Source organism: Anabaena sp. UHCC 0187 (assembly GCF_009712035.1).
Classification (GTDB): domain Bacteria; phylum Cyanobacteriota; class Cyanobacteriia; order Cyanobacteriales; family Nostocaceae; genus Dolichospermum.
In genome coordinates this window covers 1-115,343 of sequence record NZ_VILB01000006.1, presented here as the reverse complement: position 1 = coordinate 115,343, position 115,343 = coordinate 1, and the positions used below count along the sequence as shown (strand labels likewise).

The window sequence follows — 115,343 nt, the reverse complement described above, 5'->3', positions numbered from 1 at the left end:
CCTTAGCCACCCCAGAAACCACTACCCAATGTTCATGACGATGATAATGGATTTGGGCTTTAATGCCGTGTCTAGGCTTAATTTCTACCCGACTGATGCGATAATTTTCCCCTTCTTCAATAACTTCTACATAGCCCCAATAGCGATTACTAGGTCGCACTATCTCTTTCGAGACGCGAACGCTATCGCCTGGGTGTGAGGAATTTATACTCGGATTTGATAAGATATCAATTTCATTTTGATTCATACAATTTTAGATTTTGGATTTTGGATTTTAGATTCTTCTGCCCTATTACCTATTACCTATTCCCCTAAATAGACAAAGATTTATTAGTTAATAACAGCTTTTGAAATTCTAAAGCGGGTAATGCTGGACTACAGATAAAGCCTTGGATAGCATCGCATTTATTTTCCCGTAAAAATGCTAGTTCTGATTCAGTTTCTACCCCTTCAGCAATAATTTTTAGATTTAGATCATGTCCTAAACGAATTAAGTTTTTTGTAATTGCTGCTTTGCGGTAATCATCATTAATATTTTGGATAAAATCACGGTCAATTTTGAGCGTATCCATTGGTAATTGTTTGAGAGTCATCAATGAATTATTACTAACTCCAAAATCATCAATAGCAATTTTTACCCCTAGAGAGCGCAGTTTATTCATGGCAACTATTGCCACATCCACATCTTCCATAATCATTCTTTCTGTTAGTTCAATCTCCAGAAAATTTGATTGAATGTTATTGTTAGATATCAAGTGAATAATTTTGGGAATTAAATCTGATTGATTAAATTCAATTGCTGATAAATTAACCGCTATGGTTAAGTTATGAATGCCAATATTTTCCCAAATTTGCATCTGATTGCAAACTGTAGTTAAAACCCATCTACCAATATCAATAATTAATCCATTAGTTTCAGCTAAAGGAATAAATTCTTGTGGTGATACTTTTCCTAATTCTGGACTTTGCCAACGTAATAAGCTTTCTGCTGCTGTAATTCTGCCAGTATTAATATCAGTAATTGGTTGATAATGAACCTCAAAACCTTCAAAATTTTCTTCTTTAATTACTTGTTGTAAATTCCTTAATACTATGTGCATTCTCGGTGTTAATTTATTAGCACCAGACAACAAGTGTTTCTTTAGATTTGAATATTTTTCCAATTTATTGAGGATAGCACTCAATAATTCAGACCTGGTAAATGGTTTAGTGAGATAATCATCTGCTCCCATATTCATCCCTTGACGAAAATCAGATTTAGCCGATTTAGCAGTCAAAAAAATGAAAGGAATAGTTGCTGTTGATGGCTCTTGACGCAATGCTGTTAATACACCATAGCCATCTAATTCTGGCATCATCATATCACACAAAATTAAATCTGGATATTCTGACATGGCCATATTTAAGCCTATTCTACCATTAGCGGCGACCACAGTTTCAAAATTTTCAGCTTCTAATAAATCTAATAGATTCTCCCGCACTGATTCTTCATCTTCAATAACTAGAATTTTCGGCATATTTCACCTTGCTTTTGCGATGATTATTTAACTTAAAGGCGATTTTCAGATACATGAACCACAGTTTTTGTTTCGCGCAGAGGCGCAAAGTAGGAAAGGCGCAAAGGAAGAAAGTAATTAGAGTGTGGTTTAAATAGATGAAAACTGCTGTAAAGGCAGCGTAACAGTGAACTTAGTACCAACATCAACTTGACTAATTAGGGAAATTTCTCCTTGGTAAATATCTACACATTTTTTGACAATGGCTAATCCTAATCCAGTTCCTAAAATATTACCAACATTGCCGGCACGATGAAAAGACTCAAATAATCTAGAAATATCTGCTTCTGGAATCCCAATCCCATGATCTTGAATTTCAAATATTACCTTTCTCTCTTCACAAGTAAGAGTAAACTTAACAAGATCAGAATCAAGTGAATATTTAATAGCATTGGAGAGGAGGTTAATCAGAATATGACTGAGTAATTTGTCATCCATATAGCAGGGAATAGATTCATATTGACAATTAAAATCAATCAATTTGTGATTATTCCCATTTAATTTCAAGTCTTCTAGCAATTGACGGCAGTAAGCGACTAAATCCATAGAAATAGGGTTATACTCTAATTTGCCTACTTCAGCCTTGCCAATTACTAAAATATCATTTAACATTTCAACCATGCGCCCGACAGCAGTTTGAATCCGACGGAGATGAGTAAGTTGTTTTTCCTCACTCCAACGGTGACGGTAGTTTTCCAACAACTCAGCAGAAGAGAGGATGGTACTCAAGGGGGTGCGAAATTCATGGGAAGTCATGGAGATAAAACGGGATTTTAATTCATTTAGTTCTTTTTCCTTCTCAAGTGATATTATTAATTCTTGTTCTAATTGTTTACGATTTGTAATATCAGCCCAATAACCCACAATTTCTATGGGATTGGCAACTTGATCTAATACTACTTTACCTTGATCATATACCCAACGGTAAATACTATCTTGGTGTAAAAAGCGATATTCTAAAATGTACTCTCCTTGCTTTTGGATTGCTGCTGATATCTCAGTAATTACATATTGTGCATCTTCTGGATGAATATGGGTATACCAAAAATTAGAGTGGGTGACAAATTCTCTAGCTTCATAACCCATAATAGATTTAACATTTTCACTCATAAAGGTAGCACCGTAATCATCACCAGCTTTGCGGGTATAGATCACAGCGGGGCTGGAATAGAGTAAGTATTGCAACCGTTGTTGACTGACCAGTAATGCTGTTTCCGCTTGTTTACGTTCAGTGATATCAGTTTGAATACCAATATAGTGAGTAATATTACCAAAATAATCATAAACAGGAGAAATATTTAATTCATGCCAAAATAAGCTACCATCTTGATGTAAATTACGTAAAATTACTGTGCAGTCTTGTCCTGTTGCCATAGCAGCAGTGAGTTGTGCTAATTCAGATTTATTGATTTGAATATTAGTTAATAAAGGAAAACTTTGACCAATTATACCTGCGGATAAGTAGCCTGTCATCTTTTCAAAAGCAGGATTCACATAAATAATAGGTTTATTAGCAGTAGTTACATCAGCAATAACAATACCATTACTATTAGCAGCAATGGCTCGATTACTCAAGCGTAAATCTTCTTCTATAATTTTTTGTTGAGTAATATCTGTATATATATTCACAAGATATACGATTTCATTTGTAGGATCTTTAATAGCATCTGTGCGTAAATCAACTTGCACAGTATGATCATTAAGAGTTTTCATAGTTACTTCACCCCGCCAAGATTCACCTTTTTGGACAGTTGTAAATACTGTTTCAAATACTTTCTTAACTTTAAAATTAGCTGATAAACCACCTTGTTCATTTAATTGAGTAAATGTGTAATTAAATATTTCTGTAAAAGCAGGATTAACATAAATTACTTGTCCATGAATATCAGCAATACTGATAGCATCACTGGTACTTTCTATAGCTTTTTGTAATCGCAGTAAAGATTTTTCTGTTAATTTACGTTCTGTAATATTGCGGGTCACTTTCGAGAAACCGCGTAAATTGCCAGTTTCATCATACAAAGCTGTTAAAATACAATTTGCCCAAAACTGAGAATTATCCTTACGAACAAAAATACTTTCACATTCATAGCGTCCCTCCGCTGCTGCTATATTCAATTGTTGAATTGGTAGAGAATTAATAATATCTTCTGAAGGGAAAAAACAAGAGAAATCTTCACCAATAATTTCTGCTGCTGTATAACCAGTAATATATTCTGCCCCAGAATTCCAACTCATCACCCGTCCTTGAGGATCGAGCATATAAATGGCATAGTCGGCAACACTTTCAATTAATGAACGGAAATATTCTTCACTTTCCCTCAGAGAAATTTCGGTTTGTTTACGCTGAATACCCAAGGCTATTTCATCAGCTATAATAGACAAAAAATTAAAAGTAGATTCGTCAATTGTTTGACAGCAAAACATGGAGATTACCCCAATTACTTCACCTTCAAGAATTAAGGGATAACCAACAAAAGCCACCATTCCTTCTCTTTTTACCCATTCTTGATCACTAATTTGAGGATGATCTTCGATGAAATTAATCAGACAAGGTTGACCTTTTTGAGCAATCAAACCAATTTTTAAATGGCCTAAAGGTATCCGACTATGGGGTCCATTAATATGGGTGTACATTCCGGAACTGACTTGCAATTCTAGGACATTATTTTCTTTATTCAATATCCAGATGCGAGCAAAAGCAACATCAAGATGTTGAACTAAAGTATCTGTACAACCTTTCAGCATGGTTTCTAAGGTTTCTGCCTGGGTTAAAATAGCATCTATATCAGCTTGAAAATCTGCTAACCGCAACCTTTCTGCTAAGGCTTCCTCAACTTGTTTATGGTCACTAATATCAGTAATAGTACCTACATAACCAATGATTTTGCCGTTATCTCCTATTTCTGGTACTGTCTGACCCAGAACCCAAGTTACTTCTCTATCACAACCTTGAAATCGGTATTTAGAACGAAATGGCAGCTTTTGTTTGAGTGCATGACACCATTCAGCCTCAATTCGTTCTCTGTCTTCTGGGTGAATAGTATTGATCCAACTCATACTTACAGCCGTTTCTCGGTTGATACCAGCGATTTTGCACCACCGATCATTAACATAATGGCAATTACCTAAAGCATCTGTATGAAATATACCTACAGGTGAAATGGCGGCGATGGTTTCATAGCGACGTTGATTATCTCGCAGAGAAGTTTCTGCTAATACCCGGTCATGAATATCTGTATTTGTCCCCAGCCAATTGACAATTTTATTGTAACTGTGCCAAGGCTCGGCTCGTCCTAAATACCACCGATAGGTTTGGGAAGCTTTCTCATAGAGACGAAGTTCAATTTCGTAATTTGTGCCTGTGACTAAAGCATAATTCCAAGCAATTAGAGTTTTTGATACATCTTCGGGATGTACCATTTCCAACCATCGCCAGCCCAAAATTTCCGCTACTGTACAGGAAAAGTAACTTAAAGTGGGTGGATTAACATACTCAATACTGCCGTCAGCAGCGGCAATCCAGACTTGTTGGGGGATAGATTCGGCGAGTTGGCGAAAGCGTTGTTCACTACCTTGGGAAACATCCGCATTAATGAACCAAGGTATGAATTTAGGTATAGATAATTTCCGCTGATATTTCTTGATCAGGGCTTGGAAATAACTTAAAATCATTGTCATACATAAAATTAACAATTCAAAATCGACTAACAGTGCAAATCAGTATTAGTAAATATTTTGGCTGATATAATAAAAGCACTAAATCTATATTATAAGAAAATAGGCTAAAAACCCCAGAATTGACATCTAAAAATCCCTTTGGCTGACCCTCCCCGAACGCCCAAAATTTTTTAGGTTTCCACTTAGTCTACCGACGCAGATTTAATCTTCTTTCCCCATAACGGATAAGTCGTTCTATAGTCAAAAGACGATTTTCCCATACTGTAACTTGATAGGAATTGGCTTGATTTTCTATTTGCATCCATTTAGAAAATTGAGACTGGAAACGGTTGAGGGCTTTTCTAGCTGTAATTAAATTAATGGCAGAAGGTACAGCAGCCAGTTGATTTAAGGCATCTTGTAATTCCTTAGTTAGCTGATTAAACTCAGAATTGCTCATTGCAGACATGGATAATTGACCATTTTTTTGTAACACTTGCCATTCTCTTTGTAAAGCTGCATAACGAAATGCCGCAGTCCGAAAAGGTTGACGCTGGGGTATGGGTTCATTTTTAATCCCTTGGGTATTACTAAATATTTGTTCTAGTTCATTATTAAAATTTTCCGCTGCAAACAACGCATAACCACTAACCGGCAAGTCTCGAATTAATTGCAGTTGATCAAATGCACCTATAGTTGGTAAAGACAGTAAGCGAATTCCGGGAACTAACAAGGTAGCACCTAATTTTGTGGAAGTAATCCACGGTTTGGCTAATCGTTGAAACCGAGGTGTATCTAAAGCATAGGTCATAGGCACAATTAAATCTATATCTCCTCTTCTTGCCCACACTTCCCAATGTTGTTGAATCTTTTGGATTCGTTCATATTCTGGTAAGGGAAAAACAGCTACTGACAAAATTAAATTTTTCCGCTTTTGTCGTAATGTTTGTGATAGTTCAGCGACAAATTTATCAACCTGTTGGGTGCGGAATGCTGTCCATTTTTGCCATAAATCCCGCTGACTGGGGGAGATATCTAAGGGATCTATGCCAGTCTGCTGTTGAAATTGTTCTCTTGCGGCTTTACCATAGCCATAGGTGCGACCAACAAAGGGGTCTTGAAAGGGATAACGAATATAATCTAAATGGATACCATCTACTTGATAGTTAGTGACAATTTCTGTATATAGTTTGATTAAATATTCTCGCACTTGGGGATTAGCTGGATCTAAAAAAGGTTTAGTTTGTCCAATGGGAATAATGTTACCTTTATTGTCATAATTAGCCCAATCGGGATTTGCTGCTAGTACGGGTCCCAAATAATCAGGACTAACATTAATAATTTGATTATGACGGCTATTGCCGGCGGCAAATACCCACACCCAAGCGTGTAACTCCATCCCCCGTGCATGGGCTAATTTGACAGCGGTTGCGAGGGGGTCCCAGTCACGAATGAGGGGGTTTTGTTGCGGTGCTACCTGACTGGGATAAATGGGATAACTAGCGTTGATAGTTTCTAAAAAAATGGTATTAATTCCAGCTTGTGCCAGTCTATCAAAAATCTTGGCTAATTCTGCTTCATTGCCAGCTTTAACAATAGTTCCCCTATCTAACCAAACTGAACGGATTTCTGGTTGTGCTAATTGTTGATTTATGGGAAACTGTTGCCACAAATCGGCTTTGGTTTGTAACCATATCTGCCGGGCCATGGCATATTTTTTTTGTTCAATTAATAAGGGGAAATTTTTGACTGTTTCTCTAGCCTTTGTTAAAGTTTCTTTTAAATTTGATGCTGGTGCTTCTATATTGGAAGATGCTGTTTTGATCTCTTCTGCTTTTTGAAATGGCGAATTAGTTATACTATTGTTGCTATTTTTGGGAAAATTATGCGCTGATGCTGCTAAATTGGCACTTTCTAATCGGCCAATCAGATTTTCTAACTCTTGTTTTAGGGAAATTGCTTCCTTTGGATCAATTGGCTGATTAGAATTAGGGACAACATCTAAACGGACATTTTGTTCTAGTTGATTGATTGGGTCAATCAAGTTTTGATTTGTGATTTGGGAAACGCTTAATAATCCTTGCTTAATAGGTTTAGATGTAACTGAGGAAATAATATTTGGTTTTTTTAAAGTTTGTTTTCTAGGTTTTTGAGAATGGTTTATTTTGCTAGAACTAGGTTTTTTTAAAGGTTGTTTTCCAGGTTTTTGAGGACGGGTTAGTTTGCCAGAAACAGGTTTTTTAAAAGTTTGTTTTCCAGGTTTTTGAGGACGGGTTAGTTTGCTAGGACTAGGCTTTTTTAAAGGTTCTGATTGAGCAATAACAATTGGTTTTTCAGAAGTTTGCGGTTTTGTGGTTTCCGTGACTATTTCTGGCTGACAATTTGGGGCAGAATTGGGAATCTTACCTTTGCTATTTGGTAATTTCAAATAACGATTGAGAGATGCTTTTAACCAAGCAATATCTAACCCCACAGATGCGACTGTGTCTGTTCCCCAGCGCCAACCTAATAAGGTAGATTTTTCAGTTGTTAATATTGCTGGTGGACGATCTTGGGTTTTCCAAACTACAGGAGTTTGACTGGTAGAATTATTAGGAATAATTACAGCACCGCGAATTACACCAAATAGTTCTGTTTGATTTATCCAATCGGGAATCGTCGTATTTGTAGGTTGCAAAGTTTCAATACTATTTAGGCTAAATCCCCAATAACCTCCCAGCAGTTTGCGTAATAATTGACGGACTCCTGGACTGGATAAATTACCCACTGGGCCACTAGCTATTAAATATCCACCTTGACTTACCCATTGATCTAAAGCGATCGCTTGTTCTGTTGTCAATACCTCGACATTTGGTAAAAATAAAACCCGTGCTTTACCCCAATCAGTTTTATCTTTAACTTGACTCAGGGGAATAACACAATAGTTCACATTTAGTTTCTGTAAGCGGGTGCTAATTCCCTTCCATTGTTCAGGATTATCTTGGCTATTAACTACACTAAATACAGGAGAATTATTCATAGCTTTCGCTGGTAATACCCCCAAAATATTAAACAAGAAAAGGTTAATATTTAAAATAACGAATCCGACTGTCTTTTTATTCATTAGTCAGTTGTTAGTTGTTAGTTATCAGGGAATAGGAAATAATTTTGTAAATCATTAATCCTATCGAAGACAAGTATTTATTAATTCCTCAACTCCCGCTACTGGGAAAATACTGACATTTAATTGTTGAGATACTTCCTCAACTGTCATATCATCCAAAAATACCGACTCCCCATGTTTCAGCATGACACTAGGTAATAAAATTCCCTCTCCTATATCTTGCCCTTTTAAGTGCAAAAGTAAATCATGTCCAGTTAATAAACCAGTAACACTGATACTTTGTCCCCAATAATCGCTACATAAAGCCACCATATTCACTTCTAAACCTGCTACAGTATTTAACTGGTTTACCAGGGGTTGAAATGCTGTTTCCACTGCATTACCGACAACCCAAGTTAATCTGCGTTGGGTTGTAATTTTCGGTGGTAATAACTCGGTTGCAGTTTGGGTAAATTGTTTGATAAATAAGCGAATTGAACCCACACCATTATCAATTTGGGGATATTCTTCATATTCAGCTTCTGTGGGTAATTCTTCCCCTGCTATTAAAAACCATTCATCAGCTAACCACACTACACTAGAAGCATATTTTTGGCGAAATTTCTGAGAAAGTAATTTAACTTGACAAATTACCTCTTGTGCTTTTTCTCTAGTTACAGGTATGAGTTCATCTTCCTGGGGACGAAATCGCGTCAAACCCACTGGGACAACTGCTACTGATGCTACCGTTGGTAATTCTCCAGTATGAAAAGATGTTAAATCCTCTAATGTCCTTTCTAGATGTTCACCATCATTTATACCTGGACACACAACAACTTGAGCATGAATTTGCAATCTTCGCTCTTGAAACCATTTAATTTGTGATAATATTTCCCCACCCCGATTATTTTTTAAAAGTCTAATTCTGACATCTGCTTCCGTAGAATGCACGGAAACATACAGAGGTGATAACCGCATTTGTTCAATTCTTTGCCATTCTTTAGCGGTTAAATTCGTCAAAGTCAGATAAGAACCATACAAAAAGCTTAATCGGTAATCATCATCTTTTAAATATAAGCTAGTCCGTTTTCCCGGTGGTTGTTGATCAATAAAACAAAAGGGACAACGGTTATTACACTGAATTAAACCATCAAATAAAGCCGTAGCAAATTCTAGTCCTAAATCATCATCATAATCTTTTTCAATTTCAACATGATGGGTTTTTCCTGTCGCATCTAAAACTTCTAGTTCCAGAATTTCATCAGCACACAAAAATTGATAATCAATTAAATCACGGGGTTGTGTGCCATTAATAGCCACAATCGCATCACCGACTGCAAAGCCAATTTCGTCCGCAATTGAGTCAGGAAGCACCTTGGTAATTTTAGCAGGTTGAATGGTAATCATAAATTAGGTAACAGAGAACAGGGAGCAGGAATTGGCAGGTTCTAGATTTATTCTGACTCCTGACTCCTGAATTCTTACATAACAGAGTTATCCTTGCCAACCTGCGGCAATGGCTAATAATATGGAAATACCAAAAGCTAATCTATACCAAACAAAAACCAATGTATTTTTTGTTTGCAAGTATTTGATTAAAAAAGCAATTGATAAATAGGAAAAAATAAAGGTGGAAATAATGCCGACAATTAACAGAATTACAATATTATCTGGTAATTCTCCAGATTGAAACATTTTGAAAATTTTTAAACTTTTGTACAAAGTCGCAATCGTCAAAGTGGGAAATCCCAACAAAAAAGAAAATTTCGCGGCTGCTTCTCTTTGTAATCCTAAAAATAAGCCAGTGGTTAAAGTTGAACCGGAACGAGAAACGCCCGGAATTAAAGCTAAAGTTTGTCCTAATCCTACCAAAATACCATCTCGAATTTCCAAGGCATCAAAACCTCGTTTACGAGTCCCAATTTTTTCGGCTAAACCTAGCAACATTGCCATAATAATGGACATTATCGCAATAATTAAGGAACTTTCCGGAATTACGTCTTTTAACAAAAACCCAATAGTTAAAGCCGGGATTGTCCCCACGGCAATACCTACAACAATTTTCCAATCTTCACTTTCCCAGTCTTTAGTTTTAAAAGCTGTAATTGCACCTTTAATTAAACTGGAAATCACAGCCCAAAAATACCACAAAATGGCAATTACACTACCAAATTGAATCGCATCAACAAAATCTTTAGAACCAAGTTCTTTCCAACCAAATACCTTGGTTACAATTATTAAATGTGCTGTACTACTAATTGGTAAAAACTCTGTAATCCCTTGCACAATCCCTAAAATAAATGCCTGGATCACTCCTGGAACCAAATCAACTTGACTAGGTACTCCTACTTGTAAAACTTTTATCCAGTGGTGTGATAATACAATTGTATTATTTAATTCTAAGATGACGGACATTAACTACACTCCTAGTATGGATGAGTAACTTTAGAAAATTATCCAACTTTACTCTGTCTTGGTCAGTCTTTTTAGGCAAAATCCCATAACAAAAAAAATTTGAGTATAATTATGATGCCCCTAGGGGGGATTTTCAATTATGATATTCTGAGATAAGTAAAGTTTAGTAACAAATATTAAAAACTTTGATTAATCATACATTCTCTTCCTATGCAGCTACTAACCCCACGTTAGAGATTGATAACAGCAGCGGAAACGCTCCTTTACAAAATTTAATGTCTTCTCGGCAAAGTTGGCTAATATTTTTATCATCGGTATTTTTAGTATCAGTACCAGTGTTCGTGGAAGCACCATTAGTGAGATCATTTCCCACTCTGAGCGTATTAATGACAGGCTTTTGGGTGTGGCTCAGTATTAGATTAATGTCCCGTCCCCAAACCTATCTTTGGGGAGATATGCTCTTTGGATTTAGCTGGACTTGGTTAACAGGAGCAATTTATTGGGGTTGGTTAAGATATGAACCAATCTGGCATATACCGATAGAAGCATTAGGATTACCCTTTGCTGTGTGGTGTTTAGCGAAAAATTGGGGTAAAGTCGGCAATTGGTTTTATCTAGGTTCTTTACTAGGAACAGTTTTAACCGATATTTATTTTTATTTAGTAGATTTGATGCCCTATTGGCGACAAATTATGAGAACCGATCCCGATGGTGCTTCACAAATCTTACAGAATGCCTTAATACAAGTCCAAACACCCTGGGGAGAAGCCTGGGCAGTCATTCTTGCCCTGATCCTGATGACAGTGGGAACGGGATCATTACTGAATAAACAATCCCATTGGTATGCTTTTGGGGGCGCAGTTTTGAGTACAATTCTAGTAGACAGTCTCTTCTTATTAGCAGCGGCTCTTGCGTGAAATTCCCGTCAATTACGGGAAACATCTAAAAAATGGGCGCAAAAGTGCTATTAGGTGGGGTTTTGGGCAAAAGTCAAATCAAACCACATAGTAGTAAATATTATGGATATTGATACGCTGTATATTAGTTTTTGATGACTGTTGTGCAAGTTCTCAGCTATCAAGGATGAAGCTAAACCATGAAGAAACGAGGATCAAGTTAGAAAAGAAACTGCTCTAACAGCCCCAAACTTCCAGTTTATGCCCTAAAATTCATAGCTTTTGGCTGCAAAATTTTATTGTTTTTTGAAAGAAAGAGGTAAAAAATCGTGAAAGCATTGGTGCGTTTATTCAGTGTGTTTACATTGTTGCTAGGTTGCTGGGGAATGTTGGGAACTACCCAAACAGCCCAAGCTACTGGTTTTAATAGCTTTGTCGGAAATCAAGTTCCCGTTTTAGCGATCGCTCGTCAAAACAAAGCAGATCAAAAGCTGGGAACAGAGTTTGGTAAAAAAATTGATTTGAATAATACCAATATCGCTGCTTTCCAACAGTATCCAGGACTGTATCCTACATTGGCCAAGAAAATTATCGCTAATGCTCCCTACGAAAAAGTAGAAGATGTATTAAATCTGCCAGGATTGAGCGATACTCAAAAAGAACGTTTGCAAGCTAACTTGGTACACTTCACAGTTACAGAATTAGAGCCTAACTTCAACGAAGGTGATGACCGCATTAATAACGGTATTTACAGATAACTAAGGATTGGGGACTGGGGATTGGGGACTGGGGACTGGGGATTGGGGATTGGGGATTGGGGATTGGGGACTGGTGAATTAACAAATATTACCAATTACCAATTACCAATTACCAACGTTTAGATTTTAAATTTTAGATTGAAAATAAAGGTTGTGAAAATGATATTGTTATGGTTTTGCCAAACAAATATCTAAGTCACAAAAATCATCCAAATCACAAAAATCATAGTTATCCCTTGCCTGATATAAATATTCCTAACCAATTTGATGTTTTAGTAGTCGGTGCCGGTGCAGCAGGACTATATACAGCCCTATGTCTACCCGCATCCTTAAAAGTCGGCTTAATTACTAAAGAAACAGTCTCCCTATCTGCCAGTGATTGGGCGCAGGGTGGCATAGCCGCAGCCGTCGCCCCAGAAGATTCACCTAAACTGCATATTGAAGATACATTAAAAGCGGGCGCTGGTTTATGCGACATCGCTGCTGTAAAATTCCTAGCCGAACAAGCCCCTAGCTGTATTCAATCCCTCGTTAACTTAGGGGTAGCTTTTGATCGTCATGATAGCAACTTGGCTTTAACTCTAGAAGCAGCCCATTCTCGTCCTCGCGTGCTTCATGCAGCCGACACCACCGGCAGGGAAGTTACCACCACCCTCACAGATCAAGTCCTGCGTCGTCAGAATATCAAAGTAATTCAGCAAGCTTTAGCTCTGAGTTTATGGATAGAACCCCACACCGGTCAATGTTTGGGAACTAGCCTATTTTATCAAGGTAAAATTACCTGGATTAGAGCTATGGCAGTGATTTTAGCTACAGGTGGCGGTGGTCAAGTATTTGCCCAAACTACTAACCCAGCGGTAAGCACAGGGGATGGTGTGGCCATTGCTTGGCGGGCAGGTGCAATTTTGCGGGATTTAGAATTTGTCCAGTTTCATCCCACAGCCTTGAGTAAACCAGGACGTTTTCTGATTAGTGAGGCTGTGCGTGGAGAAGGGGCGCATTTGGTAGATGACACCGGGCGACGTTTTGCCTTTGATTACCACCCAGCAGGGGAACTAGCACCCCGTGATGTGGTCAGTCGAGCTATTTTCAGTCATTTACAAAAAACGGCTGCTGATATGGCTACAGCGAATGTCTGGTTAGATATGCGACCCATTCCCGCTGACAAAATTCGCCATCGTTTCCCGAATATCATTAATGTTTGTCAACATTGGGGCATTGATGTTTTTACTCAACCCATTCCTGTGTCTCCCGCTGCCCATTATTGGATGGGTGGTATCCTCACAGATGTGATGAATGCCACGAATATTCCCGGTTTATATGCCATTGGGGAAACTGCCAGTACGGGAGTACATGGTGCTAATCGTTTAGCCAGTAATTCCTTGTTGGAATGTATTGTGTTTGGGGCGCAAATGGCTAATGTTGACTATGAAAAATTGCAACTGAGAAAACAGGAATCTGCTAATTTTATTGAACCTGAAAGTTTGGAAGTTAACCCATCTTTAATTGAGTGGGAAAATCAACAAAGACAATTAGCAGAAATTCGTAAAAATTTACCCCGGATAGTTTGGCAAAGTGCGGGTATTTGTCGAGAAAAATCAAGTTTAGAAAATGCTATTTCTCAAGTTGCTTCTTGGCAACAAGAGTTTGCTGCTTTACCTTTAAGTAAATTATTATTGAGTTTACAGCCGACACAATCAGTTAATTTTCATCAACCACAAATTGAAAAGGAATTGCGGCTTTGGGCAGAAACCCGTAATTTATTAGATATTGCGGAATTAATTCTCAAAAGTGCCGCTTTTAGAACTGAAAGCAGAGGTGGACATTACCGTTTAGATTATCCCCAAACAGATCCTAATTGGCAATTTCATACTGTTGTCCAAAATCAAGAATGGGTAATGGGTAAATAAGAGGGTGTTTTAAAAGTTTTCAAGGTATAAATTAACCCCTCTCCAAACCTCTCCCCGACGCGGGGAGAGGCTTTGAAACCCCCCCTTCCCTGGTAGGGAAGGGGGCTGGGGGGTTAGGTTCTTGGAAATTATTGGTTTCATCTAATACTTTATGGCTAACGCCACGCTATGCCTTCGGCACACTTCGTGAACGCTATCAAACAACCTCTAAGGCAATTTTAAATTTAATTCCTTTAACGTTGGATCATTGGATGTAATTGTAATTGTATTAGGTTCAGCAGATTGACCATTAACTTGTAATTGATATGTTGCTAATGGTAATTGTTCTAAATAGAAAATACCCGCACTATTTGTAATAGATACAACTGATGATTTATTATTAGGATCAATAGCTTCAACTTTAGCACCAGCAATAGGTTTTCCTTGAGAGTCTGTCACAGTTCCCGCTAGAGTGTAAGAAGCAACAAAAGGTATAGAAAGTTTTGTATAACTACCAGCAACTACTTCTATTGCAGAACTTACTTGAGTAGGTTTATAGTCAAGAGGATATCCAGAGGGATCTAAATCTAGACGATAAAAACCAGGAGAAAGTCTGATAAATACACCTTGTTTTGTAATATTTGAAAAGTTAGGATTAAATTTTTTATTATTCAGCATTAATAGTAGTTCTGTATCTTGAGTATAAATCTCTTCATTATTATCTCTCATAGCATTATTATTTTTATCTAAGAAGGATTGAATAAAAACTCCCCCTTCACTGCGTAAACGTTCAAATTGAGTATCTCCTGGACTAAATTTAGGACTGAAATTAGCGACTGAACCAAGTTCAATGCGAAAAGAAGCAGTATCGGAAGTTAAAGAAACACCATCATAACGTAAACGTAAAGACAAACCAGGAATCACAACAGTAGAAACAGAAGCTAATAAACCACTACCTTGAGAACCAATACCATAACCTAGATCAAAGTCCCAAATAGAACGTCTATCACTTTGACGATAGGGTGATTGATATTTCCATTTTAAGGTCAATAAATCATTAGCACGATTACTAGAATTGCTAGTTTCATAAGCTAAATTTAAAGACTCGTTTCCAGGTAAATTTAAAATATCACCATCATAATTTAACTGTAATCCTATTCCAGTAGAACTTGATCTAGCTGATACATTAAATTTACGCCAACGAGCATTAGATAATAAATCTAATTCTCCTTTATTATCAATTTTTAAACTTGAAAAAGTGGATATATTACCAATATTTTGATTTACATTAAATCCCAAATTAATAATATTACTGGAATTATTACCACTGCTAGTAACGGTTAAAAATCGAGCTACATTCCAACTTGCATTAAAACTTTGAAACTGTTCATTACTAGATAAATTAAAATTTAATTTACGCCAAGGCTGAAATTGGATATTAGCATTATATTGGAATTTGTCTGATGTTTGTAAAGCCGATAAAGCTAATTTAAAGGGAAAATTATTAGGTTGATAAAAGATATCTGCTAATGCTAATAAATCTCGATCATAAACAATTCCTGCACCCAAAGTTAAAGAATCAGAAACACCATAACGATAACCAACTCCTCCGCGAATATCAGTTAAGTCACCAAATAATTCATTATTTCTTGTTTGTCTACTCAAACCACTGGATACAATCAAACTTGATGTTCCTTTAGTTAATTGTCCAGGAAGATTGAGAAATATTGGTTCTTGTTCAAAAGGGGTACTTGCTAATTGTCCATTTGCATATAGTAAAACTCGATAATTTCCTCCATTATTACCAATAGGAATATTATCAAAGCGATAAACTCCTGTAGAATCAACTAATACTTGTCCCCAAATTACATTATCATATCCAGAAACTAATTGTACTAAAGTTCCTGGTGCTGCTGCTCCTTCAATAATGCGATTAATGGTATTACTTTGTAAACGTTGGGAGGGATTAAATACTCCACCCTCAAAATTATCTAGTTTAAATCCAAATCTTTTAATAGTAGTAAAACCCCAATAATCTCCCCTACCTTGACCTTGCCAAAAAGTAGGTTGAGAACCGATAATATAATCATGAAAATCACCTGGTTTAAAATATTGACTTTCTTGAATTTGCCAAGTGGTATTATCTAGTAAATCTGGTTGATTAATTCTTAAAAACCAACTTCCTCCCCATACTGTACCAATGGTTGTTAAAGTACCTTGAGTAGTTAATTGATTACTATTTGCACTACCATTAATATTAATTTGTTGTCCTATTGTAGAAAAAGTAAAATTAGGAGATTTAACAACAGGTAAACCTTCTAATATTACGGGAATTTCTTGAAGACGGTTTTTTTTACCCTGAAAATTTAACCAAGGTGGTTCAAGTACAATTGAATAAGCTGCAATATCAAATTTAGATTTAACCTCTAATAATTTCTCAATTTTAGCAATAGATATAACTTCCCCTAATTCTGGATCTGTAGTTAATTCATTGGGGTTAATGCGTTTAATTAAACCAATTCCTCTTAATTCTATTTGTCCATCGGGTAAGGTAGTTACAGTCAAATTTAATGCTGTAGTTAAATCTTTAAAACTAACTAACCAATCAGCAAAATTAACAGCTTTTTCTCCATCTTCATAACCTCTGACAAAAGAAGATTGTAAAATATTACGTCTACCAATATTAATTCCTATTGGTAAAATTACAAATTGTGGTGCTTTTGGTTCTGGTATGACAGCAGGAGAATCTTTAACTTGAGCTAGATTAAGACCATAATTAGATAAACTAAAAACTGGTTTTTGATCAATTTCTGGTTTAGGGAAAGATGAGAGACTTTTAACTTCATAGACAGGATGATTAACCCTATGATCAGATGAAGTTAAAGCTGGTTGTTGATAGGAATTTAAAACTATAGAAGCTATGATCACAAAACTTACAGAAACACATTTATTGTAGGTAGTTTTTAATGTATAAACTGACCCCTCTCCAAACCTCTCCCCTGCACCCCTCCCTGACCCTCCCCTACAAGGGAGGGAAGAGGAGCAGCTTTTATGACTGGAGAGGCTTTAAAACCCCCATTCCAGCTAACAAAAGTTTTTCCGCTTCCCTCTCCTTGTAGGAGAGGGTTAGGGAGAGGTAGGTTATAACCTTATTTCTTTATGGGTTGAGCAGGTTTATCTTCTGTTTTGATATCTTCTGGAGAAACATTAAAATTAACACTAAAAGGTAAATTTCCGCCTTTGTTGGGAAAGTCCCATGTTAATTTTCCTGAAAAGTTATAATTACCAGGTGTCAGGTTTTTTTCTTGAGGAGGATAGGCGATTCTAATATATCTATCACCTTCGGCAATAATAGTAGTTTCTTCTAATTTACCAGAGTTAATAGGTTTGCCATTTTGAGTTAAATTCCATTCAGTTTTGGCGCGGGTTGTAGCTTCGCCTGTGTTATTAACTAACAATCTAATTTCCTTAAATTTACCATCATAAAATGCTTTTTCTACCTTCAAAATCGGTACAAGATCACCATTTCTGACAAAGATAGTTGATACTATAGTGACAACAATACCAACCTGATTCTCTTTAGTAGTAGGATCATTATTTTCTTTAAGTTCATCAATGGAAAACATCGCCCTATATTCCCCTTGGGGCAAGCTGGGAAGTAGCCTAGCATTAAAACGAATTGAGCGTGTTTGTCCTGGGGCAATTACTAATTCACGGGGAGAAAAGGTTAAATAAGGTGTTAAGTCATTGGGGCTAGATTTCAAAACTTGCAATCCTTCCCGAATATAGGTGAAAGGTGATAAAGAAACTCTAGCTCGAAATGGTTTATCAGAATCATTAGCAACATCAATAACTCCTCTAGCTTGTCCTGATTCCGCTTTGCGTTCAATTACTAAGGGCGTAATACGCAACTGTTGGCTATAGGCTGGTAGGGAAGCAAAACCAAGTCCAAAAAAACAGAATAAGGGGAGGATATTTCGTAATCTTTTCAACATAGAAGCTATCAATTTTCTGTAATTCAACTATTAACAATGTCTAGAATTTGATATCTTCTAAGAGCAAACCATAGTTCGCCCTGAGAAGATATAATTACTAAATCTCAAATAGCTATATCAAACTATTGAGGTGTTAAAGCTACACCAACACGCACTTTATAGAATCCAGAACTTAGATTAACTCCGTTTTTGGTAAGATTCAAATTAACTGGATAATTTTTATTAGTTATAGCAGCAGCTTGAAGAGGACCCGCAACACCAACGGGGAAGCCTATACCATTGTTACCATCAGGTGAAACCTGTGCTATTGCTACAGTTAAATCCATTGGATTACCAAGGGGATCAGTGCCTCCTGCACCCACATCTAGGATTTGTGCAGCTATAAGGCTAATACCAGTAGCGTATGTACCAGTTGTTAAACTAGAACCATTATCAGTAATACCTGTGATGGTAAATGTTGTGCCATTTGTGCAGGTAACATTAATATTTCCAGGTGTGCCAAAAGCAGAATTTGCTGCCAGGATTTGAGTACCTACGGGAACTAATGTTCCATTGGTTACAGAGTTGATGATACAAGCAGGTCCAATAGATCCACTAAAATCAACGTTAGCAGTTTGGGCTTGGGCTTTGGGGCTAAAAGCAATAGCGCTGAGAGCAGCAACACCAGCAACTAAGGCAAGACGGCGAAGATTTTTCATTTTTATTTCTTTAGATAGATGTTTTTTGTCTTTCTATTAGTTAGACGTTTACGGATGCCAAATTGTGAATTATTTAACTGAATAAATTCCTATAGGATTTTCGATAGTAAGCATCCAACGCACAAGCAATAATTCCGCTTTTATGTGTATTACCAGTGAATTTATGTAGCTTGACAAGGGAAATTCAACCCAACAACTCTTTGATAATGTTTGTGGGCTGGAATAATTTGTATTAAGTTGAAAGACAGCAAAAAACAATCCAGATCCCCGACTTCTGAACATTATTGATCTATTGATAGAAATGATAAAAAAAGAAGTCGGGGATCTTCTCCCACCACTATCACCCCACTTTTGCCAAAAGACTTGGTAATACAATAAATAAAACAATATAGCATTTATTATCGTGGGGTAAACATCTTGTCTGCTATGAAAATTGCACCATTTCAAGGTTCTGGATAGTCTATTTTTTCCTATTCTCCTATTCTCCAAAACATCCAGTCCAGCTAGACACTCATCATTTACATCAAACTCTTTGATAGCCTCTTCAACCTCTTCTACTTCTAACTCATCAGATAAAACCACAGTCTTAGTAATAGATACTTCTAGCTGATGAGTGTTGTTAGATGTATTACTGTTTCTCGACTGAGAATAAACCTCATCTTTACTAATATCTTCACCAATAAAATCTTGATGATATCTCTTTTTTAAAATTACTCGTGCTTGAGAAATCCGCTTGCGGACATTATCATAAGAAATATTTAGTTTCTCCTCAATTTCTTGATATGAAAGTTCCTCTTTAAAATTCAGAATAAAAGTTTCTCGCAGTCTAATTGGTAACTCATCAATAGCAAAACAAAAAAAATTTTCGAGTTCTTGTTGCGTAGCAACAAGAACTGGTGTTTCTTCCTGACTAGCTATTTCTTGTTCTTCAAAACCTATTGTGTCCAAACTCTCAACTTGTTTTCCACCCCGATGATGTTCTCTGTGTATATCTACGCAAAGATTATAAGTTAATTGACTTAACCACGCTTTATAGTTTTTAATCTCAACCGGAGAATTAGGTATTTTATCCCAGGCTTTAAACATTGCCCGACTAAGAGCATCTTCAGCATCAGCAATATTATCCGTCCATTTTATACAGCAACGATACAAATAGTCCTCATACTGTTGCCATAATGGCCAAAAGGCTTCCTGATCATCAGGATATAAGGGTAAGGAAGAATTAGAAGAATACATATTAAATTAATTTTTAGCTGTGTTAGCTAGATAACATCATAGTAATTAACTATTATGTTAATAATAAACCGTATATTTACTTAAATGTATAATCTTTATCTAAATTTTATACAATTGGGATTATCTTTATCTAAACCTTACATAATTGGGGTATAAGTTGACAAAAAGCAGGTTTTGTGAATGATTTACATAAATACGCAGTAGGGGTTTAGCATTGCTAAACCCCTACACTTGATCTTTGATTAATGATTTTCTGGATTCTTATCTCTAGCGGAAATATTTAAAATTTTTCGGACCTGTATAACCGGTTATCTTTCCTAATTCCTCTAGAGTCTGCACTCCGCTATAGGTTTTACCATTAATAATCCAACTTGGAAAACCTTCAATTTTTGCAGCTTTACATAATTCTGGTTTACCTTTAGGACTATCAGCAGCACACTCTACCGTAGAATTTTCACTCATGATGTTATAAGCTTCTTTACCAAAAAGTAGCTTTTGTTCGTGGCAGTGCGGACACCAATAAGCTACATATTCCTTAGCACCAGATTTAACAAGATGTTCAGCTAAAGCTATTTCGGCTTCCCCAGATTTAGTGGTAATTTCCCAGCCAAATTGAGGATTTGGTTGTTCTTTAGGGGTAAAGGTAATTGCTGTCGGTTTGCCATCAGTTGATTCAGTAATGCCACCGGATGGGTCTATCTTAGCGTAAACCCCTAAAGTCCCAATTAACGTTACCATTGCCACAATCAAAGCCGTAAATAAAACTTGTCCGATGTCTTCCCAATCCCTACCCATAACGGTTAACACTAACATAGTTAATGCAAACAAGGCAGAGGCTATACAGTACAGACAAACCGCTTTGAGTTGAAATGCCAGTACATACATTAAGTATCCACTGAAAACTGACATTGCGATCGCTCCCACAAACAGCAACCACCAAGTCAAATTTTCTAGTTGTTTCTGACTTTTTTGATTTTCCCCGGAATTCAATGCTAAGGGAGCTAAAGCCAATACAAACATCCCGATGTATGCCAACAAACCAAATAGAGGTAATGGTTGACCAAAAACCGTAGCCCAAGGACTGGAAAGGACATCCACACATCCCTTAACATTTTCTGGAGTAGTACAAACCGGAGTTCTGCCAGTGAGCTTTTCAAAAGTGAGATAACCTGTATTCAGGATACCAAATCCAGCGATGGTTGCGATCGCCGGACGTGACCATTTATGAATCCAAGGAGTAGAACGACGACGAATCATAATATTGGTAATTGGGAACTAGGGACTGGGAACTGGGAACTGGGGACTGGGAACTGGGAACTGGGAACTGGGGAAGAGAGTCTAAAGATCCTCATAATCATCTAAATCATAAAAATCAAAAGAATCATAGTTTAGACAATTTCTAATCAAGAAAATCAAAAGAATCACAGTTTAGACAATAGAGGTCTGCGGGCAGCTTCTACAAATTGGCTGACGCGAATGGGGTCTATCGGTTGCTGAATTTGACCATGACGTTTGAGAGAACTAGAAACAATCACCCCGTCTGCTGCTTGTAGTAGAGTGCCAACATTTTCCCAACTTGCACCACTACCAATAAACACAGGAGTACCAGCAGCAGCATTACTAGCCAGTTCTAAATCTTCTTGGTCAGGAGGACTACCAGTAGCCCAACCAGATAAAATTACCGCATCAGCCAAACCTCGTTCAATAGTGTCTTTAACAGCAACCGTCAGATTAGGAGAACTCAACGGACGGGCGTGTTTAACTAAAACATCAGCAAAAATTTTTACATCAGATCCTAATTCCCGACGATACCGCAATAATTGATGAGCTTCCCCCTCAATTAATCCTTGGTCAGTTGCCATCACACCTGTGAGAACATTAATTCGGATAAATTGGGCATTAACGCAACTAGCAATAGCGATCGCACTTCTGCCATCATTGCGTAACACATTTAACCCTATAGGCACAGTTACTAGATTTTGGATGCGTTGGACAACCACAGTCATGGCACTCACAACGGCGGGGTCAACTTGATTTTTGGTAAATGGGGCATCGAAAAAATTCTCAACGATAATCCCATCTACCCCTCCACTAGCAAGGGCTGTGGCTTCTTGTTCGGCGCGGTCAATCACTGCTTTGAGGCTACCTCCCCAACGGGCTGAAGTAGGAAGGGGTAGCAGATGTACTACGCCAATAATTGGTGTTCGGGTTTTAAATAACTGATGTAAGTCCACGTCTTTAATTTACTTGTCACAGTCTGGAGTGCTTGCCTATCCCCGCTCTCCAGACGAGGGGGCTTCAAATGGCATGAATAACTAGACAGTGAGAACCAAACAACAAATGTAGATTCTCTAGGCATTACAGCCTTCCGCCTTTTATACTAATAATATAAGTTGCTTTAGGGAACAGCGAAGAGATAGGGATTTTACAAATTACCTTTTTCCCTGCCTAAACTAGATAAGGGAGCAACTGGGTTGAATAAATAAAGAAAAATCAAGAGTTTGGGTTGGGTGTAGACTAAAGATGTAAGGTGTAGAGGAAAGAAATATATTCCGGAATATATCTCACACTTTAAACTCCATAACCCTTTACCACAAGCGATCTTGGAGCTTAAGTCTTAAGCAGATTTTTTATGGTCAGGTTGCTGCCTCCTCCTCAAGATGGAAATTAGCTGTAAACCTTCCATAAGATATGTTAAGATAGAATCTGATGACAAGAGGAGTTTGCCACTCAAAAGATGCAAGGCAGCTTCCCGCCATTTAATTCTGAATGTCGGAGTAGCATTACTGCTTGATAGGCGTAGTCGCCAGTGCGATTTCCCCAGTTGGGTAGCGGCTTCTCACAACAGACCTCTTGGTCGGCTTCCCAATGGGTAAATTAACAACGCCCACGCTGCGGTAATGCAAAATACCATTAAGCGAATTGTTAAAAATATTATGAGTGTCAGACTTACCCAAAGACACTTAAGATTACCCTGGGAAACAAATTAGTAGGAGTATCATAGCATGACCCCTATCAACACGATAGATGAAGGTCGTAATTTGGCTTTTACTAGTTAAAGTTGCTAGTTATATAGGTTAAATCTGGTAATTAGTAGCGGGTAGTTGGGCGGAAATTATGTCAGGAGTCACCGAGTCAGGAGTCAGGAGTTAGGAGTAAAACCCGCTTCATTTTCCTGCTATCTTTTGGTGTTTGCATATTCCCGACCCAATGCTTGAATGTTAATTAACAAGGAAAAACGGAACATTTATTGAAAATATGGGTGAAAAGCCAACGATTGCCATTTCTCACCTGGGCTGCGAGAAAAATCGAATTGATACAGAACATATGCTAGGGCTGCTAGTAAATGCAGGCTATGGTGTAGATAGTAACGAAGAATTAGCAGATTACGTAATTGTCAATACCTGTAGTTTTATTGAAGCGGCTCGACAGGAATCAGTAAAAACCCTAGTAGAACTAGCGGAAGCCAATAAAAAAATCGTCATTACTGGCTGTATGGCGCAACACTTTCAAGAACAATTATTGGAAGAATTGCCAGAAGCAGTAGCGGTAGTGGGAACAGGCGATTATCACAAAATCGTTGATGTGATCGAGCGAGCAGAGCGGGGAGAGCGAGTTAAAGAAATTACTGCTGAACCCACTTATATAGCCGACGAAACCACACCCCGTTATCGGACAACCACTGAAGGCGTAGCTTACCTACGAGTGGCAGAAGGCTGTGATTATCGGTGTGCATTTTGCATTATTCCCCATTTGCGAGGAAATCAGCGATCGCGTACCATTGAATCAATAGTTGCCGAAGCCCAACAACTGGCAAGTCAAGGTGTCAAAGAAATAATTCTCATTTCCCAAATCACCACCAATTACGGCTTAGATATTTATGGGAAACCAAAACTAGCTGAATTGCTGCGGGCCTTAGGAAAAGTAGATATACCTTGGATTAGGATGCACTACGCCTATCCCACCGGATTAACACCGGATGTGATTGCGGCCATCCAAGAAACTCCCAACGTTTTGCCATATTTGGATTTGCCTCTACAACATTCCCATCCAGAAATTCTCCGGGCTATGAATCGTCCTTGGCAAGGACAGATTAATGATGGGATTATGGAACGGCTGAAAATCGCCCTACCATCAGCAGTGCTAAGAACCACATTTATAGTTGGTTTTCCTGGAGAAACACAGGAGCATTTTCAACATTTATTAGAGTTTGTAAAACGACATAAATTTGATCATGTTGGTGTTTTTACCTTCTCACCAGAAGAAGGGACTCCTGCCTACAATCTACCTAATCAAATTGCTCCAGAAGTAATGACGGCACGCCGTGATCAACTGATGGAATTACAACAGCCAATTTCTTTCGAGAACAATCAAAAGGAAGTCGGCAAAATAGTTGATGTCCTGATTGAGCAAGAAAATCCCGAAGGTGGAGAATTAATCGGTCGTTCTGGTAGATTTTCTCCCGAAGTTGATGGTCAAGTCTATGTTAAAGGAGAGGCTAGGCTAGGAACCATCGTCAAAGTAGCAATTCAAAGTGCCGATGCCTATGACCTCTATGGTCAAGTTATCAATAGTGATAGATTATCTTCCCATCTGCTATCTGCTGTTGTATAAGACTTAATTTACAAATAAGTATCGGCTGACAAGTTCAAAATTTACAATCAAATCTAGGAGCGTTAATGAATTTATCATTTCAAGAATTAGGCATTTCCCAAGAACGGGCTGAACTATTAGAAAGCATGGGCTTTTCTGCACCTACAAATATCCAAACCCAAGCAATTCCTCAACTATTAAATGGTCGGGATGTAGTTGGTCAATCTCAGACAGGAACAGGTAAAACCGCAGCTTTTTCTTTACCAATTCTAGAACGGCTAGATCCTAGCCTCAAAGCTGTACAAGCAATTGTCTTAACCCCAACTCGTGAATTAGCAATTCAAGTTCATGCTGCTGTTTCCCAATTTATTGGTAACAGTTACTTGAAAGCGGCGGCTATTTACGGTGGTCAATCAATTGACCGTCAAATTATGCAACTCAGACGGGGAGCGCAAATCGTCGTCGGCACACCAGGACGGGTCATAGATTTACTAGATCGTGGTAACTTGAAGCTGGATCAAGTGAAATGGTTTGTCTTAGATGAAGCTGATGAAATGTTAAGCATGGGCTTCATTGACGATGTGGAAAGAATTCTTTCCCAAGCCCCCAATGAACGGCAAACAGCATTATTTTCAGCAACAATGCCACCATCAATTCGGATGTTGGTAAATAAATTTTTGAACTCACCGGTGACTGTCACCGTTGAACAACCCAAAGCCGCACCGAATAAAATCAATCAAGTGGCTTACATGATTCCCCGTCATTGGACAAAAGCTAAAGCTTTACAACCAATTCTGGAAATGGAAGATCCAGAAACAGCTTTAATCTTTGTTCGCACCCGGCGCACAGCCGCAGAATTAACCAGTCAATTGCAATCTGCTGGTCATAGTGTGGATGAATATCATGGTGACTTGTCCCAACAAGCACGGGAACGCCTATTAATCCGTTTCCGTAACCGTCAAGTTCGTTGGGTAGTAGCTACTGACATTGCCGCCCGTGGTTTGGATGTTGACCAACTTTCCCACGTAATCAACTTTGATTTACCCGATAGCGTAGAAACCTATGTTCACCGGATTGGTCGGACTGGTCGGGCTGGGAAAGAAGGAACTGCAATTTCTTTAGTTCAATCCTTTGAACGCCGCAAACAACAAGCATTTGAACGCCATAACCGTCAAACTTGGCAAATTCTCTCTATTCCTACCAAGGCACAGATTGAAGCCCAACATATTCAGAAGTTAAGAGGACAAGTTGCTGAAGCTTTAACTGGGGAACGGTTAGCTTCCTTCTTACCGATTATCAGCGAAATGATTGAGGAATATGATGCTCATGCGATCGCTGCGGCTGCTTTACAAATCGCTTACGATCAAACCCGTCCTGCTTGGTTAATCTCTGGTGTAGATCTGCCTGTAGACGAAAGCCCAACTCCCAAGCCCAGAATTAACAAACGCGGTGATGGTGGAGAACGGGAACGCAGTTCTGGTGGTGGTCGCGGTGGCCGTTCCTCTTGGTCAAAAGAAGGTAGAGGCAATGACGAAAGACGTAGTAGCGGTGGCGGTAGCCCTAAACCCAAGTTAAAAACAGCCCATCGTGAACCTTCTTGTTAACCCTACTCATCAAAAGTTAGGTTTACTTACAGGTAAAGAATAGGTAATAGGTAATGGGTAAAAATTCTTGCCTCTTACCTCTTACCTATTTTTCTGTATTAGCAAGTATCAAATTCATTAAGCTGTCTAAAATGCGATCGCGTGATAAAGGCATTATTTCTTTGCCATACAGCATTTCTTGTACCATCATATAACCCACCAGCGAACCAAAAAATATTTGCGCCGTTGCTTCTGGGTCAGTAATCCCCAATTCTGGGTGAAGCACAAAATATTGACTTAGCATCAGCCGACCACGCTGGATTACAGTTTGAGTATAAAGTTTTACTAATTCTGGGAAACGCTGCGACTCGCTAATAATGACCCGGAATAGTGCCAAATAATCAGGATTTTCAGCCACTTTTATTAAATAAGTTTCCGCCACTTCTCGTAGTAAAATTGCTGGTTCACCATGCAATTCTTCTGCACAAAATATACTACTAAAATTAGCAATTGTTACTCGTTCTATTAATGCTTTAAACAGTCCTTCTTTATCTTGAAAGTGACTATATATAGTTTGCTTAGAAACTCCCGCTTCTGCACTCACCCGATCCATACTAGTTCCAGCATAACCATCTCTCAAGAATACCCGCATAGCCCCTTGTAAGATTTGCTCTTGTTTTTGAGTGACAGCAGGTAGGGAAAATAATCTTTCAGATTGAGAAGCTTGAGAAGCAGAAGTTTTCGACATAGATTTTAGAGGTAAATTTTTTGCATATTTCTAGCAATATCATACTAGACTGTCTAGTATTGATCTTAAAATAGAGATTGATAATTTAGGATGCTACTATGTCTCAAATTGCGCCAACATCGTCAGATAGTTTTACTAATGTTCCTGGGAAACCATCTAAGCAGCAAAAGCGTAAAAAACCAATTCCTTTGTTCTTGGGGTTGTTAGTTGTAGGAGGTGGTATTGGCTATTTCCTGTGGCAAAATCAACTACAAGGAGCAGTAGATATACTGAAACTCAGTGGCAGGATTGAGGGTTATGAAACCGAAATTGGGATTAAGCGTTCAGGACGAATTGAGTCAATTGCTGTCCGTGAAGGGGCTTATGTCAAAAAAGGACAAGAATTAATTAAGTTAGATGACAGTAATGATCAACTGTTACAAGAACAATTACGAGGAACTGAGGCACGGATAACATCTGCACAATCTGATGAACAGCAGACAATTGCAGATGTGGATAGAGTACAAAGTGAAATTGAACAAGTTAATAGTCAAATTAGTGAAGCAAAACTGAATTTACAGCAGTCTGAAGGGGATACCCAAGGACGAATTCAACAGGCAAAATCTAACGTAGCGGCTGCTAAGGCTCAATTATTGCAAACACAAGCCCAAGTTAAGCAAACAGAGGCAGAAGTAAAATTAGCGAGAATAAACCGCGACCGCTATGGCCAGCTTATCAAAGAAGGTGCTATTAATCAACAGCAATTTGACCAAGCACAGACTACATTAGATACAGCCATAGCCACATTAGAAGCGCGAAAAGCAGCGATAAATGCGGCACGAGAACAATTAAATGCTATCCAAGGGGCATTTACCCAAGTCAAAACCACAGGCTTCAATCCTGGTATTCGCAACGCCCAATTAGAAGCATTAAACAGAAAAAAAGACCAGAGTTTTGCTCAAATGCAATCTGCCCAGGCTAAAGTCAGATCGGCTCATGGTAAAGTCAGAGATGCCTTAGCATCAAAACAGCAAATTCTCACCCAAATAGAAGACTCAAAAAAAGATTTAAATGTTATTAGTCCTTTAGACGGGGTAATAACCGTCCGCACTGTTGAACCTGGTGCAGTAGTTAATAATCAAACTAAGATTTTAACCATAGTTGATCCCAAAAATATATATCTCCGGGGGTTTATTCCTGAAGGTGATATTGGCAAAGTCCGATTAGGACAAACTACTAAAATCTTTCTAGATTCTGCACCGAAAAAACCGCTAAATGGTAAAGTTATTTCGATTGATCCTCAAGCTTCTTTTACACCAGAAAATATTTATTTCCAAAAAGATCGGGTGAGACAAGTAGTAGGAGTTCGCATTCAAGTGGAAAATCCTCAAGGTTGTTTTAATCCTGAAAATCCCTATAAGGAATCAGATTTACCCTGCGCTAAAATTGGAATGCCGGCAGATGCGGAAATTAGGTTACAGGAAATAGGTAAAAGTTAAGTTTTGGGAAGAGAAACGTTCGCGCAGCGTGCCGTCAGGCATACCGCAGAGGACGCAGAGGTCAGTGAGGAATAAGAGTTTAAGATAATTTCTGCATAAGTCATAGGGAGAGTTAATAATGACTAATTACCAATTACCAATCACCAATTACCAATCACTAATTACCAATTCGCAAACAGAGGCTATTAAGGTTAGTAATTTACATAAACATTATGGTAAGTTAGCCGCAGTTCGAGGAATTAATTTCACTGTTAATAAGGGGGAAATGTTTGGGTTAATTGGTCCTGATGGTGCGGGTAAAACTACTAGCTTTCACATTTTAGGTGGGGTGATGGAAGCGACTGCGGGGGAAGTTTTGATATTTGGTCAACCTGCACGAGATGCGCGGTTAATGACGGGCTATTTAACACAACAATTTTCTCTATATTTGGATTTGAGTATTGATGAAAATTTGCGTTATGCCGGAGGTTTAAGACAAGTTGATGATGATTTGTTATGGGAACGCAGAAATAAATATCTCACATTAATGAGTTTAGAACGATTTGGTTCACGCTTGGCAGGTGAATTATCAGGGGGGATGAAACAAAAGCTGGCTTTATGTTGTGCTTTGGTTTCCCAACCGGAAGTTTTACTATTAGATGAACCGACTACGGGAGTTGATCCAGTTTCCCGGCGAGAATTTTGGGATGTGTTAGCGGAATTATCAGCGGAAGGAATGACAATTGTGGTAGCCACACCCTATCTAGATGAGGCTGAACGATGTCATCGGGTGGCGTTAATGTATAGTGGTCAAATTCATGAAATTGGCACTCCAGCGGCTTTACGAGCCAATTTAGGTTTACATCGGTTAGAGGTAAAAACTGCAAATCTGGAACTCAGCGAGAAAATTCTTTTGCAGAATTTACATACAAATATAGTTGATGTGCAAACTTTTGGCGATCGCTTGGATGTTTTAGTTGAAGATATAACTATGGGTGAAAACCAAGTAAATGAATTACTCAAACAACAACATCCCCATATTGAACATGGTGAACCTACATTAGAAAATGTTTTTGTTACCCGTCTGCGACAACAAGGTTCTGCACCACCATTTTTACAATTTCCCCGTTCTCGTGGGGGAAATAGGGAAGAAGGTGACAGGGAAAAGGTTACAGGTGACAGAGGGAATAGAAAAGAAGGGAAGAGAGAAAAAAGAGAAATAATAGAAAATTCTTCTACACTGTCACCTTCTTCCTCTCAAATTGCTATTTATGCGAATAATCTCAACCGTGTATTTGGTAAATTTCAAGCAGTTAAAAGTGTAAATGTGGAAGTGCGTTATGGTGAAATATTCGGGCTTTTAGGGGCAAATGGCGCAGGAAAAACCACTACAATTAAAATGTTATGTGGCTTATTAGCAGCTAGTGGAGGAGAAATTTCTTTAGGTGGAGAAACCGGAAATTTACGAAGTGCCAAATTAAGAAAACGTATTGGTTATATGAGTCAAAAATTCACACTTTATGACGATTTAACAATTCTGCAAAACCTAGAATTTTATAGTGGTGTTTACAGCGTTCCCCGCAAACTTAGACGCGAAAAGATTGATTGGGTAATATCTACCTGTGGGTTAGAAGGACAAGAAAATATGCTGACGGGACAATTACCAGGAGGTTGGAAACAACGAGTTGCTTTTGGTGCTTCAGTTATGCACGAACCAGATATTTTGTTTTTAGACGAACCAACATCGGGAGTAGATCCTTTAGCGCGTCGTCAATTTTGGAAACTAATCAATGATTTTGCGCGGAATGGCACAGCAATTTTAGTCACAACCCATTATTTAGAAGAAGCGGAACAATGTAACCGGATGAGTTTTATGGTAGCTGGAGAAATCGCTGCTGAAGGTTCACCCAGTTATATTAAATCTTCCCAACCAGGACAACTGATAGAAATAATTGTTAATCAAAATCAAGCGGCTTCTAAACTATTAAAACAACAATTTGATTCTTGGAGAGTTTCCATTTTTGCGAATAGTTTACATATAGTTCTCGACAACCCAGAAACAGAAATTTCCCAAGTAATGCAGCTTTTAAAATCGGCAAACTTCATGGTTGAATCTCTCCGTCCTATTCCTTTTTCCTTAGAAGATGCTTTTATTGGTATAGTGCAAAGAATAGATAATTGACAATTGATAAATAACTGATATAAATATCTCTTCTTTCTTCACCTCTGCGCCCTCTGCGTCTCTGCGGTATGGCTAACGCCACGCTTCGCTATCGTTTAAAAAAATACTATAATCACAACTAATAATGAAAAGAATTATTTCCCAGTGCATTAAAGAACTAGCTCAATTTAGACGTGATAAATTAACATTAGCATTAGCATTTTTATTGCCATTTATGACATTGTTAATTTTTGGTTTTGCTACCAGATTAGAAAGTCAAAATATTCCCTTAGTTGTCCAGGATTTTGACCATACAAACTTGAGTAATAGCTATATTGAAAAATTATATGCCACCAATCAATTTATCCCTAAAGAATGGTCAGGAGGAAACCCAGCAAGAGATGCTATTGATAGAGGTATTGCCAAAGTAGCGGTAATTGTTCCTCCTCAATTTAGTCGAGATATTAAAGCTAATAAACCTACCACATTGCAAGTTTTAATTGATGCCACAGATGTTAATAATGCCCGTGTAATTAGAGGTAGTATTCAAAGAGTTACCAATTTCTTTATGCAGGAAGAAGGACTTTTACCAGCTAATAAAAGAGTTACAGCTAGAATCCGTTTATGGTTTAACCCTGGACGATTAGAATCTCTATATATTGTTCCGGGAGTGTATGGTGTAATATTGTGGATTTTTCCATCTTTACTAACAGCAATTGCTATGGTAAGAGAAAAAGAAAAAGGGACAATTTTACAAGTTTATGCTTCTAGCATTAGTGCCACAGAATTGTTATTAGGTAAAGGTATGGCTTATCTATTAATTGCGATTACAGAAGCATTAGTTGTGATAGGATTAGGGACAATTATTTTTCAAGTCGGCTTGGTTAATAACCCTATTACTTTATTATTGGGAACTTTAATATTTTTGATAGATAGTGTAATGTTTGGTTTGCTGGTTGGGGTACGTAGTAATAATCAAAATTCTGCTGTGCAAATTATTTCTCTAGTTGGGTTTATTACCTCTTTATTATTATCTGGTTTTATTTATCCTCTCAACAATATTCCTTTTCCCCTTTCACTTGTAACTAACGTAGTTCCTGCCCGTTATTACATTAATATTACTCGTGATGCTTTTCTGCGGGGTGCGGGGTGGCCAGGAGTTTGGTTTGATTTCCTCATGCTGACAATTTTAGGTTTGATATTTTTTAATGTCTCGCGTCGAATTTTAAGTAAAATGCAAATTAGTGATTAGTAATTTTTATGAAATTTATTCTTCAATTATTTGATAATCCATTTTGGGCATTAGTGCGAAAAGAAATTAATCAAATTTTACGAAATAAACAATTAATTGTTTTGTTGATAGTTCCACCAACAGTCCAATTATTACTTTATGGATTTGCACTTAATCCTGATGTCCACAATTTGAAATTGGGTGTGATTGATTATGCTAATGTTGCTGATAGTAGAGAACTAATTTCGGCAATGACTTCAAATCGAATTTTTACCCTAGAATCTGTACCAACTAGCGAAAAAGATTTAAGTCAACAAGTAGAAGAAGGAAAGTTAGATGTAGGGGTAATAATTCCCCCTGATTTCCCCCGTAAATTGGCACAAAAAACCGCAGAAATTCAAGTTTTTATTGATGCAGTGAATGCCAATACAGCGGGTATTGCTGCTAATTATATGAATCAAATTGTCCAACAATATAATCTGAGTTTGGAACAAGGTACACGAAGTCCTCCCGTATCATCTCAAGTCGTATTTCTTTATAATCCTGGACTTATAAGTAGTTGGTTTTTTGTACCGGGAGTCATGGGTTTAGTTTTAACATTAATTGGTACATTAGTTTCCGCAGTTACTGTTGTGCGCGAGAAAGATACAGGAACTTTGGAACAATTGTTAATGACTCCAGCCGAAAATTGGCAAATATTGTTATCAAAAATTGTCCCTTTGGTTTTCTTGCTAATAGGAGATGTCATGTTAGCTTTAACCTTGGGAATTGTGGTATTTAATTTACCATTTCGTGGTAGTTTCTTATTGTTTATTTCCCTATCAAGTATGTATGTATTTGTAGGAATTAGTTTAGGAATTATGTTAGCCACTATTTGCCGTTCTCAACAGCAAGTATTACTCACATCTTTCTTTATTAATTTACCAATGGTGCAGACATCTGGGGCAATTTCTCCCATTGAAGCTATGCCTCCTTTTTTCCAAGTTCTATCTTTATTAAATCCTTTGCGTCATTACATCACAATTGTGCGAGGTATTTTACTCAAAGGAGTTGGTTTAGATGTGCTGTGGATTCATGTTTTAGCATTACTTGGTTTTGCTGTGGTGTTGTTGAGTATTAGTGTTAGTAAGTTTCGGAATCAGTTGAGTTAAATCAAGATTGACAAAATTTAAAAAATTACATAATTCCTTTCTCTAGTGCTTTACGTTTTAGTACCATTACACGAGGACGCGCTCCACGAGCTAGAGAAAATCCTAGACCTTCACGGAATATTTCAGGCATATAAAAACGTGCAGTATCTTGTTTTCCTGTATCTTCGTAAATCACCCCCATTTCTTCTAACATCCTCACTGTTGGCTGATCCATACCTAACTCTTCGACAGCAAAAGGAATTTTCTTTTGTTCTGGCGTAAACTGATAAAGAGTTTCATCAACCCATTTTCCAAATGTGGGATATTCTTCTTTGGCTTCATCTACTTTTTTTCTACTACATGGCTCAATTGCTCGACGGATAGCTTGAGGGGGTAAAAGTCTATTTGCAAACCACTTTACAAATTGTGATTCTTGAGAATTCTCTATTGTTATATCAGCCGCATGGTATAAAAGACGGACAACATCTCTTGCTTGCAGTCTGTTATTAAAATCTGTTAATGCAGCAAATATCCAAGAATGTGTGTAGGCTTCATTCGAGTTATCTGCACCAATTTTTTTACCCCATAACTTCTGTAATTCTTCGATAATATTTTTTTTGCTTAAACTGCCAATAATATTTTGATTTGCGCCTATTAACTGTGCTTTACTACAAATCCAATAAACAAGCCTTAGAAAAGACTCTTGATCCCAGGATAAATCGTAAGGACGATAAAGATTTTCAAACTGTTTCAAGTCTTGTTTAATTGTATAACGGAGAAAGTCTCGACGGAGAAAAATTATTAAACCAATATTAGATTGTCGTATTTCAGATAACTGCCCTGGTACATTTTGAATCAAGGCTCTTAAAGCTCTTTCTTGTTGTGGCTGATAAGAAATCTCAGGAAAAATATTTTCTAACCCATCAAAAAGAAAGATTATCCGTAAATTTTTCTTTTTTAATTCACGATTTATTATGCTCAGATTATTAACATTTCCGTTTTCACCATTAATACCTATAGCTATTGATATTTCATTGATCCAAAATTCTGTCCATTCTGGTTCTGCCCAATTTATGTTCGATAAAGCTTTTTGAATTTTAGTCTTGAAACCATCAGGTGAAAATTCAGGTAAATTCTCGCTTAGAGCTTTTCTAACATTATTTCTAGCTTCATTAGTTACGTTCTTAGCTTTATCGAGAAGGTTGCCTGTTTGCAGCAGAGGAAATATATAAGTTTGTGATTCTGATGATGTTGATGTATTGTCAATTTTATCTAAAAATGATTCCCAATACTTAAACCTTGACAACTGAACATAATTAAAAGTTTTACCTGCACCCTTAGCTCCAATGGATACAACACAAGGTAATTGTTCTTTGTAATTAGTCGCTAAATTTTTTAATGGTTCTGTTACTAATAAATCTTCCCCTTCTCCATTTTCAGCATATTCATAACGCTGACTCAGATCCTTAAGTCGGTGAACTTCTGTAAGTCTATCTGTTTCTTCTCTAGGGCTTAAACTTGATTCCTCAGTGGATATAGTGATTAACTCTCCCTCAGCCCACTCTTTAGCAATTTTCATTACTGAAACTGAAGTTGCATTTAATTTAGAGCGTGCATCTTCCCAGTTATTTATATAAAGTAATTCTTCTACAAAATAAGCTTCTTTTATTTTTAATCTTGTACTTGTAGCATCTGATTTATTCTCTTGTGGTTGGATATAGGCAGATTCTAATTCAAATAAGGCATCCTCAAATACTGGTAATTTTTTAAATTCTTCTTTTAACATACTAATTACTATTGATGGATCATAGTATGTTTTATCTTTAACTTGTGCTTCTGGTGGCGCAATTTTGCCAATTTGTTTTAAAACCAGACTTGTACCTTTAATAGATTGATCATTAATAGTTGTAACTAGAAACCGCTGAATTCTTGGATCAAAAATTATTGGACTAGATATTTCACTCAATCCGGCTCTCAAATCAATGAAAACATAATCTGCATCAACAACTTGACCTAAACTATAGATAGCATTGCCATATTCCCAAGTTCCATCTGGACTTCTAACCAAATTTTCAGGTAAAATAGGAGTATCTAGTAGTTGTTCATCATTAAGACAGGCAGGTAAGAAATAAATTGTTAATTCTCCCTCATGTTTAGCTGATTTTTTAACTTCACGGGCAAATAATGAAAGTGCTTCTTCTCTTCCAATCGGAGAATAGTGGTAAACTTCTAAAAAATCAATAAAAGAAACGGATGGTTGTTGTTTTTCCAAAGCATTCCAATAGGTAAGACCTGGTGCTTCTAAATCAGCATCAATAACTAACACGGTTATAGACTTATTTAACTCTTTAGCTCTATCTAGCAAAGCAAAAAGATGGGCTGATAAATTTAAAGTTCTACCTACACCACCTTTAAAAGAATAAAAAGCTATTAAATTAGGTTTTTCTGGATATGGTTCTGGAAGTTTAACTATTTTTTTGATTGCAGTTTCTGTTTCTGACTCACTTTCTAAATAAGCAATTTCTTCCCAAAAAGGACGAACATCAATATCAGTTATGTAAGTTTCCTCTTCAGAGATAAATTCTACTGGAAATGTAGCATTACCAAGGTCAAACTGAATAACAGACTCTTCTTCCTGATACCAATCTTTGAACCATTCTTTTAAGGCAATGACAGCATTCTCTCTATTCCGAAAATATATTTCTAAAGCATCTGAGTAACAATAAAATTTTACTACACCATCTGGTAAATTAGTTCCATAATTAGTTTTTATGCGAACAGTTCTTCTAATATCAAGCCACGTTAGTAATTTTGGTTTATTCATAATTTTTCAAGTTCTCCTGCAATCCATTTTGATATTTCTAGTAGTTTATTTTCTATATCTTCATCATTTGCTTTAACTTTTCCATCTTTATTAACTATAGCAATAACTTTTCCTCCATAACGCCACAGTTCATTAATTTGACCAGGGTTTAATTTCCTCTCCTCTTTATTATTTCGTGTATCAAATATTTCCTGAATAAATATTTCGTAGGGTAAGCTTAGAGGTCCACCTGCACCTAAAAGACTTAATAATTTATTTATATTATGTCCACATTCCTTAATATCTTTACATAAATTAGTACGTCTTGTTTCCTGTCTTGCCATCAAAACTGCTTTCAAACCACATTCAACAGCATAAAACAAAAGTAAACGATGGGCATTAGTACGAGGACTTATCTGAGAAGCAGATAGATTTCCACCCCAAGCTTTCTTCATTTCTTTGTCTGTAAAAGGTATTGCCATTCCCGTTAACTAAGATTTTACTCAGTTATTTTACGTTAAAATCGCTCCACCCATTAACCGCTCATACTTATACTTCAACTCATCCTGCATTAATGGACAACGCTCCATAATTGATACAGTTGTAATCAACTAAATCTTTCTGCGTGTTAAATTAGCATTACTGGGAATACTAAGTATAGTAATGATTGGATATAAATGACTATGTTCGGGAAAATCAAATTTGCGGCTATTTTCGTAGCGGGTACAGCAGGGATATTGTGGGTGGTGAATTTACCTTATCCGATGATTCGTCAACCTGTAGCCCAAGCAGCGCCATTGCTGTTGTTACCCAGTTTTATGAGTATGGATCGTCACTACCGAGGTGCTATTGATTCTCTAGAACAGGCAGATCAATTAATTAGTAAAGCTACTAGCACTGCCGATATTGAAAGGGGTGGGGAAAAAGTCAAAGAGGCAAAACAACACTTGGAGAATTTACCAGTTTGGTTTTTGGGTTATTATCCTCAACGTTATTGTACTTTGTTTGGTTGTTCCTGGAAGTTTACTTTTGATGAATTTGAACAAGCACGTCAGCGAGTAGCGCGGTTAGAAGCAGTAGCTTTCCAGAATAATAATGCTTTAGTTCCATTTAATGAAGCACAAAAGTCACTATTGGCAGCAAAACAGCAATATCAACAGGCAAAAAATACAAAAGATCGAGAAAATGCAATTGCATATTGGCAAACATCTATAGATAAGTTAGATCAAATTTCTCAGCAAACTTTTGCTGGACAAAATGCCCAAACTCAACTTGCAGCTTACAAACGGGATTTTGAAAATGCGCGAGTTAGTAATTTTATTTCTGCTGCTGAAGAATTTGATTTAGAAGCCCAGAAAGTTAAACCAAAAAACTCTCAAGCAGCATCAGATTTATGGCAACAGGCAATTAGGAGACTTGAACAAGTACCAAATGAAAATCCCCGTTATGTGGACGCACAAAAATTAATGGCTGCATATCAAGTCAAACAGACAACTGTTGTTGATCAACGCAGTTCGACTTTAATTGAAGCTGGAAAACAATATGCTTTAGCTGCTGCGAATGCCTCCCAAAAACCACCACATACGGCTCAGAAGTGGGAACAAATTGGTGATTTGTGGGAAAAGGCAATTCAGCAATTAGAAAAAATTGAAGTTAGTGAACCCAGCTATGTGGAAGCGCAAAAATTAATAGCACAATATCAAACCTATTTAGGAACTATTAAAACTCGTCACCAAATGGAAAGTGATGCAGTGGAAATTCTTAAAGAAGCTAATACTAAAATTGAACAATTAATTGCTTCTCCACCAACTGATAAAAATCAAATTAGATCGGAAATTCAGAGAGTTATGACTCAACTTAATACTATCAAACCAGGGACTACTGCCTACACAGAGTCACAGCGATTATTGACATTAGCAAATAAAAGAATTCAGAAACTACAGTAATTAATCCAACTTGCTATTTCGATTCTGTAATAGTGCAGCATTGTTGTTAAATCCCTATGCTGCCTAAATCATGTCAAAATCGCGCCACCCATTAACCGCTCATACCTATACTTCAACTCATCCTGCATTAATGGCCAACGCGCTAAACTTGCATCCATATCAATCACCTTTTCCGCTGCTTGTCGCGCTAACAGCAAAATATCCTCATCTTCTACCAAACTCGCTAAGGTAAAATCTGCTACACCTGATTGGCGAGTTCCCATCACTTCCCCAGGACCGCGAAACCGCATATCCATTTCCGAGATAAAAAACCCATCTTGGGACTGTTCCAACACCTTTAAGCGTTGTTGGGCATCCGGACTTCTAGAACTACTCATTAATAAACAATAAGATTGCGCTGCACCCCGACCCACACGTCCCCGTAATTGGTGCAATTGTGATAAACCAAATCTTTCCGCGTGTTCAATCAGCATCACAGTGGCATTAGGAACATCCACACCCACTTCAATCACAGTGGTAGAAACGATAATTTGAGTTTCATTATCGCGGAATTTGTGAATTGCTGCTTCTTTTTCGGCTGAAGTCATGCGTCCATGCAATAACCCAATTTGAAAATCAGGAAAAATACTTTCTTGTAACTTTTGATGTTCCTCTACAGCCGAACGTAAATCTAATTTTTCCGATTCCTCTACCAAAGGCAAAACTATATAAACTTGTCTACCTTGGGCAACTTCTCGACGGATTAAATCGTAAGCTTGGGGACGTTGTTGACCACTTAACATTGTGGTTTTAATTTGTTGTCTTCCCGGTGGTAATTCATCAATTTGACTAACATCTAAATCCCCATGTACAGTTAATGCTAATGTGCGGGGAATGGGTGTAGCTGTCATGGTTAAAACATGAGGTTGTTCACCTTTTTGCTGTAACTTTGCCCGTTGTTGGACTCCAAAACGATGCTGTTCATCTATGACAACTAAACCCAACCGTTGAAAATTAACTTTATCTTGGATTAGGGCATGAGTTCCCACTAATAAAGGTAATTCACCTGTTTCTAGCTGGGAATGAATTTCTCTTCTTTTAGCTATTTTTGTCGAACCTGTTAATAATTCCACAGGCAAATGTAACAAGTTAAACCAACTAACTAACTTCCGATAATGCTGTTCTGCTAATACTTCCGTGGGAGCCATTAGTGCCGCTTGATAACCTGATTGAATTGCGGCTAAAATAGCAATAACAGCAACAACGGTTTTCCCTGAACCAACATCACCCTGAACTAAGCGATTCATGGCTACAGGTTTTTGTAAATCGGTGAGAATTTCGTTAACAACTCTTTGTTGTGCGCCGGTAAGTTGAAAAGGGAGAATTTCGTTAAATTCTTCTAATAATTTGCCTGTGGGTGCAAGTATGGCGCTAGTTTGAATTTCTCGCGCTTTTTTTTGCCGTTGCAATAAGCCCAGTTGCAAGTAGAAAAATTCATCAAATACTAAGCGACGACGAGCAATTTTTAAAGAGTCACTATCTTTAGGAAAATGAATATTAGGAATTGCTTCTTTCAATTCCATCAAAGCATATTTTTCTCGTAAACCTTTAGGCAAAGGATCTTTTAAATTCACTGCTGCTGTTAAAGCTGTCATCATTGCCTGTCTGACTGTATTAGCCATTACCCCTTCAGTCAGGGCATAAATGGGAACAACTCGCCCAATAGTTAGAGAATCAATGGTATCCCCTGGATTTGCTAAAACTTCCAATTCTGGGTTATCCAAAGTTAACCCATATTTACTACCTTTTACTAACCCACAAGCTGCCAACATACTACCTACAGGATAGAGGCGTTTTAAACTTTCTTGCCAACCACGACTACTAAAACGCGCACCTGCGTAAAAACGGGTAACTTTAATTTGTCCGGTATTGTCTTTTAAAATTAATTCTAAAATTGATAATTTCTTATTTTTAGGACTGGTGAAAAAATTAAACCTTTTGACGGTTGCTATGATAGTTACTGTTTCTCCTCCTTCCAACTCACTAATATTCACCTGACGGGCATAATCAATATGATCACGAGGATAATAAAACAGTAAATCACGGACTGTATATAAATTTAATCGCCCTAAATTCTCAGATTTTCTAATCCCAATTTCTGGTAAATCTCTCAGTTCTTTATCTAGTGTTGGTGCTAGTCTTTTACTAAGTTCGGCAACAATAGGAGTTGTGGGATGTTGATTTTTAGATTCGTAATTTATTTTGGTTTCTTCTGTCTCCAGTTCTTGCTGAATTTGATTCAGATATCTTCTAACTTCTGCTATTAAATGTTGTCTTTCTGGTAATTCTAAATTTGGGTAATTGGCAAAATTCATGCCTACTTGATGCCAGCGAAGTCTTTCTTTTTGCGGTAAAGCTGTGGGGAAATTACCAAAGGTCAAACACAGAAATTCACTAAAGCGGTATTGTTTACCTACTAAATCTATAAAGCCTTTTTCAGCCTCAAATGCTAAGGCTTTATGTAATCTTATCCAATCGGGTATTCCATTTGTCATTAGACACTTATAATTCCTATATAATCTTAAAGAAATATTTTACCGCATAAGTATGGCTAACATACCAGAGGATATTGCCAATAATCGAGAATAAATAGAGAGCCTAATACACAACGGCATAAGGCAAAAAATATTAAAAATGTTACAAAAATCTGCTTTGTAGAGACCTTCTATAGAACGTCTCTACACCTAAATTCATACTTAATTTCAGCAATAGCTTCAAATATTTGTACAAGAGAAGGAAAATATAGCATTTCCTAGTCTCATGATGTCCAAAAACATCTGTGTTTATCTGTGTTCCATTCTTACTGCTTGTATCTCACTTGAATGGGAATTGCTATAAACCTATCTCCTGCTACAATACCAATTTATTCTCCCTCTTCACTAATGACTACTTTACCTCGAAAGACAAAATAATTGTAGATGTTGTAAAACAACATAATCGGAATCAAAAATCCAATGAACGTAATCATGAACACCATTGAAGTAGCAGAAGATGCCGCTTGATAAATGGTAATAGTGGGGGGAATAATGTAGGGAAAGGCAATAAATCCTAAACCAATAAATGTCAGCAGAAAGACTAATGCTGTGTAAACAAATGAAGCAACTTCCTCTTTCTTGTTTAGACTTTCTAACAGCAACCAAATCAGCAGCATACCCAATAAAGGAATTAGGGCAAAGATATAAACTTCTGGTTGATGAAATAGCCTAGCTCTAGCATTTTCATAGACAATTGGCGTAGTAATGGTAATTAAAATTGCGCCAATAAAAGTTGTCCAAGCTGCTAATTTGGCAGTGCGAAAATGAGTTTCTTGTAATGTACCTTCAGTTTTGAGAATCAGATAAGTTGAACCAATCAATACATAACCTTGGACAAGGGTTAATGCTGTTAATAATGATTGCCAACTTAACCAATCCCACATTCCTCCAATAAAATGTCCGGCTACATCAACTTTGATTCCTGCTAATACACCACCCAAGGCAAATCCTTGAAATAAAGAAGCAATAAAACTACCGATTCCAAAGGCAAGATTCCAGAAACTTTTATTATCAGAATGTTCCCGAAATTCAAAAGCAACAGCCCGTAAAATTAACCCCACAACCATCACCATAAGAGGCAAATAAAGGGCATTGAGAATTGTCCCATAAGCTAGGGGAAAAGCCCCAAATAATGCCCCTGCCATCAAAACTAACCAGGTTTCGTTAGCATCCCAAACGTTACCTAAACTGGTCATTAATAAACTACGACGTTTTTCATCGGAAGAAGTTAAAGAGAGGATACCAACCCCTAAATCAAAGCCATCTAAAAGCACATAGAGAAACAGGAAAAGCCCCAAAATTACAAACCAAACTTGCGGTAGAAAGTGCAACAAAGCTTCCATATAACTTCTTCCTATTGTGGCGTTTCTAGGGGACGACTATCGGGAATATGACTGACTGATTCAGTGGCAATTACTGTATTTATCTCACCTCCAGGTATTGGTAAAGTTAAATCTGGTCCTTTGCGAATAATACGGCTACCAAAAAACATCGCACAAACAAACAAAACGCTGTAAAGAAGGGCAATAACTGTGAGGGAAAATAACACTTCACCAGCTGGTAAATGAGAAGCCGCGTCAGTCGTGCGAATTTGTCCATATACTGTCCAAGGTTGTCGTCCCACACAGCGAACAATCCAGCCTGATTCAATCGCAATATAGCCCAAAGGTGCAGCTAAAATCCAAGCCCGTAACAACCATTTTTGCTGATTGATATTATTGGCATTCAGTTTACCTCTGAGCCATTGCAGAATACTCCACAACATTAATCCTACTAAGAAAAAGCCGATTCCTGCCATGATTCGGAAAGAATAGAAAATCAAAGGAATCATTGGTGGACGGTCTTCTGGTTTCCATTCCTTGAGTCCTAAAACTGGTTCTGAAAGTTTTGGTTTGAGTTCTAAAATGTAACTTAAACCATTAGGAACAGAAATTTCCCAATCATTTTTTTCAGCTTTTCTATTGGGAATTGCTAATATATTCCATTTGGCAGATTCACCAGCCGGGACTGTTTCCCATTGGGATTCTATTGCGGCTAATTTAGTGGGTTGATAGTGATAAACTTGATCGCCACTAGCGTGACCAATGTAGACTTGTAAGGGAGCAACAAAAATTGCGATCGCTAAAACTATTTTAAATGATTTGCTGAAAAATTCTGAATGGCGATTATTGAGAATATACCAAGCACTAATGCCACCAATCACAAATAAAGAAGTCTCCAAAGTTGCCAAGAACATATGGAGAACACTATTCACCATGAAGGGATTTAAAATTGCTTGAAAATAGTCTTCAACAATAAATTTACCATTCACCATTTGTCCACCACTAGGAGTTTGAAACCATGAATTAGCAACCAAAATCCAGAATGTGGAAAGATTCGCCCCAAAAGCCACAAGAATAGTCGCTAAATAGTGAATTACAGGAGGAACTCGCTCCCAACCAAACATCATAATTCCTAAAAAAGAAGCCTCTAGCATAAATGCCATTGAGCCTTCAAATCCCAGAATACTACCTAAGAAATCTCCCACTGCTTCTGATAATGGGGCCCAGTTAGTCCCAAACTGAAAACCCATTGGTAAACCTGATGCAACTCCGATACCAAAGTTTAGTAAATAGAGTTTTGACCAAAAACGAGCGTGATGATAATAAGTAGGATTTTTGGTTTTTAACCAGAGTCCTTCCACCACAATTAAGTAAATAGACATACCTGTAGTGAGAACAGGCCAAATCATGTGAAAAATCGCCGTAAATGCAAATTGCAACCGTGATAACGCGACGGTATTAGATAAAATTTCCATACTCTTTAAGGGAGTTACGCAAAAGGGCTAAATACCTATTTAGGATATACAGTAATATTTGTTTACATGGTATTACTTCCAAAAGTTTTAAGCTTTGAAATGTTTGACACAAATAGGCACAAGTGTACAATTCAAGCTACCGTTCCCATTGACAACAAACGAAAAGAATGGTAATATCCTACTTCATATCGGTTTTAGTGAAAATAACCATTAAACGTAAGGGGGAAAGTCTGGTGTAAATCCAGCGCTGTCCCGCAGCTGTAATGAGATTTATATCTCTGAGTCAGAATGCCCGCCGAAAGTAAAACAACCTATATCTATCTGCGTGGTACAGATAAATAAATTCATGAATATTTCCATCAAAATTAATCAGTTTAGCTTCAGAGAATCTCTACATATAGTATCTTGCTCTGAGATAATTAACAGTCAATTTAATTGTTTGCACCCTTGTACCAACGAAATCGGTAAGCTTATATGACTGATGCTTATTGCTATCTTTCATAGACTTTTCCAAATTTTAAGTAGATATAGCGATTAGATATCTAGCAGTACCCCTACTGCAAAGGACTCTCATGTCTGCATTTATGACTGATTCTTACACATTTCTAAATCAATGCTCAATCAAAAACATAGTCTATTTGTCTGCACAACTTGTGGTGGTAAATGGCAAGACGGTAAGCGGGTTGGTGAAAGTAAAGGCGAACAACTACTACAACAGCTTCAAGAACTTGCACAAGATAGCGAATTGCACAATCAATTCTGTATTCAAGGGGTTGAATGTATGAGTGCTTGTAGTCATTCCTGTGTGATTGCTTTTGCAGCGGAAGGAAAATCAACATATCTCTTTGGTGATTTACCCATAGACAGTAGTGCATCTGCGGTACTAGAATGTGCAAGCCAGTATTACACCAAATATGATGGTTTATTGCCTTGGTCAGAACGTCCAGAACCTTTAAAAAAAGGTATTCTAGCAAAGATTCCCCCAATAAATAAGTGGACGCAATCAAACAACAATTGTTGCTAATTAATAGCTGAATTTATCCAGATTAAAGTTTTATAGGCGGAAGGAATGCGACCAGCAAATAGTGTTTGGCAAGGAAATTTTGGTTACTGGCAAAAATGTCTTAAAAGTGACTTTTTTCTTACACGGACAATTTTTGAGTGCTAATTTGTTTGGTTCTACCGCTCCCCTTATGGAAAAGAATATTAATTTAATTTCTGTAGGTTGGGTTGTAGCTTGCTTCCCGCAGGGTACGAAGACCAAACCCAACATTGGCGGTAAGATAGTAAGATTTGTTGGGTTTCCTTGCGTCAACCCAACCTACAATAAATGTTGTTTTACATAAAGGGAACGGTAGAGGCATTTATTTTATGGAATCTAAATTTGGGAATTATCAAAAGAAAGTTAACCAAAATGACTTCTGAAACAAATTCCCAAATCAATCAATCCTGATTTCATTGACTTGTTTAGAAAATATCTGTAAGTAATTTCAATCCTCTCCTCACAAAACTACATGAAACTACGTTCATTACTCTTATTTAGTATCACGACTTCTCTGCTATTCTCTTTACCAGTTAAGGCAAATACCGATCATAACCAAGTTGAAAACCCAACTAGCTGGAGTCGAAATAAATCAAATGTCCAATTGCCAGAAATTAAATTTATTCCCCCAAATTCTGTCAGCAATATCAGTCCAACAGATACTCGTAACTTCCCTGGTATATTTCCTTTAGGAAGAGAAATTTCAGAACTACAAACTCCCATTAAAACATTAATGGCTCGCTACAAATTTCTCTCTCCTGGGATCTTCTTTATGGACTTGGAAACAGGAGATTATTTAAGCATTAATGGAGATAAATCTTTTGCGGCTGCTAGTACAATTAAATATCCGATTTTGATTGCTTTATTTCAGCAAGTAGATGCTGGAAAAATTCGATTAGATGAAACTTTGGTAATGGGTAGGAAACATATAGTTGGTGGCTCTGGAAATATGCAGTATGGGCGGGTAGGAAGTAAGTTTAGTCTCTTAGAAACTGCAACTAGAATGATGACTATTAGCGATAATACTGCAACAAATATGATCATAGATCGTTTAGGCGGGATTACTCAATTAAATCAAAAATTTCGCAGTTGGGGATTGCAAAATACTGTCATGCGAAATCGTCTAGGAGATTTTAAAGGAACTAATAAAACCAGTGCCAAAGATTTGGTAAAACTATCAGCTTTGATGGAAAATAATCAGTTACTTTCCAGTACAAGTGAATTGCAAGTAATAGGTATTATGAATGGTTGTCGGAATAGAAGTTTATTACCTTCTGGTTTAGGTTCTGGGGCAAAGATAGCGCACAAAACAGGAACACTTAGGTTTATATTAGGAGATGCAGGTATCATTGAAACGTCATCAGGTAAGCGTTATTTAGCAGGGATTTTCGTGCGAAGACCGAATCATGATGCTAGAGCAAAAGATTTTATTCGTCAAGTTTCTCAGGTAGTCTATGGTTATTTTGACCAACCAAAAATGAGTACCCAAGTAAGATTATAGACTTACTATTCAAGTCAGTTAAGAACTACTGTAAGTCTTTATTTGACTTGAATAAATCTTTCTATAATTATTTTCTCTTCAGGAGATAGTCCACTAAACAACATCTCATATATTAATGGTACACCCAATTCTAATTCTTCCAAAAGTGTGCGCTGGCTAAATACATCCTCTGGTGTTCCTTCTAGCATCAATTTTCCTTGATCCATGACAAAAACCCAATCTGCCCAGCGATAGACTAAATCTAAATCGTGAGTTGCCATTAATAGAGTATTGCCATTTTGATGAATTTTCTTGAGGGTTTTCATGAAGTTTCGAGTATGCCTAATATCTAAATATGCAGTTGGTTCATCTAATACTAATAGTTGCGGTTGCAGTACCATGACATCAGCTATGGAAACTCGCTTTTTTTGCCCTAAACTTAAATGATGTACTGGGGTTTCTGCTAAATCAGTTAGTCCAAATTCAATTAAAGCTTGTGCTACTCGATCCTTAATTTCTGTTTCGGGTAAACCTAAATTACACAAACCATAAGAAATATCTTCTTCAACCGTAGAAGCTACTAATTGTTGTTCTGGATCTTGAAATACTAAACCAACTTTTTTGCGAATTTTACTGAGATATTGACGATTATAAATTAATGGTTTGCCACACCAACTGACAATTCCCGAATTTGGTTTATAAAGTCCGTTAGCTAGTAAGAAAAGTGTGGTTTTACCACAACCATTTTGACCAATTAAGGCACACTTTTTCCCGGAAGGAATCCTCATGGTTAAACCATTTAAAGCTGATTGCTTTAGCTTTGCTGAACCTGGATAAGTGTAATATACCTGCTCAAATTCAAGTAAATATTCCTGCATTTTGGCAAATTTCTAATCCTATTAATAATACACAGCCACAAATTGCTTCAATGGTATATCGTGGAGATGAACGATAACGTCGGGGATGCCAAAATCGCAATTCACCACTAAAACCCCTTGCTTGCAGTCCTAGAGAAAATTGACTATATTGTTGTAAAGTTCGCTGTAATAATTGTCCAATTAATAATGCTAAACTTTTCATGCTAGTATGCCAATTGCGGTAGCCACCACGAGATTTTTGTGCTGTCAATAATTCATTAGCTGTTTTTAGCAGAATGAAAATAAACCGATACATTAGTAATAATAAATCGGTTAAGAGTGCTGGAAATCTCAAGTAACGGAGAGTTTGCAAAATTTCTGTGAACGGGACAGTTAACATGAGAAAATATAAACAAGAAACAGAGGCTAATGATCTAGTTAAAATTTCCCATGCTTGCATACTGCCAGTACGACTAATGTAAATATAGAATTGTCCAAAAGTCATTCCATACCATGAGTCTAATTGGACGATTGGCAAATTAGCAATTGCAATTCCATTTACCATGAGTGCGGGTAAACTTGTTAAACAAAAAACTATGGTGAACATTAACAATCGCCAATAAACACCAACAGGAATTTTTGCATAAATTACTGTCCAAATGCTCATCCAAATTACTATCAAGATTTGGACTAAAGGATGAGTGCAAAGAGAAATAATCAGAGTCGTCAAGGCAAAAATCAATTTATGTTCTGGCGGTAATCTTCGCAGTTGATTCGTGTAAGCTAGGGTATCTAATTGTAGAGTCATTCTTCCCGTCTTTTTTGTTCGGAACGTCCTTTATATACACCAATTGCATAACCAACTACTCCCGCACCTAAAGCCGCTTGAGAAGCAAATAATAAACTGGCTATTTCTCCACTAGCCGGTTCAAATATTGATTTAACCCAAGGTTTATATTCAGGTTGTATTTCTGTAATAGCGGCTTTAGCTTTGTCATCAGAACCACCAAATTTTCCATTACGCACAAAGATTAATGGTGCAACTGCTAAAGCTAAAACGCCTAATATTAAAAACCAGTTATTTAAACTTTTTTTAGATTGATTCATTACTGTGATTTCTTCCCTTAATTAATTGCAGAAGTTCCAATTCTTGAGGATTATAAGATTGTAACCAGTTCCAAACCAAGACAGTTAATAATCCTTCACTAATTGCTAAGGGTACTTGAGTAATTGCAAAAATTCCTGCGAACTTGGCAAATGAAGCGATAAATCCACCCACAGGTGCAGGAAAAGCCAAGGCTAGTTGGATAGAAGTAATAATATAGGTGAGTAAATCTGCCAATGCTGCGGCTAAAAATATGGCGATTGTTTGTTTACCACTCAGGCGCATGGTGAGATTATAGATCCAGTAGGCTGCGAATGGTCCAGCAATTGCCATTGAAAAAGCATTTGCACCCAAGGTAGTTAATCCACCATGTGCCAGTAACAAAGCCTGAAATAACAATACTAAGCTACCCAAAACTGTCATCGTCAGGGGTCCAAACAGCACCGCACCTAAACCTGTTCCTGTGGGGTGAGAACAGCTACCTGTGACAGAAGGGATTTTTAACGCTGACAGGACAAAAGTAAAAGCACCAGCCAAACCTAACAAAAGTTTCAACTCTGGGTTAGCTTGGGTAATCCGAGTCAGACTCCGCAACCCTAAAATAAAAAATGGTAATGCCACAACCCACCAAAAAATCGCCCACTGCACTGGTAAAAAACCTTCCATAATGTGCATTGCGTAGGCAGGTTTGGGAAAACCAACTACTAAATAAAAGCTAATAACAGCCATCAGTGTTAGACTCACTAACGCCTGTTTTTTTCTAGTTATCATCTGTACCTCGCAGATTTATATAAACGTCTTCTTTTCTTTTCTATCGGCGGGCATCCTGACTCACCATATTATGGCTCACAGTTGCGGGACAGCGCCGGATTTGCACCAGACTTTCCCCCTCACGTCCAATGGCTGCTCCCCATTAGAACCGATAGTCACAACTATATCACTTCTATTTTTAATTCCTCAAAAAGGTACTAATCTTCAAACCAACTGGCACGCCAAGCAGCTTCAGCTTCAGAAATTTTAAGTTCTCGTTGCCTTTTTTGATATTCTCGTCCTAGTTTATTCAGTCGCATTAAGATATTACTAATTCCCTTGCGCTCTGACAATAGTGTCGTTTCAGCAAATTCTATTTCTCCGAGTCGCAGGTGAATAGCCACAATCTGAGTCAGGCTAGAATCTTCGGAATCTTCCTCGTCACTAATTTCTATGACTAAGTTTAATAGATTGGGAGGGCTAGGTATCATATTACTAGAACCTTCTGAGGAAGCAGCAGCAGCGGTGGCGGCGGCTAATATGGGTTCTGGTAGTTTTTTAGGTAAAACCCCGGTTTTTTGGATTAAAATATTAACTGCTTGGGAGACTTTTTGCAAAGTTTCTTGAATCTCTTCTTCTAAATCTTGTTGCCATTCAACTAGTTCTATGGGGTTAGAAGGATCTAAGGCTTTAGGTTGTTGTTCTTGTTGTTCTTGTTGTTGTTCTTGTTGTTGTTCTTCTTTTTCTTCTAGTTTTTCTGTGTTTTCCTCGTTTTCTTCTTCAGTTTTCTCTTCTTTCTCCGCTTGTTTCTCCGCATCTACAACTGTTTCTGTTTCGGTAACTTCTGGGGGTTGAATATAATTAATTAATTCTTTAGCGGCTTGTTGACTTAATTTACGAATACCTTGCTGTAATTTTTGCCGCTGATTTAGTGATAATTTGAGAAATTCATCAGGATATTCTTGGGTACACAGGTAATAACTAGCTAAAATTAATTGTTTTTGTAAGGCTGATCCCAAGATATTTATATATTTAGTATAGGCTAAATTGAGTTCTTGAGCGATCGCACTAATCGCCTCTTTTAAGTCAGTAATATCTTTTTCTATCCGTTCAATTGCTCTTGCCATAACTTTAAGCTGGTCAGTTGTCAGTTGTTAGTTGTCCGTTGCTTTCTATAGTACAAATATACTTAATTTTGAATAAATAATTATCATTTAAATAAAATACAGGCCAGCATATTGTGCGTGGCCTGTAATAGAAATAGTTATTAGTCAAAGGTAAAAGTCCATAATCAGCAGCCAACTATTAAGTACATATGCTTAACCACTGACAACTGACCACTGACAAATGACTAAAAACAAAATTACTTAGCACCAATTTGGGCAGCAACTTCATCAGCAAAGCTCATTTCGTTCTTTTCAATGCCTTCACCGAGTACATAGCGCACAAAGCGACTAACTTGAATTTCTTCGCCAATTTTGGATTTTACTTGCTTCACCAAGTCTTCTACGGAAATACTTTGATCACGGATATAAGGTTGATCTAGTAAAGTCATTTCTTTAAGGCGCTTATCAATTCTACCTTGAACAATCTTTTCTTTGATGTTCTCTGGTTTGTTACCCAAGTCGTCCTTACCCATTTCGATGCCTTTTTCTTTGGTGACAATTTCGGCAGGGATTTGGTCTACGCTAACGTATTCAACGTTGGGACAAGCGGCAACTTGCATTGCTGCATTTTTAGCCAAACTTTGGAATTCTTCATTAGCAGCGGCTGAAGCACTTTGAGCGGTCAATTCCACTAATACACCAACACGACCACCAGTGTGAATATAGCTATCTGCTATTCCTGATGTGTTAGCTAGAGAGAAATTAACAAAGCGACGCACTTGAATATTTTCACCAAGGGTAGCAATGGTTTCTTTGATGAATTCATCAACAGTGACGCTGGACTTTTCAATATAGGGTTGAGCCAATAAAGACTCCACACTATCAGTAGTTGCAGCTTGTTGTGCCAGATTCTTAACTAAGGCTTTAAAAGCTTCATTGCGGGCAACAAAGTCGGTTTGGCAGTTAACTTCTATAAGTACACCTACCTGACCATCAGGCTGAATGTAGGTATCTACTAGACCTTCTGCGGCAATGCGACTGCTTCCTTTATCAGCTTTGGCAATACCTTTTTGCCGTAACCAGGTGGTTGCTGCTTCGATATCGCCGTCATTTTCCTTTAGTGCTTTTTTGCAGTCCATCATGCCAGCACCGGTTTTTTGGCGTAGCTCTTGGACGAGTTTTGCAGATATTTCCGCCATATTGCCTCAATTCTTAACTTGACAGATACAAATATTATTCAAGATTCTAAGATGAATCCTGCTCATCTTAGAATCGTTTAATCCTGATTACAGATACTTATGCTTCGCCTTCTGATTCAGTGCTATCACTTTCATCGTATTCGTAGTCTTCGTCAGCGTAATCATCGTAATCTTCTTCCGCTTCTAGCTGACCGTGACGGCCTTCGTAGATAGCATCTGCTAATTTACCGACAATTAGCTTAATGGATCTGATTGCGTCGTCGTTGGCTGGGATAGGAATATCTACAACGTCTGGGTCACAGTTTGTATCTAACATAGACACAATGGGGATACCCAATTTTTCGCATTCTTGAACTGCGTTATATTCCCGCTTTTGGTCAACAATAACCACGATATCGGGGACTTTCCGCATATTTTTAATGCCGCCCAAGTATTTTTGTAGCTTCGTCATTTCCCGACGCAGCATGGAGGCTTCTTTCTTTGGTAATAAATCCAGTGCGCCGCTTTCTTCTCTCCGTTCTAAATCTTTGAGACGCTCGGCTCTGGTTTTAATGGTTGCCCAGTTGGTGAGCATTCCACCCAACCAACGTTGGTTAATGTAGTGAGAACCACAACGGAGGGCTTCTTGGGCAATAATTCCGGCTGCTTGGCGCTTAGTACCAACAAACAGGAATTTTTTACCTTGCTCTGATTGAGTCCGCATATAATTATATGCGTTATCCATCAACTGGGCTGTTTGCACCAAGTCAATGATATGTACACCATTTCGTGAGGTGTAGATATAAGGAGCCATTTTGGGGTTCCAACGTCTGGTCTGGTGACCAAAGTGAACACCTGACTCCATCATTTGAGCCAAGGAAACTACTGGCATATTTTATTACTCCTATTCGGGTTAAACCTCCATCTAGGTGCATTTCTCAATTTAAGAAACACCCGAATTCCCAGATGTGCGGATTTTAGACAACTGTACTAGGGTAACACAAATATATTGAGTTTTGTGGTGAACTTGGATTTTTGGGGAAAGGAGTCAGGAGTCAGGAGTCAGGAGTCAGGAGTCAGGAGTCAGGAGTCAGGAGTCAGGAGTCAGGAGGAAGAAGAAAGAAGAAAGAAGATAATATTACCTGTTCCCCAGTCCCCAGTCCCCAGTCCCCAGTCCCCAGTCCCCAGTCCCCAGTCCCCAGTCCCCAGTCCCCAGTCCCCAGTCCCTTTTTTTGGTAATAATGGAAATTGCGGATCTGTGGAGATATATAAAAAAATGACTAAGCTACGGGTGGGTTTGCTATTTGGTGGACGTTCTGGAGAACATGAGGTTTCAATAATTTCGGCACGGGCGATCGCTCAAGCTCTCAGTTTAGAAGAAAATGCGGATAAATACGAAGTTTTGCCTTTTTACATCCAAAAAGATGGTGTTTGGCAAGCAGGAGAAGTTGCACAACAAGTTTTAGCATCTGGTGTTCCCACAGAACCGCTCACCATAACCCCTAATTTATGGCAATTTCCACCAGAAATTGAAGAAGTTGACCTTTGGTTTCCCGTTCTTCACGGGCCCAATGGCGAAGATGGTACAATTCAAGGCTTACTAACTTTAACGCAAGTTCCCTTTGTGGGTTCTGGGGTATTAGGTTCAGCAGTGGGTATGGATAAAATTGCCATGAAAATGGCTTTTGCCCAAGCGGGATTACCGCAAGTAAAATATAAAGCTGTTACCAGGGCGCAAGTTTGGTCAAATGCTTGCGTATTTCCCAAACTGTGTGATGAAATTGAAGCCACATTGGGCTATCCCTGTTTTGTCAAACCTGCTAATCTAGGTTCATCGGTGGGAATTGCCAAAGTGCGATCGCGTCAAGAATTAGAAGTAGCTTTAGACAATGCAGCCACCCATGACAGACGGATTATTGTGGAAGCTGGAGTTGTGGCCAGAGAAGTTGAATGTGCGGTTTTAGGTAACGACAACCCCAAAGCTTCCGTCATTGGTGAAATTACCTTTGATAGTGATTTTTACGATTACGAAACTAAATATACTCCAGGAAAAGCTGATTTATTCATTCCTGCTAAGTTACCAGATACAGTAGCACAGCAAATTCAAGACATGGCTTTACAAGCTTTTGCGGCTGTTGATGCGGCGGGGTTATCCAGAGTAGACTTTTTCTATGTGGAGGCTACGGGAGAAATTTTCATCAACGAAATTAACACTTTACCAGGATTTACTTCTACAAGTATGTATCCTCAACTCTGGGCTAATACTGGTATACCCTTTGCCCAATTGGTAGATCAGTTAATTCAACTAGCAATTGAAAGACATTCTCCAGTTAATTAAGAGGATTAGGGAGAGGATATAGCGGATTAGATAAAGGGGGAAAATAAATATTTTCCTCTTGTCTTAACTATGATTTGTGTGATTGATGTGATTAAAGTGATGGATAATGAACAAGAGTTAAAAAAAAATAAAGATCCTAGAAAAAATCTAGTAAATCTATTGAGAAAATACCCTGGAATCTGGTTTTTGAGTTTATTCTTAATTCCTCTAGGAGTTGCAATTTTTGCCTATAATCAACTGAGTTATACTGGCTATCTGCCACAAAAAGCACAGGAAGAAACCCCATTTATCCCAGTACAATCAACAATTTCCACATTTTCTGATACTAGTAATCCTCTACCTCTATGGTTGATAATTGCGGTGATCTTCTGCTGTTCTACAGGTTCGTTTGTAATTTTCTACCTACTGCAAAACTCACGAGAAACGCAAAAATCTATTCAACGCAATCGCAACAGTCACAAATTGAATCCCCAGAAGCGTCATAAATCCATAAATTCCCCATCTGACGGCAAAAATTTGCTGATAATTTCCCCACCAGAGAAAATCTATCCTCTCAATGCCAATACAGAATTTTTCAGAGACAGACAAGACTCACGATTTCTTTAAACACTTGGAAATACAAGACTTTCAAGAAAATGCCAAGTTGGCAACCAAGTTTTAATGGTCTAAGTTACATTGATGCAAGATAAATGATTTTAATCGTGTGATTATTTCGGGCAATACCTTAGTTTGTCCCAACATTTTATGGATATTGCACCAAAAGTGCTATTTCCTCACTAAACTTTTTCCCAAAGACGAGCTATATGCTATGGTTCAACAAATTAGAAGAAGTGCAGTATCCATCCCAGCTAATATTAATTACCATTGGCTAAAAAATATTCATAATTTTTAAACAAAAAAGGTAATGTCAACCCTCGGTTATTATATTGCCATTCCCAAACTTCCTCAGACATTAAGGCAGTAGTTAAGTTACTTTGGGGGTCTAAGTCAATAGCAAGAACACGCTGACCATACATTGTATCCCCTGCTAAATACTCTGCTAAGGCCATAACAAGGGTAGTTTTGCCAACTCCACCCTTAAGGTTGCAAACACTAATTACTTTAGCTGTCATATTTTTTGGTAGATGCTGTATTTATGGAGATACTATTCTATTTTGCCCGAAAATGGTACTTAACGTTTACCTGCAAAAAAATTCCTGATTGTGAATTATGATTTGAATTATACTTTAGATGATTACGTAATTTTGGCTCGAAAATGAGCAAACTTTTAGAAACAAAAATTTCCAGCACTTGGCATGGCAAACTTAACTTAGTTTATGCTAATCACCAAGATTCCACTCAGTTAATTTACAACCACCATCAAGCCCCTTTTAAGGTACAACGCCCCTTTTACCCAGAAGGTAAAAAAATTTGCCATAGTGTAATTTTACACACTGCTGGCGGCGTTGTCGGAGGCGATCACCTATCTTCCCAAATTCATCTTCAACCCCAAACAAACGCATTAATTACCACCGCAGCCGCAGGTAAAATATATCGCAGTAATGGCTTACCAGCAAGACAAACCATAGAAATACAAATTGATGCTCATGCTTGTTTAGAATATTTACCCCAAGAAACAATTTTATTTAATGGGGCAATTTATCGCCAAGATTTACGGGTAGAATTAGCTACGGGTGCGAGTTATTTAGCCTGGGAAATTACGCGATTTGGCCGCAGTGCTAGGGGTGAGAAATTTTTACAGGGAGAGATGCGATCGCACACGGAAATCTGGCAAAATGGTATACCGTTGTGGATTGATAGACAAATCGTCCCCGGTAGCGAAGAAGTATTTCACAGTCCCCACGGTTTAGCAGGAAAACCCGTTGTTGGTAATCTAGTTTGGGTAGGAACTCCGGTTTCTGAAGAAATTATTGACGAAGCTCGTTCTTTAATCATTCCCAACTCTTGCGCTGGAGTAACTCGCTTACAACAGGGATTTTTGTGCCGATATCGTGGTAATTCTACATCTGAAGTCAGAAGTTGGTTTACAAATATTTGGCAAATATTACGAGTATCTTGTCTAAATCGTGGTAATTGTATTCCCAGAGTTTGGCAAATTTAAAGGATAAAAAATGCAACTTACACCCCAGGAAAAAGACAAATTATTAATTTTTACCGCTGCTTTAGTCGCGGAAAGACGCAAAAATAGAGGTTTAAAATTGAATTATCCTGAAGCAATTGCTTTTATTTCTGCGGCTATTTTGGAAGGAGCAAGAGATGGTCAAACTGTAGCAGATTTAATGAGCTATGGCACAACTTTATTAACTCGTGATGATGTCATGGAAGGAATTCCAGAAATGATTCATGATGTCCAAGTAGAAGCCACTTTTCCTGATGGGACAAAGTTGGTAACTGTACATAATCCAATTAGATAATTTTCACGCAAAGGAAAAAATTATGATCCCCGGAGAAATTATTACCCCAATAGGTGAAATCGAATTAAATGCAGGTCGTCCCACCACTGAATTAATAGTAGGAAATACAGGAGACAGACCAATTCAAATTGGTTCACATTTTCACTTTTACGAAGTTAATACCGCTTTAAACTTTGACAGAGAAAAAGCGCGAGGAATGAGATTAGATATCCCCGCCGGAACAGCCGTGAGATTTGAACCAGGAGATGAAAAAGAAGTTACTCTAGTTCCTCTAGTTGGTAGCCGTCAAATCTATGGATTCAACGGCAAAATCAATGGAAATCTCTAAAAAACAAATTTCAATTGCATAATTAGAGCAGACATTATATCTGTTTTAGTGTAACTCTTATTCATCTGCCAAGAAACTTTCTCCCCATTTCAACTCAACTTTACCACTGGGACTAAATACAACCTTAAATTCGGTTACAGACTTACTAATTACTAGCTTAGTAGGTAATATGAGAGTGTCATCTTTTGCCTTACCGTCATCAGGTTTAGATAACAATTTAGGTAAAGGTGTGGTTTGCAGTAAATCAATCGCCAATTTATCAATTGGCTCATAGGAAACAATTGCTCCTTCTGAATCTACCAACACCCGATAAACTAAATCTCGATCAAAATTAACAGATGTTTCCTTAGATTCTTTGTTGTTAGATATTTGCCAATTTTGAACAATGAGTTTTTGTAGATCCTCTTGCAACTTCTGGATCTTTTTCTCATCGGTAATAGCTGTTAGAGAATTAGCAATAGAAGGATCTAAACTAGAGGGAATTGAGGTAGGTATCAGACTAGCTCCAGCTTGCAGAGGAATTAGTTTTTTGAGCGTATTTTTCTCTAAATCCAGCGCGTTACCCATCAAATCATTGACTTTTTTCCGGTCAGTGACGGTCAGTAAGCGATGTTGGAATACTATGTGTTTATATTCTTTGGAAATTTTCCCTTCAATGACACTAATTGCGTGTTTACCAGCCTCCTCAGCCGCATAGCTGGGAGCTTCATCCACAATTGATTGCAGAGGTTGATTAGGGTCAAGCAGCATATTTGCCAACTTACGAGTTAAAGGAACAATCCCATACACAGTTACCTTTTTCTTTAACCCCAATTCCCTAACTGCTTGGAGAGCAATTTCTGTAGTCATTTCCGAACCACCCCACAAAACATTAATATTTGGGTGGCGTTTGAGCATAGCTTTCACTTTATCCACATCTTCTGGGGTTCTAGCATCAGTCGTTCCCGTTTCCGTCCATTTGACATTGGTATCTTTTATCCCTTGGAAAAAGCCCTGTAAATAAGGATAAAGACGGGTTGAATCTGCCCCATCAACTAAACCCACATTTAGGTCTTTTACCTGTTTCCTGTTCCTGTCTAATGCCGCATTGCCCATATACTGCCCTAGATCATAACCCATGCGTGAAGAATCACTTTCATAACAAGCAAACACGACTTTCTGAGCTTCTTTGGGCAAGCAATCACCGATATTAACTACCACCACACCGGAAACATAAGCCTGGAGAATACTAGGTACAGATTTCTGTGGATCTAGAGGTCTCATCACGATCGCATCAACATCTTGAGTGAGTAGTTGTTTGATCCCTTGAGCTTCTTCCTGAACAGTTTCTCCAGTTTTAATGGGGATAATTTCGACTTGTTTATTTTCTTTAGCCAGCCTTTCTAAGCCTTGTTGATACAACTTATAGGTTAAGTTATCGTTGGGAACAATAAATCCGATTTTATACTTATCTGGGGTGTCTTTGATAGTTTCTGCTTCCCAGTTTTTATCTTTAGCAGCTTTGTCCCAATTATAAGATCGTTTCAGTTGATCCACTGACCAAAACTTAGCTCGTTTCAGGTTAGCACGCTCAAATTCAGTGCCAATTGTGATTGTTTCATTCCCCATATCCACATAGCGAAGCAAAGCTGCTTTGAAATTAGTTTTGTAGAGATCAGCACTTTGCAGATTAGCACGGCTAAGATTAGAACCTTGAAAATTTGCTTGGTTGAGATTTGCCCCTTCTAAATCAGCCCATAGCAAGCGAGAGTTAATTAGTGATGCTTTGCTTAAGTTAGCATCTCTTAAATAAATCCGACTCATGCGGCTGCTATCAAGATTCGCTTCCTCTAAATTGGCTTTCTCCAAATAAGCGGCTCTGAGAATTGCCCCTTTGAGGTTCGCACCTTTCAAATTTGCTCCTTTCAGATTTGCTCTTTCCAGGTTTGCGCCCTCTAAATTAGCTTCTTCCAGGTTTGCCCCCTCAAGGTTTGCTCCGCTTAAATTTACGCCGGATAAATCCATTCGGGACAGGTCAAATCCTTCATATCTGTAAAACTGCGGTGGCCATTGGGCAATCCTACCCCAATTCCATTCAAATTTATAACACTTATTAAGTTCAACTCCTTCTAAGTTGGCCTTGGGAGCTTGTTCTCCCAATAGACTCTCACAGGCTTTATTCAGATATTCTATAGCTTCAATTCTTGATTCAGAATATTCAACTCCCTTCTGATTTCTAATTTCTTGTCTAGCGTTATCAAGAGCCTCTTTTTCTCTCTGAGGTGCTTCCACAAAGTAAGCTCCCATTGCCGCTAACAATGTAAATTGACCAATAACTGTGGCTAAACTGTAGAGAGAAACATTTTCACACCATTTAACAAAGTCTCCCAGTCGTTGATCTAAAAACGTGAGGGGGTTTAACCATAAATGCTTCTCTGGTTCTGGTTCTTGTTCTGAGCAGTAAAATTCCCACATTCGCCGATAGGTTTCGGGTGGGATATCTAGCCTTTTCGCTTCCTGAAGGATTTTGTACTCCCGTTTGACTGGATCTTCAATAGAAGAAATTTCCTGAAAGCTATTCTCTAAATTTCGGATAACTCCTTCCAATTCAAAAATTTCAGCTTTTTCTTGGGGTGATATTTTAGTATTTTTTGTCTCACTTGTTTCTATATATGTTATGTCTTCTACCTCGGGTTCGTCCGTAGTAATTCTTTGTAGATGTTGAGCATTTGCGGTTCTTCTAAGCCTGGAAAAGTTACTAGACATAATTATTTAGTGTATTCAGTAAAAAAAAATTCAACTTAGCTAACTTTATTAAATATCATACTTGTGTTGTAATTGGGTCAATCTGTTACGTATTTTTATAACCTTCAATTATTGTTGGTAATGATAATCTTTTTATTTTTATGACAATCTCCAAAATTTTATAACCGGGTAAGGGAGATAAAAATATGACAAAATTGGGAAGTAGTAAATAGATGATTGTATGAGTTATAGAATGAATCGTTCCGCTTATGCGGAAACTTATGGGCCCACAGTGGGTGATAAAATTAGGTTAGCAGACACAGAATTATTTATAGAAGTAGAACAAGATTTTACAACCTATGGCGATGAAGTGAAATTTGGTGGTGGAAAAGTAATTAGAGATGGGATGGGACAATCCCCAATTTCTAATCATGATGGTGCAGTAGATTTAGTTATTACTAATGCTTTGATTCTCGATTGGTGGGGTATTGTCAAGGCAGATATTGGCATTAAAGATGGCAAAATTTACAAAATTGGTAAAGCCGGAAATCCCTATATTCAAGACAATATAGATATTATTATTGGTCCGGGAACCGAAGCTTTAGCAGGAGAAGGAATGATCCTCACTGCGGGGGGAATTGATACCCACATCCATTTTATCTGTCCTCAACAAATTGAAGTAGCTATTGCTTCCGGTATCACCACGATGATCGGTGGCGGTACAGGCCCAGCCACAGGGACAAATGCCACAACTTGCACCCCTGGACCCTGGAATATTTACCGAATGCTACAAGCGGCGGATGCTTTTCCTGTCAATTTGGGATTTTTAGGTAAAGGTAACACAAGTAAACCAGAAGGACTTATCGAACAAGTTGAAGCCGGAGTAATGGGGTTAAAACTCCATGAAGATTGGGGAACTACTCCTGCCACAATTGATACTTGTTTAACTATTGCTGATGAGTATGATGTGCAAGTAGCAATTCACACTGATACTCTCAATGAAGCCGGATTTGTCGAAGATACTATTGCGGCTTTTAAACATCGTGCTATTCACACCTACCACACAGAAGGGGCTGGAGGAGGACACGCACCCGACATTATTAAAGTTTGTGGACAAAGTAACGTTTTACCATCTTCCACTAACCCCACCCGTCCTTACACCGTCAACACCCTAGATGAACATTTAGATATGTTGATGGTATGTCATCACTTAGACTCTGCCATCCCTGAAGATGTATCTTTTGCTGAATCTCGTATTCGTAGAGAAACTATTGCCGCTGAAGATATATTGCACGACTTAGGCGCGTTTAGTATGATTGCTTCCGATTCCCAAGCAATGGGGCGTGTCGGTGAAGTAATAATTCGGACTTGGCAGACAGCACACAAAATGAAGGTACAGCGCGGAACACTCTCCCCTCACCTTGTAGGAGAGGGGTTGGGGGAGAGGTCAGACAATTTTCGAGCTAAACGCTATGTTGCTAAGTATACTATTAATCCAGCAATCACCCATGGTATTTCTGAGTATGTAGGATCTGTGGAAGCGGGAAAAATCGCAGATTTGTGTTTATGGAAACCTGCATTTTTTGGTGTTAAACCGGAAATGGTGATTAAAGGGGGTATGATTGCTTGGTCACAAATGGGTGATGCCAATGCCAGCATTCCCACACCTCAGCCTGTATATATGCGCCCGATGTTTGGCAGTTTTGCAGGTGCGAGAAATGCGACATCATTAACTTTTGTTTCTCAAGCAGCTTTAGAAAAAGAAATTCCTCAACAATTAGGGTTGAAAAAATTAGCAGTTGCTGTTTCGGGAACTCGTCAATTAACTAAGCAGGATATGAAATTAAATGATGCCTTACCTCACATTGAAGTAGATTCTGAAACCTATGAAGTTCGCGCAGATGGTGAATTATTAACTTGTGAACCTGCCACAGTTTTACCAATGGCACAAAGATACTTTTTGTTTTAGAATATGACTGAAATATTTACTAATAGTAACGATAAATATTTGCAAATTACATTTGTAGTGAAGAGTAATAATGACTAATAAATTACCAAAATGCGCCGAAATTATTACTAAACAACGGCAGTTTTTCCAAGCTGGTAAAACTAAAGATGTTGATTTTCGGATTAGCCAACTCAAAACCCTCAAACAATTAGTAATTGAGAATAAAGAAGCAATTATCCAAGCATTAAAAGCAGATTTACATAAACCAGAATTTGAAACTTACGCTACAGAAATCACTGTTACAAAAGAAATTGATTATGCCCTCAAACATATCAATAGTTGGATAAAACCGAAAAAAGCAGCCGTTCCTTTAGACTTATTTCCCTATGGGGCTAAGATATATCCAGAACCGTTAGGAGTGGTTTTAATTATTAGTCCTTGGAATTATCCTTTTCAGTTAATTATCTCACCTTTAGTTGGGACAATCGCTGCGGGAAATTGCACCATAATTAAACCTTCAGAACTCGCACCTCATACTTCTGATTTAATCACAGAACTTATTCATAAATACTTTTCTCCAGAATACATTACAGTCGTGCCTGGAGCAGTAGAAACCAGTCAACAACTACTAGCAGAAAAATTTGACCACATCTTATTTACTGGTGGTACAGCCATTGGTAAAATTGTTATGGAAGCTGCTGCAAAACACCTGACTCCAGTTACTTTGGAATTAGGGGGAAAAAGTCCTTGTATCATTGATACGGACATTAATCTAGAACATACTGTTAAACGGATTGCTTGGGGAAAATTTATTAACGCTGGACAAACTTGTATTGCCCCTGATTATCTTTTAGTAGATAAAAAAATCAAACCAGATTTAGTCAATGCTTTGAAAAGATGTCTAAAAGAATTTTATGGCGAAAATCCCGCTACCAGTCCTGATTATGCCCGAATTATTCATCAAAAACATTTTGACAGATTAACTAATTTACTCAAATGTGGTGAAGTGATTATTGGTGGAGAAACTAAACCAGAAGAACTTTATATTGCTCCCACTGTAGTAGAAAATGTTGCTTTAACAGATATGGTAATGCAAGAGGAAATTTTTGGTCCAATTTTACCAATCATTGAATATACAGATATCAATGAAGCTATTACCTTAATTAACTCTCGACCAAAACCTCTGGCTTTATATTTATTTTCCCAAAATAAAAGCCTGCAAAAACGCATTTTACAGGAAACCTCCTCTGGGGGAGTATGTATTAATGACACAGTAATGCAGGTTGCTGTTTCTTCCTTACCATTTGGGGGTGTGGGTGATAGTGGGATGGGCAGCTATCACGGTAAAGCTGGTTTTGACACCTTTTCCCATTATAAAAGCGTCTTGCAAAACTCATTTTCTTTGGATATAAATTGGCGATACGCACCCTATCAGGGTAAATTATCGCTGTTGAAACGAATTATCGGTATTTAATAGAAATTCAGTAGGGGCGCAGGCTTTGCGCCCAGGAGTAACCGAGTCAGAATCTAACTGGAAGATTTTCTTTTGAGGGAAAATTCCATTTAAATTTATTCTGACTCCTGAATTGGAGACTACTGAATTCTTCTTTAAGATTCTTCGGTTTCTGCTTCCTCAGCAGTTGGATAGACGAATTTAGAACGGCCACTCAAAATGGATTTACCGAGAGAGATAGCTTTTTGCGCTTCAACAACAGCCTTATGTCTCCAAGTAGCGCGGCGTTTATCTCGTTTAGATTTTGATGTTTTCTTCTTAGGAACAGCCATGACAGCGGTATATCGTGATTATTTACAACCTTCCTATTCTAAGCGATTAATTGACATCAGGCACTATAAAAAGAACTGTTATTCCGATTATGGCTTTTGTGGCTGAACATTAGAGGGTGGATTATTGGGTTTTTCTGCTGGGTTGCCGTTATTAGGGGCTGGATTATTGGATTTTTCTGCTGGGTTGACGTTATTAGGGGCTGGAGTTGTAGTAGCTGCTGGTTGAGTAGTTGTGATTTGTTTATCAAATAACAGTAAAAAGCGGGATGTTTTGAAGTAATTTGTCCAAAGTTGGGGATCTGGGCGTTGTTGCCATTGAGGACGACTGACTTCTAATGATAAGATTGGTGCGATTGCTCCCTGATTTTGTGCTGAAATAATAACAGATACTTCTGTTACCAAAATATCTTGATCAAAACTACGTTGAGTTGTTGCTCTAGCGGCTGCTTCCGCCCTTCTCAGCACGTTTTCATAGCTTTCCTCTGGTAAGCGCTCGATCAGCAAATCTACTCTAGCAGTATAAGCTTGAACAATTTGCGGAGCAATTACTTCCGTAGTTAACCATAAAGGAACGGCTAGTAAAAGCCAAAATCCACTATGAATGATCCGGATTTTTTTGCTAACTTGGCCAATAAGTGAAAAGGGGATAACCAAAAAAGGTTGTTGTGTATAAATCCTGAACATAAACTTGTAGCTCCTAAATGATCTATAATCGAAATCCACTGCAAGTATTTTACGATTATTTATGTTGTATAAACTACAACGGATTTAAAAAATAGGTGAAAATTACCTAAACTATCAAACATAAGTTAGCTTTGTGCTTAAAGCCCCGTGCTAACAGCAATTTCCGGCAAACAACAACCGACAAAGAGCGGGATGGTAAAATACTGGGCGATCACAATTGGCATTAATCAATATCAATTATTCCAACCTCTAAGTTGCGCTCAAGCAGATGCTGAGGCAATTAAAGATTTTTTGGTGACACAAGCAGGTTTTGTATCAGAACAATGCTTGTTAATGACCAACACTTCGCCCCCCATAGGAGATAAATCCTCCTACCCTACAAAAGAAAATATTCTCTCGTTGCTAGAAGAATTAGCAGCTACATTTTGGCAGCCAGGAGATTATTTATGGTTATTCTTTAGCGGCTATGGGGTTAACTACAAAGAAAAAGATTATTTAATGCCAGTCGGAGGAAATCCTGAGCAAGTTCCCGAAACTGGTATAGAAATGCGATCTCTGATGCAAAGCTTGCAAGTTACTGGGATCAATGTCTTACTCATCTTTGATATTAACCGCGCTTTTGGGACTCAAGCAGATGCACCCGTAGGACAAGAAATCATCGAACTTACCCAAGAACTGCAAATGGGGGCAATTATTTCTTGTCAACCTGAAGAATTTTCCCATGAAAGCACAGAATTAGGTCACGGCTTTTTCACAGCAGCATTATTAGAAGCTTTGGGTTCTGGGAAAGGATACAACTTCCCTGATTTAGCAGCTTATCTGAGTTATCTTACCCCCAAACTTTGTCAACACCATTGGCGGCCAGTCCAAAATCCTGTGACGGTGATTCCTGCTCAACAGACAGCTATTTTACCGACGTTGACATTAGATGAAAACTCGGAAGCACTAATTTTCCCAGAAGAAAGTTTTGCAGTCACTGGGACTGCACAACCCGTAAAAATAGAAAACAATGCCTTTGTTAACACCACAGACAAAGCTTGGTGGACAGAAAATGCTTCCGCAGAAACTACTTTAAGCAACATAACGACCGAGGAAAATTTAGCAATCACATCAGTTTCCGAGCCACTTGTCGCCAGCAATCAGACTCTAACAACTGCCCCAGAATCCCAGCCAGGGGGCAGATTTATCCCTCATGTCACCACCCCCAACACCTATCCCTCAAATCAGTCGGAAACACCCATTTGGCAACAATTTATCATCTGGGGTGGCGGGACTATGGTGATAGTAGCTTTAATTGCTACATTTTTGCTCCGCAATCACGAGAGTTTCCGGTTTAAAAATTTCTCAAAAACAGTATCTAATAATAGGACTAGCAAACCTCAATTTCCCCAGATTTTCGCCACTAATCAAAATTCCAGCCACGCCCAAATCAGTTTTAATACAGACTCCAAGAAACGGAATCAAGCCATTTTAGAGCTAAAAAAAATGTCTCTCGTTGCCACCAAACCTGATCATTTAAGTATTGCGATCGCTAAAACCCAAAGAATTCCACCGGATGCACCACTATATGCCACATCTGTGCAGAATATTCAGGTTTGGTGTCAGATGATTTTAGAGTTAGCACAAGCACAAGCCCAACAAAAACAATATGAAAATGCTATAGTAACTGCCCAGCTAATTACCAAAAAAGAGCCGCTTTATTCTCAAGCTCAAACTGTCATTCAACAATGGCAACTAGAAGCCAAGCAATATGTGAGCAATAAAACTCTCTTAGATGCAGCTAAAGCGTTAATTATTCCTGAACAAGCATCTACCTATAATCGCGCTATCGAAGTTGCTAAAAAAATACAAAAGGGACAACCTGGGTTTGAAATTGCCCAAACATCCATTAATCAGTGGAGTGAAAAAATTTTAGATTTAGCCAAAATCCGCGCCACTCAAGGAGATTTTAAGACCGCTATCGCTACCGCTGCGCTAGTTCCAGAAGTGACGATTACTTATGAAGATGCTCAAGATGCTATCCAAAAATGGCAACTTCAAAAGAATTAGTCAGTTGTCCGTTGTCCGTTGTCAATTAGCAATACTGGGAAATATCTTCGCCGCAGGTATCAGCTAGATAGCACATCGCTTTAAAGCGTAAACCTACTACTTCTTCATATAAAGGGTTGAGCTTACACATTGGCGGAATGTGAAATAAAGTTCTACCAAATACTTTGACATCTCGCTCAAACGGACATTGAGACGGAATAAATTTACATAGACGGTGAGCTAATTGGCGATCGCTTACTTGCAAGTTGTCTAGCCAATTTCGTAAAGGACGCAAAATGTCCCAAACAGGCTGGGATGCGACATGGTGCAACGGAGTCATATTAGCTTCACTAGCGTCTACGGGATGTAGAGAAATCCAACTTGCTAAAAAAATATTCTTGTTACTGTTCTTAGATACCTTCATGGTAATTCCTCTCTTCCTTTGAGGGTATTCACCTTACTGATGAATATACAATATGACAAGAAACTGAACCGGAAAACAGTATTATGACGGAAATTTTATAAAAAGTGTAATCAACTGCTTTCTGTTTTGATCTATGTGTTAATACGTCACTTGAATCGTAAGTTCCCGAAAGCAATACTGTATTTATTCAATCTTCTTGATAACTTGACACAGTTAAGATTTTAGTGAAGACATCTGCCTTTGGGTGTGATTTATCTTAACTGTAACAAAACTTAATGTAAGAATAATTATCAATAAACAAGATTAAGGAAAATACTCTCAAATAGCTAACTTCAGGCGGTGATTTTTACTAAATTTGTCATTCATAGTGCAATTACCTTGAACCTATCTGGGTTTAGCTATCAGTTACATCCCAGGTTTACGAATGAACCGGGCCACTATTGCCTTAGTCGGTTCTACCGTGTTGATAGCTGTGGGTGTCCTGAATTTACAGGAAGCTTGGCAGGCCATAGATGCCAACACCATTGTATTTTTGTTAAGCATGATGGTAATTAAAGCCAACCTTGCCTATGCTGGCTTTTTCCGCAAAGCATTGGTGTTGCTATTGAAGTGTACTCGTATTCCTCTAGGCTGATTGATAGTTCTTACTTTCGGCTGTGGCATCCTCTCGGCTTTCTTTCTTTCTCAATGACACCATAGCTCTAATTTTTACACCCCTCACTTTAAGTCTAACTCTATCTTTGGGATTAAATCCCATTCCTTACTTATTAGCTGTAGCAGGTGCAACGAACATTGGTTTTGTAGCTACATGAAGCGGTAATCCTCCGTGTCCTTCGTAGTTCCTGCAATGGCTATTCTTTAGCTAGTCAAAGAGTAATTAACGGTCTTATTCACGCTCAAAAAAAACGCAAAGATGCTAAAAAACACCTTTGCGCCTTTGCCTCTTTGCGCCTCTGCGCGAAATAATCCTTTAAGAAGCCACAGCAGTAGAACGAGTGCGTCGTCGTCTACCATCAGAAACCTTAGCAGCAGGCTCTTCAGGGACTTGCATCAACAACGTCAAAGAAGGTTGACATTGCAACTCTCTCCGCATAGAACGCGCCAATTCCCGTTCCAAAGTTTCCTGCAATCCACCCCAGTCTGTATCAGCGGGTTGTCCTCCTTCGGGAGAAAACTCTGGCCAACGGACCCCAAGGATTTCTTCAATGCGTTGTTGTACCCATTTTTGCAAAAGCGATCGCTCAATACTTGTTACCACACCTTGCATATGTAGTTCTGGTCTAGCCATCAGCTTACCACTCCAATCAATGGCAGCAGCAATAGTTACAGTCCCTTCAGAAGCCATGCGTTGGCGTTCTTCCAATACTTTAGAACTAACCATACCAGAACTAGAAGTATCCACCAATTCAATCCCCGCTGCTACTTTCCCAGCCACGCGGATAGAATTGTCTGTCAACTCAATCACATCCCCATTTTGGATAATTATCATATTTTCCGCAGGGATGCCCATACTTTGAGCAGTTTCCGAATGCTTCACCAACATTCGATGTTCACCGTGGAATGGCACAAAGAACTTGGGACGAGTTAAAGCAATCATCAGCTTTTGTTCTTCCTGACAGCCGTGGCCGGAAACGTGAATCCCTTTATCCCGTCCATAGACCACTTTTGCCCCCTGAATCATCAATTTATCAATGGTGTTAACCACGGCAATTGTATTACCGGGAATGGGGTTAGCGGAGAATAGAACCGTATCTCCTTGGCGAATTTTGATATGGGGGTGTTCTTTATTCGCAATTCTTGTCATCGCTGCCATTCTTTCACCCTGAGAGCCAGTGGTTAAAATCAGCACTCTCTCATCTGGCATTCCCCGCACAGTATGCAACGGTTGGAATAGGCTATCTTCACACTTGATATAACCTAAATTGCGGGCATGGGCGATTAAATTCAGCATAGACCGCCCAACAATTGTCACCACACGATTATGTTTTCTTGCTAGTTGCAAAATCATGTTAATGCGATGGACGCTAGAAGAAAAGGTCGTGACAAATAAGCGTCCAGTAGCGTGGGAAAATTCTCGGTCAAGGTTAGGAAAAACAGCCCGTTCAGAAGGTGTAAATCCTGGTAATTCTGCGTTAGTAGAATCACTTAATAAGCAGAGTACGCCTTTTTCACCATGTTCGGCCAAGCGTTGCAGGTCAAACTTTTCACCATCTACGGGAGTATGATCAATTTTAAAATCTCCGGTGTGGATAACTACGCCTATTGGTGTATGAATAGCAACGGTGAAGCTATCAGCAATGGAGTGAGTGTTACGGATGTATTCAACTAAGAAATGTTTGCCAATTCGCACCATGTCACGGGGCATAACTGTTCTTAATTCCGTGCGATCTCGTACCCCTGCTTCTTCCAATTTACCCTCTAGCATGGCCATTGCTAGTCTTGGCCCATGAATCACCGGGATATCGAATTGCTTCAAATGAAAAGCAATACCACCGATATGGTCTTCGTGACCATGGGTGACGATCATGCCTTTAATTTTGTGGCGATTTTCCCGTAAATAAGTTGTATCAGGCAATACAATATTTACACCGTGCATTGCTTCTGTGGGAAATGCCAATCCTGCATCTAACAGGATAATTTCGTCTTCATACTCGAAAACACAAGTATTTTTACCTATTTCGTGTAAGCCGCCCAAAGGAATAATTTTGAGAGCGGAATTAGTTTCGTTTTTAACCATTTTGTCCTGGAGATTGTTGTTTGTTGTGAATCAGTTGATAGTTCGGTTTCTTGTATGAAAGAAAACACCAAATTTCTGTTTAAATTCAGCTTTTATAAGAGTCCTATTCAATTTCGTTTACGGAAAACTGACTTAAAACTGAATGATTTTTATATTGTTCAGTTGTAGTACAGGTGTTTAAATTGCAATTAGGTAACAATTTTTACACATTATTTATAAGTCGCTCACCTATTGTTGCTTAGATTAAATTCAGCTTTTGCATCACAGATGCTAACTGTTTAGATACATCCGGATCAGCTTCACATAGAGGTGAACGAGTTGAACCTACTTCCCAACCTTGCAGTTTTAGCGCTTCTTTGACAGGAATGGGATTTGTAGTTAAAAATAAAGCTTTAAACAATGGGAACAGTTGTAGATGAATGTCGGTAGCAATTTGAGTTTTTCCTACTTTCCATGCTTGAATCATCTGTTGGAGTTGATTACCTACTAAATGAGAAGCCACACTTACCACACCTTCAGCACCTATGGCTAACATGGGTAAGGTTAAAGAATCATCTCCAGCATAAATCCCAAATTCTTTTGGTGTCAAGCGACGGATTTCACTGACTTGATCTAAGTTACCACTGGCTTCTTTGATAGCAACAATGTTATCAATTTCCGCTAACTGTACCACAGTTTCTGGAATGAGGTTTTGACCTGTCCGTCCAGGGATATTATATAACATCATCGGCAGGTCGGGGCAGGATTGTGCTATTGCCTGAAAATGTTTATACAAGCCAGCTTGCGGCGGTTTATTGTAATAGGGAACTACTTGTAAAGAACCATGTACTCCTATCTTAGCCGCTTTTTGGGTGGCGGCGATCGCTTCTTTGGTGTCATTAGAACCACACCCAGCAATTACTTTAGCTTTCCCGGATACAGCTTGCAATACCTCAACAAAGAGTTGGTATTCTTCATCCCAAGTCAGTGTCGGGGATTCTCCTGTTGTTCCACATACGACCAATGTATCTGTACCGTTGTTAACTAGATGATCAGCTAGTTTGGCAACTAAATCATAATTAATACTACCGTCTGCTTGAAACGGCGTAATCATAGCTGTTATTATCGTACCAAAATCTCCCACACTCTTTTCTCTCCTAATTTTTCAGTTGTTGGTTGTCAGTTATTGACTACTAATCTCTCATGATAAATAACTAAATTTAAACTTATGCTGTAGTTGATTTTAGTAGATTTTTTTCTACTAATAATTCAGCAATCTGCACTGCATTTAAGGCTGCACCTTTACGGATTTGGTCACCGCATAGCCACAATTCTAAACCGCAAGCATGGGAAATATCCTGGCGAATTCTGCCGACTAAAACTTCATCTTTACCACTGGCATCTATGGGCATAGGAAAATAATTAGCCTGCCAATCTTCTATTAATTTAACACCAGGTGATTTTCTTAAGATTTCTCTAGCCTCATCTGGATTAAAAGGAGTTGCAAACTCTAGATTAATAGCTTCAGAATGGGCGCGGAGGACGGGAACCCGTACACAAGTGGCTGTAATTCTGATTTCTTGACTACCAAAGATTTTGCGGGTTTCGTTCACCATTTTCATTTCTTCCTCACAATATCCCCAAGCTGTCATGGGGGAATTATGGGTAAATAGATTAAATGCCAATGGGTAAGGTAAAACCTCCGCTACTGGTTGCTTTCCTTGTAGTATAGCGTCACTTTGGATTTTTACTTCCTCCATTGCCATAGCACCGGCACCACTAGCAGATTGATAGGTTGAGGCTACAATCCTTTTAACTGGTTTAACTTGATGCAATGGCCACACTGCCAAGGACATGAGAATTGTTGTACAGTTAGGATTAGCGATAATCCCTTTGTGAGTAAATGCGGCTTGGGGATTTACCTCTGGGACTACCAAGGGTACTTCCGGGTTCATGCGGAAGGCACTGGAATTATCAATTACCACTGCTCCTTTTTCCACAGCTATGCCAGCCCAAGTTTTGGAAATGCTACCCCCAGCACTAGCTAAGACTATATCTAGGTTTTCCAAACTGCGATCGCTGACTGCTTCAACCGGGATATCCTCCCCTTTGAATCTGAGTGTTTTTCCCGCACTGCGTTCTGATGCCAATAATTTTAAATCAGCAAGGGGAAAATTTCGACTTTCTAATAATTCCAGCAACTCCGTACCTACAGCACCAGTTGCACCCAAAATAGCTACACGATAGGACTTAGACAAACTCGACTCCTCCTTTAAGAGGTAATTAGCACTTTTTTTCCGGACAACTTAAAAAATCAAATGTTTCTGTTGTTCCTCTCAACAGCAGATTTTAAATAGTGAAATTTGCATATTTTTGTGATTATATCTCAGTTTTTGATGGCTATTGAGGAATTTGAGACTTTGTTGTTTATATGGCAAAATTAACTGATATCGTAGTCTACAGCAATTTAAGTTATAGCAATCAAATATAATAATCCACTATCGTATAATATCCTATTATACAGCAAACTGCAAAAAAAGAAAACGAAGAGCGATTAACATTTAGGTATTTTCAAGAAGCCTTGCCTGTCAGGTTATGTTACCGGAGCTAAGGCTACTATAGAAGAATACCATAAAGTGTTCGGTCGCTTAGTTTTGGGAGTATACTGGATATCTGCCAAAGGACATTCATACGCATTTTTGTCTGAATGATACCTAATCAGTATATAATCACGTCTCGAAGACAGCGTGTAAGCTTAGGTCGGGATAACTGCTCCCATACTCCCGTTGAAGTAAGAAGTAAATGTCTAGACTTGTCTAGTATTTATAGATCAAAATACCAGAAAAATAGAAATAAAGCATGAAAGTTACCCAGGAAAAACTTCCCGCCAGTCAAATTGGTTTGGAAATAGAAATTGCACCGGAAATTACCAAACAAAAATACGAGCAAGTCATTAGAAATTTAACTAAAACCGTAAATATTCCTGGGTTTCGCAAAGGCAAAGTACCCCGGCAAATATTAGTACAACGGCTCGGAACTACTCGCGTCAAGGCAACCGCCCTGGAAGAAATTATTCAAGAAGGCATTGAGCAAGCAATTAAACAGGAAGCGATTACCGCCATTGGTCAGCCCCAATTACGCTCTTCTTTTGATGATTTGATTAACAGTTATGAACCAGGACAACCCCTGATTATTGCTGCGGCTGTGGATGTAGTCCCAGAAATCAAATTGAACCAATATACCGGTTTAGAAGCCAAAGCGGAGGAAATTAAATATGATCCCACCCAGGTAGATACAGTTATTGAACAACAAAGAGAAAAGTTAGGAACTTTAGTTCCTGTGGAAGGACGGGCTGCCCAAATCGGTGATATGGCAGTTATTGACTTTAAGGGTGTAATTGCTAAAACTGAAGGTGATGATCCTGACAGTGAACCCAAACCAATCCCCGGTGGAGAAGGAACTGATTTTCAAGTTGAGTTACAAGAAGATAAGTTTATTCCCGGTTTTGTTTTGGGGATAGTGGGTATGAATCCTGGAGAAACTAAAGAAGTATCTGCTCAGTTCCCAGATCCTTACGGTAACGAAGAATTATCTGGTAAAGCGGCTCTGTTTACCATCACGCTTAAAGAAATTAAAGTTAAAGAATTGCCAGAGTTGGATGACGACTTTGCCCAAGAAGTCAGTGACTTTGAGACATTAGAGCAATTGCGGGCATCATTGGTAGAGCGGTATGAAAAAGAAGCCGCAGATAAAACCAAAAATAATCAGCAAGAAGCCTTATTAACAGAACTGCTGAATCATGTCGAAATAGATTTACCAACAACATTCATTGACCAAGAAGTTGATGCCATGCTGTCACAAACAGCAATGAAGTTGTCTGAGCAGGGAATAGATGTGAAAAAGCTATTTACCCAGGAAATTATTCCCCAATTGCGGGATAGATCCAAACCTGAAGCTATAGATCGTCTCAAACGTTCTCTATCCTTACAAGAAATTGGCAAGCGCGAATCTATTGAAGTAGCAGCCGAAGAAGTGCAAGCTAGAGTCACAGAATTGATGACCGAGTACGCTGATCAAGATTTGGATGAAAATAGACTGCGTGGAGTTGTTCAAGAAGAACTTTTAACCAAAAAGATCGTTGATTGGTTATTAGAACGTTCGTCTGTGGAACTAGTAGCCGAAGGTTCTTTAAGTCCTACAGAAGAAACAGATTCAGAAGCTCAAAGCACTGAAGCAGTTCAGGAAGAAGAAACCAGTAATCCTGAGTAATGGAGACTGGGGGCTGGGGACTGGGGACTGGGGATTGGGGACTGGGGACTGGAGACTGGGGACTGGGGATTGGGGACTGGGTATTTTCTTCTGACTTCTGACTTCTGACTCCTGACTTCTGACTCCTGACTTCTGACTCCTGACTCCTGACTCCTGACTCCTGAATTCTTCTACATAAGGCATAATGGTTAACAGTTCACAATTTCATGCCATTTATTGTTAAATATTCTAGTATGCTTGTATCGCAGTCGGGAAATTACCCTATCAACAGCTTGAGTCCTATCGGTATTAGTGGCAGTTCCAGCAGCTCTAGTAATATTGTGCCGATGGTAGTAGAACAGTCTGGGATGGGAGAAAGGGCGTTTGATATCTACTCCCGCTTACTGCGCGAGCGGATTATTTTTTTAGGAACGCCCATAGATGATGTTGTAGCTAATTCTATTGTTGCCCAATTACTTTTCCTCGATTCTGAAGACGCGGAAAAGGATATTCAATTGTACATTAATTCTCCTGGTGGCTCTGTCTACGCAGGTATGGCAATCTATGATACAATTCAACAAATACGTCCCGATGTTGTAACTATCTGTTTTGGACTAGCCGCGAGCATGGGGGCTTTTTTGTTAACATCTGGAACTGCTGGAAAGCGGATGTCTTTACCTGACTCCCGGATTATGATTCACCAACCCCTGGGTGGCGCTCAAGGACAGGCCATTGACATTGAAATTCAAGCGCGAGAAATTCTTTATATTAAGGGTGAGTTAAATCAATTAATGGCCAAGCATACTGGTCAACCCTTGGAGAGAATTGAAGCTGATACCGAGCGCGACTTTTTCATGTCAGCAGAAGAGGCGAAGAATTATGGTTTGATCGATCAGGTCATTTCTAGACAAAATCTTCCCACAGCAGGGTAAATCGTCGTCATTCTGAAATAAGAGGCTGATATGTCTAAGTACGACTCCCATTTAAAATGTTCATTTTGTGGCAAGTCTCAAGAGCAGGTGCGTAAATTAATCGCGGGTCCGGGAGTCTACATCTGCGATGAATGCGTTGACTTGTGTAATGAAATCCTCGACGAGGAATTGCTGGATACCAATACAGCAGCCGCATCTCCACCGGCTCAAAAGTCAGAAACACCTGAAAAACGGCGCACTCGTTCGTCTAATCTCTCGTTTAATCAAATCCCGAAACCGAGAGAGATTAAAAATTATTTGGACGAACACGTTATTGGCCAAGATGAAGCCAAAAAGGTGCTATCTGTAGCTGTTTACAATCACTACAAACGACTGGCTATTCTTCAGTCTAAAGGTAGTGACAAAGCAGGGGCGGATGATGCTATAGAACTACAAAAGTCTAATATTTTACTTATTGGACCCACTGGTTGCGGTAAAACGCTATTAGCACAAACTCTCGCCAAAATTCTCGATGTCCCCTTTGCTGTGGCTGATGCGACAACCCTAACAGAAGCGGGGTATGTGGGGGAAGATGTGGAAAATATCTTGTTGCGACTGTTGCAAGTGGCTGATTTGGATGTGGAAGAGGCTCAACGGGGCATTATCTACATTGATGAAATTGATAAAATCGCCCGCAAGAGTGAAAATCCCTCAATTACCAGAGATGTTTCTGGGGAAGGGGTACAGCAAGCTTTGCTGAAAATGTTGGAGGGGACTGTTGCTAATGTTCCACCCCAAGGCGGACGTAAGCACCCATATCAAGATTGTATCCAAATTGATACGAGCAATATTTTGTTTGTCTGTGGTGGTGCTTTCGTCGGGTTGGAAAAGGTTGTAGATCAGAGAGTTGGTAAAAAGTCAATTGGCTTTGTCCAACCAGGAGATGTGCAAACTAAGGAAAAACGCGCTGCTGATACATTACGTCATCTGCAACCTGATGATTTGGTGAAATTTGGCATGATTCCTGAGTTTATTGGCCGGATTCCCATGGTGGCTGTGGTTGATCCTTTGGATGAGGAAGCACTGATGGCAATTCTGACTGAACCACGCAGCGCTTTGGTGAAACAGTACCAAAAACTGCTGAATATGGATAATGTCCAGTTAGATTTTAAACCAGATGCTTTGAAAGCGATCGCTCAAGAGGCTTATCGCCGGAAAACTGGGGCGCGGGCTTTACGCGGTATTGTGGAAGAATTAATGCTTGATGTGATGTATGAGTTACCTTCTCGTAAGGATGTAGCTCGCTGTACTATCACTAAGGAAATGGTGGAAAAACGTTCCACTGCTGAATTGATAGTACATCCTTCTTCTTTACCTAAACCAGAGTCGGCTTAAAAGTCAGTTGTCAATTGTCAGTTGTCAGTTGTTAATTGCCAATTGCCAATTGTCAATTGTTAATTGTTAGTTTTGAATTTTTAATTGTGACAATGAGTTATATAAATGTTCGGGGTGTTGATCATTATTACGAGTGGATGAAAAAACCATCAGATGTTGTTAAACCTGTGATGGTTTTTCTGCATGGTTGGGCTGGTTCAGCCAGATATTGGCAAAGTACGGCTGAGGCTTTATTAGATAATTTTGATTGTTTATTATATGATTTACGTGGTTTTGGCCGTTCTCAATGTCAACCTCATTTAAGTTATGAATTAACAGAATATGTCGAAGATTTGGCGGTTTTATTAAATGAGTTAAATCTTGATCGTGTTTATATTAATGCCCATTCTATGGGCGCTTCTATTGCTACTTTATTTTTCAACCGCTATCCCGAAAGAGTGGAAAAGGGGATTTTAACTTGTAGCGGGATTTTTGAATATGATGAAAAGGCTTTTTCTGCTTTTCATAAATTCGGTGGTTATGTAGTTAAATTCCGTCCCCAGTGGTTAAGTAAAATTCCTTTGGCTGATAAAATGTTTATGGCCAGATTTCTCCATAGTCCGATTCCTAAATCTGAAAGTCAGGCTTTTTTGGAAGATTTTGTTAATGCCAATTATGAAGCGGCTTTAGGGACTATTTATACTTCTGTTAGTAAAGAACAAGCGGAAACAATGCCGGGAGAATTTGCGAAATTAACTATACCAACTCTGCTAATTGCTGGGGAATATGACATTATTATTCCGGCTGAATTGGGAAAAACAGCGGCAGCTTTAAGTGATAAAGTTGAATTAAATATTATTCCGAATACGGCACATTTTCCCATGTTAGAAGATCCAGAAACTTATTTAGGAAAGGTGCGAGAGTTTTTAAATAATTGATTTAGTGATCAGGGGAATAGAGAACTTAAACCCATCCTATAGAGAGATGATCTATCACAGAATTTGAAATAAATTAGTAAACACATCAATTCTGAATTAATCTCAATTAAATTGTGATTACAAAGAGATTATTTAACTTTTTAGGATTGGTAATAACCATAGCGATTACTATTATTAGTTGTCACAATTTGCTATTACCAAAACCACCTCTACCCATCACCATAAAACTCAGTGGTTGGACAGGTAATCCCCTAGAACAAACACTTTTAAAACAGGTAATCCAAGACTTTGAAAGGCAGCATCCAGAAATCAAAGTCAAATATGAAACGATTACCGATCAATATATGGATGTGATTAAAACCCGCTTAGTAGGAGAAGCCGCACCAGATGTCTTTTATCTCGACGCACTAGAAGCCCCTTTTTTAATGGGTCAGAACGTCCTAGAACCCCTTGATAAATACATTAAGCCCACATTTGACCTCCCAGACATAGAACCGAATTTACTCAAAAATTTCACATACCAAAACCATATTTATGGTTTGCCTAAAGACTATTCCACCCTAGCCCTATTTTATAACAAAAAAGCATTTCATCAAATTGGTTTAACCAGTCCTCCAACTACCTGGGAACAACTCCGCACCTATTCAAAACAATTAACAGGCAAACTGAATAAATATGGCTTTGGAGAAATTCCCGAATTAGCCCGTCAGGCATACAAGATTACTGCTTTTGGAGGAGAAATTGTTGATAAAAATGGTTATGCTACCTTTGCCAATGATCCAGGTTTGCAAGGTTTAGAATTAGTAATTAAACAATATCAAAAAGATCGTTCCTCTGCCCAAAAATCTGATGTCGGCACAAATTCCGGGAGTGAAATGTTTGGACAAAATAAAGTAGCAATGGTAATTGAGGGGAATTGGGCAATTCCCTATCTCCAAGAAACCTTCCCCAAACTAGAATTTGCTACAGCAGAGATACCTGAAATTAATCATACAAAAGCAACAATGGTTTTTACTGTTGCTTATGTCATGAATAAACAAGCACAGCATAAAATTGAAGCTTGGGAATTAATTTCCTATCTGACAGGTAAAGAAGGGATGAAAAAATGGACAAGGACAGGATTTGCCTTACCAGCCCGTAAATCAGTGGCACAGCAGTTAGGTTATGATCAAGATCCTCTGAGATCATCATTAGTAGCAGGAGTTGATTATGCGACACCTTGGCAAATAGGTAAGAATCCTGCCGCAATTATCAACAATTTTGATAATCAATTTATTAGTGTTTTGCTAGGACAACAACCATTAAAACAGGCAATGTTAAAAGCACAAACCGCAGCAAACCAGCAAATTCAGGCAGATATGTAGCGTTCTCTAATTTTCCTCTTCCTTTCTTCCTTTGCGCCTCTGCGCCTTTGCGTGTTAGCGAAGCGGGGCGAAGCCCGATAAAAAAATGTGTTTCATTTACCCGAAAATCGTTGTAATAGGCAGATTAGAGAAAATTTTACAGGTTATTTATTCATAACTCCCAGTATTTTAGTTTTAGGCACATTTGTAATTTTGCCTATTCTCTATGCTGTATTTCTTTCCTTACACAAAGTGCAAATGTTGGGAGGTATTGATTACCGTTTTTTGGGTTGGGGTAATTTCCAGCGATTGCTAACAGATGAAAGAGTGGGAATTGCTTTAAAAAATACCGCCGAATATGTGGCTATTGTTGTTCCCACTCAAACTATTTTGGCCTTAGGTTTAGCTGTGACACTGAATTCTGGTATTCGTGGGAAAAATTGGTGGCGGATTCTTTACTTTTTACCAACAGTTACATCTTCAGCAGTTTTGACACTAATTTTTATGTGGATTTATAACACAAATGGACTATTAAATAATTTTTTGGCTTTGCTAAAATTGCCTATTTATAATTGGTTAGGAGATCCATCTGTTGCCCTGAAAGGGATTATGATCATGAATATTTGGTCAACAGCACCGTTTTTTATGGTGATTTATTTAGCGGCTTTACAGGATATTCCCCAAACCCTTTATGAAGCCGCAGAACTTGATGGGGCGAATAGTTGGCAACAGTTTCTTTATATTACATTGCCTTTATTGCAACCTGTAACTTTCTTTGTCATGGCTATGGGGATAATTGGGACTTTTCAATTATTTGATCAATCTTATATATTTTCTGGGGGGACTGGTGGCCCAAATAACGCAACTCTGACTTTAGTTTTGCTAATTTATCAAACTGTATTTCGGAATTTACAAATGGGATATGGTGCAGCAATTGCCTTTTTACTAGCATCTGTAATTATTATTCTCACATTAATTCAGAGGCAATTGTTTGGAGGTTATAAAATTTGAATAAAATCTTTTATATTTCTTGCTTCAAAGTTCTTTTATATATCCTCCTCACCGTTTATGGAATTATTACCGTAATTCCTTTTCTCTGGGCATTTTCTGCATCATTTAAGCCTCTATCAGAGATTATTAACGGTGAGTTTAATTTCATCCCTAAACATTTTACTCTCGATAATTACAAACAAATATTTCTCCAAGAACCTCTATTTTGGCGGTGGTTATTTAATAGTGTAATTATTGGCGTTACTGTGACAATTTTGAATTTGTTATTTAACTCAATGGCAGGTTATGCCCTCGCAAGATTGCCTTTTCGGGGTAAACAGTTCTGGTTTTTCCTGATTTTGGCAGTGTTAGTAGTGCCGGCGCAAATTACCCTGATTCCCACATTTTTAATTTTAAAAGCCATCGGTTGGCTAAATTCATACCCAGGGATGATTGTTCCCAGTATGGTTAATGCTACTTTTATTTTTATGATGCGGCAGTTTTTTATAAATTTCCCTAGAGAATTAGAAGAAGCTGGGCAATTGGATGGTTTAAATACCTGGGGAATTTTTCGGTATATAGTTTTACCTTTAGCTAAACCAGCATTAGCGGCACAAGCGATTTTTGTATTTATGGGTAGTTGGAATAATTTTTTACTCCCTGTAGTGATTCTCTTTGACCCAGAAATGTTTACTTTACCTTTGGGACTAAATACATTTAAAGGTCAATATATCAGCTATTGGAACTACATTATGGCGGCTTCAATGGTGTTTACTCTGCCAGGTTTAGCTATTTATGCTTTCTTTAACCGCTACTTCATTCGAGGTGTTACTTTTACAGGTGGTAAAGGTTAAAAACCGATCCAAAAAAGCTAACTAATGCTAACAAGAGCCAGCTTTTTCTTTCTGCTTCATCCTAGAAGTGTCGGCACTATCTAGTCCACAGGCTAACACGGTCAACCTGACCGCTTCTTTTTCTAAGTTAATCGCAGAATTTACATCTCTATCACATTCAAAACCGCATATCTCACAGGTAAATACTCGTTGAGACAGTGACAGAGATGATTTTTTCTCACCACAACTAGAACAAGTTTTACTACTGGGATAAAATCTATCTACAATGACTAATTTACTACCATATAGTTGAGTTTTGTATTCTAACTGCCGACGGAACTCATAAAAACCCATGTCAGCTATAGCTTTAGACAACTTACCATTAGCTAACATTCCTGATACATTCAAATCTTCTATCCCTATCACCGCGTGGTTTTTGCTGATATAAGTAGTGATTTTGTGTAATGTATCTTTCCTGATATTAGCTATTTTTTGGTGTAGTCTCGCTATTTGGATTTGGGCTTTTCTATAATTATTAGAACCGACTTGTTTATGCCGATTCAAGTATTGCATTCTTGCTAGTTTAGACTCATATCTCTTATAACTTTTTGCGCCATCAAATATTTCTCCTGTTGATAATATTGCTAGATGATTTATTCCTAAGTCAACTCCGACAAACTCTTGTTTTTTAGGAGTTTCATTGGTTTCTAGTTCTATTTTCCAAGAGATAAACCATCTGTCAGCTTGTTTGCTAATTGTGACTGATTTGGGTTTATATCCAAAAGGTAAAAGCTCATAAGTTTTTAACCATCCAATTACAGGAACTCTTACCTTCTTCTGGTCAATGTGAATTGCACCATCTAAAGTAAAAGAATCATGTCTACCTTTTTTTTTGAAGTTAGGAAACCCTTTAACTTTCTTGAAAAAAGATTTAAAGGCATCTGATAAATGTCTTAATGCGTATTGAGGAGCGCATTTAGATACTTCATAATACCAAGGATGGGTAGATTTAACTGCTGCTACTAACCATTTATGTAAGTCTATGGCTGTGGGAAATTTAATTTTATCGTCAGGGTTTGTCCGATTATGTATTATTACCTGTTGACAAAGTGCTAATCCTTGATTCCAAGAGTGTCTGGCTACTCCTGCGTGTTGTGCTAGTAGTAGTCTTTGTTGCTTGCTTACCTTTAGTTCTGTCTTGAATCCTAGTAGCATGAAGGTATTTTACAACAAAATCCCAATATAGTCACAATAGCAGATGACTTTGGCTGGGATAATAGTGAGTAATTGGTAGTAATTGTTAGCTTTTCAGCTACTGTTAATTAACCCTTGATTTTTCAAGGTTACTTAATTAGGGCTTGCTTAATAAAGCTAAAACTTAGATATATCAAGAGTTTGAAGGTGAAAAAGGTGAATCAGTTGCAAGGAATAAGGATGACTCCTAGCCCTCACAGATAACTTTTATGGCTTACGCCACGCTTCGCTATCAGCAAACCCTAATTATTACTCGGTGACTTGTGCCTCCTCTCAAATTAAACCCAGTTCGCGTTTGAGTAAATTAATTGATTGAGTGCCAATATAGTTTTCACAGCGAATGAGTTTAGGTGGACGAATTAGGTCTTCTAAGACTGTTTGCATGGCTGCTTGTGTTGTGGCATAGCTGACTTGATCAGTACAAAAGATGATCTCTGAACGTTTGACGATGGCGTGTAGTTTATAAGCATCCTTGGGTTGGGCAGTCATCACTAATAATTCATCCCCTCGTAAACCGTGGAGAATGACTTCTGTGGCGCGGAGAATGCCAGAACTGAGGCTAACTATGCCTATACAACTAGATTTGGGTAAGCTTTTGACTACAGTGAGTTCTTTAGCGTAGTCGTGAATATCTAAGGGAATGACACGGACTGCTTTTGGGGCAGCGATCGCTTCTACTTCTCCGATAAAATAACGACTGGTGACTAATGTGGCTGAGGTAGTTTGGTCTAGTACCGCTATTAGTTCTTCCATTGCTACCAGTTGGACGGGGATTTGCAGGGATTCTTCCAATTCATCAATCATTAATTCCCCAGCCCCAATGTCTTGAGATGGTGTTACTACTAACACTCTGGCACTACAACGCAAACGCCAGTCAACTTCTGCTAAAAATAGTTCTCTGGCTTGATTGAGGGAACAACCTTGACCAAGTAACTCATCTAGGGCTTGTTGCACTACCTTATAGGCTTCAGGATGTTGTTTCAGCATGGGGGATTGGGACTTACTTCCGCCCTCATGACCTTGGGCGCGGACATAGATTCCTGAACCTGCTTGACTTTCAACAAATCCTTCTTCTTCCAACTGACGGTAAACTTTGCTGATGGTATTGCGATGTAATCCAGTTTGCATTGCTAAAGCCCTGGTGCTGGGCAATTTATATGCAGGTGAATATTGCCCAGAGGCGATCGCAAATCGGATTTGATTAAACAGTTGGTTAGATGCGGGAATTTCACTATCTGGTTGAATACGGAATTGAATCATTACCAATTCTGCTCCATAAGACTTATCCAAATCGCCATAAGTTACCTGTTAAATATATGATTAATGGGTTAGTTTGCTCTTTTGAAATATTACTTTGGTAATTGGTAATTGTTAATTGGTGATAGGTATAACTATGATTAAATCTTTCCTTTCCCCTTTGCCCTTATTACCAAATTGATTATGACAGAGCCAACAATACAGACTACAACAGTGCAAATTTCCCAAGATAATTTGCCAATCACCGCTTATTTGGCCAAACCAACAGCAGCCGGTTCTTACCCAGGAATTGTTGTTTTACAGGAGATTTTTGGGGTTAATGTGCATATTCGGGATGTCACAGAACGGATTGCTAAACTGGGATATGTAGCGATCGCTCCAGCACTGTTTCAGCGTCAAGCCCCTGGATTTGAAACTGGTTATACTCCCAAAGATGTGGAAATAGGCAGAAACTACGCCGCAGAAACTACAGCATCAGAACTTTTAAGCGATATTCAAGCAGCTATTAACTACCTGAAAACTTTGCCCGAAGTCAAACCAGATGGATTTGGCTGTATTGGCTTTTGTTTTGGTGGTCACGTGGCCTATCTAGCTGCTACTTTACCAGATATTCAAGCCACTGCGTCTTTTTACGGTGCGGGGATTACTAGCCGCACTCCTGGCGGTGGAAAACCCACTATTACCCGGACATCAGAGATTAAAGGCACTATTTACGCCTTTTTTGGCCAGGAAGATGCGAGTATTCCTCCAGCACAGGTAGACGAGATTGCTGCCGAATTTGCAAAATATAACATTTCTCATCGTCTATTTCGCTACGATGGATCTGATCATGGATTTTTCTGTGACCGTCGTGCCAGTTATAATCATAAGGCTGCGGCCGATGCTTGGGAGCAAGTTCAAAAACTTTTTAGTCAACTGGCCTAAGAATCTCCACCGTCCGGAGTCAGCAATTAGTGAAAAACAACTGCTGACTCCGGAAAAATAACAATTTATCCTCAAAAGTCATGAATTCCGAATCTAAACTTTCTCAAACAGCCAATTCGTCTTTTTCAATGGACGATTTTGCCAAAGCACTGGAAAAACACGATTACCAATTTCAAAAGGGACAAGTTGTCCGTGGTAAAATATTCCAAGTTGACCATGATGGCGCTTATGTTGATATTGGTGGCAAATCGTCTGCGTTTCTTCCCCAAGATGAGGCTTCTTTGAGAGCAGTAACTGATTTGTCGGAGATATTACCGATGGATGAGGAACTAGAGTTTTTAATTATTCGGGATCAGGATGCTGAAGGTCAAGTTACCATTTCCCGCAAGCAATTGGAAATGCGACAAATCTGGGAAAAACTGTCAGAAATACAAGAGAATTCCCAAACTGTTCAAGTGCGGGTAACTGGTGTTAATAAAGGTGGTGTGACTGTTGATCTTCTCGGTTTACGGGGTTTTATTCCGCGATCGCACCTGTCTGAACGTGATAACCTAGATGCACTCAAAGGTCAAAATCTCACTGTTGGCTTTTTAGAAATTAATCGTGAAACCAATAAACTCGTTCTTTCTCAACGTTTAGCGGCTCGTTCTAGTAATTTCAGCTTATTACAAATAGGTCAATTGATAGAAGGAAAAATCACAGGTATCAAACCTTTTGGTGTATTTGTAGATTTCAATGGTGTCAGCGCCTTACTACACATTAAACAAGTTAGCCAAAAATTCATTGAATCTTTGGAAAAAGTCTTTCAAATCGGTCAACCCATTAAAGCTGTAATTATTGATTTAGACGAAGGTAAAGGCCGAGTTGCTATTTCTACCAGAGTTTTGGAAAACCACCCCGGTGAAGTTGTGGAAAACTTTGCAGAAGTAATGGCTTCAGCGGAATCTCGTGCTAATCGTGCGGCTAATAAAACTGCTGAATAGGTAATTAGGGATTGGGGATTGGGGATTGGGGATTGGGGATTGGGGATTGGGAATTGCTATTTTCCTTTTCCCTCTTTAGATCAGCTAAAATAATTAATATGATGATAGCGAAATTACCATGACTCAAGTAAATGCTACTGAAGTACAAGAACATTTGAGTGATTTTTTGGATAGTCTTACCCAAGGTGAAACATCAATTGTTATTGAACAAGCTGGAAAAGCAATCGCTACTCTAATTAGTTATGAAGAATGGAAACGTTTAAAACAATTAGAAAGTTATTTAAGTTCAGAAGACGATGAAGAATCTTTTAGTCCTGAAGAAGTCATTCAAGCATATAATCAGCTTCATGGCACGGAATTTACTGTAGAGAATATTGTCAATGAGTGAAGGTAAACAATATAAGCTCAATATTAAAAAATCCGTTCGTAAAGAATTACTAAAACTGCAACCCAAGTTTTTTAAACAGGTAATGTCAAAAATTCTCGCTCTCATAGATAATCCTAAACCTCAAGATTATAAATCATTAAAAGGATTTGCTGATCTCTATCGAGTGGATCAGGGAGAGTTTCGCATTATCTATAAAATTCAAGAAGAGGAGGTTGAAATTTTCCGAGTTGGTAAGCGAAATGATGATGAGGTTTATGAAAATTTGTAAATAAGATATAGAACTCCTATTTATGGATAATTTACCAGAAAATAAATCTAATTCCAATGCCGGGGGTGGTTTACCTGTAATCCAATATTGGGTAGAAAAAACTCTCTCACCCCAAGGTTTACAATTATGGCAAACTCTCAATCATAAAAGTGCTTGTTTATCCTGTGCTTGGGGTACAGGTGGACAAAAGGGAGGGTTTGTTAATGAAGCGGGAGAATATTTACAACGTTGTGCTAAAAGTGTAGAAGCGATTGCAGCAGAATTGCAACCAGGAATTAAACAAGATTTTTTTCAAAAATATCATATTAGTGAATTACAAGAACTGACTTCTCTAGAATGTGATGATTTAGGTAGGCTGAGTTATCCTCTCATTCTTAGATCAGGTTCATCTCATTATCAACGCATTAGTTGGGAAGAAGTTTATCAGATTGCAACAATAGCTTTTCAACAACCAGCAGCAAAGATTGCTAGTTATAGTTCTGGACGTTCTTCCAATGAAGCTGCTTATTTATTACAATTGTTAATGCGATCGCTTGGTAGTAATAATCTAGCAGATTGTTCTGATTTATGTCACGCTCCCTCAACCGTTGGCTTAAAAAAAGTTTTTGGTTCTGGGACATCAATGGTAAGTTTAGAAGGCTTACAACATAGTGATTGTGTGGTTTTAATTGGTTCTAATGCACCTGCAAATCATCCGCGCTTGATGAATGAATTAATCAAATTGCGGGACAGAGGCGGTAAAGTAATTATCATTAATCCCCAAATTGAAATCGGTTTAGTTAAATTTGCATCTCCGGCGTTTCCCATCAAATCTTTACTTACAGGTGGTTCAGATATATCTTCTTTGTATTTACAACCGCTTCCTGGTAGTGATGTGGCATTATTTGTGGGGTTGCAAAAATCCCTAATTGAACAAAATTTAATCAAAACAGAATATCTCAAATCCTATACTCAAAACTGGCAAGAAATTTTAGATTACGCTGATAATATATCCTGGGATAATATTACTAATACTTGCGGTTTATCTCAAGAAGAAATTACAGCCACAGCTTATCTAATTGGTAAATCAGAAAGTGTTGTTTTTGCTTGGGCTATGGGCATAACCCAACAAGGTAACGGTGTAGATAATGTTTTTAGCATCGCCAATACCGCCTTAATTACAGGTAATGCTGGTAAAATTGGCGCAGGAACAATGCCCATTCGTGGACATTCCAACGTGCAAGGATTTGGTTCAATGGGTGTCACCATCAATTTGCGCGAAGAAATCAAACAAGCACTATCGAAACTGTTAGGAAAACCCCTCAGCGAAACTCCTGGTTATCATACCCGTGACTTAATAACAGCAGCAGAATTAGGAAAGATCAATACACTCTTTTGTTTAGGGGGAAATTTGTATGCAGCTAACCCCGATTTACAACAAGCAAAACAGGCTTTATCGCAAATAGAAACTATTTTTTATGTAGCGACAAAACCGAATTTAGGACATTTTCACGGTTTAGGAAAAACGCAAACTTTAATATTACCTGTTTTCAATCGGTTTGAAAATCCTCATCAAACCACAACGGAATCAGGTAATAATTTTGTCAGGTTAAATGATGCAGGTAAAAGTCATTTACAACCACATAATTCTGATTTGATTTCTGAAGTAGAACTAATTACAGAAATTGCTCATCGTTTACATGATGAAAATCCGATTAATTGGCGTAAATTACAAGATACAGTTTATGTCAGAGAATTAATTGCTAAAACTATTCCTGGTTATGAAAAGATTAGCACAATTGATAAAACTAAAGAAGAATTTATTATTGCAGGACGGATTTTAGAAGAACCTAAATTTCCCACTGCTAATGGTAAAGCGCAGATGTTTGTCACTGCTTTACCGCAATTATCTTTACCAAGTAAATCAGCTTTTGGTGTTGAGGAAAATCAATCAGGAATTGTAGTGATATTGGGAACAGGGCGCAGTTATGGACAACATAATACAGTAGTTTATCGCAGTGCAGATAAATATCGAAATATGCCTCATCGTCATTGTATTTTAATGAATAGTTTGGATATCAAAAAAGCAGGATTTCAGGAACATCAACGAATTACAGTTAAAGGGAACGCAGGAGAATTAGAGAATATTGAAATTATTTGTGGGGCAATTCGTGAAGGTGTAGCTTTTATGTTTTATCCTGAAGCTAATGTTTTATTTAAAGCAGAAATTGATCCAAAAAGTGGGACACCTGCTTATAAAAGAGTTCCGGTTTTTGTGTACTAAATTACCAATTTTCATCGTTTGGTAACTGATTTAAATAATCATCCATAATAGCTGGTAATTCTTTTGGTGAATAAGTATAAGTTAAAGATAAAAATGTAATAACTGTAGTGATAATTTGGTTTCTATCTAGGATTTCTGATAATTGAGAACGAGTATATTTACCATTCATTATTTCTAAACTAGCATCAGCAATAGCATCTTCAATTGCTTCTTCCTCTATTAAGTTTTCCCATTCATCTTGATTGACATAATAGGACTTTTTATTTTCCTTTAGATTTATCTTTTTAATTTCTCTAATTGAATTACGAATAGAAGCAATCCAAGAATTTGTTAATCTCTGTTCTATTTGGTTTTTAATTAAGTGAATTAGTAAAATCTTTAAATAAGATTCTATATTTCGCAATATTGCTTGTTTACTCATGCCTTCTAATTCATCTACAATTGCTAAAGCATCTGCATAATTTCCTTGTAAAATGCTGTTTCTGAGGTCTATTAATTCTTGAGTCATTGTTATTAACCTCCAGTATTATTTACATACTGATAATAACACATTTATAAATATGATAATAGATCCCCAACTTCTCAAAGAAGTCGAGGATCTGGGATATTAATCATTATCCCCAATATCTCGCTTAGGCGGACGCTTATAGGTAAAAGTAAAACTCTCACCACTAGCAATCACTTTCCGCATTTCCTCATACATAGGATAACTACCAACACCGCTAAGATTCGCCCAACCTCGCGCCCTCGTTAAAGCCACAAATAACTGGTTGCGGAAATTCATATCACTTTCATTCCGCGCTACATTATCAAATCCCACTACATAGACAATATCCGCTTCATGTCCCTTAGCGCGAGTGATCCGTGATACAGTCACACCACCATCACACCAAAATTTATCAGGATCATTATTTGGATATTGGGGAACTAAATCATTTAACTTTAAAGCCGTAGGAATATAAACATCAATGTCAGACTCCATTAAGTAACTAGCAACATAAGTTTCTAATTCCATTGCTTCATAAGATGAACCTAAAACTAATACCAAAATATCCCGACTGGGGTTAAGTCCATCATGGACAATATTGTGCATAATATTCTCAGATAAAGCCTTCATTTCTGCTTCACGAGAACTATAAGTTTCAAATTCTAAAACAGGTTTTCCCCACAGTTCAGGAATAGGATTTGGTGAATATTCTGCTGGCCGATAAATAGTGATTGGTGTACCAACTCGTCGAAAATCACCCTTCACTTTATAACCAATTTTATCCCAATTTAACTTACTCATACCTGTTAACATTCCTTCTGGACGTAACAAACCCATACCAATAGCATGAGCAGCCGCAAGAATTGGTCCAGGGACACGGTAACAGTGACGCATCACTGCTGCACGTCTAATACCGCCAGGGTATAGCGGTTGCTTGTTCAACATAGTATTCAATTTTTCGCCAAATATTTCTTTAGCTTCTGGTACTACTAAATTATCTAAACTTTGCGCTTCATCATAAGCCCAAATCAAACGTTTTTCTTCTGGCTTGTCTGCATTTACAGGTCGTAAAGATTGATAAGCTAACCAATAAATAGCTTGTTTATCTTCATATTTTAAATCATCTTCTGCTACTAAATCTTGACCTTCATCAATTAAGATGGCATCAAACATTGGTTCAATGGTAATTTCTTCTAATAGCCGTTTACTTAAATCTATTAAACCTCGATTTGGCTGTCTTTCATTGGTATTTTGTACAGTTCCCGGTCTTTTACCATGATATTCGCAAATAGTTCTATATAAACCTGGTTGTTCTTTTGCTCCCCAAGCATGAAATACTTGCAATCTGAAGTTAGTTTTTGGATCATAGTGCATTTCACCACAACTAAAACGCCGTATCCATTGATCTAGTAACCTAATCATTAAATCATAAAGAGAACGGGTAAAAAATACTAAAGCAATATCCCAGTCTGGATGTTTCAGGTGCATATGTGCGGCTTTTTGACACAGTAAAACCGTTTTTCCTGAACCAGCAATACCGCGAATCCGTTGGGGTCCTGGAGGAATTTCTTTACCAATATGTTCTTGTTGTAAATCAATTTCGTAAAGTCTTTCTCGTAAACTATCAATGACACTAGAACGGGTTTTTCCAGTGGTATTAACTTGATTCCGGGGTGGTTTACGCAGTATGGGTGTACCGCCAATCACTGATAGCAATAATTCCCAATCTTTATCTTCTAAATCTGCTCCAGGAATGACAATATTAGCTTGTTGAATTTGTTCAATTAAACCAACTTTTCCTAATTGGTCTTGGAATATAATTGGTGGAATATCTGGTAATTTATCAAAGCCTTTTTGTTGCCATTGTTCGGCGGTAATTTGCGGTAATGCAACTATGGCTTTACCATTAACTTTCCGCCAAAGTGCAGGTTCTCGATCACTATATGATATTAATGCTCGCAGTTGGTGTTCTGCTTGTTGGTAGGGATTCGTTTCTGTGGTATCACTATTTTGCAATTGCCATTGTTGACCATTAATAGCGGCGATTTGGTCAATATTTAGGGATTTGACTTCAATTACAATTACACCAAGTTCTCTATCAACTATTAAAATATCTGGCTCTTTTCTAATTTCTCCAACTTTGGAAAAAATGGGATAACGCCAATATCCAATGCAGTTTCTATCAGCAAAGGCACTCCGAAAAGCATCCCAAACTTTCTGTTCTCCGTCTTGATTTTTGATTGCTTCGGTGGTGATAAACTTGCTACCCTGTTCTTCTATACCTACAGCCATTTTTTTGCTCGCCTAAAATGGTTACGGGTTTTAAGCTACCATTACTAATGGGTTGTGAACTAGTGAGAATATACTGATATGGCATTTTAAATTTGAGAAGGTATACTTACGTGTGTTTGCGTAAGTAATTAAAACGAACCGCAGAGGCGCAGAGGACGCAGAGGTGGAGAGGGGGGATGAAAGTCAAAAATTCCATCTCCCAAACTCTTACTCTCTGTGACTCTGCGCCTCTGCGTGTTAGCGAAGCGGGGCGAAGCCTGACAAATTCATACTTTTATTCAGTAACACCCACTTGCAACAAATCTAATCCTTGGGCAAAAATCTCATCAATTGGTAACATTTGCCCTTCTTCAGTCATGAATTTATGGTCTTTTGTGGCGCGAATAATTGCCCCATTTTCTAATAAGTATTCATAAACTTCCTGTTGTCCCCGATTATGCCATTGGGCAATTGATTGAGTATAAAGTATGCCATTACTATCAAGGGTATAAACTTTACATTCAATCTGTTTTTCGACAATTTCCCCAATCTGTAAAAAACCATATTCAACGGTTAAAATTTCTGTGTCATAACTTAAACAGTATTCGGCAAACTTCAACATATCCCCAAATAAATGTTCGGCTACTTGGGTTTTTACGCCATTTTTTGTCGAACCATCAATAAATTTTTCCTTTTGTTTCTCCATTTCTGATACTTTCTTTTTACCCATAGCCCGACGCAGTAAATCAGCTTGTCCTAAACTATAACCAGCCATATCTTGAGCAATTTTCATGATTTGCTCTTGATAAACCATGATTCCGTAGGTTTCATTTAATATCGGTTCTAAAATTTGAGTGTCATATTCAATTTCTTCTCGTCCATGTTTACGATTAATAAATTTAGGAATTAATCCTGCATCTAATGGGCCTGGACGATACAGTGCGAGAATGGAAGAAATATCTTCAATATTTGAAGGTTTTAAATCTCTGACTATTTGTTTCATCCCTGAAGATTCTAATTGAAATATTCCTTCTAAATCACCTGCTTCTAATAGTGAATAAGCTTTAGCAACGTCTTTTGGTAAGCTGGTATGATCACCTTTAGATAATATTTTTTGTGCCTTTCTTTCCTGTCCTGTAATTTCATCAGGATCAATTCGATAGCCTTTACTTTGTTCAATTAAATCAATGGTTTTTTGAATTAGGGTTAAGTTCCGCAAACCCAAAAAGTCCATTTTTAATAATCCCAATGATTCCAAATCTTCCATGAAATATTGGGTAATTACAGAACCGTCATTATTCCTTTGCAGGGGAACAAGTTCATCTAATGGTTCTGCGGAAATAACTACGCCGGCAGCATGAACACCAAAGGTTTTGTTAGTCCCTTCAATTCGCATGGCCATGTCAATCCAGCGCCGCACGGTGGGATCATTATCATATTTGGCTTTAAATTCTGGTTCGGGAGTTTCATCTGAAATCATTACTTTCAGCTTTGTGGGTTTACCCCGAACTACAGGAATCATTTTCGCCATTTTGTCAGATTCTCCATAGGGAATATCTAACACTCTAGCGACATCTTTTAAAACTGCTTTTGATGTCAGACGGTTAAAAGTGATGATTTGGGCAACTCTATCAACACCATATTTTTCAGTTACATAATCAATGACTTGATCTCGTTTATCAATGCAGAAATCTGTATCAATATCCGGCATTGATTTGCGTTCAGGATTGAGAAATCTTTCAAATAGTAAGCCATGATGTACGGGGTCAATATTCGTAATTTTCATGGCATAAGCTACTAAAGAACCTGCCGCAGAACCCCGTCCTGGACCAACAGGAATATTATTATCTCGCGCAAATTTGATGTAGTCCCACACTACTAAAAAATAGGTGGAAAATCCCATCTGTTGAATCATTTTTAATTCATATTCCAATCTTTCTTTATAGACTTGATCTACTTCGTTGCGAGATTTGCGTTTTAATCTTTCTAAAAGTCCGTCCCAAGCAACTTCTTCTGCATAGGTATCTGCTGTATGTCCTGAAGGTATTTGGGGTGTGGGAATTTGTGGATCACCCATAATGTGATAAGGTTCAACTTTATCAGCAATTTCTTCTGTGGTAGCTATGGCTTCAGCAATGACATCATCGGGTAAATGGTCACGGAATAACTGGTGCATTTCCTCTGATGATTTGAGGTATTCTGTGCCGCTATACCGCATTCTTTTATCTTCGCTGATGAGTTTCCCGGTTTGAATACATAGCAGGGCATCATGGGATTCTACATCAAAACAAGAAATAAAATGGGAATCATTTGTAGCAATAAATTTAATTCCTAATTCCCTGGCAATTTTGACAATTTCTACATTCACAATCCGGTCTTCTTGTGAACCATGATCTTGAATTTCTAAGTAAAAATCTTCCCCAAATACTTCTTTATACCATTTGGCAACTTTTCTAGCAGCATCTGGCCGATTACTCAAAATTGCTTGGGGAATTTCTCCCCCTAAACAAGCACTGGTGACTATTAAACCTTCACGATATTGTTTGAGTAAATCTTTGTTAATACAAGGACGGGAAAAAATACCTTTACCTTGTACTCCTTGAAGATGGGAAATTGTGGTAATTTTAACTAGGTTTTTATAGCCTTGAGTATTTTTTGCTAATACGACTTGATGATATTTGGGACGGCGTTCTTGTTTGTCAATCTCTCCGTTTAGGATATACATTTCGTTGCCAATTATTGGCTTTATAGTCTTACTGCGGCAGATTTTAATGAGTTCAACTGCGCCATACATGACACCATGATCTGTGAGGGCAATGGCTTTCATTCCTAGTGCGATCGCTCGATCTACCAATTCTGGTAGTTGACTAGCACCATCAAGCAAACTGTAATCACTGTGAATATGTAAAGGAACAAATGACATATTAGTATTTAGTAAGGTAAGGGGATTTTAAATTAACAGTTTTTAGTTAATATCTTGTGCTGGGAAGAGAGTAATTAACCGGGTATGATATAACTTAGCATTAATGTTGTAGCTATTGTAGCTAATTTCATTTTAGGATATATGGTTTTGTAATTAGCCTCATAATAGGCATTTAATAAGCTACTTAATATTTAATATGCAAATCCAAATTTCAAAAAACTCTTGTGGGGTGGGCATCTTGCACGCCCTAATTATACAACTTGAATGAATAAATTCTTCAATAATTAATTTGTATTATCACTATTATAAATATTTTCTATGTCTATATTGTAAAGATACTTGGCTCTAATTCTATTTATGTTACTACATTCAGCTAATATGCAAATAGCTTGTTCTAAATTTTCAGGTGCAGGTCGATACCCGGACTTTCGCAACCATTCAACCATATCAATTAATTCAGGATGCCCTTTTTGAAGCCATTGACAGTATTTATCAACAGTAAGACTTCTTAAAAATTCAACATCTTTTTGTAGTGTAAGTGATCTTGAAGAGGGATCACAATTCATTATATTTTTCACTGCTGTAGTAATATCTAATGTTTGGTGATATTCATGGATTTTCTCATTGAAAGATGCTTCCAACTCAGGATATTTACTCAGTTTATTTCTAAAGGCGCTTAAATTTTCATAAGAATTAGATTTTAAAATTTCTTCTAATAATAATTTTTCGTAATAAGAAATATCAAATTCCGAAATTAATGTAAATCGTTCAATATTTTCAAATTCTGCAATAGTCAAATCAAGATGATGCTGTTCAAGAAAATTAATAATTCCATCTATAATATCTTGTTCGTTATCTGCGAATGAGTTATAGTATTTAAATTGGTAAATATTTTCCAATTTTTTAATAATTTGCTTTCTTTTTTCTCTTTCATTGAGAATATGACCTCTTTCCTTAAACTTCGACTCAATGGAATCAGATAATGGAGTATTAACCAACTGACTTATTAATTCATCTAGTTCTTCTAGACTTCTATAACCCATCTTTGCTATTTTTTCGAGAAATTCTAATTTCTTTATAGAAGTTTCCTTGTCTTCAGCTTTATATTTTTCTTCATATTGTTGCATTTGTTGATGGTTGTAGGAAATAGAAAATATTATAGTATCAACAGGGTCTATACCATTGATAGACAGGCGTTTACAAAAGTCTGTGTCGAGTTTTGCGACAGTAATAATAATACAATTTTTTATAATTTGATGACATAAACTATCCTCCCAATCCTCCATTAGGGAAATAAGTTCCTTAATAAGCCATTTAGTTTTGCGTATAACTCGAATATTATTTGTACGAGCTTTTAGAAAAGCTTCTTTAATTACTTCTATATCAGGATGATCTTTAAATATGAAATCTAAGTTTTCATCAACTGTTGGATCAAGTGTAAATTCTCTATCAATTACTTTTTCTCGATAACGTTCTAATAGTTTTTTATCCTCTAACTCATCTTGATTATAAATTATAATAATTTTGCATTTACATTCTTGCACTAGATACTCAACAAACCCAAGTATCTCTTCTAGAGATAGTTTAGATTTTCTTTCAAGGTCATCAATACATATAATTGAATTTTCTGTAACTTTTGAATTAAAAAATATCTCAAGTCCTAAATCACCAGCAATAGCAAGTAGTGAACCTGCTATTGGAATAGAAAAATTGTGTGGCAATGATAAGTCTAGTTTTGGAGTTTTCTCTACTCTGGAAGCATTACGACTTACAGATTCAACTAGATTAGACATCTGCTTACGAATAAAATTTTTATTTTCTTGACCTGTATAATTAGCTATTAACCTTGCTTTTAATTGTTCAATTGAAGAAATACCAAATACAGAAGCATATGAATAATCGTCTTTTCTATGTTCAGATAAAAAATTATCTACTAGATAAGTTTTTCCAACACCCCATTTTCCATTAACAGCTAAAACTCTATAATTTTCATTATTTAAGAATCTATCGAGAATACTTTTAGCTTCTTCTCGACGAACTCCAGCATTTGCTTTATTTGTGTTTTCAGTCATAAGTGCTTCTCACTTCCAATGATTACAGTATATATTTTTCTACTACTTAAATTAACCTAATCTTGCCATTTATTGCAAAGGGTGGGCAAGATGCCCACCCCACAAGAGAGGATGCAATAATTGAGGTTATTCTGAGGTTTGCCACAAGTAAGGGTAATCTTCTGGAGTTGATGATAAACCTGCTTCTATAGGATTTTGTCTGATATATTGCCAATATGATTGAAACTCTTCTTCATTCCTGACGATTCTGTCATATCGCTCATCTTGCCAAACAGTTCCTATATGTTTCATCACCTTGGGAATCTGTTTAGCACTATAACCTTTGATACTACTCATAATGCTACTGAGTGACCAATACTCATTTTCTGATTTGAGTAAAGGCTGCATCAGTAAATGTACATGATCCGTCATCACAACAAAGACAAATATTTTATATCTTTGATTATTAAAAAATAGACAACTATTCAAAACTATTTTCCTAGCTTCTGAATTAAGTTCTAACTTTTCCCAAGTATTAAAAGTAATAAAATAACTTGCCCCATCTAATTCCCAATGAGGTAATGTTCTGTAGAAAATTTTCAACCTTGCTTCTTCCATAACAGAAAAATATTTTCTAGGTTTATTGTGGGGTAGGCATACTATGGCTAACGCTACGCTATCGACAAGCTCAGTACAAGTCTTGCCTGCCCTATCTTTATATTTCCCATTCTCCAAACAGAAAATTACATTATTTTCGATCTTTCCTTGTAATTTATATATCTCTTGTGGGGTGGGCATCCTGCCCGCCCATTAAAAAAATCCCCCACCTTACGGCAGGGGATTTTTAATTACCTAAAACTAGTAGTCAGTATCAACCAAACTTACCAGCAGTAGAAGCAATGAGGAAGGCTGCGTAGGTGACGATGTAGCCAACAGTGAAGTGAGCTAAACCAACCACACGAGCTTGAACAATGGAGAGAGCAACGGGCTTGTCCTTCCAGCGAACCAAGTTAGCTAAAGGAGTACGTTCGTGCGCCCAAACCAAGGTTTCAATTAACTCTTGCCAGTAACCTCTCCAAGAGATGAGGAACATGAAACCAGTAGCCCAAACAAGGTGTCCAAAGAGGAACATCCAAGCCCAAACAGACAGGTTATTCATGCCGTAGGGGTTGTAACCGTTAATCAACTGAGCAGAGTTAGCCCAGAGGTAGTCACGGAACCAGCCCATCAGGTAGGTAGAGTTTTCGTTGAACTGAGCAACGTTACCTTGCCAAATACCGAGGTGTTTCCAGTGCCAGTAGAATGTTACCCAACCGATGGTGTTTAACATCCAGAACATGGACAGGTAGAAAGAGTCCCATGCGGAGATATCGCAAGTACCGCCACGGCCTGGACCGTCGCAGGGGAACGCATAACCGAAGTCCTTTTTATCGGGCATCAGTTTAGAACCACGAGCATCCAAAGCACCCTTAACGAGTACCAAGGTGGTGGTGTGGATAGCCAAAGCGAAAGCGTGGTGAACCAAGAAATCGCCAGGTCCAATTGTCAAGAACAAGGAATTTGTTCCAGAGTTGATGGCATCTAACCAGCCAGACAACCAAACGTTACCAGCATTGGGGTAAGCGGTATAAGCAATACTGTCAGGGTTAGACAACAGTACATTCAAGCCATACAGAGCTTTACCTTGAGCAGCTTGGATGAATTGAGCAAATACTGGCTCAATCAAGATTTGTTTTTCAGGAGTACCGAACGCAACAACTACGTCGTTGTGAACATATAAACCCAGGGTGTGGAAACCCAAGAAGAGAGATACCCAGCTAAGATGGGAAATGATCGCTTCTTTGTGTTGTAACATCCGGTCAAGGACGTTACCTTTGTTTTGTTCAGGGTCGTAGTCACGTACCCAGAAGATTGCTGCGTGAGCAAAAGCACCAACCATCAAGAAACCAGCGATGTACTGGTGGTGAGTGTACAATGCTGCCTGTGTGGTGTAATCCTTAGCGATGAACGCATAAGGAGGCAGAGCGTACATATGCTGCGCTACCAAGGAACAGATAGTTCCCAAAGATGCCAAAGCTAATGACAACTGGAAGTGCAGGGAGTTGTTGATGGTGTCGTAAAGACCTTGGTGGGGCAGGTTGAACTGACCTTCGCTCTTGCTACCGGGAATTAAACCGGATTTGGAGTTCAGCATTTCTTTGATGCTGTGACCAATTCCGAAGTTAGTCCGGTACATATGACCAGCGATGATGAACAAAACTGCGATCGCCAAGTGGTGGTGAGCCATGTCAGTCAACCACAAGGATTCTGTTTGGGGGTGGAAACCGCCCAAGAAGGTCAGAATCGCAGTCCCAGCACCAGTGGAAGTACCAAATAATTGGCCAGCGGTGTCAGGGTTTTGAGCGTAAACGCCCCAGTTACCTGTGAAGAAAGGAGTTAAACCTTCTGGATGGGGAGCTACAGTCAAGAAGTTATCCCAGCCCACGTGAATACCACGGGATTCAGGAATAGCAACGTGAACCAAGTGACCAGCCCAAGCCAGAGAACTAACACCGAATAAAGCCGATAAGTGGTGGTTTAAACGGGGTTCAGCACTCTTGAACCAAGAAAGGCTAGGACGGAACTTGGGTTGTAAATGTAACCAGCCAGCAAACAGGAACAATGCTGCCAACAAGAGCAAACCAACAGAACCAGTGTATAGTTCGGTGTTTGTCCGCATCCCGATGGTGTACCACCAGTGATAAACACCGGAGTAAGCAATGTTTACAGGGTTGCTTGCACCAGCTTGGGTGAAAGCTTCAATTGCAGGTTGACCGAAGTGAGGGTCCCAAATTGCATGGGCAATGGGACGGACGTGCAGGGGATCTTTAATCCACTGTTCAAAGTTACCTTGCCAGGCCACGTGGAACAGGAGGCTGGATGCCCACAGGAAGATGATTGCCAAGTGACCGAAGTGCGTAGCGAAAATCTTTTGGTAAAGATTTTCTTCCGTCATGCCATCGTGGCTTTCAAAATCGTTGCCTGTAGCGATCGCATACCAAATCCGACGAGTAGTCGGGTCCTGTGCGAGATCCTGGCTAAATTTTGGAAATTTTGTTGCCATAGGTGTGATATGTCCTCTGACCTTTAGCCATTATTTGTCAGCAAAATTTTAGATTTTAGATTCTGGATTTTGGATTAAATCTGAAAATCCAAAATCCAAAATTCCACTGATTTTTATCCTACTGAAAGGATGTGTGCGTGGAAGAATGCCCAAGTGGTGGCAATTCCTCCTAATAGGTAGTGAGCCACACCTACAGCCCGACCTTGAGTGATGCTCAGTGCGCGAGGCTGAATTGTTGGGGCTACTTTCAGTTTATTGTGCGCCCAAACAATGGACTCAATTAATTCTTGCCAGTAGCCACGACCACTGAACAGGAACATTAAGCTGAACGCCCAAACGAAGTGAGCGCCTAAGAACATGAGTCCGTAAGCGGACAATTCAGTTCCGTAGGAGTTGATTACTTGTGTAGCTTGCGCCCACAAGAAGTCACGTAACCAACCGTTGATGGTGATAGCACTTTCTGCAAAGTTGCCACCAGTAATGTGATTTACTGTGCCATCTGCATCTACTGTTCCCCAGACATCAGACTGCATCTTCCAGCTAAAGTGGAAAATTACAATTGATAAGGAGTTATACATCCAGAAGAGTCCGAGGAAGATGTGATCCCAACCGGAAACTTGGCAAGTACCGCCACGACCTGGACCATCGCAAGGGAATCGGAAGCCTAAGTTAGCCTTGTCTGGAATCAGACGAGAACTACGGGCATACAATACACCTTTGAGCAAGATGAGAACAGTAACGTGAATGGTGAATGCGTGGATGTGGTGAACCATGAAGTCCGCTGTACCCAAAACAATGGGCATCATTGCGACCTTACCGCCTACAGCTACCAATCCGCCACCAAAAGCATGACTAACTACTTGAAGAGCGTTAGGTGCTGTGTTGCCGGGAGCTAATGTGTGCAGGTTTTGCACCCATTGAGCAAATACTGGTTGCAATTGAATTGCACTGTCGGAGAACATATCCTGGGGACGACCCAAGGCACGCATGGTGTCATTGTGAATGTACAAACCAAAGCTGTGGAAGCCTAAGAAAATACAAACCCAGTTGAGGTGAGAAATGATAGCGTCACGGTGACGAATCACGCGATCTAATACGTTGTTTTGGTTAACAACAGGATCGTAATCGCGCACCATGAAGATGGCTGCGTGAGCAGCGCCACCAACAATCAAGAAACCACCGATCCAAATATGGTGAGTGAAAATACACAATTGTGTTGCGTAATCAGTTGCCAAGTAAGGATAGGGAGGCATCGCGTACATATGGTGCGCGATAATGATTGTCAAGGAACCCAAGAAAGCTAGGTTAGTAGCTAATTGAGCGTGCCAAGAAGTGGTGAGGTTTTCGTAAAGACCTTTGTGACCTTCGCCAGTGAAAGGACCTTTATGAGCTTCTAGAATATCTTTGATGTTATGACCGATACCCCAGTTGGTACGGTACATATGACCAGCAACGATGAACAGTACAGCGATCGCTAGGTGGTGATGAGAAATATCAGTCATCCACAAGCCGCCTGTAACTGGGTTTAAACCACCCTTAAAGGTGAGGATATCAGCGTAAGCTCCCCAATTTAAGGTGAAGAAAGGTGTTAAACCACTAGCGAAACCAGGGTAAAGTTCTGCCATTTTTGCTGTATTGAACAGCAATTCATGGGGCAGAGGGATGTCCTTAGCTGCTACACCTGCATCTAACAGATTGTTGATTGGTGCAGAAACGTGGATTAAGTGACCAGCCCATCCTAAAGAACCACAGCCTAGCAACACTGATAAGTGATGATTCAGCATTGACTCCACATTCTGGAACCATTCCAGTTTAGGAGCGCGTTTGTGGTAGTGGAACCAGCCAGCAAATAAGAACAAGCCTGCTAATACCAAGCCGCCAATTGCAGTTACATATAGCTGGAAGGAGCTAGTGATACCCCAGCCACGCCATACTTGGAACAAGCCAGAGGTGATTTGAATGCCGCGGAAACCGCCGCCCATATCACCGTTTAAAATGTCTTGACCAACAATAGACCAAACAGTTTGGGCGCTGGGCTTAACTCCTAATGGATCAGCCAGCCAAGCTTCGTAGTTAGAGAACTTAGCGCCATGGAACAACATCCCGCTCAACCAGATTGCTACTACAGCCAAATGGCCGAAGTGAGCGGCGAATATCTTGCGGGAGATGTCTTCTAAATCGCTTGTATGTGTATCAAAATCATGGGCGAGGGCATGGAGGTTCCAAATCCAGGTTGTGGTTTTTGGGCCTCGGTTTAAGGATCTCTCGAAATGTCCTGGCTTTGCCCATTTTTCAAATGAGGTAGGAACCGGATCATTATCAACGATCACTCTTGCTTTTTTTTCCTCTCGCTCCGGAGGACTAATCGTCATTCGACCTCCTCTCTATAAGGAATTGGGAATCATGAATACCACCTAGAATAACACAGTCGCAGTTTTCAGATTTCTCTGGACTAACGATGCGGTTGTCGTGTGGAAAAGAAAAGTTGTTTCTGTTGAATTATAGAGTGAGAACTTGCACATTGTTATAGACCTGTTAACAATAATTAAAAATAGCCCGATTTATCGTCCAATCTACCTTACCAATTCCGATACATTGTCCAAATGTCAATAGACTCTTCATTTAATTTACAAAGAACAACAATTTGGAAAACTTATGATTGATACGGAAATTGGCTTAAACCCTTACTGTTTAGCTACTTTCAACCAAATTAGGCGGTCTATCAGCAAATTCTTCTTTGGGAATTAAGTCAAAAAAATCACTTATTTGGCATTCTAATCAGACAAAAGTAGGTAGATTTATAACTTTGGACATGGATTTATGCTCTTAATCCATAGTCCATAAGTCATAATTTGCGCCACAATGATGGCGTTAATTGTTAAAAACTATTACGGAATAAAAACATGAACACTGGGTGCAGAAAATTTTTTAAGTCACTTTTTTCAACCGGATTCCCAATTATTAAATGGGTTATCGCATTAGTGCTAGTTGTTAACTTAAGTAGTTGCGTTGAAGCAGTAAAAAGTCAGGAAGTATCCATTAATCCCTTCATGAAAGCGCCCCCAGCTTCAGAAATTTCTGGGACATTTTCAGAAACCGCACCACCAGATGTTATCCAAGCATTGCGTCCCAGCTTAGAGGGTTATCAACCCCAAGTCAGCATCCTCAGTCCCCAGATAGATGAAATTCTTCCAGACAATATAGTTAAAGTGAAGTTACAAGTTAAGGACTTACCGATATTTAAAGACCCTCAATGGCAACTTGGCCCCCATTTGCACCTAATTTTAGACAATCAACCTTATATAGCTGTTTACGATTTAAATCAGCCAGTGGTGTTGTCAGACTTATCCCCCGGTACGCATACTCTTCGCGTGTTTGCTTCTCGTCCGTGGCATGAAAGTTTCAAAAATGAAGGTGCTTATGCTCAAGCCACATTTCACGTTTTGACGAAAACCGAGGAAAACAACCCAGATTCTAAATTACCCTTACTTACTTATAGTCGTCCCAATGGTGGTTATGGAGCAGAACCAATTATGCTGGATTTCTACCTAACTAATGCACCATTGCACAGTCTCGCTGAAACTAATCCTGACGATACAATGAGTAATTGGCGGATTCGGAGTACAGTTAATGGTGAGAGCTTTATTCTTGATCGTTGGCAACCTATTTATCTCAAAGGGTTTAAACCCGGTAAAACTTGGGTAAAACTGGAATTCCTCGATAATCAAGGACAACCTGTGAAAAATGCCTTTAATACCAGTATCAGATTAATTAATTACCAACCCAATGGTCAAGATACTTTATCCAAAATTGTCAGAGGGGAATTGACAGCAGATGAAGTCCGTGGCATTGTAGACCCAACTTATACCGCTAAGATTCCAGTTACTGAACCTATCCCTGCACCAACTCCAGAAACCAAGGTAAAGAAACAACCAATTCCTGAAGTTAAAATTCCTGAAGTTATACCCACTCCAGTAACGAAAGTAGAAAAACAGCCAATTCCCGAAGTTACACCAACTCCAGAAACCAAGGTAGAGAAACAACCAATTCCCAAAGTTAAAATTCCTGAAGTTATAACCACTCCAGCAACGAAAGTAGAAAAACAGCCAATTCCCGAAGTTACACCAACTCCAGCAACGAAAGTAGAGAAACAACCAATTCCCGAAGTTAAAATTCCTGAAGTGACACCAACTCCTCTTGTGACTCCTCCAGCACCACAAGCAGAAATAACAGAAACAGAGGAGTTAAATTTACCTAGCGAGACAATGGAAAATCCCAAATCCCAACTCGAAGAGTAATTAACCAAAAATACTCAGTTGCAAATTTTGAGATAAAGTTTCCATTAGTGCCAAACCAGCTACAGGATTACCTACACTATCTAAAGCCGGACTGTAGCTGGCTATTGCTCCATGATTTGGTATGATGGCGACAAGTCCACCACCAATACCCGATTTTATTGGTAAACCAATTTTCACAGCATACTCAGCGGAAGCTTCATATAAACCGCAAGTTAACATCACCGCATTCACAATTTGACGGTGTTGATTTTTTATAACCTCGCTTTTGCAAGCTAATACTTTTCCCAGCTTCGCTAAATCTACTACTGTCCCAGATAAACAACATATCTGCTCATAAACGTCAAGAGATAATTCAATATTATTTAAATGTCCAGCTTTGTAGAGATAGTTAGTAATATCTATATTTATTGGGGAACGATTAGCACGAACTGAAGCAAGAATATTTGCATCTATATATAATTGAGTATCTGCTAATTTGTTTAACCATTTACAAAACAATTGTGTACATTCATTTGCATTCTTTCCTGGTAACTTATCAGCGAGAGTAATAGCACCACTATTAATCATGGAGTTGCGAGGATATCCATTATCTGCTATCAATTGCGTTAAAGAATTAAAAGGCGCATCCGAGGGTTTAACCCCAACCCATTGCAAAACCTGTTTTGCTCGATAATATTCGAGCAGGTATAGTAAAGAAAATGGCTTTATGACACTCATAAATGGAAATACACAATCTGTATCTCCCAAACTATAATTTTCTCCTGATTCACAACTTATATGAACTGCAAACAAGCTAGGATTAACTATAGCTAATTGAGGAATGCGTTCAATAACTTTCCCTTGTGCTGCTTGGCTTTTTGCTTGTTCTACCCAGATAGATAAATTATCTATATTGATGCTTTCTATTCCTATCAAAAGCTTTATCCTCAAATCAAAATAAAATGCCCATAATTCCCCGTGTTAGAGCGCCAGAAATCCCACAAAATCACCAATGGCTAAATACAAATAAACCCTTATCTTTAAAAAATCTCAAAGGTAGAATTATCATTTTAGACTTTTGGACATATTGCTGCATTAACTGTATTCACATTTTACCAGATTTGAAATATTTAGAACATAAATATCAGGATAGTTTGACAATTATAGGTATTCACTCTGGAAAATTTGATAATGAAAAGGAAATTGCCAATATTCGTCAAGCTATCTTGCGTCATGATATTGAACACCCGATTGTTGTTGATAGGGATTTTCGGATTTGGGAAAGTTATACAGTTAAAGCGTGGCCAACATTAATTATTATTGATCCACAAGGATATGTAATTGCTCAATTTTCTGGAGAAGGGAATCTTCAAGTTATTGAAAATATCGTTATTGAGTTAATTAGTAAAAATCAAGATAAAATCAATTTTCAACAACTTGAATTTACATTAGAAAAACAGCAAAAACCATTAATTACACCTTTAGCTTTTCCCAGTCAAGTTTTAGCAACAGCAGCGGGTTTATTTATTGCTGATTCTGGACATCATCGCATAATAATGAGTAATTTTGATTGGGAAATTATTCATGTTATTGGTACAGGAAAATCCGGTTTGAAAGATGGTAACTTTGCAGAAGTACAATTTTCTGCTCCCCAAGGAATGACTTATGATCTAGAAAATCAAATTCTTTATATTGCTGATACAGAAAATCATGTTTTACGACGTGTTGATTTGCAAAAACAATTAGTAGAAACAATTGCAGGAACGGGGAAACAAAGCCATATTATTTATCCTCACGGTGGTGCTGCATTAGCAACATCATTAAATTCACCTTGGGATTTAGTTAAAGTTGATAATTTCCTATTTATCACAATGGCAGGTTGTCATCAAATTTGGCAAATGAATTTAGCAACAGGTAATATCACAAGTTATGCGGGAACTGGTGCAGAAGGTTGTGTAGATGGTAATTTTCAAGAATGTGCATTTGCTCAACCTAGCGGAATTACTACAAATGGTAAAGAGTTATTTATTGCTGATAGCGAAGTTAGTTCAATTCGGGGTGTGGAAATAGCCGAAAATGGCAAGGTAAGAACAATTTGCGGTAGTGGTTCTTTGTTTGGTTTTGGTGATAAAGATGATATGGGTGATAATGTGCGTTTACAGCATTGTTTAGGTGTGGAATATGGTAATAATTTTCTTTGGGTTACAGATACATATAATCATAAAATTAAATTAGTAAATCTGAAGAATGGTGAATGTAAAACTATTTTATTAAATGGTGAAAATTATCTTTTATCTGAACCTTCGAGTTTGAGTTATTTGGGTGAATATCTATATATTTGTGATACCAATAATCATGTAATTCGGCGTGTTAATTTGGAAAGTTTGGAAATGATAACTTTACAATTTTCTGGTTTGTGTGCGTCTGGGGTGTGTTTTCCTGAGAATGGTTATAGGACTTATACACAAGCAATAAAAAAATGAACCACGAAGGCACGAAGTTCACGAAGGAAGGAAAGAGAGTTTGAGAGATATTCTGTGTAAGTCTTAGGTTGATTTATATAATTTTACAGGTTGACAAATACAATGAAATGGTATATTTATTATTGTTGATATTAATAATTTAGGAAGATAGATATGAGTGATAAATTTATTCCGTTACACTGTGATGATGATATCATACAGATTTCTAAGGATAGTCTTACAGTAGGTAGATTAAGAGAGTTGGTAATCAACGGAATTAGAGGAAAAAAATCTTCATACATGGGCAATAACATTGATATTTATACCAGAAATTGTATTGACCATTTGCGTGATTTTAAAATTTATGACCAAGATATTTATGTAGATGATTTGCAATTTCAAATGTTAAAAGATTGCCAGCTTTTAAGAATTGGTGGAAAAGGGTGGCAGACAGGAAAGATTAAAATAAAGATGTCAATTTCACCTATGAAAAAATATTCAGATTATGTTGATTTAGAATTTTGTCCTAATGAACCTGAAATACCAGAATCACCGTTAGATGATCTAAGACAAAGCTTGAATACTATATAATATAGTGAACTCTTCCTCATATTCCTCTGTGTCTCTGTGGTATGGCTAACGCCACGCTTCGCTATCGTTAAAAAAATGGAAAATCAAGATTTTAATGTTCAAGAATACGTTAATCAAATGTCGTTTTTATTGGACTTACCAATAAATGATGAATATAAACATGGCGTAATTGCTAACTTTGAAAGAATTAAAGACATAGCCGAAATCGTCAATAACTTCCCTTTACCAGAATCAATAGAAATTGCACCGATTTTTGAACCATGAAAGATGCTGTATCTATAGCCGAAAATGTGTTATCAGGTAAAGTTAGCGCAGTGGATATTACCCAAGCTGCATTAACTAAAATTGCTGCTAAGAATGATGAATTAAATTGCTTTACAACAATTACCGCAGAAACCGCTTTACAAAATGCAGAACGTATTGACAAAGAAATTGCAGAAGGTAAAAATCCCGGTGTTTTAACTGGTGTACCTTTTGCGGTAAAAAACCTTTTTGATATTTCTGGTTTAACAACATTAGCAGGTGCAAAAATCAACGCCGAAAATCCTCCCGCTACCCAAGACGCAACCGCAATTAAGAGATTAAAAAAAGCCGGTGCAGTGTTAGTTGGGGCGTTAAATATGGATGAATATGCTTATGGATTTGTCACAGACAATGCCCATTATGGTGCAACTCATAACCCCCATGATTTAAATCGGGTTGCGGGAGGTTCTTCCGGTGGTTCTGCTGCTGCGGTTGCTGGGGGGTTAGTTCCTTTTACTTTGGGTTCAGATACTAACGGTTCAATTCGGGTTCCTGCGGCTTTATGTGGTGTTTTTGGGTTTAAACCTACTTATGGCAGGTTATCCCGTGCAGGTGTAAAATTATTTTCTAGCAGTTTAGATCATATCGGTCATTTTGCTAATTCAGTCCGAGATATTGCTACAATTTTTGATGTTTTGCAAGGTGAAGATGAAAATGATCCCATTTGCACAAAACGTCCCATTGAACAGTGTTTACCACAATTAAATTATGATATCTCTAATCTGAGAATTGCGATCGCCGATGATTATTTTACCCAAAATGCCGCAACAGAGGCTTTACAAGCTGTTCAAAAAGTTGCTAATGCTTTAAATGTGACTGAATATGTAACTATTCCAGAAGCGAAAATTGCCCGTGCTGCGGCTTTTATAATTACGGCTTCTGAAGGGGCAAATTTACATTTACATCAATTAAAAACTCGTCCCCAAGATTTTGATTTTGCCACGCGAGATAGATTTTTGGCAGGTGCGTTAATTCCTAATCATTGGTATTTACAAGCGCAGCGGTTTAGAAGCTGGTATCGAAATCAAGTTAGAGAAGTATTTGAAAATGTAGATATAATTATTGCCCCAACAACGCCAATTACTGCACCATTAATTGGTCAACAAACTATGATATTAAATGGTGAAGAAATTCTCATTCGTCCTCATTTGGGTTTATTCACGCAACCTTTATCTTTTATTGGTTTACCTGTTTTATCTGTTCCCATAAATCAAGAAAATTCTTTACCTTTAGGAGTACAATTGATTGCAGCACCTTATAATGAGGCTTTAATTTTACGGGTTGCAGCATTGTTGGAAAAACAGGGTTTAATTTCATGTGGTTCAGTTAAGAATAAAACTCTTTTCTAGTACGAACCGCAGAGGCACAGAGGACACAGAGAAAAGAAAATATTATTAACTGAACTGTATTGGGGTATAATTTTTGTTTAAATCTTAAATATCAAAATTATGAAAACTTACGATTGGATTGTTATTGGTGCAGGAATTACTGGTGCTGCACTTGCTTACGAACTAACAAAAATCGGATTTTCTGTACTTTTGTTAGAACAATATCAAATATCCCAAAATGCTACTTTTTATAGTTATGGTGGCATTAGTTTTTGGTCAGGAAAAACAGCAATTACAAAACAATTATGTGAGGAAGGTATTACCCGTCACCGAATTTTATCACAAGAATTAAATGCAGATACTCAATTTCGGGAATTAGATTTATTAATGACTATTTCTGTGGATATGAATCCCGAAATCATGGTTCAATCTTATCAAGAAGTTTTGATTCCTCCTCGCTTAATTACTATTCAAGAAGCTTGTGAATTAGAACCTTTATTAAATCCAGAAGTCATTTCTGGTGCATTAACTGTTAAACATGGTCATGTTCACCCAGAAAAAATTACCCAAGCTTACATTCAAGCAATGGTAAATTTAGGAGGAGAAATCCAATTTGGTCAATTTTTAGAATTAGTAACTACTTTTACGAAAAAATGTACAGGAGTGAAAACAAATACCACTACTTTTAATAGTGATAATGTTGTGATTTGTGCAGGGGGAATTAGTCGAAAATTACTTAAATCAATGGGTATTTCTGCAAAGATATATTTTTCTTATGCAGAAATAATTGAAACACCACCTAGCGATATTAAATTACATACCTTAGTATCACCAGCAAATCTGCAAAGATATGTACTAGAAACAGAATCTACTCAAATTGATGAATTATGGGATAACCCCAATAATGAAATAGTACCACCAATTTTAGATGCTGGTGTGGTGCAATTTCTTGATGGTAGTTTGCGCTTAGGTCAAATTAGCCGGTCTTTAACCAATCCTGAAGGGGAAATTAACTCAGCAGCAAGTGAAAAGTGGTTACGAGAAAGTATCAAGCAAATATTACCAAGTTTAGGAAATATACCAGGAACATGGCATCATTGTTTAGTCGCATTTACTCATGATAAATTGCCTTTAATTGGTGCTATTTCTGAATTTTCAGGATTGCATATATTTTCTGGTTTTAATAGTCCTTTTATCTTTGTACCACCTTTAGCTGTCCGGTTTGCTAAGTTTATATCTGGTCACGAAGATGAGATAATTAAACAGATGTCTCCTCAACGTTGGCATTATTAATGCTATTCTGTGAATCTGATTTCATGAGTTTAGCAGCTTCTTGTAATAGTGCTTTTTGTTCATTATGAATAACTTCTAAACGATGAGAAATTTCTGCTAACCGTTGCTGTTTACTATCATTTAATTGATTACTTTGGATTTTACTAATTCCGAAAGTTCCAACTTTGCTAAATGTTATCCATAGAGATTTTAATAATTTTTGTAGTAATATAAAGGGAATTTTTAATATTGACCAACTGGCAGTTTCTATAATTTTAACAATTGCTTTAATGATACTCCAAATTACTGCAATTGTAAATAATAAAATTATCACACCCCTCACAGGATGATTTATTCCCCATGTGCATATTTCTAATATTTGGAAAAACCAGGGATATTGTGATAATAAATCATGAACAGATGTATTAATAGTTTTTTGGATTACTCCTGATGTTGTATTGGTAATTTTCTCAACGGTATGCCAATTATTTTCTAATGCAGCTTTAGTATTATCAGTTGTTTGTGTGGTTTTTTGTTGTACTGATTGGGTGAAAGAATTAACATTTTGACTAATATCATTTTTAACTATTTGCCAATGCTGAATAACTGTCTCTGATAAGTTTGAATTTAGCTGCATAAGCTTCAAAATATTTCAGAAAATATGAAAGATAACGAACCGCAGAGGCGCAGAGGACACAGAGGGAAGAAGGAAGAGATGTTCTTTTAAATTTTAAACTATTCTCAAATTAATATTAAGATAAAATTAATTTTATCCAATTACCCGACTTCTTTAAGAAGCCGGGTATCTACTAGTTAGCAAATAAGTCCAAATCTGTGACTGCACCTACACTGCTGGAAGCTACCAGTTTGGCATATTTTGCCAGTACGCCTTTGGTGTATCGGGGTGGAAGTAGTTGCCAATTTGCACGACGACTGGCTAATTCTGCTTCTGATACATTGAGTTGTAACAAACGATTATTGGCATCTATGGTAATGCTATCACCTTCTTGTACTAAGGCGATATTACCACCTACAGCCGCTTCTGGGGCAACGTGACCGACTACCATGCCGTAAGTACCACCGGAAAAACGTCCGTCGGTAATTAATCCTACGGAGTCTCCTAAACCAGCCCCAATAATAGCGGAGGTGGGGGCAAGCATTTCTCTCATGCCGGGGCCACCTTTGGGTCCTTCGTAACGGATAACGATGACATCCCCAGCTTGGATTTTTTTGGCGAGAATTGCCTCTAAACAGGATTCTTCTGATTCAAATACTCTAGCAGGGCCTGTAATTACAGGCTTTTTGACTCCGGTAATTTTGGCTACTGAGCCTTCCGTGGCCAGGTTGCCTTTGAGAATGGCTAGGTGTCCCTGGGCATACATGGGGTTATTCCAAGGACGAATTACGTCTTGGTCTGTCCGTGGTTCTGCGGGGATATCTGCTAAAACTTCGGCGACGGTTTGCCCAGAAATTGTCAAACAATCACCATGCAGCAAGCCATGAACCAACAACATTTTCATGACTTGAGGAATACCACCAGCTTTGTGTAAGTCTGTGGCTACATATCTACCACTGGGTTTTAAATCACAGATGACGGGAACACGACCGCGAATGGTTTCAAAGTCATCTATGGTTAATTCTACTCCAGCAGCGCGGGCGATCGCTAGAAAATGTAATACTGCATTGGTTGAACCACCCACAGCCATAATGATGGAAATGGCGTTTTCTATAGATTTCCGGGTGATGATTTGTCGGGGTAATATCTGCTTGCGAATGGCTTCAACGAGGACAACGGCTGATTTTTCGGTGCTGTCGGCTTTTTCCGCGTCTTCAGCAGCCATTGTGGAGGAGTAGGGTAAACTCATGCCCATGGCTTCAAATGCTGAGGACATGGTATTAGCCGTAAACATCCCTCCACATGAACCTGCACCGGGGCAAGCACCGCGTTCTACTGCTAACAGTTCATTATCGTCAATTTTGCCGGCACTGTATTGGCCAACGGCTTCAAAGGAACTAACGACGGTTAAATCTTTGCCGTCATAATGTCCGGGTTTAATTGTGCCACCGTAAACAAAGATAGCCGGAATATTCATCCGCGCCATGGCTAACATTGCCCCTGGCATATTTTTGTCACAACCACCAATTGCTAATACACCGTCCATACTTTGCCCAGTACAGACAGTTTCAATGGAATCAGCGATAACTTCCCGCGATACGAGGGAGTATTTCATCCCTTCTGTCCCCATAGAAATACCATCACTAATGGTAATTGTCCCGAAGACTTGGGGCATAGCACCAGCGGTTTTAATCGCGGTTTGCGCCCTTTGTGCTAGTTCGTTAATCCCCATGTTACAAGGGGTAATGGTGCTGTAGGCATTGGCTACACCAACAATGGCTTTGTTAAAATCTGCATCTTCAAAACCTACAGCCCTTAGCATGGCGCGATTTGGCGATCGCTGCACCCCTTGTGTGATAACTTTACTCTTAAGATTTTCCGACATCTATCTTTTTTCCTTCTGTACCATTATTGCTTGGTCGTCAGTATTCCTTATACCAAATTACGATGAAGCTGCATACAATAAGATTTCCAGAATAATTAACCGCAGATAAACGCAGATTAAGACGGATTAATTAATGGATGTCCTCATTTTGTGCAGTCTCACATAAAATTACTATTAGAAAGGGAAAAACTGTAATAAGACTGAACCTAAACTCCCTACAAAGTCCATGAAGCTGGGTTTACCCGCACTCACTGTTTCTGAGTAAGGCGTTTTTAATTCGGTAATAAAAGCTTGCGCTGTTTTTAGTCCTTCGGTATTTTTTTCTTTTTCAAATAGTTCTGCTGCCTTTTGGGCATCTTGTAAGGCGTTTTTTCTATCTAAACTTTGATAACTAGCGATACCACGGGCTAAATATGCCCCTGCATAATCTGGTTTGATAGCGATCGCTTGGCTAAAATAATCAATAGCTGGTTTAAGATTCCCCTTTTCTGCGGCTGCTACACCCCAGACATAAAAATCTTCTGATTTAGCAATTTGTGAAGGTATTCCTACCGCACCTTGAAAATTTGTCCCTGTAATGTTAGCACCTTGCAATTCAGTATTCATTAAATAGGTATTTCTTAAATCAGCACCAGTTAAGTTTGCACCACTGAGTTTAGCCTCACTTAAGTTCACACCAAATAAACTTGCACCGCTTAAATTTGCCCCTCGCAAATCCGCACCAGTCAAATTTGCCCGACTCAAGTTAGCACCCACAAGGTTAGCACCACTTAAATTTGCCCCAGATAAATCGGCCATTACCAACCCAGCATTACTAAGAACACATTTTGGACATTGCTTGTTTGCTAATAACTGTCTAATATCTTCATAATTTGCAGCTTGGACTGTAGTTGATAAGCTGACTGTAAGTAAAAATACGGAGGTAGCCAGAATTTTACTGTTCATAATTTATTCTTGTATTAACTCAAGTTTCTAATTTAGTGTGGAAATTGGTAATTGGTAATGGGTAAAGATTCTTCCCTGTTCCCTCTTGCCTCTTCCCTTCACTCAGCTAAGTTTAAACCGATAATACCGATAATTATAAAAGACATAGAAATAATTTTTACAATTGTCAAAGACTCATGAAACCAAATTACGCTAATAGTGGCAATTATCAGAGTACCCAAACCTGCCCAAATGGAATAAACTATACTCACAGGAATTGTTCTTAAGGACAGAGTTAAAAAAGTTAGGCAAAGTCCATAAAATACAAAGATGAAAATTGAGGGGATAATTTTGGTAAATTCTTCGGAAAGTTTCATGCAAGTTGTTCCCGAAACTTCAAAAATAATTGCTGCTACCAGATAAAGCCAACTGATTAACATAACTGTTATCGCATTCCCATTTGATTTGGATATTTACTGAGAAATGTGGCACAAAATTCAGAATTATCTCTTAATAAAACTTCTGAATATATAAACTTGAATTTTTCAATATCTATATTAATGAAAAGTATTATTCCAGAAATTTATGACAATTGCTGTTTTCTCCGCTACTTGATAAAATTAGATCGCTAGTGTCATCCTTTTTACAAATGTTCAAAATTTTTACTCATTTCCGCAAGTTAGCAATTTTCAGCTTGATCTGCCTAATATTAAGCTGGTCACTTCCTGTGCAAGCTGATACTAAAATCCCCCCCCAACTAGAACAACAAGTTTTAGAAATCATCCGCAAAAACCCAGAAATAATTATTGAATCTGTGGAAGCATACCAACAAAAACAGCAACAGCAACTACAACAATCACGGCAAGAATTTATCAATAATTTTCAAGCAAATCCTCAAGCCGTAATTGGTGATTCTCCCACTACTGGTGCAACTAAATCAAAAACTGTATTGATAGAATTCTCTGATTTTGAATGTCCCTATTGTGCCGAAGCACATAAAACTCTCAAGGATTTATTAACAAAATATCCTAATAAATTCACCTTAGTTTATAAACATTTTCCCCTTTACCAAATTCATGACCAAGCTTTACCCGCAGCTACAGCAGCTTGGGCAGCATATCAACAAGGTAAGTTTTGGGAATATCATGATGCCTTATTTACCAATCAAAAACAATTGGGTGAGACTTTATATTTAGACACTGCTAAAAAGCTCAATTTAGATATCACAAAATTTACTAGTGACCGCAAATTAGCTAATAATCCCATCCAAAAAGACCTATTGTTAGCACGAAAATTAGGACTAGGGGGAACACCTTCTTTTATTATGACCAGTGAAAGCTTTGCCGGACCCGTGAAGCTAACAGAAGTTGAAGAAATCTTGCAGGGTAAACAATTATCTAATAAGTAGGCAATTCTTTATACCAATTCTCTGGCAATTGCTAATAAATCTGCACCCTTAGCTAGAGGTTGCACGTATTGATTATCTGTTCTAATTGCCATAAGTGTAAGGAGTAGTCTTATGAGAGGTGAGGAGTATAACTTTTCACTTCTCAATTCCTCTTTTTTGAAATCATCAGTTTATTTACAAATAATCCTTTACATTTAATAGCAAAAAAGATTACAACAGATAATAGGTAGTTTTCAAGGGAATCACTAAGCAAAAAAAAGATCCTGCTTGATTAACTCCAATAATTCCCCAAGAAAACGAGGTCATGAATGCGTCACCTGGGATTTTTGATATTATTACCTATTACGCTGGTAACTGCTTTTTCTAGTCAATTACTGGGATTTCGACAATCTACTGCACACCTGATCCCAAATACAAATAATCAGACTTTATTAGCACAAGCAAGTTATCTCTCCCCATTAGAACAACAAGTAATTTCTGAAACTAACAAAGTCAGAACAAATCCTCGGTCATATTTGCCCATTTTAGAAAATTATAAACAGCGGTTTCAGGGCAATCGAGTCAAAATGTCGAGTAATACCTATTTAATTACCCAGGAAGGCGTAAAACCGGTTAATGAAGCGATAACTTTTTTAAAATCTGTTCGTCCTGTTGGTGCCTTACGTGCCTCCAAAGGAATGTCTTTAGGTGCGCGAGATCATGCTAAAGACCAAGGACCAAAGGGAACAACAGGTCATAATGGTAGTGATGGTAGCAAACCTAGCACTCGCATCAATCGTTATGGTAAATGGCAAACTACCGCCGGTGAAAATATCAGTTATGGCCCAAATACAGCCCAAGATATTGTCATGCAATTAATTATTGATGATGGTGTACCCTCCAGAGGACATCGGACAAATATCTTTAACCCATCTTTTCGGGTAACTGGTGTGGCTTACGGTTCTCACAAACAATACAGAACTATCTGCGTGATTACCTATGCTGGTGGTTATATCGAAAAATAGAACTTACAATCAGAATTTATGGCTGTACCACTTAACTTCTACACCCAAGGTCAAGGATTTCCCATTCTTGGCTTACATGGTCATCCTGGTTCTGGACAAAGCCTTTCTATCTTTACCAATCATTTATCAAAACGCTACCAAACCATTGCCCCAGATTTGCGCGGATATGGCAAAAGTCGGTTTCAGGGCAAATTTGAAATGCAAGACCATTTAGATGACCTAGAAGCCCTATTAGACCAGTTAAAAATAGAAAAATGTTTAGTATTGGGATGGTCGCTAGGGGGAATTTTAGCCATGGAACTAGCAATCCGTCTACCACAACGGGTAACAGGCTTAATTCTCATCGCTACCGCAGCCAGACCTTGGGGAAATCATCCCCGTATTTCTTGGCAAGACAATGTTTATACAGGGATTGCGGGGATATTAAACTATATAAAACCCAGTTGGCAATGGAATATTGATACTTTCGCCAAGCGATCGCTCTTTCGGTACTTAATCCAACAACACACACCCACCGCCTACAGTTACATAGCCAGGGATGCTGTACCAGCCTACTTACAAACTTCCTCAGCCGCTACTAATGCCCTTTACAGTGCCATTAGAGCAGGTTATAACCGCACTCCCGACCTCTGGCAAATCCAATGTCCTAGCTTAGTGCTTGCTGGTGAACAAGACCGCCACATTACCGCTGATGCCAGTTCAGAAACAGCCCAAAAACTCACAAATTCTCAATGGCAATGTTACCCGAATACAGCCCACCTCTTTCCTTGGGAAATACCCCAACAGTTATTAGGGGATATTGACAGTTGGTTAGTAAGCAACCCCCAGGTAATGAAGCTTTAAAATAAGCAAAATTAGTTCCCAGGATTAACCCAGGAACGTTAACAGCCTATAGAATTGGTAATTAGACTAAATCTGACCGCTAAAGACAGGCTTTACTTTACGGTCAATCCATTCCCCCAAATCTTCAGCAATTGTTAAAACACTAGGTTTACAGCGTTTGATATTCACTATAATTCCCTGCGCTCCTTCAATTTCCAAATCTTCTATATAGCCATTGCTGGCTTTACTGGCTTCCACAGAACTGAAAAATGGACCGAAGTAATATGTACAACTGGGATTTTGTGTAACAACTTCTACCCACCAAGCAAGTCCGAGTCCATTGAATGTATTAATCAACCCTTCTTGGAAGTTATGCCAAATCGTTTTCATGGTTTTCGCCGATTTATAAACGTGTGACTGGGTGTGTGAGAATAGGCTAGATTTATTGTCTTTTACATTTGTTTATAGTTACTAATTTCGTGGATATTTGTCCACGAAATTAGCTTTTGTACTATTGTTTGTTCAAAGCAGTTGTCTGTAGTTTATCAAGATACAGTGTATTCTGCGATTTTTGACGATAAATTTCGTAAAGTGCCATACCAGTTGCGACTGAAGCATTGAGGCTAGGAGTCTTGCCCTGCAAGGGAATGGACACCAAAACATCACAAGAACGTTGTGTCAACATCCCCAGACCTTCACCTTCACCACCCACAACTAAAACCACAGGCCCACTAAACTTAACGGTTTGTAATGCTTCGCTACCGTTGGCCGCAGTTCCGTAAATCCAGAAGCCTTCTTCTTTTAATTGTTCTAAGGCGCGACCAAGATTCACCACTCTAGATACAGGGAAAGTTTCTAATGCCCCTGCTGCCACTTTCATCACCGTAGAAGTAATTCCCGCTGCCCTTCTTTGGGGAATCACCAAACCATGAGCGCCAATTGCTTCTGCTGTGCGAATAATTGCCCCTAAATTGTGGGGATCAGTAATACCATCGGCAACGACAATTACAGGATCAGTAACAGCTTTAGCATTGGTAATCAGGTCTTCTAATTCAATGTAGGAATAAGGAGCAATTTGAGCAGCTATTCCTTGGTGATTTGCCCGACCAGTAATTTGGTCTAACCGCATTGGTTCAACTTCATCAATAACTGCGCCATTATCTTTGGCTTGCAAAATCAAATGATGAAATCTGGGATCATAACGGAGACGGGTAGTAATCCAAAGACGATTAATACTCCGTTCATTTTCCAAGGCTGTCAAAACTGGATGACGACCGTAAATAAGATCACTCTCTTCTGTTGGTGTGATTTCTGAAAGTTGCTGGGAAGATTGATAACCGGGACGGTATCTAGCAGTGAAGGATTTACCTTCATTTGCTAATGTGATTTCTGAGGATTGCTCAGACGAGTACCGAGATGTGCGGGGTTTAGGACTATAGGATTTACTTTCTCTGTCTACTCTAATTTCTGAGGATTGCTCCGAAGAGTAGCGAGGTTTCACGGAAAAGGATTTACCTTCCTTGCTCAA

General features: G+C 38.3%; 91 protein-coding genes, 1 pseudogene and 2 riboswitches (1 of these 94 running past the window's edge). Of the genes and pseudogenes, 43 read left to right on the top strand and 49 right to left on the bottom strand.

Going from position 1 to position 115,343, the window contains the following annotated elements:
- The 6 genes from FJR11_RS06140 to FJR11_RS06115 all read right to left on the bottom strand — a co-directional run.
- On the bottom strand, nucleotides 1-247 hold the 5' portion of the coding sequence (locus FJR11_RS06140; protein WP_168502824.1) for a phosphomannose isomerase type II C-terminal cupin domain. 176 nt of this gene lie to the left of the window's left edge; the window shows 247 of its 423 coding nt (coding positions 1-247); the start codon lies at nucleotides 245-247; its stop codon lies off the left edge, out of view.
- Nucleotides 248-311: 64 nt separating this feature from the next.
- Nucleotides 312-1,517, bottom strand: coding sequence for an EAL domain-containing response regulator (locus tag FJR11_RS06135; protein WP_168502823.1), 1,206 nt, complete (start codon nucleotides 1,515-1,517; stop codon nucleotides 312-314).
- 129 nt (nucleotides 1,518-1,646) lie between these two features.
- The gene (locus FJR11_RS06130; protein WP_168502822.1) at nucleotides 1,647-5,237 is read right to left on the bottom strand and encodes a PAS domain S-box protein; all 3,591 of its coding nucleotides are present in this window, start codon (nucleotides 5,235-5,237) and stop codon (nucleotides 1,647-1,649) included.
- A gap of 187 nt (nucleotides 5,238-5,424) precedes the next feature.
- Nucleotides 5,425-8,319: a family 10 glycosylhydrolase gene (locus FJR11_RS06125; RefSeq protein WP_371417466.1), complete on the bottom strand. Its 2,895-nt coding sequence runs from the start codon at nucleotides 8,317-8,319 to the stop codon at nucleotides 5,425-5,427.
- Nucleotides 8,320-8,379: 60 nt separating this feature from the next.
- The gene (locus tag FJR11_RS06120; protein WP_168502821.1) at nucleotides 8,380-9,705 is read right to left on the bottom strand and encodes a TIGR03279 family radical SAM protein; all 1,326 of its coding nucleotides are present in this window, start codon (nucleotides 9,703-9,705) and stop codon (nucleotides 8,380-8,382) included.
- A gap of 87 nt (nucleotides 9,706-9,792) precedes the next feature.
- On the bottom strand, nucleotides 9,793-10,713 hold the full coding sequence (locus FJR11_RS06115) for an undecaprenyl-diphosphate phosphatase (protein ID WP_168502820.1): 921 nt from the start codon (nucleotides 10,711-10,713) through the stop codon (nucleotides 9,793-9,795).
- Between the two features lie 185 nt (nucleotides 10,714-10,898).
- On the opposite strand from FJR11_RS06115, the gene FJR11_RS06110 reads away from it, so the two are divergent.
- The 3 genes from FJR11_RS06110 (at nucleotide 10,899) to nadB (ending at nucleotide 14,277) form a co-directional block, all read left to right on the top strand.
- Nucleotides 10,899-11,630, top strand: a complete 732-nt coding sequence (locus FJR11_RS06110; RefSeq protein ID WP_168502819.1) for a DUF3120 domain-containing protein — start codon at nucleotides 10,899-10,901, stop codon at nucleotides 11,628-11,630.
- A 308-nt stretch (nucleotides 11,631-11,938) separates the two neighbouring features.
- Complete coding sequence (gene psbU / locus FJR11_RS06105) at nucleotides 11,939-12,367, top strand: photosystem II complex extrinsic protein PsbU (RefSeq protein WP_168502818.1); 429 nt, start codon at nucleotides 11,939-11,941, stop codon at nucleotides 12,365-12,367.
- Between the two features lie 236 nt (nucleotides 12,368-12,603).
- Nucleotides 12,604-14,277, top strand: a complete 1,674-nt coding sequence (gene nadB / locus FJR11_RS06100) for an L-aspartate oxidase (protein WP_168502866.1) — start codon at nucleotides 12,604-12,606, stop codon at nucleotides 14,275-14,277.
- Between the two features lie 207 nt (nucleotides 14,278-14,484).
- Here the strand turns inward: nadB and FJR11_RS23855 are convergent, their stop codons facing one another.
- From FJR11_RS23855 to btpA, 6 genes are all read right to left on the bottom strand, one after another.
- Entirely contained in the window at nucleotides 14,485-17,184 is a 2,700-nt protein-coding gene (locus FJR11_RS23855; RefSeq protein WP_168502817.1) for a carboxypeptidase regulatory-like domain-containing protein, read from the bottom strand.
- A 221-nt stretch (nucleotides 17,185-17,405) separates the two neighbouring features.
- Nucleotides 17,406-18,251 carry a P pilus assembly protein, chaperone PapD gene (locus FJR11_RS06090; RefSeq protein ID WP_168502816.1) on the bottom strand — a complete coding sequence of 282 codons (846 nt, stop codon included), beginning with the start codon at nucleotides 18,249-18,251 and terminating at the stop codon, nucleotides 17,406-17,408.
- 122 nt (nucleotides 18,252-18,373) lie between these two features.
- On the bottom strand, nucleotides 18,374-18,949 hold the full coding sequence (locus tag FJR11_RS06085) for a hypothetical protein (protein WP_168502815.1): 576 nt from the start codon (nucleotides 18,947-18,949) through the stop codon (nucleotides 18,374-18,376).
- A 69-nt stretch (nucleotides 18,950-19,018) separates the two neighbouring features.
- Nucleotides 19,019-20,185, bottom strand: coding sequence for an RNA polymerase sigma factor (locus tag FJR11_RS06080; RefSeq protein WP_168502814.1), 1,167 nt, complete (start codon nucleotides 20,183-20,185; stop codon nucleotides 19,019-19,021).
- Between the two features lie 267 nt (nucleotides 20,186-20,452).
- Nucleotides 20,453-21,442, bottom strand: coding sequence for a vitamin K epoxide reductase family protein (locus tag FJR11_RS06075; protein ID WP_168502813.1), 990 nt, complete (start codon nucleotides 21,440-21,442; stop codon nucleotides 20,453-20,455).
- A gap of 164 nt (nucleotides 21,443-21,606) precedes the next feature.
- Nucleotides 21,607-22,419, bottom strand: coding sequence for a photosystem I biogenesis protein BtpA (btpA, locus tag FJR11_RS06070; RefSeq protein WP_168502812.1), 813 nt, complete (start codon nucleotides 22,417-22,419; stop codon nucleotides 21,607-21,609).
- A gap of 1,024 nt (nucleotides 22,420-23,443) precedes the next feature.
- On the opposite strand from btpA, the gene rimO reads away from it, so the two are divergent.
- Nucleotides 23,444-24,799 (top strand): 30S ribosomal protein S12 methylthiotransferase RimO, encoded by a 1,356-nt coding sequence (gene rimO, locus FJR11_RS06065; protein WP_168502811.1) that lies wholly within the window; start codon nucleotides 23,444-23,446, stop codon nucleotides 24,797-24,799.
- Nucleotides 24,800-24,864: 65 nt separating this feature from the next.
- Nucleotides 24,865-26,382 carry a DEAD/DEAH box helicase gene (locus FJR11_RS06060; RefSeq protein WP_168502810.1) on the top strand — a complete coding sequence of 506 codons (1,518 nt, stop codon included), beginning with the start codon at nucleotides 24,865-24,867 and terminating at the stop codon, nucleotides 26,380-26,382.
- A gap of 85 nt (nucleotides 26,383-26,467) precedes the next feature.
- Here the strand turns inward: FJR11_RS06060 and FJR11_RS06055 are convergent, their stop codons facing one another.
- The gene (locus FJR11_RS06055) at nucleotides 26,468-27,109 is read right to left on the bottom strand and encodes a TetR/AcrR family transcriptional regulator (RefSeq protein WP_168502809.1); all 642 of its coding nucleotides are present in this window, start codon (nucleotides 27,107-27,109) and stop codon (nucleotides 26,468-26,470) included.
- Between the two features lie 98 nt (nucleotides 27,110-27,207).
- Here FJR11_RS06055 and FJR11_RS06050 point away from each other — a divergent pair, with 98 nt between their 5' ends.
- The 4 genes from FJR11_RS06050 to FJR11_RS06035 all read left to right on the top strand — a co-directional run bounded on the left by FJR11_RS06050 (nucleotide 27,208) and on the right by FJR11_RS06035 (nucleotide 33,109).
- A complete protein-coding gene (locus tag FJR11_RS06050) occupies nucleotides 27,208-28,587 on the top strand; it encodes an HlyD family secretion protein (protein ID WP_168502808.1) in 1,380 nt (459 codons plus the stop codon).
- Nucleotides 28,588-28,705: 118 nt separating this feature from the next.
- On the top strand, nucleotides 28,706-30,748 hold the full coding sequence (locus FJR11_RS06045; protein ID WP_168502807.1) for an ATP-binding cassette domain-containing protein: 2,043 nt from the start codon (nucleotides 28,706-28,708) through the stop codon (nucleotides 30,746-30,748).
- Between the two features lie 124 nt (nucleotides 30,749-30,872).
- Nucleotides 30,873-31,979: an ABC transporter permease gene (locus FJR11_RS06040; RefSeq protein ID WP_168502806.1), complete on the top strand. Its 1,107-nt coding sequence runs from the start codon at nucleotides 30,873-30,875 to the stop codon at nucleotides 31,977-31,979.
- Between the two features lie 8 nt (nucleotides 31,980-31,987).
- Entirely contained in the window at nucleotides 31,988-33,109 is a 1,122-nt protein-coding gene (locus tag FJR11_RS06035; protein WP_168502805.1) for an ABC transporter permease, read from the top strand.
- 25 nt (nucleotides 33,110-33,134) lie between these two features.
- On the opposite strand, the gene FJR11_RS06030 is transcribed toward FJR11_RS06035, so the two are convergent.
- Both FJR11_RS06030 and FJR11_RS06025 read right to left on the bottom strand, forming a co-directional pair.
- Nucleotides 33,135-35,912, bottom strand: a complete 2,778-nt coding sequence (locus FJR11_RS06030) for a ParA family protein (protein WP_168502804.1) — start codon at nucleotides 35,910-35,912, stop codon at nucleotides 33,135-33,137.
- Nucleotides 35,909-36,373 carry a hypothetical protein gene (locus FJR11_RS06025; RefSeq protein ID WP_168502803.1) on the bottom strand — a complete coding sequence of 155 codons (465 nt, stop codon included), beginning with the start codon at nucleotides 36,371-36,373 and terminating at the stop codon, nucleotides 35,909-35,911. The genes FJR11_RS06030 and FJR11_RS06025 overlap by 4 nt, the downstream gene beginning before the upstream one ends.
- Before the next feature lie 201 nt (nucleotides 36,374-36,574).
- On the opposite strand from FJR11_RS06025, the gene FJR11_RS06020 reads away from it, so the two are divergent.
- Nucleotides 36,575-37,837: a hypothetical protein gene (locus FJR11_RS06020; RefSeq protein WP_168502802.1), complete on the top strand. Its 1,263-nt coding sequence runs from the start codon at nucleotides 36,575-36,577 to the stop codon at nucleotides 37,835-37,837.
- 68 nt (nucleotides 37,838-37,905) lie between these two features.
- Here the strand turns inward: FJR11_RS06020 and recG are convergent, their stop codons facing one another.
- From recG to FJR11_RS06005, 3 genes are all read right to left on the bottom strand, one after another.
- Complete coding sequence (gene recG / locus FJR11_RS06015) at nucleotides 37,906-40,371, bottom strand: ATP-dependent DNA helicase RecG (protein WP_168502801.1); 2,466 nt, start codon at nucleotides 40,369-40,371, stop codon at nucleotides 37,906-37,908.
- A 368-nt stretch (nucleotides 40,372-40,739) separates the two neighbouring features.
- The gene (cydB, locus tag FJR11_RS06010; protein ID WP_168502800.1) at nucleotides 40,740-41,753 is read right to left on the bottom strand and encodes a cytochrome d ubiquinol oxidase subunit II; all 1,014 of its coding nucleotides are present in this window, start codon (nucleotides 41,751-41,753) and stop codon (nucleotides 40,740-40,742) included.
- Between the two features lie 11 nt (nucleotides 41,754-41,764).
- Nucleotides 41,765-43,207 carry a cytochrome ubiquinol oxidase subunit I gene (locus tag FJR11_RS06005; protein WP_168502799.1) on the bottom strand — a complete coding sequence of 481 codons (1,443 nt, stop codon included), beginning with the start codon at nucleotides 43,205-43,207 and terminating at the stop codon, nucleotides 41,765-41,767.
- A gap of 172 nt (nucleotides 43,208-43,379) precedes the next feature.
- A riboswitch (cobalamin riboswitch) is annotated at nucleotides 43,380-43,522 on the top strand.
- 298 nt (nucleotides 43,523-43,820) lie between these two features.
- On the opposite strand from FJR11_RS06005, the gene FJR11_RS06000 reads away from it, so the two are divergent.
- Nucleotides 43,821-44,231: a DUF1636 family protein gene (locus tag FJR11_RS06000; RefSeq protein WP_168502798.1), complete on the top strand. Its 411-nt coding sequence runs from the start codon at nucleotides 43,821-43,823 to the stop codon at nucleotides 44,229-44,231.
- A 490-nt stretch (nucleotides 44,232-44,721) separates the two neighbouring features.
- Nucleotides 44,722-45,750 (top strand): serine hydrolase, encoded by a 1,029-nt coding sequence (locus FJR11_RS05995; protein WP_168502797.1) that lies wholly within the window; start codon nucleotides 44,722-44,724, stop codon nucleotides 45,748-45,750.
- Nucleotides 45,751-45,788: 38 nt separating this feature from the next.
- On the opposite strand, the gene FJR11_RS05990 is transcribed toward FJR11_RS05995, so the two are convergent.
- The 7 genes from FJR11_RS05990 to rpsB form a co-directional block, all read right to left on the bottom strand.
- Nucleotides 45,789-46,607 carry an energy-coupling factor ABC transporter ATP-binding protein gene (locus FJR11_RS05990; RefSeq protein ID WP_168502796.1) on the bottom strand — a complete coding sequence of 273 codons (819 nt, stop codon included), beginning with the start codon at nucleotides 46,605-46,607 and terminating at the stop codon, nucleotides 45,789-45,791.
- Nucleotides 46,588-47,394 carry a cobalt ECF transporter T component CbiQ gene (cbiQ, locus tag FJR11_RS05985; protein ID WP_168502795.1) on the bottom strand — a complete coding sequence of 269 codons (807 nt, stop codon included), beginning with the start codon at nucleotides 47,392-47,394 and terminating at the stop codon, nucleotides 46,588-46,590. The genes FJR11_RS05990 and cbiQ overlap by 20 nt, the downstream gene beginning before the upstream one ends.
- The gene (locus FJR11_RS05980) at nucleotides 47,391-47,693 is read right to left on the bottom strand and encodes an energy-coupling factor ABC transporter substrate-binding protein (protein ID WP_168502794.1); all 303 of its coding nucleotides are present in this window, start codon (nucleotides 47,691-47,693) and stop codon (nucleotides 47,391-47,393) included. Before FJR11_RS05980 ends, cbiQ begins: the two co-directional genes overlap by 4 nt.
- Nucleotides 47,680-48,462, bottom strand: a complete 783-nt coding sequence (locus FJR11_RS05975; RefSeq protein ID WP_168502793.1) for an energy-coupling factor ABC transporter permease — start codon at nucleotides 48,460-48,462, stop codon at nucleotides 47,680-47,682. The genes FJR11_RS05980 and FJR11_RS05975 overlap by 14 nt, the downstream gene beginning before the upstream one ends.
- 27 nt (nucleotides 48,463-48,489) lie before the next feature.
- A riboswitch (cobalamin riboswitch) is annotated at nucleotides 48,490-48,630 on the bottom strand.
- Between the two features lie 29 nt (nucleotides 48,631-48,659).
- Complete coding sequence (locus FJR11_RS05970; RefSeq protein ID WP_168502792.1) at nucleotides 48,660-49,568, bottom strand: hypothetical protein; 909 nt, start codon at nucleotides 49,566-49,568, stop codon at nucleotides 48,660-48,662.
- Nucleotides 49,569-49,804: 236 nt separating this feature from the next.
- Nucleotides 49,805-50,746 carry a translation elongation factor Ts gene (tsf, locus tag FJR11_RS05965; RefSeq protein ID WP_168502791.1) on the bottom strand — a complete coding sequence of 314 codons (942 nt, stop codon included), beginning with the start codon at nucleotides 50,744-50,746 and terminating at the stop codon, nucleotides 49,805-49,807.
- A 97-nt stretch (nucleotides 50,747-50,843) separates the two neighbouring features.
- The gene (rpsB, locus tag FJR11_RS05960) at nucleotides 50,844-51,617 is read right to left on the bottom strand and encodes a 30S ribosomal protein S2 (protein WP_168502790.1); all 774 of its coding nucleotides are present in this window, start codon (nucleotides 51,615-51,617) and stop codon (nucleotides 50,844-50,846) included.
- A 384-nt stretch (nucleotides 51,618-52,001) separates the two neighbouring features.
- Between rpsB and FJR11_RS05950 the strand changes: the two genes are divergently transcribed.
- From FJR11_RS05950 to FJR11_RS05940, 3 genes are all read left to right on the top strand, one after another.
- Nucleotides 52,002-53,063 carry a D-alanine--D-alanine ligase family protein gene (locus FJR11_RS05950; protein ID WP_168502865.1) on the top strand — a complete coding sequence of 354 codons (1,062 nt, stop codon included), beginning with the start codon at nucleotides 52,002-52,004 and terminating at the stop codon, nucleotides 53,061-53,063.
- Between the two features lie 186 nt (nucleotides 53,064-53,249).
- Nucleotides 53,250-53,669, top strand: coding sequence for a hypothetical protein (locus FJR11_RS05945; RefSeq protein WP_217358213.1), 420 nt, complete (start codon nucleotides 53,250-53,252; stop codon nucleotides 53,667-53,669).
- A gap of 97 nt (nucleotides 53,670-53,766) precedes the next feature.
- Nucleotides 53,767-53,955, top strand: coding sequence for a four helix bundle protein (locus tag FJR11_RS05940; protein ID WP_168502788.1), 189 nt, complete (start codon nucleotides 53,767-53,769; stop codon nucleotides 53,953-53,955).
- Here the strand turns inward: FJR11_RS05940 and FJR11_RS05935 are convergent.
- Nucleotides 53,918-54,175, bottom strand: coding sequence for a ParA family protein (locus FJR11_RS05935; RefSeq protein WP_254444693.1), 258 nt, complete (start codon nucleotides 54,173-54,175; stop codon nucleotides 53,918-53,920). The two genes, FJR11_RS05940 and FJR11_RS05935, sit on opposite strands and share 38 nt — an antisense overlap.
- Nucleotides 54,176-54,318: 143 nt before the next feature.
- On the opposite strand from FJR11_RS05935, the gene FJR11_RS05930 reads away from it, so the two are divergent.
- The 3 genes from FJR11_RS05930 to FJR11_RS05920 are packed head-to-tail and all read left to right on the top strand — an operon-like array spanning nucleotide 54,319 to nucleotide 55,805.
- Nucleotides 54,319-55,164 (top strand): urease accessory protein UreD, encoded by an 846-nt coding sequence (locus FJR11_RS05930; protein WP_168502787.1) that lies wholly within the window; start codon nucleotides 54,319-54,321, stop codon nucleotides 55,162-55,164.
- A 10-nt stretch (nucleotides 55,165-55,174) separates the two neighbouring features.
- On the top strand, nucleotides 55,175-55,477 hold the full coding sequence (gene ureA / locus FJR11_RS05925; RefSeq protein ID WP_168491828.1) for an urease subunit gamma: 303 nt from the start codon (nucleotides 55,175-55,177) through the stop codon (nucleotides 55,475-55,477).
- A 22-nt stretch (nucleotides 55,478-55,499) separates the two neighbouring features.
- Entirely contained in the window at nucleotides 55,500-55,805 is a 306-nt protein-coding gene (locus FJR11_RS05920; protein ID WP_174762940.1) for an urease subunit beta, read from the top strand.
- Nucleotides 55,806-55,862: 57 nt separating this feature from the next.
- Here FJR11_RS05920 and FJR11_RS05915 read toward each other — a convergent pair whose 3' ends face one another.
- Nucleotides 55,863-58,550 (bottom strand): pentapeptide repeat-containing protein, encoded by a 2,688-nt coding sequence (locus tag FJR11_RS05915; protein ID WP_168502786.1) that lies wholly within the window; start codon nucleotides 58,548-58,550, stop codon nucleotides 55,863-55,865.
- Between the two features lie 220 nt (nucleotides 58,551-58,770).
- Between FJR11_RS05915 and ureC the strand changes: the two genes are divergently transcribed.
- Together ureC and FJR11_RS05905 are read left to right on the top strand one after the other, a co-directional pair.
- Nucleotides 58,771-60,498: an urease subunit alpha gene (gene ureC / locus FJR11_RS05910; RefSeq protein WP_168502785.1), complete on the top strand. Its 1,728-nt coding sequence runs from the start codon at nucleotides 58,771-58,773 to the stop codon at nucleotides 60,496-60,498.
- A 70-nt stretch (nucleotides 60,499-60,568) separates the two neighbouring features.
- The gene (locus tag FJR11_RS05905) at nucleotides 60,569-61,951 is read left to right on the top strand and encodes an aldehyde dehydrogenase (RefSeq protein ID WP_174762939.1); all 1,383 of its coding nucleotides are present in this window, start codon (nucleotides 60,569-60,571) and stop codon (nucleotides 61,949-61,951) included.
- A gap of 134 nt (nucleotides 61,952-62,085) precedes the next feature.
- On the opposite strand, the gene rpmF is transcribed toward FJR11_RS05905, so the two are convergent.
- Together rpmF and FJR11_RS05895 are read right to left on the bottom strand one after the other, a co-directional pair.
- The gene (rpmF, locus tag FJR11_RS05900) at nucleotides 62,086-62,262 is read right to left on the bottom strand and encodes a 50S ribosomal protein L32 (RefSeq protein WP_168502784.1); all 177 of its coding nucleotides are present in this window, start codon (nucleotides 62,260-62,262) and stop codon (nucleotides 62,086-62,088) included.
- Nucleotides 62,263-62,349: 87 nt separating this feature from the next.
- Nucleotides 62,350-62,946: a hypothetical protein gene (locus FJR11_RS05895; RefSeq protein WP_254444692.1), complete on the bottom strand. Its 597-nt coding sequence runs from the start codon at nucleotides 62,944-62,946 to the stop codon at nucleotides 62,350-62,352.
- 192 nt (nucleotides 62,947-63,138) lie between these two features.
- Here FJR11_RS05895 and FJR11_RS05890 point away from each other — a divergent pair, with 192 nt between their 5' ends.
- Nucleotides 63,139-64,995: a caspase family protein gene (locus tag FJR11_RS05890; protein ID WP_168502862.1), complete on the top strand. Its 1,857-nt coding sequence runs from the start codon at nucleotides 63,139-63,141 to the stop codon at nucleotides 64,993-64,995.
- A gap of 25 nt (nucleotides 64,996-65,020) precedes the next feature.
- Here FJR11_RS05890 and FJR11_RS05885 read toward each other — a convergent pair whose 3' ends face one another.
- Entirely contained in the window at nucleotides 65,021-65,398 is a 378-nt protein-coding gene (locus FJR11_RS05885) for a Mo-dependent nitrogenase C-terminal domain-containing protein (RefSeq protein WP_168502783.1), read from the bottom strand.
- A 388-nt stretch (nucleotides 65,399-65,786) separates the two neighbouring features.
- On the opposite strand from FJR11_RS05885, the pseudogene FJR11_RS05880 reads away from it, so the two are divergent.
- Nucleotides 65,787-66,207, top strand: a pseudogene (locus FJR11_RS05880) (SLC13 family permease); the annotation flags it as partial.
- A gap of 161 nt (nucleotides 66,208-66,368) precedes the next feature.
- On the opposite strand, the gene FJR11_RS05875 reads toward FJR11_RS05880, so the two are convergent.
- The 3 genes from FJR11_RS05875 to FJR11_RS05865 all read right to left on the bottom strand — a co-directional run bounded on the left by FJR11_RS05875 (nucleotide 66,369) and on the right by FJR11_RS05865 (nucleotide 70,372).
- Nucleotides 66,369-68,135, bottom strand: a complete 1,767-nt coding sequence (locus FJR11_RS05875) for a ribonuclease J (protein WP_168502782.1) — start codon at nucleotides 68,133-68,135, stop codon at nucleotides 66,369-66,371.
- 238 nt (nucleotides 68,136-68,373) lie between these two features.
- On the bottom strand, nucleotides 68,374-69,258 hold the full coding sequence (gene dapA, locus FJR11_RS05870) for a 4-hydroxy-tetrahydrodipicolinate synthase (RefSeq protein ID WP_168502781.1): 885 nt from the start codon (nucleotides 69,256-69,258) through the stop codon (nucleotides 68,374-68,376).
- Between the two features lie 82 nt (nucleotides 69,259-69,340).
- Complete coding sequence (locus tag FJR11_RS05865; protein ID WP_168502780.1) at nucleotides 69,341-70,372, bottom strand: aspartate-semialdehyde dehydrogenase; 1,032 nt, start codon at nucleotides 70,370-70,372, stop codon at nucleotides 69,341-69,343.
- Nucleotides 70,373-70,973: 601 nt separating this feature from the next.
- Here FJR11_RS05865 and tig point away from each other — a divergent pair.
- The 7 genes from tig to FJR11_RS05830 all read left to right on the top strand — a co-directional run bounded on the left by tig (nucleotide 70,974) and on the right by FJR11_RS05830 (nucleotide 78,772).
- Nucleotides 70,974-72,383 carry a trigger factor gene (gene tig / locus FJR11_RS05860; RefSeq protein WP_168502779.1) on the top strand — a complete coding sequence of 470 codons (1,410 nt, stop codon included), beginning with the start codon at nucleotides 70,974-70,976 and terminating at the stop codon, nucleotides 72,381-72,383.
- Between the two features lie 233 nt (nucleotides 72,384-72,616).
- Complete coding sequence (gene clpP / locus FJR11_RS05855; protein ID WP_168502778.1) at nucleotides 72,617-73,294, top strand: ATP-dependent Clp endopeptidase proteolytic subunit ClpP; 678 nt, start codon at nucleotides 72,617-72,619, stop codon at nucleotides 73,292-73,294.
- 30 nt (nucleotides 73,295-73,324) lie between these two features.
- Nucleotides 73,325-74,668 (top strand): ATP-dependent protease ATP-binding subunit ClpX, encoded by a 1,344-nt coding sequence (gene clpX, locus FJR11_RS05850; protein WP_168502777.1) that lies wholly within the window; start codon nucleotides 73,325-73,327, stop codon nucleotides 74,666-74,668.
- Between the two features lie 92 nt (nucleotides 74,669-74,760).
- Nucleotides 74,761-75,585 (top strand): alpha/beta fold hydrolase, encoded by an 825-nt coding sequence (locus tag FJR11_RS05845; protein ID WP_168502776.1) that lies wholly within the window; start codon nucleotides 74,761-74,763, stop codon nucleotides 75,583-75,585.
- 113 nt (nucleotides 75,586-75,698) lie between these two features.
- A complete protein-coding gene (locus FJR11_RS05840) occupies nucleotides 75,699-76,949 on the top strand; it encodes an ABC transporter substrate-binding protein (protein WP_371417463.1) in 1,251 nt (416 codons plus the stop codon).
- Between the two features lie 87 nt (nucleotides 76,950-77,036).
- Nucleotides 77,037-77,939 carry a carbohydrate ABC transporter permease gene (locus tag FJR11_RS05835; RefSeq protein ID WP_168502775.1) on the top strand — a complete coding sequence of 301 codons (903 nt, stop codon included), beginning with the start codon at nucleotides 77,037-77,039 and terminating at the stop codon, nucleotides 77,937-77,939.
- A 5-nt stretch (nucleotides 77,940-77,944) separates the two neighbouring features.
- Nucleotides 77,945-78,772 (top strand): carbohydrate ABC transporter permease, encoded by an 828-nt coding sequence (locus FJR11_RS05830; protein WP_168502860.1) that lies wholly within the window; start codon nucleotides 77,945-77,947, stop codon nucleotides 78,770-78,772.
- A gap of 27 nt (nucleotides 78,773-78,799) precedes the next feature.
- On the opposite strand, the gene FJR11_RS05825 is transcribed toward FJR11_RS05830, so the two are convergent.
- A complete protein-coding gene (locus FJR11_RS05825) occupies nucleotides 78,800-79,966 on the bottom strand; it encodes an RNA-guided endonuclease TnpB family protein (RefSeq protein WP_168502774.1) in 1,167 nt (388 codons plus the stop codon).
- Between the two features lie 312 nt (nucleotides 79,967-80,278).
- On the bottom strand, nucleotides 80,279-81,265 hold the full coding sequence (locus FJR11_RS05820; protein ID WP_168502773.1) for a GntR family transcriptional regulator: 987 nt from the start codon (nucleotides 81,263-81,265) through the stop codon (nucleotides 80,279-80,281).
- Nucleotides 81,266-81,445: 180 nt separating this feature from the next.
- On the opposite strand from FJR11_RS05820, the gene FJR11_RS05815 reads away from it, so the two are divergent.
- The 5 genes from FJR11_RS05815 to FJR11_RS05795 all read left to right on the top strand — a co-directional run bounded on the left by FJR11_RS05815 (nucleotide 81,446) and on the right by FJR11_RS05795 (nucleotide 86,088).
- On the top strand, nucleotides 81,446-82,186 hold the full coding sequence (locus tag FJR11_RS05815; protein ID WP_168502772.1) for a dienelactone hydrolase family protein: 741 nt from the start codon (nucleotides 81,446-81,448) through the stop codon (nucleotides 82,184-82,186).
- Nucleotides 82,187-82,266: 80 nt separating this feature from the next.
- On the top strand, nucleotides 82,267-83,169 hold the full coding sequence (locus FJR11_RS05810) for a S1 RNA-binding domain-containing protein (RefSeq protein WP_168502771.1): 903 nt from the start codon (nucleotides 82,267-82,269) through the stop codon (nucleotides 83,167-83,169).
- A 118-nt stretch (nucleotides 83,170-83,287) separates the two neighbouring features.
- Nucleotides 83,288-83,557 carry a type II toxin-antitoxin system Phd/YefM family antitoxin gene (locus FJR11_RS05805; protein WP_168502770.1) on the top strand — a complete coding sequence of 90 codons (270 nt, stop codon included), beginning with the start codon at nucleotides 83,288-83,290 and terminating at the stop codon, nucleotides 83,555-83,557.
- Entirely contained in the window at nucleotides 83,550-83,825 is a 276-nt protein-coding gene (locus tag FJR11_RS05800; protein ID WP_168502769.1) for a type II toxin-antitoxin system RelE/ParE family toxin, read from the top strand. Before FJR11_RS05805 ends, FJR11_RS05800 begins: the two co-directional genes overlap by 8 nt.
- Nucleotides 83,826-83,847: 22 nt before the next feature.
- On the top strand, nucleotides 83,848-86,088 hold the full coding sequence (locus FJR11_RS05795) for an FdhF/YdeP family oxidoreductase (protein ID WP_168502768.1): 2,241 nt from the start codon (nucleotides 83,848-83,850) through the stop codon (nucleotides 86,086-86,088).
- Nucleotide 86,089: 1 nt separating this feature from the next.
- On the opposite strand, the gene FJR11_RS05790 is transcribed toward FJR11_RS05795, so the two are convergent.
- From FJR11_RS05790 to psaA, 7 genes are all read right to left on the bottom strand, one after another.
- Nucleotides 86,090-86,596, bottom strand: a complete 507-nt coding sequence (locus FJR11_RS05790; protein ID WP_168502767.1) for a DUF29 family protein — start codon at nucleotides 86,594-86,596, stop codon at nucleotides 86,090-86,092.
- A gap of 99 nt (nucleotides 86,597-86,695) precedes the next feature.
- A complete protein-coding gene (locus FJR11_RS05785; protein WP_168502766.1) occupies nucleotides 86,696-88,867 on the bottom strand; it encodes a nuclease-related domain-containing DEAD/DEAH box helicase in 2,172 nt (723 codons plus the stop codon).
- Nucleotides 88,868-89,141: 274 nt separating this feature from the next.
- Complete coding sequence (locus tag FJR11_RS05780) at nucleotides 89,142-91,769, bottom strand: DNA polymerase III subunit alpha (RefSeq protein ID WP_168502765.1); 2,628 nt, start codon at nucleotides 91,767-91,769, stop codon at nucleotides 89,142-89,144.
- Nucleotides 91,770-92,053: 284 nt separating this feature from the next.
- Nucleotides 92,054-93,841, bottom strand: coding sequence for a P-loop NTPase fold protein (locus tag FJR11_RS05775; RefSeq protein ID WP_168502764.1), 1,788 nt, complete (start codon nucleotides 93,839-93,841; stop codon nucleotides 92,054-92,056).
- 126 nt (nucleotides 93,842-93,967) lie between these two features.
- On the bottom strand, nucleotides 93,968-94,438 hold the full coding sequence (locus FJR11_RS05770; protein ID WP_168502763.1) for a transposase: 471 nt from the start codon (nucleotides 94,436-94,438) through the stop codon (nucleotides 93,968-93,970).
- Nucleotides 94,439-94,691: 253 nt separating this feature from the next.
- Entirely contained in the window at nucleotides 94,692-96,923 is a 2,232-nt protein-coding gene (gene psaB, locus FJR11_RS05765) for a photosystem I core protein PsaB (RefSeq protein WP_168502762.1), read from the bottom strand.
- Between the two features lie 113 nt (nucleotides 96,924-97,036).
- Nucleotides 97,037-99,295 carry a photosystem I core protein PsaA gene (psaA, locus tag FJR11_RS05760; protein WP_168502761.1) on the bottom strand — a complete coding sequence of 753 codons (2,259 nt, stop codon included), beginning with the start codon at nucleotides 99,293-99,295 and terminating at the stop codon, nucleotides 97,037-97,039.
- 531 nt (nucleotides 99,296-99,826) lie between these two features.
- On the opposite strand from psaA, the gene FJR11_RS05755 reads away from it, so the two are divergent.
- Nucleotides 99,827-101,221: a hypothetical protein gene (locus FJR11_RS05755; RefSeq protein WP_168502760.1), complete on the top strand. Its 1,395-nt coding sequence runs from the start codon at nucleotides 99,827-99,829 to the stop codon at nucleotides 101,219-101,221.
- Here FJR11_RS05755 and FJR11_RS05750 read toward each other — a convergent pair whose 3' ends face one another.
- Nucleotides 101,222-102,136: a glutaminase gene (locus tag FJR11_RS05750; RefSeq protein ID WP_168502759.1), complete on the bottom strand. Its 915-nt coding sequence runs from the start codon at nucleotides 102,134-102,136 to the stop codon at nucleotides 101,222-101,224.
- 32 nt (nucleotides 102,137-102,168) lie between these two features.
- Between FJR11_RS05750 and FJR11_RS05745 the strand changes: the two genes are divergently transcribed.
- From FJR11_RS05745 to FJR11_RS05725, 5 genes are all read left to right on the top strand, one after another.
- On the top strand, nucleotides 102,169-103,683 hold the full coding sequence (locus FJR11_RS05745; protein WP_168502859.1) for a thioredoxin-like domain-containing protein: 1,515 nt from the start codon (nucleotides 102,169-102,171) through the stop codon (nucleotides 103,681-103,683).
- 153 nt (nucleotides 103,684-103,836) lie between these two features.
- On the top strand, nucleotides 103,837-104,253 hold the full coding sequence (locus FJR11_RS05740) for a KGK domain-containing protein (RefSeq protein ID WP_168502758.1): 417 nt from the start codon (nucleotides 103,837-103,839) through the stop codon (nucleotides 104,251-104,253).
- Nucleotides 104,254-104,328: 75 nt separating this feature from the next.
- Nucleotides 104,329-104,517, top strand: a complete 189-nt coding sequence (locus FJR11_RS05735; RefSeq protein WP_168502757.1) for a DUF4089 domain-containing protein — start codon at nucleotides 104,329-104,331, stop codon at nucleotides 104,515-104,517.
- Nucleotides 104,514-105,905, top strand: coding sequence for an AtzE family amidohydrolase (locus FJR11_RS05730; RefSeq protein WP_168502756.1), 1,392 nt, complete (start codon nucleotides 104,514-104,516; stop codon nucleotides 105,903-105,905). The genes FJR11_RS05735 and FJR11_RS05730 overlap by 4 nt, the downstream gene beginning before the upstream one ends.
- 99 nt (nucleotides 105,906-106,004) lie before the next feature.
- Nucleotides 106,005-107,177 carry an FAD-binding oxidoreductase gene (locus FJR11_RS05725; protein WP_168502755.1) on the top strand — a complete coding sequence of 391 codons (1,173 nt, stop codon included), beginning with the start codon at nucleotides 106,005-106,007 and terminating at the stop codon, nucleotides 107,175-107,177.
- On the opposite strand, the gene FJR11_RS05720 is transcribed toward FJR11_RS05725, so the two are convergent.
- The 4 genes from FJR11_RS05720 to FJR11_RS05705 all read right to left on the bottom strand — a co-directional run bounded on the left by FJR11_RS05720 (nucleotide 107,143) and on the right by FJR11_RS05705 (nucleotide 111,021).
- Nucleotides 107,143-107,793 carry a hypothetical protein gene (locus tag FJR11_RS05720; protein ID WP_168502754.1) on the bottom strand — a complete coding sequence of 217 codons (651 nt, stop codon included), beginning with the start codon at nucleotides 107,791-107,793 and terminating at the stop codon, nucleotides 107,143-107,145. The genes FJR11_RS05725 and FJR11_RS05720 overlap by 35 nt on opposite strands.
- A 172-nt stretch (nucleotides 107,794-107,965) precedes the next feature.
- Complete coding sequence (gene ilvD / locus FJR11_RS05715) at nucleotides 107,966-109,657, bottom strand: dihydroxy-acid dehydratase (RefSeq protein WP_168502753.1); 1,692 nt, start codon at nucleotides 109,655-109,657, stop codon at nucleotides 107,966-107,968.
- 174 nt (nucleotides 109,658-109,831) lie between these two features.
- Complete coding sequence (locus FJR11_RS05710) at nucleotides 109,832-110,602, bottom strand: pentapeptide repeat-containing protein (protein WP_168502752.1); 771 nt, start codon at nucleotides 110,600-110,602, stop codon at nucleotides 109,832-109,834.
- Nucleotides 110,603-110,700: 98 nt separating this feature from the next.
- Nucleotides 110,701-111,021 (bottom strand): multidrug efflux SMR transporter, encoded by a 321-nt coding sequence (locus FJR11_RS05705; protein WP_168502751.1) that lies wholly within the window; start codon nucleotides 111,019-111,021, stop codon nucleotides 110,701-110,703.
- 209 nt (nucleotides 111,022-111,230) lie between these two features.
- Here FJR11_RS05705 and FJR11_RS05700 point away from each other — a divergent pair, with 209 nt between their 5' ends.
- From FJR11_RS05700 to FJR11_RS05690, 3 genes are all read left to right on the top strand, one after another.
- A complete protein-coding gene (locus FJR11_RS05700) occupies nucleotides 111,231-111,989 on the top strand; it encodes a DsbA family protein (RefSeq protein ID WP_168502750.1) in 759 nt (252 codons plus the stop codon).
- A 308-nt stretch (nucleotides 111,990-112,297) separates the two neighbouring features.
- Nucleotides 112,298-112,993 carry a CAP domain-containing protein gene (locus FJR11_RS05695; RefSeq protein ID WP_168502749.1) on the top strand — a complete coding sequence of 232 codons (696 nt, stop codon included), beginning with the start codon at nucleotides 112,298-112,300 and terminating at the stop codon, nucleotides 112,991-112,993.
- A gap of 18 nt (nucleotides 112,994-113,011) precedes the next feature.
- A complete protein-coding gene (locus tag FJR11_RS05690; protein ID WP_168502748.1) occupies nucleotides 113,012-113,836 on the top strand; it encodes an alpha/beta fold hydrolase in 825 nt (274 codons plus the stop codon).
- Nucleotides 113,837-113,902: 66 nt separating this feature from the next.
- Here FJR11_RS05690 and FJR11_RS05685 read toward each other — a convergent pair whose 3' ends face one another.
- Together FJR11_RS05685 and rlmB are read right to left on the bottom strand one after the other, a co-directional pair.
- Complete coding sequence (locus FJR11_RS05685) at nucleotides 113,903-114,205, bottom strand: DUF1816 domain-containing protein (RefSeq protein ID WP_168502747.1); 303 nt, start codon at nucleotides 114,203-114,205, stop codon at nucleotides 113,903-113,905.
- Between the two features lie 121 nt (nucleotides 114,206-114,326).
- Nucleotides 114,327-115,343, bottom strand: coding sequence for a 23S rRNA (guanosine(2251)-2'-O)-methyltransferase RlmB (gene rlmB, locus FJR11_RS05680; RefSeq protein WP_174762936.1), 1,017 nt, complete (start codon nucleotides 115,341-115,343; stop codon nucleotides 114,327-114,329).

Coding starts and splice junctions, on each gene's coding strand:
- FJR11_RS05785 (WP_168502766.1), bottom strand. CDS start 88,867: ATGGCTGTAGGTATAGAAGAACAGGGTAGCAAGTTTATCACCACCGAA.
- FJR11_RS06125 (WP_371417466.1), bottom strand. CDS start 8,319: ATGAATAAAAAGACAGTCGGATTCGTTATTTTAAATATTAACCTTTTC.
- FJR11_RS05970 (WP_168502792.1), bottom strand. CDS start 49,568: ATGGCAAGAGCAATTGAACGGATAGAAAAAGATATTACTGACTTAAAA.
- FJR11_RS05740 (WP_168502758.1), top strand. CDS start 103,837: ATGAGTGATAAATTTATTCCGTTACACTGTGATGATGATATCATACAG.
- FJR11_RS05990 (WP_168502796.1), bottom strand. CDS start 46,607: ATGCAGGAATATTTACTTGAATTTGAGCAGGTATATTACACTTATCCA.
- FJR11_RS05710 (WP_168502752.1), bottom strand. CDS start 110,602: ATGAACAGTAAAATTCTGGCTACCTCCGTATTTTTACTTACAGTCAGC.
- FJR11_RS06090 (WP_168502816.1), bottom strand. CDS start 18,251: ATGTTGAAAAGATTACGAAATATCCTCCCCTTATTCTGTTTTTTTGGA.
- FJR11_RS06020 (WP_168502802.1), top strand. CDS start 36,575: ATGTTCGGGAAAATCAAATTTGCGGCTATTTTCGTAGCGGGTACAGCA.
- FJR11_RS05730 (WP_168502756.1), top strand. CDS start 104,514: ATGAAAGATGCTGTATCTATAGCCGAAAATGTGTTATCAGGTAAAGTT.
- FJR11_RS05935 (WP_254444693.1), bottom strand. CDS start 54,175: ATGACAGCTAAAGTAATTAGTGTTTGCAACCTTAAGGGTGGAGTTGGC.
- FJR11_RS05780 (WP_168502765.1), bottom strand. CDS start 91,769: ATGTCATTTGTTCCTTTACATATTCACAGTGATTACAGTTTGCTTGAT.
- FJR11_RS05720 (WP_168502754.1), bottom strand. CDS start 107,793: ATGCAGCTAAATTCAAACTTATCAGAGACAGTTATTCAGCATTGGCAA.
- rimO (WP_168502811.1), top strand. CDS start 23,444: ATGGGTGAAAAGCCAACGATTGCCATTTCTCACCTGGGCTGCGAGAAA.
- FJR11_RS06005 (WP_168502799.1), bottom strand. CDS start 43,207: ATGGAAATTTTATCTAATACCGTCGCGTTATCACGGTTGCAATTTGCA.
- FJR11_RS06055 (WP_168502809.1), bottom strand. CDS start 27,109: ATGTCGAAAACTTCTGCTTCTCAAGCTTCTCAATCTGAAAGATTATTT.
- FJR11_RS05805 (WP_168502770.1), top strand. CDS start 83,288: ATGACTCAAGTAAATGCTACTGAAGTACAAGAACATTTGAGTGATTTT.
- FJR11_RS06130 (WP_168502822.1), bottom strand. CDS start 5,237: ATGACAATGATTTTAAGTTATTTCCAAGCCCTGATCAAGAAATATCAG.
- psaB (WP_168502762.1), bottom strand. CDS start 96,923: ATGGCAACAAAATTTCCAAAATTTAGCCAGGATCTCGCACAGGACCCG.
- FJR11_RS05885 (WP_168502783.1), bottom strand. CDS start 65,398: ATGAAGGTATCTAAGAACAGTAACAAGAATATTTTTTTAGCAAGTTGG.
- FJR11_RS05980 (WP_168502794.1), bottom strand. CDS start 47,693: ATGAATCAATCTAAAAAAAGTTTAAATAACTGGTTTTTAATATTAGGC.
- FJR11_RS05685 (WP_168502747.1), bottom strand. CDS start 114,205: ATGAAAACGATTTGGCATAACTTCCAAGAAGGGTTGATTAATACATTC.
- FJR11_RS05700 (WP_168502750.1), top strand. CDS start 111,231: ATGTTCAAAATTTTTACTCATTTCCGCAAGTTAGCAATTTTCAGCTTG.
- tsf (WP_168502791.1), bottom strand. CDS start 50,746: ATGGCGGAAATATCTGCAAAACTCGTCCAAGAGCTACGCCAAAAAACC.
- FJR11_RS06115 (WP_168502820.1), bottom strand. CDS start 10,713: ATGTCCGTCATCTTAGAATTAAATAATACAATTGTATTATCACACCAC.
- FJR11_RS05790 (WP_168502767.1), bottom strand. CDS start 86,596: ATGACTCAAGAATTAATAGACCTCAGAAACAGCATTTTACAAGGAAAT.
- FJR11_RS06060 (WP_168502810.1), top strand. CDS start 24,865: ATGAATTTATCATTTCAAGAATTAGGCATTTCCCAAGAACGGGCTGAA.
- FJR11_RS05800 (WP_168502769.1), top strand. CDS start 83,550: ATGAGTGAAGGTAAACAATATAAGCTCAATATTAAAAAATCCGTTCGT.
- FJR11_RS06050 (WP_168502808.1), top strand. CDS start 27,208: ATGTCTCAAATTGCGCCAACATCGTCAGATAGTTTTACTAATGTTCCT.
- rpsB (WP_168502790.1), bottom strand. CDS start 51,617: ATGCCAGTAGTTTCCTTGGCTCAAATGATGGAGTCAGGTGTTCACTTT.
- FJR11_RS05920 (WP_174762940.1), top strand. CDS start 55,500: ATGATCCCCGGAGAAATTATTACCCCAATAGGTGAAATCGAATTAAAT.
- FJR11_RS06120 (WP_168502821.1), bottom strand. CDS start 9,705: ATGATTACCATTCAACCTGCTAAAATTACCAAGGTGCTTCCTGACTCA.
- FJR11_RS06030 (WP_168502804.1), bottom strand. CDS start 35,912: ATGAATAAACCAAAATTACTAACGTGGCTTGATATTAGAAGAACTGTT.
- recG (WP_168502801.1), bottom strand. CDS start 40,371: ATGACAAATGGAATACCCGATTGGATAAGATTACATAAAGCCTTAGCA.
- clpX (WP_168502777.1), top strand. CDS start 73,325: ATGTCTAAGTACGACTCCCATTTAAAATGTTCATTTTGTGGCAAGTCT.
- FJR11_RS06025 (WP_168502803.1), bottom strand. CDS start 36,373: ATGGCAATACCTTTTACAGACAAAGAAATGAAGAAAGCTTGGGGTGGA.
- clpP (WP_168502778.1), top strand. CDS start 72,617: ATGCTTGTATCGCAGTCGGGAAATTACCCTATCAACAGCTTGAGTCCT.
- FJR11_RS05775 (WP_168502764.1), bottom strand. CDS start 93,841: ATGACTGAAAACACAAATAAAGCAAATGCTGGAGTTCGTCGAGAAGAA.
- ureA (WP_168491828.1), top strand. CDS start 55,175: ATGCAACTTACACCCCAGGAAAAAGACAAATTATTAATTTTTACCGCT.
- FJR11_RS06075 (WP_168502813.1), bottom strand. CDS start 21,442: ATGATTCGTCGTCGTTCTACTCCTTGGATTCATAAATGGTCACGTCCG.
- FJR11_RS06000 (WP_168502798.1), top strand. CDS start 43,821: ATGCTCAATCAAAAACATAGTCTATTTGTCTGCACAACTTGTGGTGGT.
- FJR11_RS05695 (WP_168502749.1), top strand. CDS start 112,298: ATGCGTCACCTGGGATTTTTGATATTATTACCTATTACGCTGGTAACT.
- rpmF (WP_168502784.1), bottom strand. CDS start 62,262: ATGGCTGTTCCTAAGAAGAAAACATCAAAATCTAAACGAGATAAACGC.
- FJR11_RS05705 (WP_168502751.1), bottom strand. CDS start 111,021: ATGTTAATCAGTTGGCTTTATCTGGTAGCAGCAATTATTTTTGAAGTT.
- FJR11_RS05725 (WP_168502755.1), top strand. CDS start 106,005: ATGAAAACTTACGATTGGATTGTTATTGGTGCAGGAATTACTGGTGCT.
- FJR11_RS06135 (WP_168502823.1), bottom strand. CDS start 1,517: ATGCCGAAAATTCTAGTTATTGAAGATGAAGAATCAGTGCGGGAGAAT.
- tig (WP_168502779.1), top strand. CDS start 70,974: ATGAAAGTTACCCAGGAAAAACTTCCCGCCAGTCAAATTGGTTTGGAA.
- FJR11_RS05895 (WP_254444692.1), bottom strand. CDS start 62,946: ATGTTCAGGATTTATACACAACAACCTTTTTTGGTTATCCCCTTTTCA.
- cbiQ (WP_168502795.1), bottom strand. CDS start 47,394: ATGACTCTACAATTAGATACCCTAGCTTACACGAATCAACTGCGAAGA.
- FJR11_RS05810 (WP_168502771.1), top strand. CDS start 82,267: ATGAATTCCGAATCTAAACTTTCTCAAACAGCCAATTCGTCTTTTTCA.
- ilvD (WP_168502753.1), bottom strand. CDS start 109,657: ATGTCGGAAAATCTTAAGAGTAAAGTTATCACACAAGGGGTGCAGCGA.
- FJR11_RS05690 (WP_168502748.1), top strand. CDS start 113,012: ATGGCTGTACCACTTAACTTCTACACCCAAGGTCAAGGATTTCCCATT.
- FJR11_RS05890 (WP_168502862.1), top strand. CDS start 63,139: ATGGTAAAATACTGGGCGATCACAATTGGCATTAATCAATATCAATTA.
- FJR11_RS05795 (WP_168502768.1), top strand. CDS start 83,848: ATGGATAATTTACCAGAAAATAAATCTAATTCCAATGCCGGGGGTGGT.
- FJR11_RS05845 (WP_168502776.1), top strand. CDS start 74,761: ATGAGTTATATAAATGTTCGGGGTGTTGATCATTATTACGAGTGGATG.
- FJR11_RS06040 (WP_168502806.1), top strand. CDS start 30,873: ATGAAAAGAATTATTTCCCAGTGCATTAAAGAACTAGCTCAATTTAGA.
- FJR11_RS06045 (WP_168502807.1), top strand. CDS start 28,706: ATGACTAATTACCAATTACCAATCACCAATTACCAATCACTAATTACC.
- FJR11_RS05930 (WP_168502787.1), top strand. CDS start 54,319: ATGAGCAAACTTTTAGAAACAAAAATTTCCAGCACTTGGCATGGCAAA.
- FJR11_RS05755 (WP_168502760.1), top strand. CDS start 99,827: ATGAACACTGGGTGCAGAAAATTTTTTAAGTCACTTTTTTCAACCGGA.
- FJR11_RS05915 (WP_168502786.1), bottom strand. CDS start 58,550: ATGTCTAGTAACTTTTCCAGGCTTAGAAGAACCGCAAATGCTCAACAT.
- cydB (WP_168502800.1), bottom strand. CDS start 41,753: ATGGAAGCTTTGTTGCACTTTCTACCGCAAGTTTGGTTTGTAATTTTG.
- FJR11_RS05815 (WP_168502772.1), top strand. CDS start 81,446: ATGACAGAGCCAACAATACAGACTACAACAGTGCAAATTTCCCAAGAT.
- FJR11_RS05975 (WP_168502793.1), bottom strand. CDS start 48,462: ATGATAACTAGAAAAAAACAGGCGTTAGTGAGTCTAACACTGATGGCT.
- FJR11_RS06035 (WP_168502805.1), top strand. CDS start 31,988: ATGAAATTTATTCTTCAATTATTTGATAATCCATTTTGGGCATTAGTG.
- FJR11_RS06080 (WP_168502814.1), bottom strand. CDS start 20,185: ATGTATTCTTCTAATTCTTCCTTACCCTTATATCCTGATGATCAGGAA.
- FJR11_RS05825 (WP_168502774.1), bottom strand. CDS start 79,966: ATGCTACTAGGATTCAAGACAGAACTAAAGGTAAGCAAGCAACAAAGA.
- FJR11_RS05950 (WP_168502865.1), top strand. CDS start 52,002: ATGACTAAGCTACGGGTGGGTTTGCTATTTGGTGGACGTTCTGGAGAA.
- ureC (WP_168502785.1), top strand. CDS start 58,771: ATGAGTTATAGAATGAATCGTTCCGCTTATGCGGAAACTTATGGGCCC.
- FJR11_RS05770 (WP_168502763.1), bottom strand. CDS start 94,438: ATGGAAGAAGCAAGGTTGAAAATTTTCTACAGAACATTACCTCATTGG.
- psaA (WP_168502761.1), bottom strand. CDS start 99,295: ATGACGATTAGTCCTCCGGAGCGAGAGGAAAAAAAAGCAAGAGTGATC.
- FJR11_RS05905 (WP_174762939.1), top strand. CDS start 60,569: ATGACTAATAAATTACCAAAATGCGCCGAAATTATTACTAAACAACGG.
- FJR11_RS05820 (WP_168502773.1), bottom strand. CDS start 81,265: ATGATTCAATTCCGTATTCAACCAGATAGTGAAATTCCCGCATCTAAC.
- FJR11_RS05875 (WP_168502782.1), bottom strand. CDS start 68,135: ATGGTTAAAAACGAAACTAATTCCGCTCTCAAAATTATTCCTTTGGGC.
- FJR11_RS06085 (WP_168502815.1), bottom strand. CDS start 18,949: ATGAAAAATCTTCGCCGTCTTGCCTTAGTTGCTGGTGTTGCTGCTCTC.
- FJR11_RS05995 (WP_168502797.1), top strand. CDS start 44,722: ATGAAACTACGTTCATTACTCTTATTTAGTATCACGACTTCTCTGCTA.
- FJR11_RS05735 (WP_168502757.1), top strand. CDS start 104,329: ATGGAAAATCAAGATTTTAATGTTCAAGAATACGTTAATCAAATGTCG.